Genomic DNA, 83,814 nt, shown 5'->3' on the forward strand with positions numbered 1-83,814 from the left:
GTCCGCCCACCCGGATGGGCAACCGATTCGAACCATTCGCGGCCGTTCTCGCCTTCGGGGCCGTAATAAAGGATCTTTCCAGTAAGGAAGCGGCGGGTCATCTGCCTTGTGTCTCCAATCGTGTCGGCGCTGGGGCTGCCTCGATGGCCATGGTTCGGGCCGCAGGCGGCTGGTGGCAAGGCGCGTGCCGGCGGGCGTCCGCCTCGCGGACAATGCCGGGGCGTTGCGAACGGATGCTTTCCGCCCTCGAACCGAGAGGTGCGCCCGCTCGCTCGACCTATGACCGCCTGTCGGCAAAGTGTGATCACGAAGTTGCATCGCACAAGCCGCCGGGGTGAGATGGCGCGATGACGAGCGCGCTGTCCTTAGCGGCCAGACGGGAATTCGCCGCGGGCTGGCCTGCCGTGATCGCGGCCGCGGTCGCCATCTGCGTCGGCATGACCGGCATCGGCTTTTATTCGCTGGGCCTCTTCGTGAAACCCCTGCAAGACGAGTTCGGCTGGAGCCGCGCGGCGGTATCGGGTGCGGCGACTTTCGAGCAGTTCGGCATTTTCCTGTCGGCGCCGATCGTCGGCAAGCTGGCGGATCGCTTCGGGGTGAAGCCCATCGCGATCGCCAGCTATGTCGCGACGCCGCTTGCCTTCGTGGCGCTTTCGCGCGCGGGCCCCTCGATCTGGAGCTGGTATGCTCTCTGGCTGCTGGTCTCGCTCGCCGGATGCGGAACGACGCCCGCGATCTGGGCGCGGGCGATCGCCACCCGCTTCGACGCCGGGCGCGGCCTTGCCCTGGGCCTGATGCTGCTCGGCACGGGGGTCGCGGCGATCCTCGCGCCGGCGATCCTGGGCCCGGTGATCGTCGCCTACGGCTGGCGCACGGCGGTGCTGGCCATGGGCGCCGCGGTGCTCGTGATCGGCTTGCCGGTCAGTCTGGCGATGGCGCGTGACGAGCCCCTCGCCGACGAGGGCCGGTCGGCACCGCGCGGGAATTTCGAAGTCAACCGGGCGACTCTCGTACTGGTGGCCGTCGCGATCGCCTTGGGGGCGATCGTTGCAGGACTGATCGTTCATCTCGTGCCACTCCTCGTCGATCGCGGTCTCGATCCGGCCGAGGCCGCGGGGATGGCCGCCGGTCTCGGTCTTGCTGTGGTCCTGAGCCGGGTTATCGTCGGCTTCCTGTTCGACCGCTTTCACGCCCCCTACGTCGCGGCGTTCTTCCTCGCCTCGCCCGCCATCGCCTGTGTCGTCCTGCTCAGCGGCGGGCCGGTCTTTCTCGCGGCTTTGCTGCTGGGCGTCGCGGCCGGCGCGGAAGTGGACATGCTCGCCTATCTCACGGGCCGCTATGCGGCGATGCGCAACTACGGCGCGACGTACGGCCTGATCCTCGGGCTCTTCTCGTTCGGAGCCGGGTGCGGACCGCCCGCCTTCGGCTGGTCGGTCGATCTGACCGGTAACTACCAGTTCGTGCTTGTCCTTTCCGGGCTCGCGCTCACCGTGGTCGTCGTCGCGATCGCGACGCTGGGGCCCTACCGCACGCAAGTCGCGCGCGACTGATACTTGTCCGCTCCATGGTCAGTCAACCGGTGGAGCGGCGTCACTTCGGCCTCCTGTCCCTATCCAGGTCGATGCAAGACGCGAGGTGAGCCCATGCAGATCCGCCCCCTGATGAACCGCGCGCGGGCGCAGGCCGTTTGCGAGCGCCTGGGTATCGACGCGCTGGTCCTGGCCGACCCGCTCAACATCTATCACGCCACGGGATTCTGGCCGCAGACCGCCGCGATGGGGCAACTCGGCACGTCGCTTGCCGTCGTTCCTGCCGACGCCTCGGCCCCGGTCATTCTCGTAACCTCGCAGTTTCTTTTCTATTTCTTCGACGTCACGCAGAACGGCGCGCCCGAGGGCGTGACCATTAGCCTGTTCACCGCGCCGGACGGAGCCGAGGACGTGGCGCCGCCGACCTACTTCGCGCGGGCCGAAGGGGGCGTTGCCGACCTCTATGAGCGGGCGACGCGCACCGCGACCGATGCGCACCTCGCACGGCGTCCCGCCTTCGCCGATGCGCGCCGCGCGCTGCGCGATGCGGTGGACTCGCTGGGCGATGCCAAAGTGCTCGCGGTCGACGGCGACGTTGCTTCTTTCCTGCTGGGCGATGGCGTCTCCACGGTCGCCGCCGAGCCCGCCCTGCGCGCCGTGCGCATGGTGAAGTCGTCCGCCGAGATCGAGCTGATGCGCCGGGCCGCGCGGCTCAACGCCGAGGCCGCGCGCGAGGCGCTTGCGTCGGTCGGACCCGGTGACAGCTACCAGGACCTGCAACGCGCGTTCTTCGCCAGGGTCGGCGAAAAGGGCGGCATCCCTTCGTTCATCCAGATCGACAGCCGCGCCTATGCAGGCCGCGAAGGGAAGATCACCGAGGGCCGCGCGTTCCTCATCGACGCGGTGAGCGCTTACGAGCGCTATCACGGCGACTACGGGCGCACGGTCATCGTCGGCGATCCGCATCCCGCGCTCATGCGCGCGCTCGACGCGGCCATGGCGGCCAACCGGGCGGTTTCGGAAAATCTCGGCCCTGACATGCGTTACAGTGACGTCATGACGATCGGCCGCGACGCCATCGCGGCGCTGGGGATCGAGGCTTACACGCCGTCCTCGCCGCATAGCGTCGGTCTCTTCCACACCGACGAAGCCTTCGAGGGTGACTCCCCGATTTTCGCCAAGGCCGATCACATGATCGAACCCGGCATGGTCCTGAGCGTCGATTGTCCGATTCTTCTGACCGATATCGGCGGGTCGGTCCATCTCGAGGACCTCTGGCTCATCACCGAAGGCGGTTGCGAGCCGCTCAATGACATCTCCGAACCCTATATCAAGCTGTAAGGACATCCATGTCTTCGCTCTATCTCGTGCTCGACCTCATCAATGACCTCGTCACCGGCGAAGGCGCGCTGGTGAAGGAAATCGAACGCCGCGCGGTTCTCGCCCGCTCCGCCGATGCGATCGCGAAGGCCCGTGCCGCCGGCGTTCCGGTCGGCTATGTCCGCGTCGGATTCTCGGGCACGCGCGAGGCGCCGCGCTGTTCGCCGCTGCTCAAGCCGCTCCACGATGCGGGCTATCTCCGGCTCGGCACCACGGGCACCGAAGTCCACCCCATGGTCGCGCCGCGGCCTGGCGACCTCGACATCGTCAAGCATCGCGTCGGGGCCTTCTGGGGCACCGCGCTCGACCTGATCCTTCGCGCCAAGGGTATCGACAAGCTGTACGTCTCGGGCGTTTCAACCACCTATGCGGTTTCCTCGACCGTGCGCGAGGCGCACGACCGCGACCTCGAGATCGTGCTGCTCGAGGATTGCTGCGCGGCGGGCAGCCAGGACGAGCACGACGGCGTGATAGAGGCACTTCGCGCGCTCAGCGGCACGATCACGACCAGCGACAGCGTGGAGTTCGCCTGAATCATGACACGTTCGATGACCGGAGGCGCGCTGCTTGCCGAGATGCTGGGCGAGGCCGGGGTCGGCACCGTCTTCGCGCTGGGCGGGGCGGGGCATACCCATTTCCTCCTGCCGCTGGAGGATCGCGGCGTCTCGATCATCGGCGTGCGCCATGAAAGCAGCGCGGTCGGCGCCGCCGACGGCTATGCGCGCGCGACGGGCAAGCTCGGTGTCGCGGCGATCATCGCCGAGCAGGGCCTCGCCAATGCCATGACCGCGATTCAGTGCGCCTACATGTACGGTTCTCCCGTGGTCGTCGTGGTGACGCGCTGGATCGACGGCTGGATAGAGGCGGCGGGCGAAGTCCCGGTCGATCTGCACGCGACCTTGCAGCCTATCACCAAGTGGGCGCGCACGGTGCCGTCGCGCAGGGACCTCGGCGAGTACATGCGCACCGCCATGCGGATCGCGCAGAGCGGGCGCCCGGGGCCGGTCGTGCTGACCGTGCCGCAAGACTACATGGCGATGGCCGAGGAGCAGCGCGGGCCGCTTCCGGTCCCTGCGCTGCCCATGGCTCCGGCGGCCTCGGACGAGGCGATCGAAGCGATCGCGGCAATGCTCGCCGAGGTGCAACGTCCGGCGCTGGTGGTCGATTCCGGATGCACCGGCGATCATGCCGCCGCCGCTCTTGAGCGTTTGTCGCGCGAGTTCGGTTTGCCGGTCTTCTCCTACGGCGGCGCGCGCGGCCTCGTCCCCGAAAACGATTCCGCGGGCGTCTATCCCTGGGCCTATGCACAAGTCGCGCTGCCGGCCAGCGACGGCCTGGTGATCGCGGGCGCGCGGCTCAACATGTGGTTCGGCTTCGGGCGCGAGCCGCGCTTTCCGGCGAGCCTCAGGATCGCGCAGATCGACGCGGATTCCGAAGCGATCGCCCGTAACCGCGAGGTCGCGCTTGGCGTTGTCGGCGATCCCGGCCTCGCGCTGGCGCAACTCGCCGAGGTGCTGGCCGCGAAAGGGCTGGGCTGGTCGCGCACCTGGCTCGACGATGCGCTCGCCGAACGCCGCGAGGCGGTCGCCGCGCTGACGTCGGGCGAGGCGATCCATGGGCTCGATCTCGCGCGCGCTGTCGAACGCCACCGCCCGCGCGAGGGCTGCATGGCCGGCGACGGCGCCGACGTGCTCAACTGGAGTTATGGGGCGATCCGTATAGCCCGGCCGCGCGGCTATATGGACCATCATCCGATGGGCTCGATGGGCACCGGCTTCATCCTCGGCATCGGCGCCGCCGCCGCCGAGCTGGAAGCGGCGCGCGCCGAGGGCAGGGCGGCGGTTCCCGTCACCTTGCTGACCGGCGACGGCGCCTTCGGCTTTTACCTTGCCGAGCTGGAGACGCTGGCGCGCCACGCCTTGCCGATGCGCATCGTCGTGGGCAACGACGCGCAGTGGGGCACCGAGTACCACGGGCAGAAGATCGTCACCGGACGCCACGCCAACACGCGGCTCTCGGCGGCGCGTTTCGCATTGGTGGCGCAGGGGCTGGGCGTGGCGTCGGCGGAAACCTCGGCCCCCGAGACGCTCGACACGGTCATGCAGGACTTTTTCAACGGCCCCGCCCCGGCCTTGCTCGACGTGACGATCGACCCCGAGGCGGGCTTTGCGCTCAAGGCCGACCCGCGCGTGTCCTTCCTCGTCTTCCGCGACCTTGCGGCACCGGAAGGCTGAGGCGGGCGGGCCGGCCCCAGCTCAGCCCAGGCCCGGCCGCGACAGCCCCAGGGTCTCGCGCAGCGTCTTGCCTTCATAGCCCTCGCGGTAGATCCCGCGCTTCTGCAGCAGCGGGACCACGCCTTCGGCGATGTCGGCATAGCCGTCCGGATTGGTGAGCGTCATCAGGTTGAAGCCGTCGATGACGCCGGCCTCGAACCACTCGGCCATGCGGTCGGCGATCTGTTCGGGAGTGCCGACCAGCTCGAACTGGCGCCAGTGGTTGCCGAACGACGTGCACAGCTGGCGGATCGAGAGGCGGCGTCCGTCCTCCTCGAGCACCACGCCCATCGACCCGGCCGCCTCGCGGACATCCGGGGTGTCGGGCGGCGGCGCGTCGAACTCCATCGGCATGAGGTCGATCGAGGGGAGGAACGGCTGGAGGAAGCGCTTGGCGGTGGTTTCGTCCACCGAATCGCGCGCGTCCGTGATCTTGCGCCGGGCCTCCTCCTCGGTGCCGCCGACCACGACGAAGACACCGGGCATGAACAGCAGCTCGTCGGGATCGCGTCCGGCCTTCGCGGCGCGGGCGCGCACGTCGGCGCGCAGCGCCCGGTTGCCCTCGACGGAGTGCTTGTTGTTGAAGATCAGGTCCGCGGTGCGCGCGGCGAGGTTCAGCCCGTCTTCCGACTGGCCCGCCTGGCACAGCACCGGATGCCCCTGGGGCGGTCGGGGGACGTTGAGCGGCCCTTCCACGCGGAACTGCGCGCCGGCGTGGTTGAGCGGATGCATCTTGCTCGCGTCGTAGAATGCGCCCGTCTGCTTGTCGCGGACGAAGGCGTCGTCGTCCCAACTGTCCCACAGGCCCTTGACGACATCGACGAACTCGTTGGCGCGCACGTAGCGGTCGGCGCTCTTGATCTCGTCGAGCAGGCCGAAGTTCGCGGCCTCGGATGGCGACTTCGAGGTGACCACGTTCCAGCCCGCGCGCCCGCCGCTCAGATGATCGAGCGAGGCGAACATGCGCGCGACGTGGAACGGGTGGTTGTAGGTGGTCGAGGCCGTGGCCATGAGCCCGATATGCTCGGTCACTGCGGCGAGCGCGGAAAGCAGGGTGAAGGGTTCGAAGCACACCGCATTGCCGATCCGGTCGGCGGCGGCCATGCCGGTCAGCCAGTGGTTGATGGCGACGTTGTCGGCAATGAACAGCGCGTCAAACAGGCCCTCTTCCGCGGTTCGAGCGACCCGCTTGTACCACTCGAAGTCGAGATAGCCCTCGGTCGTCGATCCGGCGATGCGCCAGGCGAGCGGGCCGCCGTGCGGAAAGACGCAGAAGTGCAGTTTCTTTTTGTCGGCTGGCATGGACGGGTCCCGGAATCTGACTGAAGGCTTGGCCATGCGAAGGTGCATTTTGGTGGCTTGCAGTAACAGTCCGCGTGCGCGCGTCCTCACCTGTCGGACATCCCGGCCGATCCGCTACGGTGGCGGGCCGCGCTCGGTATGCTCGCGCCAGACACCGGGCAAGGAGCGAATACCCGATGGAAGCCTACCCGATCCAGGAAGCGGTCTTCAGTACGTTCGACATCGCGAGACTGGCCGAGCCGCTCAGCGAGGTCTGTGGCTACGAATGGTGGCCGCTCGACGACGCGCCGCCCGAGCAATTCGCCGCGTGGCGAGTTTCCGAAGGATGTGAGCGGATCGAGCAGGCGCTTATGGTGCCCCCGGGCTCGGAAGGCGGGCGCGGCGCGATCCGGCTCGTGCGCTTCCATGGCTGCGACCAGCAGGTGATGCGTTCGAGCCAGCGCACCTGGGACACCGGCGGGATCTTCGATGTCGACATGTTCTCCGCCGATGTCGACCGGATCTATCGCGGCCTGCAGCGCTTCGGCTGGACCGCCTTCGGCGAACCGGTCGACTACAGCGAGGCGCATTTCTCGGTGCGGCAGGTCGTCGCCATCGGCCCGGAGGGTCTCGTTCTGGCGATCATCCAGCGCTATTCGCCCGAGGTTCCGGGGCTGAGCCCGGACGGCAAGCTCTCGCCGGTCTTCAATTCCACCCAGATGGTCGCCGACTTCGACGGCGCGATGGCCTTCTACCGCGAAATCCTCGGCTGGGACGAGCGGCTCGACTTTACGGTCGAGAACGTCGCCGAACCGGGCGCGGACGTGCTCGGCCTGCCGATGCCGCAGGCGATCGCCGCGCCGCGCCGCATTGCCATGGTCAACCCACCCGGATCGCCGGAAGGCGGTGTCGAACTGATCCACAATGCCGCGATGAGCGGGCGCCGCTGCGACGACGCCTGCGTCGCGCCCAACGCGGGCATCCTCTCGCTGCGCTTCGAAGTCGACGACGCAAGGCGCTACGCCGGCGAGATCGCGGCGCGCGGCGGCGGCCTCTACGCAGAGCCGATCGACCTCGAGATCGCTCCTTACGGGGCCGCCACCGTGTTCGCGGTACGCTCGCCGGAAGGCGCGATCATCGAGTTCTATTCGCGCCGATAGGTCAGGCGGCGGGCCAGCTCACCGCGTCGCTGATGGCCGTGGCGTTGTCCTGAAGCTCTTGCAGATAGCGCTCGATCGCGACGTCCTGCGACATGGCGCTGGCAAAGAAAATCAAGGTCAGGGCGGCCTCGAATGTCCCCCGCCGGAAGATCGGGACCGAGATCGCGGAGGTGCGCCCCGGGGTGAGATTGTAGCGCCCCCAGGCCTTCACCGCATAGCCGCGCTCGCGGATTCTCGCGAGCGCGGCATCGCTCGGCAGGTGCGCGAGCGCATCCTCGCTCCCTTCGTTCTCCTGCAGCCAATGGACGATCTCCTCGAAGACTTCGTCCGAGGAGAGGGCGAGGCACAAGTGCCCCGACGCGGATTCGACCAGCGGGAAGGTGAAGCCGGGCGGGTAGTGCTCGAAAGTCAGCGTGGTCTGCGCGTGGGTCGAATCGCGCAGCACCATGTTCATGCCCACCGGGCTGGCGATCGAGACTGGCCAGCCCATCGACTGGGTCATCTTCTCGAGATAGGGGCGCGCGATCGCCACGAGCTGGTTGTGCGGCCGGTAGCCGACCGACAGTTCCTGAACGAGCGCGGTCGGCCGGTAGTATTTGCGCGAGGGCTCACGCTCGATCAGGCCTTCGTAGATCAGCGTCTGCACGAGGCGGTAGGCCGTCGGGTAGGAAAGCCCGCTGGCGCGCGCGATCGACATCATGTTCATCGACCCGTGCCGGTTGATCGCGCGCAGGACGGTGACCGCGCGCGTCACGGTGCGGATCGGGATCTTATCGTCCATCGCTTTCCCGAGTCGGCAAGGCGTAAGGCGTTGCGAAGAGGGCAGACTGCCTCAAGGGCAAGCCGTCTGTCCAGCCGGGCACCGCAAGGGGATGGCGTGCCTTGCGGTCATTCGATGGCGTTTGCGGCGCGATAGCCCGCGATCATCGAGGTCTGCATCAGGTGTGCGCGCGAACGCTCTTCATCGGCCGCGATCTCCGCGAGTTCCTTTTCGCGCGCCAGCTTGAGATCCGGATCGCGCTCTTCGAGGTTGCGCTTGTTCTGGATCGTCATGCGCTGGAGAAAGGTCTGCGCGGCGTAGCGGCGCTGGCGGGAGAAGCGGTCGAGAATGCTCTCATCGGCCTCGCCCTTGACCACGGCGGCCAGCTTTTCGGCGAGATTGTGGGCATCGTGGATGCCGAAGTTCATGCCCATTCCGCCCAGCGGATTGTTCACGTGCGCGGCGTCCCCGATCAGCATGATCCGTCCCTTGCGAAAGGTCGAGGCGACTCGCTGGTGGACGTTGTAGACGTTGACATGCACCACGTCGAAGGCGTCCTGTTCGGGAACGAACCGGGCGACGCGCGCGTGGGCGGAGGCGAAGTCCCTGACGATGGTCTCCTCATCTTCGTCCTCGTCCATCGGGAAGACCGAGCGCCACAGGCCGGAGGGACGATCGCCCGGAACCTTGAACACGGCGCACCATTCGTCCGGATCGGCGATGTAGTTCGAGACCGCGAAGCCGCGTTTGGCGAAGTCATAGTTCGTCGTGATGACGAGGAAGCGCTCCTTGTAGGTGAAGCCCTCGAAGACGATGTCCTGGCTCTTGCGGACGAGGCTGCGGCCCCCGTCGGCAGCGATCAGCCAGTCGCACGCCACCGGTCCCGAGGTGGTGGCGAGCATGACCTTGTCGGCGTCCTGTTCGACCGACAGCAGATCGGTGCCGTAGCGGATTTCCACTCCCGGGCGATCGGCGAGATGCTTCGAGAGGATCTGGACGAACTTATGCTGCTCGCACTGCAAGCGGTAGGGATGCTCGGTCTCTCGCGAGAGGACCGAAAGGTCCAGCGCGGCGATCAGGCCCTTCTTGCGGTCGCGATGTTGCCACAAGGGCGACTTGATCCCGCGTTCGAGCAGTTCTGCGGTGACCCCGCTCGGGGCGAGCAGTTCGAGCGTCGGCGGATGGAACGTCGCCGCGCGCGGATCATCGGAGGGCCCGGTCCCGCGCTCGATCACGGTGACGGGAATGCCCATCTCGTCGAGAAACAGCGCGGCCGACAGGCCGCTCGGCCCGGCGCCGACGATGACGACTTTGTCAGCCACGATCAGAACTCTTCGAGAATGCGGCCGTAACCGGCGATCGGGTCTTCGATCCCGAGCGCGCGCAGGGCATGCCAGTAAGTGATGACATTCATCGAGAGTACCGGCTTGCCGACCGTCTTCTCGACCTCGGCCGCCACCGCCATGCCGGCCAGGTTGGTGCCGACCTGGAGCAACGCATCGACGTTGTCGCCGTCGAGTTCGGCGTAGGCGGCGCGCACGTCTTCGGCTTTCACTTGCGCGATCGCGCGCGGCGAAGCGCAGCGAAGGCTCTTGAGACGGACGATCTCGAACCCCGCTTCCTCGAGGAACAGGCGTACCATTTCATCGCCGCGCGGCTGATGCGGGGTGAGGACCGCGATCCGCCTGGCGCCGAATGCTTCCAGCGCGGCGCGCGTGGCGTTCGAGCCCATCGAGACGCCCACGCCCGAGCGTTCGCTCAGCTCCTTCTCGAGCTTGGCCGCGCCTTCGACGCCGCCCCAGAACGCCTCCAGCGCGATGCCCATGACGAGATGCTGGGGCTGACTGGTCATGACCCGGTCAATGGCATCGCCGATCCCGGCGCGCATCGCCGCGACATGCTCCATGTATTCCTTTTCGCCCGAGATCTTGCGCTCCCGGATATGAGCGCGCGACACGTGGTTCGTCACGCCCGCCGGTCGCAGCGCCTCGCATTCGGGCTGGACGATGGTGTTCGTCGACGGAACGACAATGCCGATCTGAGCCTTCCAACCGAGGCTGTCCAACTTGAGATCTCCTCACTCTCCAAGCGCGCTCGACGCTAGGGTTTCGGCGACCACGCGCGGACAGCGATCCGGCGCTTTATCCGTGCTGTGAATATCGAAGCTCAAGGGCGGCGCCCTGCGAACGTTTCGTAATAGCGTGAAGCGGTCATGGAACGGCAACGAGGTACCGATGCGATGGCAGACTACGCGGTGATCACGCGGGAGGTTTCCCCGGAACGCGAGCGCGGAGAGTTCGCGCGGGGCTGGCCGGTGCTGGTGGCGAGTTCGCTGGGCATCGGACTTGGGATGTCGCCGCTGTTCATGTTCACCTCGGGCGTTTTCGCCGTCGCGCTCGAACGCGAATTCGGCTGGTCGCGCGCGGAAATCCTGGGCGCGGCGGCATTCGACACCCTGGCGATCCTGATGGTCGGGCCGCTGGTCGGGCGGTTGAACGACCGCATCGGCGCAAGGCCGGTCGCGCTGTTCTCCTGCGCCGCGATCGGCCTGATGACGATCGCGCTGGCACTGACGAGCAGTCACATCTGGGTTTACTACCTGCTTTATGCGACGCGTTCGGCCCTGTCGGTCGGCACCTTGCCGCCGACCTTCGCGAAAGTCGTGGGCGCCTGGTTCGACAAGAAGCGCGGCATGGCGCTCGGCATTGCCCTTTGCACGACGGGCATATCGGGCGCGCTGCTTCCGCCTTATGTCCAGTCGCTCGTCGATGCCGTCGGATGGCGCATGGCCTATGTCGGGCTCGGGCTGCTGCCGCTGATCTTCGCTCTGCCGGCGATTGCCATGCTGCTGCCCCGGGGCGGCCCGCCGCGGCACGCGGCGATGGCGGGCCGCGGGCGCGAGGCCGCCGGGCGCGAGATCGGCGGGCTCGAAGTGCGCGAGGCGCTCTTCAGCTATCGCTTCTGGGCCATGGGGCTGCTCACGCTGGCGGCGGCGGTCGGACTGGGCGGCGTGCTCAGCAACCTGGTGCCGATGCTGGTGGACCGCGGATTCAGTCTGGGCGAGGCAGCGGCACAGATGAGTCTCTACGGGGTGGTCATCGTCTTCGGCCGGCTCGTTTCGGGATGGCTGCTCGACCGCTTCTGGGCACCGGGTGTCGGTTTCGTCTTCCTCGTCTCGCCCTGCGTCGGCGCGCTCTTGCTTGCCACGGTCGCCGACACCGGGATTCTCGTCGCCGTCGCCGTGGTGATGATCGCGCTGGCCTCTGGCGCGGAGTTCGATCTCGTCGCCTTCCTCACCAGCCGCTACTTCGGGCAACGCAATTTCTCGACGCTCTACGCGGCGCAATACGCATTCTTCGGCCTCGGGGCGGGCCTGTCCCCCGCCTTGTTCGGAGCGGTGCACGATCTCACCGACACTTACACCAACGTCCTGTACATGGCCGCCGGACTGTTCCTGTTCAGCGCGGTCGGCTTGCTGACGCTGGGCCGCTATCCAGACTTCGCCAAAGCGCGGGACTAGCGGGTGGGCGCGGCCCGGTGCGTCCGCTGATCAGTCTTCGTCGAGGGCTTCGAGGAAGGCGCGGACGGCCGCCGCGACGCCCTCGGGATCGGATGCGGCGGGAAAGTTGTCGCCGCCGGTCTGGGCGAGCCGGGCGCCCGGGAAAAGCGCCTTGGCGCGATCGAAGCTGGCGTGGAAGAAGTCCCCGGGCGTGGTCATCAGCAGGACGGGCGCGGCGACCTTCTTCGCGCGCGCCTCGGTGTCGTGGTGCGCGACAGCCATGTAGGCCTGCGGGCGCCCGCGCCATGCGCGCAGCAGGTCGACCACGGCATCCTGCAGGATCGCGATGTCGCAGTCGGGATTGTGGCTGGCCGCGTAGTCCCAGTTGCGCATCAGGTGCTCGCCGCCGCGCCGGGGGGTGATGGGGTCTTTGTAGCCGGCAATGAAGTCCTCGCGCTCGGCCTGGGTCATGAAGACCGGGCCCGCGAGGATCAGCGAGGCGACACGGTCGGGCGCGCGCGCGGCGATCTCGATGGCGAGACTGGCGCCGGTATGGTGACCGAACAGATGCACGGGGGAAGGGCAGAGCCGCGTGAACGCGGCGATCGCCTGGTCGGCGTAAGTCTCGAGGCTGGGCCATCCGGGCGGGTCGAACGATCCGCCGAAGCCGGGCGTGTCGAGAGCGATGCAGCGATTCTCCAGTGTGCCGCTCGCGAGCAGGGGATCGTAGGTCTTCGCCGAAAGCGCGGTCTGGTGCAGCAAGACCACGCAGGGCTCCTCGCTCCCCGCTTCGTGATAGTGAACCTGGCCCTCGGGGATATCGACGTAGCCCTTACGAATGGGTCGCACCGACACAGCCTCTTCCCCTCACGTCTTGCGGATGCCCGGAAGGTCGCCCCGGGAACCCGGTTCCCGGGGCGACCGGATCAGAACTTGAACTTCACCGTGCCGAGGATCGTTCGCGGCTCGATGATGAAGCGCGGGTTCACGACCGAGAACCCGAAACCGGTCTGATAGGCGGTGACCTGGGTCAGGTTCTTGCCGGTGACCTGGAAGGTGAGCGGTCCGACCTCGTAGTTCACGTAGCCGTTGAGGATCTCGCGGCTCGGGATCGACCCGATCAGCGCGTTGTCCGCGGTCGAGAAGTACGCATCGGTCATGCGGAAGTCCGAGCCGATGCCGAACGTGCCCGGCCCGACGGGGACTTCGTAGTCGAAGCCGACGGTGAACTGGTAGTCGGGCAGCGACGGCGGATCGTTGTTGATCAGCGTTGCGACGTCGGAGTCGACCCCGGTGTACTTGCCGTCGTTCAGCGCGCCGTTGCCGTAGAGCGTCAGCCCCTCGAGCAGCTTGAGCGAGACTTCCGCCTCGATGCCGCGAATGCGCACGTCGTAGTTCTCGATGATGAACGAGCCGTCGTTGTTGTTCGCCGTCTGCTGGCGATCCTTGATGTCGTTCTGGAAGGCGGCGATGTTGAGGCGCAGGCGATTGCCGAGAAGGGTGGATTTGAAACCCGCCTCGTAGGCTGTCGTGATCTGCGGGCGGAAAGGCGTCGAGAGCTGATTGAGATCACCGGCCAGACCGTTGTAGCCGCCCGCCTTGAAGCCCTTGCTGTACGATGCGTAGACGAGGATGTCGGGTGTGATCTTGAAGTCGATGCCCGCCTTCGGCGTGAACTTCTTGTAAGTATTGGTGACGTTGACGTAAGTGCCGTTGAAGCCGCCGTAGAGATCCTTGTCGTCGATCGTGTAGCGACCCGCGAGGATCAGCGAGAGCTTGTCGCTGAGGTGGAAGGTGCCCTGCGCGTAACCGGCGAAACTGTCGGTCACGGGCTGGTAGTTGAGCGTGGCGGGCACGAAGAAGGTGACGGTATAGGCGCTCTGGTCGGCCGTTTCGTGGAAATAGTAGAGGCCCGCGACGTAGTCGACGAAAGTGCCGATCGAGCCGGCGGCCTGCAGTTCCTGGCTGAACTGCTTCTGCGTGGCGCCGAGCGTACGGTCGAACAGCGCCAGCGGGGTGTCGCCGGCCTGGCCGAGGAACGATGGCGGAACGCCGCCCGAGAAGTCTTCGCGCCACTCCTCGTCGAGCTCGGAATAGCCGGTGATCGAGCGCAGCTCGCCGCCGGGATATTCGACCGACATGTGCAGGCGCACGCCATACTGTTCGTTGTCGGTGTACGATTCGACCGGCGAGAGGACGGTGCGATACGAACCCGAAATCGGAACACGGTCGGTGCCGTCCTCGTTGAGCACCGTGTTGACGGCATACTGGCCGTCGGAATTGGTGTTCATGTAGAAGCCGGTCAGGCGCATGTTGAAGGTGTCGGAGACGTAGGCGAGGTCGACCTGGCCGCCCTCGAAGTTGTTGGCGCCGACCTTCTTGTCGAGCGTGGCGTTATACTGCGCGCCGCCGTCGCGTGCGCGCACGAGGCCGCTGGCGGAGATGCGCAGCTTGCCGTCGGCGGTCAGCGGGGTGGAGATATAGCCCTTGGCGCGGCGCTCGTTCCAGGTGCCGTAGCCCACCTCGAGCATGCCGTTGAAGGTGTCCGAGGGACCGCGAGTGATGAAGTTCACCGCGCCCGCCGACGAGTTGCGGCCGTAGAGCACGCCCTGCGGGCCGCGCAGGACCTCGATCCGGTCGAGCACCGCCATGTCGACGGCGGCGCCGCTGAGGCGCGCCATGTAGACGTCGTCGATGTAGATCGCGACTTCGGATTCGGAGAGCACGAAGCCGCCGTCGGTAATGCCGCCGCCACGGATGTAGGGCTTGAGACCGGTGGTTCCGCCGGTCACGCCGTCGAACTGCACGTTCGGGGCGACACGGTTCAGGTCGAGCGCGCTGTTGATCTGCTTGCGGTCGATTTCCGCCGCTGTCACGGCGGTGACGCTGACCGGAACGTCCTGCAGGCGTTGATCGGTGCGCTGCGCGGTGACGATGATGTCTTCGAACGAGTCGTCCCGTGCCTCCTGCGCGTTTGCTGCACCGCACAAGGCGACAGTCAAAATGGAGGCGAGCGAGGCGTGTCTTACGTCCAGCATGTCAGTATCCCTCAGATTGATTCCCCGGTTCGCCTGCTTCCCCATGGTCTTTTTTGGAATTGGCGATGGAGTGCGAAGGTATCTTGCACTGCGGCAATGCCGATATCACCCATCACTTTTATTCGGCACGCGGACACAAAACCGCCTCGCAATCGGGCATCGGCGGCGAAGGCGGCGCTTCGTGGCGCGCACCATCGCTGCGTGCGTCAGGACGCGACCTCGGCCTTTTCCGCGGGATCGCCCGCCGTTTCGAACCAGTCGGCGATCTGGCTTCCGGTCATGAAGCTCGCGTCGTCGCGCTCGACAAGCAGGTCGAGCATCCTTTCGAACCAGAAGAAGCGGTGCGGCGCGCCGATGAGGTGCGGATGCATCCCGATCGTCAGGATGCGCGGCTGGCCCGCCGCGATCTCGGGGGCAAAAGTCGCGATCGTGGTCTCGAGCCGCTCGAAGATTTCGCGCGAGCTGTGCTTCTCGACCGCATAGATGACGCTGTCGTTGATCTCGAGCGAATAGGGGATGCCGATCATCGGCCCGCTCGCGGTGCGCATCCAGAACGGCAGATCGTCAAGCAGCCAGTCGCAGCAGTAGCGCACGCCCGCGGCGGCGAGAATATCGAGCGTTTCGCTGCTCTGCCGCAGCCCTGGGCCGAGCCAGCCCGCGACGGGCTTGCCGGTGAAGGCGGCGATTTTCGCGATCGCTTCTCCGATGAGCGCGGCCTCCCCGTCCTCGGCGGTGAGCGCCTTCTGGTGGAGGCCATGGCCCATGACTTCCCAGCCCGCGTCGAGCACGGCCTGCGCCAGCGTGGGATAGTTGTCGATCACGCCGGCGTTGAAGGCGCAGGTCACGGGCAGGGCACGCCGCGAGAGACTCTCGAACAGGCGCGGCATGCCGCAGCGCATACCGTATTCGGCCCAGGCGAAATTGGGCACGTCGGGCACGGCTTCGGCGCCGTGGGGAGCCGGCAGCAGCTTGCGCGGCATCGGGTGGTCGAAGCGCCAGCTCTCGATATTGACCACGATGTGAACAATCAGGCCGCCGCCGGGCGGGGGCGCGATCGGCGCGCGCTGCGAGGAGAGGCTGAAGGGGACGCGCGGGTTCGTGGTCATCGGCTCAGAGCCCCTTCGTGGCGCCGCCGTCGGCGGTCAGCGAGGTGCCGACGAGCATGTCGGTCGCGTCAGAAAGCATCATCGCGGCGAGGCGCCCGATGTCCTCGGGCTCGGCGATCCGGCCCAGCGGCTGGCTCTTGAGCAGGTCCGCCTCGATCTCGGCCGGCGAGCGCGGGTCGGCGCTCGCCATGCGCTCGAGCATCCCGCTCCAGCGATCGGTCCGCGTGGGGCCGGGATTGAGCGCGTTGATGCGGATGCCCTTGGGCGCGACCACGTCGGCAAGGCCCCGGATTACCGCGAGGCAGGCCGCGTTGGCGGCCGATCCGGGCAGCATCATGCCGTTGGGCTGGCGTCCGTTGTTGCCGACGATGACGAGGATCTTGCCGTGCCCGGCCTCGGCCATCGGCGGGATCAGCGCGCGCAGCGCCCGCACCATGCCCAGGAACTTGAGGTCGAGCGCGTCGGTCCAGACGGCATCGTCGAGTGTCTCGAATGCGCCGCCCTGCGCCGCGCCCGCGCTGATCACGGCGAGGTCGATCGAACCCAGCGCGGCCACGGCCTGTGCGACGCAGCGCTCGGCATCCCCCTCGCGGGTGAGATCGGCGGTCAGGCCGGTTGCGCCGGGCAGCCGCTCGCCGGTTGCCCGCAGCGACGCTTCGCTCCGCCCGGTGTACGCCATGCGCACGCCCTCGGCATGAAGCGCCGCCGCCGCGGCCGCGCCGATGCCCCGGCTGCCGCCGAAGACCAGCGCGCTCCTGCCCTCGAGCCCGAGGTTCACAGTCCCGTCTCCAGGCCGGCAGCCTTGAAGGCGCCCCAGTCGCACAGCGCGATCGCCCGGCCCGCGTCGCTCGCCTGCTCGATGGTGCGCAGGAAGGCAAAGACCTCGTCCTGGCGCTCGGCGCTGAGCAGGCCCGAGGCGTTGTCGGCGAACTTGCTTTCGAGCTGGCTGTCGGTGAGCGGGTTGTCCGGACCGCCGCGATAGGCCTCGTCCGCCCAGCGTTCGAGCACGCGGCCGTCCTTCAGGCGCACCGCGACGCGCGAGCGGATCTTGTCCCAGCCCATCGCGTCGATCGCCTCGTCGTGATGAGTCTCGATACGCGCCTGCATCGCCTGGCACGCGGGCGAGGCGACGAATTCGTCGGTGAACTCGTCCTTGCCGCAGCGGCCGCGCAGCGCGATCGCGGCGAGCAGGAAGGCGAAGGAGAACTTGCCCTCCAGCTCGGTTTTGGCGATGCGAAAGCGGATCGGGCCGAGCACGTTGAAGCCGGCATGGAGCACGATGCTGTCGATCGCATCCGCCGCGATGCCCTCGTCGCACATCAGGAACAGCAGCGCGTCCATGCTCGGGTGCGTGAGCACGCCGGAGGGATAGGGCTTGATGCTCACGCCCGGCGTGACCATCGAATAGGGCGCGCCGAAGCGATCGCGAACCAGTTCGGGTTCGCCGCCCGGCCCGGCGATCGTGAGATAGCCCCACTTGCCGTCGAGCGCCTCGGTGTTCGCCGAAAAGCCTTCGCGCGCGAGCAGCGCGGCGGTGACGCCGTTCTCGGCGGCGCGGCCGACGTGGAAGGGCTTGGTCATCGTTCCGAAGTTGGCGCGCACGCCCGCCGCGCACGACGCGGCGATACCGATCGCGCGGGCTGTGGCGGCCGCATCGAGGCCAAGCATGCGGCAAGCGGCGGCGGTCGCGGCGAAGGTCCCGATCGTACCGCTGGTGTGGAAGCCGCGCATGTAGTGCTCGGGGTTGATCGCCTCGGCAATCTTGCAGCCCACCTCGAAGCCGGTCGCGAAGGCGTCGACGAAGCGGCCGCCGTCCACCGGCGCGCCGGTCTCGGCGGCAACCTGGTCGAGCAGCGCGAGCGAGGCGGCGAGCGGCGGCACCGTGGGGTGCATCAGCAACCCGTAGGGACGGCCCGGGCCTTCGGCGAGCTGCGTGTCGTCCCAGTCCATCGCGTGGCCCGCGGTCCCGGTCCAAAGCGCGGCGAGATGCGGCGGCAGCTTCACGTCACCCGCGCCGAGCGGACGGCTGGTTCCGTTGCCGCCGGTCGCCGCGATGTAGCGTGCGAGCGGGGCCATGCCGGGCTGCTGGCTGCCGCCGACCATCACGGCGAGGCCGTCGAGAATGCAGCGGCGGGCAAGGCGCAGGTGCTCGCCGCTCGGCACGTCGGGCGCCGGACGGCAGATGAACGCGACGACGGCGTGGGTAAGCGTGCTTGAGGTCATTCAGGAGTTCCAGACGGCCAGGATTTCATCAACGGACGGCGTCGCGCCGAAGCGGTGGCGCACGTTCTCGAGCGCAGCTTCGTGAAGGCGCTCGTGCCACGACGCGCAGGCCTGGGGCGGAACGAGCACCGCGTAGCCAAGCTCGAAACCGGCGCGGAACGTGGTCTCGACGCAGACGTTGGTCGACACTCCGGTGACGACGATGGTGCGCACGTCGCGCGCGCGCAGCAGCAGGTCGAGGCTCGTGGCCGTAAACGCACTGTAGCGGTGCTTGCGGATTTCCAGCTCGCCTTTGACAGGTGCGAGCGCGTCGACGAACTCGGCGCCCTCGCTCCCGGCGATGCACAAGTCGGGTGCCGAGACGGTGGCGCCGCGGCGTTTCTGCAGCCAGGTGTCGGAATCACTGCCGTGGTCGGGCAAGGTCCAGAATCCGACGTGGGCGACGGTGACCCCGCTCGCGCGGGCGCCTTCGAGCAGTCTCGCGATCTGCGGCATCGCGCGGTTGGCGGGGCCGAGATCGCGCCCGGCACGTTCGGCGCCGAAGCCGGGTGTGCAGAAGTCCTTCTGCATGTCGACGATCAGCAGCGCCGTACGCGCGGGGCGGGCCAGTTCGGCCAGGCTGTCCATCATCTCGCGAATGGGCTGCTCCTCTTCGTTTTCCGGCAGGCTGTGCGACGAGTCATAGGATGTGGCAGGCCGGGCTCCGTGTGGGCTGTGCACCGGTATTCACTAGGTGGTCAGCGCCTCGCGGCGGGACTGATGCCCCGCCGGGCTTCAGCCTAGCGGCAAGGGATCGGACGCGCTGAGGAGAAGCAGAGGATGGCCACGCTTTCGGGAATCACCGTGGTTTCGCTGGAGCAGGCGGTGGCGGCGCCCTTGTGCACGGCAAGGCTCGCCGATTCCGGCGCGCGCGTGATCAAGATCGAGCGTCCCGAAGGCGACTTCGCGCGCGGTTACGATCATGTCGTGCAAGGTGAGAGCGCCTATTTCGTGTGGCTCAATCGCGGCAAGCAGTCGTGCGTCGCCAATCTCAAGGACGAGGCCGATCTCGCGCTGGTCAGGGCAATGATCGCGCGCGCAGACGTCTTCGTGCAGAACCTCGCGCCGGGCGCGATCGACCGGCTGGGCCTGTCGATCGGGAGCCTGCGCGCGCGGCACCGGCGGCTGATCTGCTGCTCGATTTCGGGCTTCGGCGAGGAGGGGCCCTATCGCGACGCCAAGGCCTACGACCTTCTGGTGCAGGCCGAGACGGGGCTGGCCTCGATCACCGGCACGCCCGAAGCGCCGGGCCGGGTCGGCGTCTCGATCGCGGACATCGCCTGCGGCACCAATGCCTACGCCGCGATCCTCGATGCTCTGCTCGCTCGCGAACGGACCGGCGAGGGCTCGACCCTTGCCGTCTCGCTGTTCGACAGCCTCGCCGAGTGGATGGCCGTGCCGCTGTTGCACCACGACTATGGCGGCAAGGCGCCCTCGCGCGTGGGCATGGCGCATCCCTCGATCGCGCCGTACGGGACCTATCGCTGTGGTGACGGCACCGCGATCGTCGTCGCCGTCCAGAACGAGCGCGAATGGGCGAGCTTTTGCGCGCGGGTCCTGTGTGATGAGACGCTGGCCACGCGTCCGGAGTTTTCGAGCAATTCGTCGCGCTGCGCGAACCGGGTAATGCTCGACAAGGCGATCGGCGCCGCGCTTGCCCCGATCGACGGCGCCGAGTTCGCGCGGCGGCTCGACGCGGCACGCATCGCCCACGGCCGATTGAACGGCGTTGACGGCTTGTCGAGCCATCCGCAGTTGCGCCGGGTCGAGGTCGATACGCCCGGCGGCGCGGCGGTCATTCCCGCGCCGCCGGCGGTGCGCAACGGTGACAGCCGGCCCACCTTGGGCCCCGTCCCGGCGATCGGCGCGGACACTGCCGCGCTGCGCGAGGAATTTGGAAGCTGAGAGGCGAACCGCTCAGAACGAGCGCGGCATGCCCAGAACGTGCTCGCCGATATAGGACAGCACGAGGTTCGCGCTGATCGGCGCGACCTGGTAGAGGCGGGTCTCGCGGAACTTGCGTTCGATGTCGTATTCGCAGGCGAAGCCGAAGCCGCCGTAGGTCTGCATGCAGGCGTTGGCCGCTTCCCACGAGGCCTTGGCCGCAAGGTGCTTGGCCATGTTCGCCTCGGCGCCGCAAGGCTTGTGCGCGTCGAACAGGTCGCAGGCGCGGAAACGCATGAGATCGGCCGCGCGCACTTCCATGTAGCTTTCCGCGATCGGAAACTGGACGCCCTGGTTCTGGCCGATCGGCCGCCCGAAGACGACGCGCTCGCCCGCATAGGCCGCGGCGCGATCGACGAACCAGTAGCCGTCGCCGATGCATTCCGCCGCGATCAGCGTGCGTTCGGCGTTGAGACCGTCGAGGATGTACTTGAAGCCCTTGCCTTCCTCGCCGATCAGATTCTCGGCGGGGATTTCGAGATCCTCGAAGAACAGCTCGTTGGTCTCATGGTTGACCATGTTGGCGATCGGCTGGACGGTCAGGGCGCCGCTCGCGATCGCCGCTTTCACGTCGACGATGAAGATCGACAGGCCTTCGCTGCGCTTCTTCACTTCGGCAAGCGGCGTGGTGCGCGCAAGCAGGATCATCAGATCGGTATGCTGCACCCGGCTGATCCAGACCTTCTGACCGTTGACGACATAGCGCTCGCCCTTGCGCACGGCGGTCGTCTTGAGCTTGGTGGTGTCGGTGCCGGTGGTCGGCTCGGTCACCGCCATCGATTGCAGGCGCAGCTCGCCCGAGGCGATCCTTGGCAGGTAGTCGCGCTTCTGCGCCTCCGAGCCGTGCCGCACGAGCGTGCCCATGTTGTACATCTGCCCGTGGCACGCGCCGGCATTGCCGCCGCCGCGGTTGATCTCTTCCATGATCACCGAAGCCTCGGCGAGGCCCAGGCCCGAGCCGCCGTACTGCTCGGGAATCAGCGCCGCGAGCCAGCCGTCGCGGACCAGCGCGTCGACGAATTCCTCGGGATAGCCGCGCGCCGCGTCCACCTTGCGGAAGTATTCGTCGGAGAACTGCCCGACCAGCGCCCGCACCGCTTCCCGAATCGGCAGGTGGGGATCGTCCTGTTCGAGCGGTACCATGATCTCAAGCCTCGCTTTTCGTCCGTTCGTCTCAGTGACGGCTCGATCGTGCACTTGCCAGCCCCTTGGCGCGTCAGACAGGTCGCGCGATCGCATGTCCACGAGGCGAACATTGCAACTTCCGGAATGCCGCGTTTCAAGCGAGTCTGGCCTAGCAACGGGGTGACAGCCAACTTCGGGAAAGAGACCGCCATGGAAAACGTGATCATTGCAGGCGGCGGCATCGCCGGCCTCAGCGCCGCGCTCGCGCTGCTGCAGAAGGGCGTGAAGGTACGCCTCTACGAGCAGGCGAAGGAGTTCGCCGAAGTCGGGGCCGGGATCACGCTGTCGCAGCCGGCCAGTCGCGGCCTGTTCTCGCTCGGGCTGCAGGACGTGATCGAAAAGGCGGCCGACATTCCCGCGCGCGCGGGTGCGGTCGATTTCGAGACCGGCGAGCCCGAGGAGGGTCCCGATCTCATGCAGACCGCGCGCGAGGCGGGAGAGATTCCCTATTACTACCAGATCCACCGCGCCGACCTTCACGAGATCCTGGCCGATGCGGTGCGGGCCGCGGACAGCGAGTGCATCACGCTCGGCAAGGCGGTGGTCGATCTCGCGCAGGATGCCGAGGGCGTCACCGTCACCTTCCAGGACGGCAGCGAGGCGCGCGGCGACGTGTTGCTCGGAGCCGACGGCATCAATTCGCGCGTGCGCGCACTGCTGTTCGGTGAGGAAAACCCGCGCTTCACCGGCCAGGTCGCCTATCGCTTCCTCGTGCCCGTGGCCGATGTCGCAGACTATCTCGGCCACGGCGCCTCGGTGAAGTACACGGGGCAGGGCAAGACGCTGCTGCGCTACATCATCCGCCACGGCACGCTGGTGAACGGCGTCGGGTTCGTGCCGACCGATTCGTGGACGGAAGAAGGCTGGTCGACTCCGGTCGAGCACGAGGAACTGCTCGAGAAGTTCGCCGGCGCCAACCCGGAACTAGAGGAACTGCTGAAGCGGGCGCCGATCGACGGCACGCGCAAGTGGGCGCTGTTCGATCGCGATCCGATCGAGCGGTGGGTCGTCGGGCGCGTCGCGCTGCTCGGCGACGGCGCGCATCCGATGCTGCCGTTCCTCGGGCTGGGCGCGGCGATGGGCATCGAGGACGCGGTCGTGCTCGGCCGTGCGCTCACCAGCGGCAAGCCCCTGGAAGAAGCGCTGGCGATCTACGAGGCGACGCGCAAGGACCGGGCGAACGGCGTGCTGCTGCAATCGCGCGCGCAGGGCCTTGCCGATCAGTCGGGTGGCGTCGCCACGGCGCGGCCGCTCGATCATCAGCAGCTCATGGCCTACGATCCCGCCTCGGTGCCGCTCGCGGCCTGAGCGCGCCTCGAGGGGCGGCGGTTTCGAGGTCGTCGGGACCGCGCCCCTCGGGCAACCGGTTGACGATCGCAAGGACGCCGGGAGCGGGAAACCGCGGGGGTCGATCATATCCCGCGCACGGAGCGTGGCCGATGCCGCACCGGCCCCCTGTCGGGCCTTCGCGGCGCTTATGCCAGCACGGTGCGGCCGAGGCGGCGCCCAAAGGTGATCGCCGATGAGACGATCGACCCGCTCAGAAAGCCCAGTCCCAGAAACCCGATGCCGATCGCCTCGCCCGCGGCATGAAGCCCCTCGATCCGCGATCCGTCCGCGCGCAGCGCGGCGAGGCTTTCGTCGACGCGGATGCCGGGGTAGGAACTGATGGCGTAGCCGTAGTGGCGCACCGCGTAGAAGGGCGGCTTTTCGATCGGCGCGGGCAGGTGTTCGCGTTCGAACATGTCGCTGCCGACCGCCTGGCCCTGGTTGTAGAAGCGGATCGAGCGCGCCAGCGGATCGGCAGGCACGCCCATCGCTGCCGCGAGTTCGGCGATCGAGTCGGCCCGCACGTAGTCGCTATCGGGGCCGGAGAACTTTTCTTCCACCGTCTCGGGCGGGAACTTCAGAAGCGGCGGCGAGGCCCAGCGCACGCCTTCGTCGTAGACGACCCAGAAGCCCCAGTCGGTCTGGCGCTGCACGGCGCGCTCGCGGGCGAAGATGTGCGTCTCGTCCTCGCGCATGAAGCGTTCGCCTTCGAGATTGACGTAGATTTCCCAGGGCTGGCGTATCGCGGGCAGGATCGTCGAGTGAATCCAGGCCGAAGGCGGTCCGCCGATGTCGCGCACCGCGCCGAAGTTGGGCAGCACATAGTCGTCGAACCAGGTCGTCCCGCCGATCGCGCGGACCGCGTCGATACCGTCGCCGACCACCGTGGGCAGTCCGTAGCGCAGCGGGCTGAAGCCGTAGAAGTCGCGCCATTTCGCATCGCTGCCGCTGAAGCCCCCGGCGGTGACGATCACCGCGTCGCCGCCAAGTTCGATTTCGGTGCCCGCGCGTTGCGCGCGAATGCCCGTCACCCGGCCGTCATGCGTGAGGAACCCGGTGCAGCGGGTGCCGGTCATGATCTCGATCCGCGCGCCGTTCGCGGCGGCCTGGTCGAGCGCGTCGCGATAGGCGGCGATCACGCCGAGGCCGAGGCCGGAGCTGCGGTAGGTGCGCGGCACCGCGTAAAGGTCGTGTTCGGGCGCGAAGACCGCGGTGTCAGGATCGCTGCGCCAGCCGATCGAAAGCAGCCATTCGATCGTCTCGGGCGCCTCGTCGACCCAGCGCCGCACGAGCGGCGCGAAGCCGGTGCCGTGGTTGATGCGCTGATAGTCGGCGAAGTGGCCGTCGGGCGAATCCGCGATCGCGTTGCGCTGCTGGATCGATGTGCCCGCGGCGCTGATCGAGGCGGTCGACAAGTGCAGCGTGCCGCCGATGTCGTCGGCCGCCTCGACCAGGGCGACGCGCAGCCCGCGCTTCGCCGCTTCAAGCGCGGCGGGAATGCCGGCGGTTCCGGCGCCGACGACGATGACGTCATGGTTCTGCATCAAGGGTCCGCTCGTCAACGATTGGCCGTTTGGCATCTGGCAGCGCTGCCGTCGGTCAGGCGGCGGCCTGGTCCAGGAAGCCGCTGCCCAGCCGGGCGATGTCGTCCGGTGTGGTGCCATCGGCATGGAGCACGACCCGCGTTTGCGGCATGAGCGCCCGAACCTCGTCGAGCGAATGCCGCAGCGGGTCCCACGATTGGCAGGTGACCAGCGCCGGGTGCGCGATGCGCGCGATCGCGGCCGGCACGTCGTAGGAAAACGCGGCGCGATAGGCGAGGTGATAGGTCCCGATCGCCTTCATCACGTCGACCAGCATCGGATGGATGAAGCCCGGCGGCGGCAGGCCGCGGTCGGTTCGATGCTCCGCATCGCGCTTGAAGTAGGGGTAGAACAGCATCATGTCGCGGCAGAACTGGTAGGCCCACTGCACATAGCCGCCGTGCTCGTCGAGTTCGATCTCGGGCGCGTAGTTCGCCAGCATTTCCTCGCGCCCGGCTTCGTCGAGCACCATCACGCCGTCGAGCACGAGCCTGCGCACCCGGTCGGGGTGATGGGCCGAAAGCTCCATCGCGATCAGCGCACCGGTATGCGTGCCGTAGAAGTCCACGCGTTCTATCCCGAGCGCGTCGAGTACGCGCACAACGCAGTCGGCGTAGTAGGCGATGCCCGTGCCGTCCTTGGCGGGCGGATCGGAATCGCCGTTGCCAAGCATGTCGGGCGCGATCACGCGGCGCGTCTCGCCGAAGGCGGCGATCAGCGGCTCGAGCCCGCGCGAGCTGCCGGGGCCGGCGTGCGCCATGTAGAGCGGCACGCCGCTGTCCTGCTGCCCCTCGCAATGGCGATAATGGACGAGGCCTTCGGCGATGCGGACGAAGGCGCGGTCGACGAGCGTGGTCATTCGGTGGGCTCCGTGATGGCGTCCAGCGCGGCGACGTGCTCATCCTCGAGGACGAGATCCGCGGCCGGAAGATTGTCGTCGAGCTGCTGCTCGCGGCTGATGCCGAACAGCACCGAGGCCACCGCCGGGCGCTGCATCGTCCACGCCAGCGCGATGTGCGAGGGCGCGACGCCGTATTGCCTGGCGAGATCGCGCAGCAGGTCGACCACGTCGTGGCCGTGCTCGATCTCGAACTTGGGCGAGATGTTGAAGGTCGCGCGGCGCGTTCCCGGCGGCGCTTCCTTGCCGCGCTCGTACTTGCCGCTGAGAAAGCCACCGGCGAGCGCGCTGTAGACGACGATGCCGAGACCCGTCTGTCTGGCGAGCGGGATCAGTTCGCGCTCCACCTGGCGGCCGAGCAGCGAGTAGTAGACCTGGTTGGCCGCGATCGGCGCATGGCCCATGCGTTCATTGATGCCTTGCATCCGCGCCGTCATCCATGCCGGCCAGTTCGAGACCGCGACGTAGCGGACCTTGCCGCTCGTAACGAGATGCTCGAAGGCGCGCGCGGTCTCTTCCAGCTGGGCTTCCGGATCGATCTGGTGGGCGTAGTAGACGTCGATCCAGTCGGTGCCGAGCCGTTTCAGGCTCTTCTCGCACTCGCGGATCACGTGCCGCGCCGACAGTCCCTTGTCGAGCGTCGAGGGGCCGACCGGCAATCCGCACTTGGTGGCGAGCACGATGTCGCCGCGCCGGTCGCCCAGCGCCTTGCCGAGCAGTTCTTCCGACTGGCCGTTCACGTACTTGTTCGAGGTATCGAACATGGTGATGCCGGCATCCATCGCCTTGCCGACGACGCGCGTCGCGGTTTCCAGGTCGATGTTCTTGACGAGGCCGGGCAGCGTTTCGCCCACGCCGAGCGAACCGGCGCCAAATCCCAGCCGCGATACGACGAGTCCCGTTCCGCCCAGTCTAGCGTAGCGCACCTTGCAGCTCCTTCATGATTTCCTGCCTCCCTCGGTGGAGGCGATCGGCCGGACCCTATCGTCCCGATCGCGGCGCGCGCGGGGCTCGTCCGCGGTCTGCTCACCACGCGATCAACCGTGGCGAACGGTGCGGGGTGTAACCCGCCTGTCCCTATCCTCGTCCGCGACGTCACCGGAGGCCAGATGACCAAGGACAAAGCTCATAGGATAGGCCCGATCGTGCTCGCGCCCGGAATCACGGCGCGCGAGGTCTTCGTCTTTCTGACCGTGACGGGCATCGCCTCGACGCTGACGGCGTTCCTCAACGTGATGCAGCCCTTCGTCTATTCCGAGGTCGTCGGCATCGGCGCGGAACAGCAGGGACGGCTCGCCGGGCAACTGATGACCGTGCAGCAGTTCAGCGTGATCCTGTTCGTCGGGCTGGCGGGCGCCTTGTCGGACCGGATCGGGCGCAAGATCCTGCTGCTCGCCGCCCTGCTGGGCTTCTGCATCAGCGCGCTCGTCTATCCGATCATCTCGGGCGTGCTCGCGCTGTTCGTGATCCGCATCTTCTTCGGCATTTCCTCGACGTTCCACACCGCGAGCGGCCCGGCCAAATTCTTCGACTATCCCGACAACGGATCGCGCGGGAAGTTCATGGCGCTGGTCATGATCTGGATGGCGATCCTCGCGGCAGCGCTGATCGGCGGCGTCGGCGCGCATCTTCCCGGCTGGCTGCAGGCGGCGGGTGCGAGCGCGCGCGAAGCGGGGACATGGGCCTTGTGGCTGGCGGCCGCTCTCGGACTGGGGGTCGCGGCGTTCGGCGCCCTGTTCATGATGAACGACCGTCCGGCCAAGCGCCCCGAGGCGAAGCCCGGGCTCGCGGGCTTCGTTTCGGGCTTTCGCGAAGTCATGGCGCAGACGCGGGGCAACCGCTCGTTCGCAACGCTGGTCGTCACTTCGTTCGTGGTGCGGACCGACGACGCCGTGATCGCTTCGTTTCTTGCTCTCTGGGTGACCATCCAGGGCGCGCGCGAGGGGCTCAGCACGGTGCACGCGCTCGAGATCGCCGGAGTGCTGACGGCGATCATCCGTTTCATGCACCTGCTGGTCCCGCCGATCCTCGGGCCGCTGCTCGACCGCTTCAGCCGCCTCGCGATGTATCTCGTGTCGATCGCCTCGGTCGGCGCGGTCTTCGTGTGCGCGCCGCTCGTGGGCAGCGTATCGGGATGGGGGATCTACGTCTTCGCCATTCTGGTCGGCACGGTGGAGGCGAGCCAGACGATCTGCCAGCAGGCCTTCTTCGGGCAGGAAGCGCCTTCGCATCTTCGGGCGACGGCCTACAGCCTGCTCGCGATCTTCGGCACGGTCAGCGTGATCGGCGCTTCGCTGGCGGCGGGCTACCTGTTCGACGCGATAGGGCCGACCGCGCCGTTCACCCTCATCGGCCTGCTTCATGTGGCCGCCGTCATCCTCAGCCTCGCGGTTCTCGGGCTGATGGGACGCGGGCGCCGGGCAGCCGGCTAGCGGCGCGGTCAGAGCAGGCTGGAGATCTCGGCCGCGCAGTCACGCAATCCGGGCATGAGGTCGCGGACGGCGGTGCGCAGGTCGATGGTCGAGGAAAACACCGCCACGGTCAGCGCGCCCTCGATCTTGTCGTCGTGCATGACCGGCACGGCGATCGCTGACGTCTTGCCGGGATTGCGGGTGTGCTGCACGAAACTGCGCGTGGCGTAACCGTCCTTCCGGATGGTCTCCAGCAGGCCGCCCTCACCGGCGAGCTGGACCATGTGGCGGGTCTCGTCGTCGCCGAACTGGTGCAACTGGCCGAGGATGGCGTCACGTACCGACTGCTCGCAATTGGCGAGGTAGATCATGCCCGCCGCGCATTCGAGGATCGGCATGGCATAGCCGCGCTCGTATTCGTTGAAGGTCAGCGAGGTCATGGCGTGGGTGGAGGCGGCGAGCACCATCGAGCGGCCGACACGCGTGGTCAGCGAGATCGGCCAGCCCACCTTGATCGTAAGCCGCTCCATCAGCGGCCGGGCCACTTCGACCAGGTTTGAGGCGTGGTCATAGCCGCTGGCGAGGGTGCGGACCTTCGCGGTCGGCCGATAGCGCTTGGTCTTGTCCTCGCGCTCGATCAGGCCTTCGTAAAGCAGCGTCTTCACGATGCGGCAGGCGGTGGGATAGGGCACGCCCGAATCCGTCGCGATCTGGGTCATCGTCAACGAGCTGTGGCTGTTGATCGCCTGCAGGACCGAGATTGCCCGACTGACCGAGCGGATCGGAATGCCGCGGTCGTTGTCGTTGCATTCGTTGTCCAGCTCCGCCTCGTTTCCACCGTAGGAACGGAGCGGGATGATCGCCCGTGTTGCCATGCAATATTTCCTCGTTGTGCAGTGCAACCATATGGCGACGGCGCAATTGTTTCAATATCAGTACATAAAAATAATAACATATTGATAAATAGTAATTAAATAAGATTTTAGGGCCGTGCAAGCGGTCATCCGGCAGCGGCGGCGACTCTCCAAAGGCGAAATCCGGGCTTGCTCGCCAGGCGATTCTTGGCCGCCCCGCTCTGGCCTGTCGGGCGACAAGCAACTAGACAAAAGCGGAAACGGAAGAGGGAATTCTGGGTGAACACGGAAAAGCGTGCGGCAACCGGTGCGAATGCCGAGCAAAGGCACCAGTTGGCGCGGGGCGCCGCGATCCCCCTTTATCATCAGATATACCTGACCTTGCGCGACGAGATCTCGCGCGGAGCCCGTCCTTTCGGTTCCGCGATGCCGACCGAGATGGAACTCGGCGAATCCTATCATGTCTCGCGCATCACGGCCCGCCGCGCGCTCGATGAACTGGCGGTGCGAGGCTATGTCGAGCGTCGCCGCAGGCTGGGCACCCGCGTCATCTATCGCGAGCCGCACAAGCCGATCGAGGCGCCGATCAACCAGGCCGTCGAGTCGCTGATCGAATTCGGTCAGAACACCGCGGTTAAGGTGATCGAGGTGACGACCGGTCCGGCCGACGAGACGATCGCCGAAAAGCTCGGCCTTTCGGAAGGCGAGCCCGCGATCCGGGCCGTGCGCGTGCGTTCGGCCAAGGGGCAGCCACTGGGCGTGATCATCAGCCATCTGCGCACGGGCCTTGGCGTTCGCTTCACGCCCGAGGATCTTACCGGCACGCCGCTGCTCTCGCTGCTGCGCGATGCGGGGATGCACATCGGCGGCGCGGTGCAGACGATCGAGGCGATGAACGCCGACCCCGAAATGGCGACGCTGCTCAAGATCGAACCGCGCGCGGCCGTGCTCCATGTCGAGCGCCTCGTGGAAAACGATCGGGGCGAAACCGTGCTGGTGACCAACGCCTACTACCGCGCAGACCGCTACCGCCTGACGCTGGACATGCACGAGACCGGGCAGTTCACCCCGCAGTTCGGCTGACTTGTCCGGACATCCGCGACCGCCTGCGACCCGAGGGCTCGTCCGCCGTCCGGGGCGGTCAGGGGCGGGGCGGCCGTTGATCGAGGAACTGCCGAATTTCCTCCGCCACCTCCTGCGCATCCACCAGCAGGAAACCGTGGGCCGCGCCGGGCTTCTCGATCATAGTGAGGTTGGCGATGCGATCGTGATGGCGCTGGGTCGGCTCCCACAGGTCGTCGCCCGGACACAACAGCAGCACCGGGTTGCGTAGCCGGTCGAGCGTGGCGAGGAAGTCGTACTCGTAGACCGCCTTGAAGCCCCATGGCAGTCTCGCGCCCGGGCGCAGGGCCTCGGCGAGCGAGGCGTGCTTCCAGTCCAGCCCGACGCGGCTGTCGTGCAGGGTTTCCATCACTCGCCACAGATCGCCGACATGGCTTGCATCGGCGCGCGGGGTGGGAAACCGGTCGAGTTGGGCAAGGTGTTCGCTGCGTTCGCGCGCGTCGAAGGCGGGCAGGCTGACCATCACCAGCTTGCGCACCAGCGTCGGCTGGCTCGTCGCCAGTTCGGCCGCGGTGATGCACCCGGTGTGATACCCCATCACGTCGACCGGCTCGGAACCAATGAAGCCGGCGTGCCGCATCGTACCGATGAACAGCGCGGCGAATCTCGCGAAGGCGGGGATGCCGATGGGGCGAGAGGGCGGATCGCTGCCGCCGTAGCCGGGCGTATCGGGTGCCAGCACCACGCGGTCCTGCGCCAGAAGGGGCATGATCGGTTCGTAATCCATGCCGGACTTCGGCGTCTGGTGCAGGCAGACCAGCGGCGGCTTGCGCGGGCGTTGCGGCGCGGCGATGCGGTAGTGCACCTGGCCGTGGGGGCCGTCGCAATAGGCGCGGCGGACCTTGGGCAGCGCGACGGCTTTCGGACGCTTCATCGTGACCGCCCGGCTGTGATCATCTTCGGATATGGCCCCCCGCCGTCTCGATCGAGCGCGGATGCTAGGCATGCGTGAGCCTGCGCGGCATCGCCGGGTTGGAGGATGTTCGACAGGTGAGCAGCGGGCACCCGGTCTTCGCGGAGCGCAAGTCCGGCGCGCCGCGCCGGCCCGTCGGGTCACCGCGCGATGCGCGAACGCGGCGGGAGCGGGCCGGCCGTGGCTCCGTTCGTGCGTGCGGGAGAGCGAACGTGTGTGGCGGGGGTCGGAACCGTGCCGGTCTTGTCCGCCACGCGAGGAGAGAGAGCTTGCCCTCGCGGATATTTGATATAGAAATAGAACAAAATGGTCCGTCCCGGATAGCGAAAGGCAAGGCGCAAGGCAGCTCGATGGAGATACTGGTAAGCGAAGTCGGACCCCGCGACGGGCTCCAGAACGTGAAGGCGACGATGCCGACCGAGGCGAAGAAGGCGTGGATCGACGCGCTCGTCGCCGCCGGCGTGAGCGAGATCGAGGTCGGCAGCTTCGTTCCCCCCAAGCTGATCCCGCAACTGGCCGATACCGCCGAGATCGTCGCGCATGCGCGCAGGCATCCCGGCGTCACCGTGGCGGCGCTGGTTCCCAATCGCCGCGGCGCTGAAGATGCGTTGGCCGCGGGCGCGCACAAGCTGACGCTGCCCTTGTCGGTCTCCGAGACGCACAGCCTCGCCAATCTGCGCAAGACGCACGACCAGGTGATCGAGGAGGTGAAGGCCGTCGCGGCGATGATTCGCGGACGGCCCGAAGACCGCAGGCCCCATTTCGAAGGCAGCCTTTCCACTGTGTTCGGTTGCACCCTGGAGGGCATGATTCCCGACGCGCAGATCCTCTCGCTCGCGTCGCGGCTGATGGAGGCGGGTTGCGACGAGGTCGGCCTGTCCGACACCACCGGCTACGCGACGCCGGGCGAGGTCAAGCGTCTCGTAAAGCTGGTCCGCGGCGAAGTGGGGGACGCGGCGGTGCAGGGCCTGCACCTGCACAACACGCGCGGGCTCGGCCTCGCCAACGTACTGGCCGGGATCGAGGTGGGCATTGCCACGTTCGACGCCTCGCAGGGCGGGCTCGGCGGATGCCCGTTCGCGCCCGGCGCCAGCGGCAACATCGTCACCGAGGACTTAGTGTTCATGTTGCAGTCGATGGGCTTTACCACCGGGATCTCGATCGAGGGGCTGCTCGAGGCGCGCAAGATCGTCGCGGCGGCGCTGCCGGACGAACCGCTCTACGGCTTCATTGCGGACGCGGGCCTGCCCAAGGGCTGGGCGGGCGAAGGCGTTCAGACCCGAAACCTGAAGGAAGACGCATGACACTCGGAACGAAAATGGTCAGCGACAATCGCACCGCCAGGCAGATCTTCGAAGACGTGATGGCCAATCCGGCCCGCGCGAAATTCGGGTTCGGCAAGACGCTCGCGATCGTCAACGTCGACTTCCAGAACGCCTATACCAATATCGAGGAGTTCAAGACCGCCTACGAAACCGATCCGCGTCAGATCGAATATGCCAACACCATCTCGGCGCTCGCGCGCAAGGCGGGGATGCCGGTGATCTGGACGCACGTCGCCTACATGGACAGCGCCGCCGACGCGGGCGTGTGGGGCACGCGCACCGACACGCCCGACAGCCTGCAGAACATCAAGGTCGGCAGCCGCCGCCATGAGTTCGACGCGCGCTGCGAGATCGATCGGGGCGCCGACGCGATCTACACCAAGCGCATGCCCAGCGCCTTTTTCGAAACACCGCTGCAAAGCCTGCTGGTCTGGCACCAGGTCGATACGGTCGTGGTCACCGGCGGTTCGACCTCGGGCTGCGTCCGGGCGACGGCGGTCGACTCCTTGAGCCGCGGCTACCGCACCATCGTCCCGATCGAGACCTGCGCCGACAAGCACGAGAGCTATCACTACGCCAACCTGACCGACCTGCAGCTCAAGTATGCCGACGTCGTGCCCGTGCAGGACGTCATCGACTGGTTCGGAGGCCGATAATGCGCGAAGGCGAACGCGATCCCGGTCTCTACGATTTCCGGCCCTGGCGTGACCGCCCGCCGCTGGAATGGCCCGGGGGCAAGAAGGTGGCGGTCTGGGTCTCTCCGAACATCGAGTTCTACGAGATCGACCCGCCCGCCAATCCGCATCGCAAGTCGTGGCCCAGGCCGCATCCGGACATCGTGCCCTACGGCCATCGCGACTACGGCAACCGCGTCGCCCACTGGCGTATGGCCGAGGTGATGTCGAAGCACGGCTTTCCCGGTTCGGTCAGCCTATCGGTGGCGATGTGCCAGCACATGCCGGAGATCGTCGCCGACGCGCAGGCGCGCGGCTGGGAGTTCTTCAGCCACGGCATCTACAACACCCGCTATTCCTACGGCATGGACGAGGCGCAGGAGCGCGCGATCATCGAGGATTCGATCAGAACCGTGCGCGAAGCCACCGGGCAGACGATCAAGGGCTGGCTGGCTCCCGCGCTGACGCACACGCCGCGCACGCTCGACCTGATCGCCGAATACGGCCTGACCTATACCTGCGACCTCTATCACGACGACCGGCCGAATCCGGTCCACGTCAAGTCGGGCAAGCTGATCTCGATGCCCTACAGCCTCGAGGTGAACGACCACTACGGCTTCTTCGTCTACAACATGAGCCCGCGCGAGTACGCCGAGACGCTAATCCGGCAATACGACCGGCTCGCGGACGAGGGCGGAACGGTGATGTGCATTCCCTTGCACGCCTATCTGATCGGACAGCCGCACCGCATCGGCCCCTTCGAGGAAGTGCTGCGCCATATCGCCGCCGACGGGCGCGCCTGGATCACGCGCAGCGGCGACATCGCCGACCATTTCCTCGCGAGCGGCGGCTACGAGACCGCCGAGGCCGACACCGCGCGCTATGCAGGAGCCAGGGCATGAGCCTCGATCCGCAATACCTGGAATATCCCATGCGCCGCAAAGGCATGGACCACGATCTCTACGAATGGTCGGCCATTCACGAGCGCGCTCCGCTGGCGCTGCCGGGCGGCGCGAAGATGGCCGTGGCGCTGCTGGTGTCGCTGGAATGGTTCCCGATCGTGCCGGGCGAGGCGCCGTTCAAGGCGCCCGGCCACATGCTGACGGCCTATCCCGATTTCCGCCACTACACCGCGCGCGAATACGGCACGCGTGTGGGCTTTTACCGCCTGCTCGACGCCTTCGGGAAGGCGGGCGCCAAGGCGACGATCGCGGTCAACGCGGCGATCGCGGAGCGCTATCCCACGATCATCGACGACATCGTCGCGGCCGGGCACGAGATCGTCGCGCATTCGACCGACATGGACGGCACGATCGACGGCTCTCTCGACGAGGCGGCCGAGCGCGCGCTGATCCGCAAGTCGCGCGACACGCTTGCCGCCGCGACGGGCTCGGCGCCCAAGGGCTGGATGTCGCTGGCCCGCTCGCAAAGCTGGAACACGCCGCGCCTGCTGGTCGAGGAGGGCTTCGCCTATGCGCTCGACTGGGTGAACGATGATCTGCCTTACCGGCAGACCACGCCCGCCGGAACGCTGGTCAACGTGCCCTACAACCACGAGCTGTCCGACCGGCAGATCATCGTCACGCAGCAGCATTCCGCCGATTCCTACGTCGAGCAGATGCAGGACGCCTACCGCTGGCTTGCCGGGGAGGCGGCCCCGCGCGTGCTGCCGCTGCACCTGACGCCCTATGTCATGGGCCTGCCGTTCCGCATGGGCGCGTTCGAGCGCCTGCTGGGCTGGCTTGCCGAGCAGCCGCAGAGTGCTTTCCTGACGGCGGGCGATCTTTGTGCCGCGCTGCCCGAGAAAGCCCCGGAATGAGAACGCGCCGCTTGTAGCGGCGGCGATTCGCGGTCCGGAATGGGCTGCATCGCCACGCAAGGGACGATGCAGCCCACGGGGAGGATCAGTCGATCGCGGCGGCCTGTTCGAGGCTCTCGAACATCGCCTGGCGCAGCAGATAGGCGCGGCGCTTCTCGTCGTCGTTGACCAGCGCCGCCATGGCGGCGCGGCGCTTCTTGTGCGCCTCGCCCTGGCCGGCGCGCATCGTTTCCATGTTCTCGATGGTCTGGCGTTGGGTGAAGTCGAAGGTGACCGTGCGACGCTGGCGATCGAACTTGTCTAGCAGGCCTGCGTCCGCTCCGTTCTTGATGATCTCGACCAGCTTGCCGCAGGCGTTGAAGGCATCATGGATGCCGCTGTTCATGCCGAATCCGCCCAGCGGATTGTTGAGGTGCGAGGCATCGCCCACCAGTAGCACGCGGCCCTGGTTGAACTTCTTCGCCACGCGCTGGTGGACGCGATAGATCGTGCGGTGCTGGGTCTCGACCTTGCTGCCGTCACCCATGATGCCGGTGAAGACCTGGTTCTTCTTCTCGTCCGAGAGCAGGAAGGCTTCGTCTTCCTCGTTGGCAGGCACCAGCACGCGCCACACCGAGGGCACGCGCAACAGGACCAGCCATTCCTCCGGGTCGGAAACATAGTTCACATAGGCGAGGCCGGGCATCCCCTCCTCGATCGGATACTTGGTCGAAAGCGTGAGGAAGCGCTCGGGATAAGTGAAGCCGTCGAATTCGATCTCGAGCCACTTGCGCACCACCGAATTGGCCCCGTCCGCCCCGATCAGATAGTTGGCGCGGACCTTTTCGATCCCGGTGGCGGTCTCGAGATAGACGTCGACGCCGTCGGCATCCTGCTCGAAATACACGATACGGTGGCCGAACAGCACTTCGGCCTTGCCCTCGTCCCTGACGCGGCTCGAAAGCATGCGGGCGAGGTGATACTGCTCGCACTGGATGCGGAAGGGGTAGCGCGTCACGTCCGAGATTTCGGAAAGATCGAAGCTCAGCACTTCGCTGCTCTTGCGGTCGCGCCAGTGATAGATCGGCGCCTTGAGACCCATTTCGATCAGCTTGTCCGTCACCCCCAGCTCATCGAGCATTTCGAGCGTCGGCGGATGGAAGGTCGACGCGCGCAGATCCTGCGCGCAGTCGAAGCCTGTCTCGCACAGGACGACGTCGACGCCGTGCTGCGCCAGATAGGCGGCGGCCACGCTGCCGACCGGACCTGCACCGGCCACGACGACCTGTGTCCTTCGGGTGGTTTTCATGAATTCCCCTAAGTTCAATGAAGACTGCGAAGACTGCGCGCCGGGCGTGTCAGAATTCGGCGAGAAGGCGGCCGAAGCCGGGCACCTTGTCGGTGACGCCGTTGGCGCGCAGCGCGTGCCAGTATGTGGCCGTGTTGATGGCGATCACGGGTTTTCCCAGCCAGAGTTCGGCGGCGGCGGCGAAGCGCGCGGTGCACAGGTTGGTGCCGACCTGGATCAGCGCTTCGACATCGTCGCCTTCGAGATAGTGGAAGGCCTCGCGAAGCGTGTCGTCGGGCACTTGCGCGATCTGGGTCCACGACCGGCAGCGCAGCGGCACGTCGCGCACGCTCTCGAAGCCATGGTCCGAAAGGTAGTTGCGCACCTGGTCGTTCGCGCTTGGCCAATAAGGGGAGACGAAGGCGACCTTGCTGATGTTGCCGTAGGCCCCCAGCGCGGCGGCGACCGCTTCGGCGCCGGTCGAGACGCCGACGCCCGCGATCGATTCGATGTTCTCGCGCCAGCGGCGACCGCCTTCCGCGCCGCCGTAGAAGGTGACCGCGCTCATCCCCATTACGAGGTAGTCCGGGCGGCAGGTCATGACACCGCGAACCGCGTCGGCGGTGCCGGCGTCGATTTCCTGAGTGCCGGCCATGAAAGTCTCGTCCGATACGGCCTGTGCGTCATCGACGATAATGCGGCTGTAGTGATTGGTGACACCATAGGGCCGCATGTCATCGAATTCGGGCTGGACGGTTGTGTTGGTCGAAGGGCCGAGTACGCCGAACAACTTGCGGAACCCCAGATTGTCTTTTCCTGGTGGCCCGCCGTTCGCAGGTTCCATTTTCGTGTCCCTCCACTTTAATTGCCCTTTGCCGTGGCCTACGCCTGCGCTCCGGGCTCGGCGAGCATGCTGGGACGCACTGTTCGACAGGCGAGAAGGCGGGTTCGATCGACCGGTGATCCGAGCTTCGGGAGGGTCCGTGATCGCGAGCGGCGATTGCCGATCGAGGCGTGTCCGCCCCCGACTTCGCGGACTACAGGATCCGACGAGACGAACTACCGGAGCGCTTTGTGCGGCCAGATGTCGCCGTGGACCGGACGATCAGCTTTCGGCTTGCAGCACCGACCACGCCCAGGCGCGCGCATGCCGATCCGCGCGCTCGTGCGCGACAATGCGATCGTTCAGTTCCAGCGTCATGCCGATCGGGTCGAGCCCATTGACGAGGATCGTCTTGTGCTCGCCGTCGATCTCGAAAGACCAGTTCCGGCCCTCCGCGCGGACCTTCTGCGCGGGCAGGTCAACGGTGATCTCAAGTCCCGGCCGCGCCAGTGGGGCGGGGTCCAGCACCACCGGCAAGAGGCCGTTGCGGATGCAGTTGCCGTGGAAGATCGGACTGAAGCTCTCGGCGATGACAACGCGAAAGCCGTATTCGGCGAGCGCCCAGACGGCATGCTCGCGGCTCGAGCCGCTGCCGAAATTGCGTCCGCCCAGCAGGATTTGCGCGCCTTGCGATTCGGGCTTGTTGAGCACGAATCCGGGATCGGGCGTGCGCGTCGCCGCATCGGTATAGCGCCAGTTCGCGAAGAGCCCGTCGCCCAGGCCCTTCTTGCCGACCGTGCGCATCTCGCGCGAAGGGATGATGATGTCGGTATCGATGTTGTCGCGGATCAGCGGCACCGCGGTCGATGTGACGATGGTGAGCGGCTCCATGGTCAGGCTTCCAGCTCGCGCGGATCGGTGATCCGGCCCGTCACCGCCGAAGCCGCCACTGTGGCGGGCGAGGCTATGTGGGTGCGGGTCTTCGGGCCCTGCCGGTTCTCGAAGTTGCGGTTGGTGGTGCTGATCACGCGCTCGCGCTCGCCGAAGCTCTCGCCGCCGGCGAAGAAGCACATCGAGCAGCCGGGCTCGCGCCATTCGAATCCGGCATCGAGGAACGTATGGTGCAGCCCTTCGGCCTCGGCCGCGGCCTTCACCTGTCCCGATCCCGGCACGCAGATCGCCTTGACGCCTTCGGCGACCTTGCGGCCCTTCAGCAAGGCGGCGGCGGCGCGCAAATCGGAAAGGCGGGCATTGGTGCACGAACCGATGAACGCGGCGTCGACCGGCAGTCCGGAGAGCGGATCGCCCGCGCGAAGGTCCATGTAATCGCGCGCGCGGCCATCGGCCTCGGGATTGGACGGGGCAAGGCTGCCCCGGTCCTCGTCGTCGGCGGGGACGTGGCCGTTTAGCGTCACCGATTGCTGCGGCGCGGTGCCCCAGCTCACCATGGGCGAGACATCGGCGGCGTCGAATTCATGCTCTAGGTCGAACGTGGCGTCCGGGTCGGTCGCGAGCGCCTCCCAGTCGGCGACGGCCTTGTCCCAGTCGGCGCCGGCGGGCGCATAGGGACGACCGTCCATCCAGGCGAGTGTCTTGGCGTCGGGCGCGATCACGGCGGTGAACGCGGCCAGTTCGGTGGCCATGTTGCACAAGGTCATGCGTTCTTCCATCGTCAGCGCGGCGATCGCCTCGCCCGCATATTCGATGACGTGCCCCTGCGCGCCGCCCGAACCGAGACGCGCGATGACGTGCAGCGCCAGATCCTTCGCGGTCACGCCTTCGGGCAGGCGGCCGTTGACCGTGATTCGCATCTGCTTCGGCCTGGCGACACGCAGCGTGTTGGTGGCCAGCGCATGCTCGGCCTCGCTCGAGCCGATACCCCAGGCGAGCGCTCCGAAGGCGCCTTGCGTGCACGTGTGGCTGTCGGGACAGACGAGCGTCACGCCCGGCAGCACGATGCCATTCTCGGGCGACATCACATGGACGATGCCCTGCCGCGCATTGCCGATGTCGAACAGCCGGGCCCCCGCGCGCCGGGCGGCGTCGCGGGTGGCGACGATGAAGTCGGTTCCGGTGGGCATGATCGTCTTGTCGGTGCGGCCCGGCAGCGTGTCGACGACATGATCCATGGTCACGAACACGCGGGAGGGATCTCGAACCTTGCGGCCCGCCTCCTCCAGCGCCATCAGCGCCACGCCGCCCGTGCGCTCGTGCAGCAGGATGCGGTCGATCTGGATGAGCGAGACGCTCCCCCCCAGATTGCAGATCTCGTGAATGTCCCAGAGCTTCGAAAAAAGCGTCGATGCCATGGTCTAGCGCACGTGTTCCGACAGCTCCGCGCGGATTTCGTCACCGTGTTCGTCGATTGCGGGAAGGTCGCGGTGAAGCCCGGGGCGACGGCCGTCGAATTCGATCGGCAGCGAGGGCAGCCGCACCTCGGTGCCGTCGGACAAGTGAAGCTCGACGATGCCGCCGGCCGCGTTCAGGTGCGGGTCGTCGACCAGTTCGTCGGGACGCGCGATCGGCGCGAAAGGCAGGCCGCAGGTCTCCAGCCGGGCGACCAGCTCGTCGCGCGAATGCTGCTTGAACAGCGCCTGGATGCGGGGAAGGATCTCGTCGCGGGCCTTCACGCGCTCGTTGTTCTCGGCCCATTTCTCGTTGGCCGCGAAGTCGGTGAGGCCGAAGGTCTCGCAGAAAGTCTGCCACTGGCCGTCGCTGACGACGCCGACGAAAAGCTGTTCGTCTGCCTTCGCCGTCTCGAACACGTCGTAGATCGCCCAGGCCGAAACACGCACCGGCATCGGGCGCGCGGCCTGGCCGGTCACAGCCTTCTGCGCGATGTGCTGGCCGACGAGGAAGGCGGTGGTCTCATAGAGGCTGCAGCGGACCTGGCTTCCCTTGCCGGTGCGGTGGCGCTGCTCGAGCGCGGCCAGGATGCCGATCACGCCGAACATGCCGCCGGTGATGTCGACCACCGAGGAGCCCGCGCGCAGCGGACGTCCGGGAGGGCCGGTCATGTAGGCGAGACCGCCCATCATCTGCGTCACTTCATCGAGCGCGGTGCGGTCTTCGTAGGGGCCGGTCAGGAAGCCCTTGGCCGAACAGTAGATCAGGCCGGGATTGCGCCGCGCCATGTCCTCGTAGCCCAGGCCCAGCCGCGCCAGCGTGCCCGGGCGGAAGTTCTCGATCACCACGTCGGCCCCCGAGCAGAGCTCCTGCGCCGAGGCGAGATCGCGCGCGTCCTTGAGATCGAGGCAGATGCTGCGCTTGTTGCGGTTGAACATCGGGAAATACCCCGATCCAGACCCGAGCAGGTCGCGGGTACGATCGCCCTGCGGCGGTTCGACCTTGATCACATCGGCCCCGAGGTCGCCGAGAATCACGCCGATCGAGGGGCCCATGACCATATGCGTGAATTCGATCACCCGGATTCCGGCAAGCGGCGCAGGGTCTTCTGCGTTGGGTGTGATGTCGTCGACCAAGGGGAATCCTTTTCACTGGCAAGTACGGGCGGCGGCACAATTGATATAAAAATAGTACAATTAAACCCCGTCCGCAAGTCATCCCGTTCGGGCGCGCGAAAGCTATCCCGGTGTGCTCGCATGATCGCTGGATGAGGATAAACCGCTGAACTTTGAGCCGGTTCGCGCATGCCATGGCCCATCGAGCCGGGGCGGCGGGGCGCAAGGATGTTCGCAGAGCGGAAAATGCGGGCCTGGCATTTTGCACTGCGGCAAAGGCTGCGATGATCAGGCAGGAAGCGGCGGATCGCTCATCTGACAGGAATCGTATGACAGCAAAGACAGCCCGGGTTCCGTTGGGAACGCTGACGGGATACGGGATCGGCCAGCTCGGCGCGCAGATCTTCCGCGATACGCCGGCGGTGCTCCTGCCGATCTTCATGACGACCATCCTCGGCGTGCCGGCATGGCTCGCGGGAATCGCGATCCTGATCCCGAAGCTCTGGGTGATCCTGTGCGATCCGCTGGTCGGCGTCTGGTCCGACCGGTTGAAGCCCACGCGCGGCCGTACGCCGTTCCTGTTCTGGGGCGCGCTTCTCACCGGCCTGGGCTTTGCCGCGCTGTTCGTGGTGACCGACTACGGCAGTCCGTGGCTGGCCGCGGGCGCGGTCTGCCTGCTGTTCCTGCTCGCCTCGACCGGCTTCAGCGTCTACTCGGTTCCCTATCTCGCGGTCGCCTCCGAGCTTTCGGCGGACAGTCACGAGCGCACCCGCATCCTCGCCTATCGCATGGTCGCGACGATCGGCGGCGTGATCCTCGGCGTCGGCGTCGCCCAGCCGCTGGTCTTCGCGCTTGGCGGCGGGCCGCACGGCTGGCACGTCATGGCGTTTTCCTTCGCGCTGGTGTGCCTGCTCTCGATGGCGTTGCCCGCCTTCGCGCTACGCCGGGTGCCCCTGCTCGAAGGTGACGCGGCGCCCGCCAAGCTGCTGCACCAGATGAAACCCGTGCTCGCCAACAAGCCTTACCTGGTGCTGCTCGCGACCAGTTTCGTGCAGGGCATCGGCCAGGCATCGGGCTATACGGTCATCGGCTTCTTCTATCTCTATGCGCTCGGCGAAGTGGATCTGATCCCCAAGTTCGTGCTGGTGATGGCGACCGGCAGCATGGTGAGCCAGCCGCTGTTTCTCTGGCTATCGCGCAATTTCGGCAAAGTGCCCGTCTACTGGGTCGCTTCGATCCTTTGGACGCTGATCACGATCTCGTGGTTCTACGTCTACGCCGGCTCGCCGGTGCTGTTCGAGCTGCCGCTGCTGGGCCGTCTGACCGAGCAGGGAGCGCTGGTGCTGGTCCGCGCCTTCCTGATCGGGATCACCAACACGGGCTTCCTGCTGCTGTCGCTCTCGATGCTGACCGATACCGTCGAATACCAGCGGCGGCGCTTCGGCGTCGCCAACGAGGGCGTCTTTTCGGGGATCTGGTCGGCGGCCGAGAAGCTCGCTTTCGCGATGGGGCCGCTCGTCGCCGGATTCGTGATGAGCTTCTACGGTTTCCAGTCCTCGAACACCGGCGCGGTCGCGCAGTCCGCCGGCGCGATCACCGGGATCAAGCTGCTTTATTCCTATATCCCGGCCGGGACGCAGGTGCTCAGCCTGATCGTGTTCTCACGCTACCGGCTCGATCCGAGCCTGATCGGCGAGGGGGCGCGAATGGAGCCGGCGCCAGCGGTCGAAGCCTCGGAGGCCGGCTTGCACTCCTGAGGCGGGCCGCTGAGGTGGGCCGCGCCCGCGGCGAGCAGGCTCAGATCCCCAGCGCGCCGGGGTTGAGCAGATTGTTCGGATCGAGTTCGGCCTTGATCGCCCGAAGCAGGCCGAGCGCGCCCGGATCGCGGCCCCGCGTATAGGGATAGAGCTTGCCGACCTGGAAGTGAGCGGCGCCGTGCGCGTGCATCAGGTCGATGATGTGGGTGCGCATTTCCTCGACCAGCGCGGCGCCTTGCGGGTTCGCGGGATAGCGCGGCAGACCGGCGAGATAGTCCTTGTCCATCATCCGCTCGTGATACTCATCGAGCGTGTCGGTCCAGTAGAGCGCGGGCTCGTAGAGGAAGATGCCCGCGCCGATCGAGGAGAACATCGCGCCGATGGTGACGCTCTTGCGCTCCATCTCCGCCCGCTTCGCCTCGACGTAGCCGATGAAGGCCGCATGGAAGGCCTCGACCCGCGAGTGCGGGATCAGGCCGTGGAGCGGAACCCAGCGCTCGCCCGCCGGTCCGAGCATGTTGTGCAGCGGCTGGAACGGGATCGCGGCGACGACGGTCGGCACCGAGTTGGCGATCTCGCGCCCGAGGTCGAGGGCTACCTTGCGGATCGCATCGATCTTCGCGCGTGCCTCGACCTGGGTGTGGCCGTCGGCGATGAAGTGCGCTGCATAGGGCGCGGAGGCCAGCACGCGCTTGCCCGCCGCCGCCATGCGCACGAGGCTGCGCAGCCCGGCCACGGCATTGGGCGAGGAGCGCCAGACGCCCTTGGCGACGGCCATCATCGTGCCCGTGTCCTGCTTGGCGATCTGGCCCTGCGAGAGCGCGAGGTCGAGGCCGAACGACTTCTCCTCGATCTTCATCGCGGCGACGCTTGACATGCAGCGGTGCAGCGCGGCGAAGCCGGGGAAGGCGAACGAGGCGGTCTCGCGCGCGGGCTTGCGCTCGAGCAGCTTGAGCGTGATCGCGGTCTTGATCCCGAGCGCGCCCGAATCGCCGAGGAACAGCCCGGCAAGGTCCGGGCCAAAGTTGCGGAAGCGGCCGCCCTCGCTCGCGTCCCCGGTGGTGCCGGTGCGCACGATCCTTCCGTCGGGCGTCAGGATGTCGAGCGCGACCACGCTTTCCGCCGAAATCCCGTTGGCGTTGCTGCCGTGACCGTTCGCATTCTGGCTCAACGTGCCGCCCACGCTGGCCGCAAGGCCGCTGAAAGTGCCGACGAAGGGGACTTTCAGGCCATGCGGTTCGAGCTCGCGGTGGAGCTGCTCCCAGGTCACGCCGGGTTCGACCGTGGCGGTCATGTCCTTGCGGTCGATCCTGAGGATGCGGTTCATGCCCGAACTGTCGATGACGATGCTCTGCGCGCTCTTGGGCACATGCGCGTCGGTGTAGGACACGCCGCCGCCGCGAACGTGGATGGCCAGCCCGGCGGATGCGGCGGCGGTGACGATCCTCGTCAGCTCATCGGTCGAGGTGGGACGAAAGACCGCGCCCGGCGTCGCGAAACTGCGGTAGACGTCGCTTGCGTAGAAGCGCGCGTCTTGTTCGGGCAGGCGCGAGGGCAGGTCGGCGAGCGCGGCGGGCAGGGGGGCTGCGGCGGCCAAGGTCAGGCTCCCTTGCGTGCGATCAGCACTTCCCAGCCGCCGCCGGGCGCATATTCGCCCGCCTTGAACTCGCGGTCGGCGACGGCGCTGGCCGCGTCCTTGTCATAGCCCTTGGCGGACTCGTCGGCATAGGCCTGGATCACCATCGGGGCAGTGTCGAAGCGCACCGTATCGGCCTCGAAGCCGGCCTTCTTCGCGAGCGAGACCTGATCGATCTCGCGCATCGCGCCCCAGAACGGCTCGTTGTTGTAGTAGGTTTCGTTGTCGAGGATGAACTGGGTCAGCGGGTCCATCAGGTCGAATGGCGGCAGGTCGCAGTGGACCATCCACCCGCCCGGACGCAGCAGCCGGAAGCACTCCTCGAAGATCTTCGGCATCGCCTTGCCCGAGGTCTCGTGAAGCATGATGTGGCTGACGACCAGATCGAACGAACCGTCCTCGAAATCGGTGTGCTCGGCATTCATCTGCGCGAAGTTGACCTTCGATCCCAGCTCCGCGGCGCGGGCGTGGGCATAACGGACCAGCGGCGCGCCGACATCGATGCCCCAGATCTCGGCATCGGGGTAGGCTTCCTCGTAAGGCAACGTCGAATGGCCGACGGAGCAACCCATGTCGAGGATTCGGGCGGGCTCGAAGCCGGGCAGGTGCTTCAGCAGATAATTGCAGACCGAGCGGCCCTTGCCGTCGTTGAACGGCCCGCCGTAACCCATCGCGTAAAGATAGACCCCGCGCTCGTATAGCGCTCCTGCCGCGAACTGCGCGGGGTCCGCCGCGGAGGCATAGCCTCCAGGCATGCAGTGGATGTCGAGCGCGGTGACATAGCGCGGGACATCGAAGTTTTCGGGGATGCGCAGTTCGCCGCCCTGCCCGGCGCGCGCCTCGACCTCGGCCGAGAGCCGGTTCCAGTCGTGTTCGATCGCATCGATCACCGAGAGCCAGAGCAGTTCCTGCGCGGTTCGATTGAGACCGGCGTAGGACTGGAAATAGGGCTCGCGGCGCATCGCCTTGCGAACGTCGTGCCGCGTCGCGAGTTCGTCGCCCTTGGCCCGGGCCTTGGCGGAGACGCCCGAGAACAGCGGTGTCAGGCCGGGGAGGACTTCGCGCTGGATATATCCGCGCAGGCCCTTGGCGAAGTTCTGGCGCGCCCGCTCGTCGTGGGTGGCGCGCGGGAGCAGCGCATGTTCGCCCTGCTGGAAGGTGTTAAGCATCGCCGGCGGCCATCCTGGCCTCGTGCGTCGTCGTATTGAGGAAACCCGCGACCACGTCGGCCCAGGCCTCGGGTTGCTGATCGACGATGTCGACGCCGCCGCCCTCCAGCGAAACGAAAGCGAAATCGGGGCGAATCTCGCGCGCGCGCCGGGCGTGCGAGGTGATCATGTCGCCCGAGTTGGTGAGGATCATGGTCGGCTGTGTGATCAGCGGCAGGCGCACGTCCTGATCGTACATATAGGCCGCGTGGTGGCCCCACCAGAACCGACCGCGCCCGCAAAGCGCCTGCACCACGTAGTCGCTCAGCCGGGCCGGCGGGATGCTGCCGCTCGCCAGTCCGTCGCGGATCTTGAACAGCTCGACCATGTGCCCGGCTTCGGGTTTGGCCTCGAAGTTCATTTCCCAGTTGTGGAGACCTTCGAGGAATTTCCGGCGATCCTCGGCGGTCACCAGCAGCGGGCCGTTGAGGATCAGGGCGTCGATGCGCTCGGGAAAGGCGATCGCCGCCTCGTTCGCGGCCAGCGCGCCCGTGTGGTGGCCGAGCAGCGCGGCGCGTTCGATCTCCAGCGCATCGAGCACGGCGGGCACGACCTGGGCGTAGTCGCCCACCGTCGGGGTGTCCGGCGTCGGGTCGGAGCCGCCGAAGCCGGGCATGTCGATGCCGATCGCCATGAACCCGCGCTGCGCCAGCGGCGCATAGACATTGTCGAACTGGCCCGAGGTCATCGGCGCCTGATGCATCAGCGCGAGCGGGCGGCCGCTGCCCATGACCTGGAAATGGACCTGGCCGAAGGGACCTTCGGCATAGCCGCGGCGCGGCCAGCGCCGCTGTTCGTCTTGGGTCATCAGATGTCTCCGGTGGCGACCTTGTCGAGCGTTTCGACAAAGGCTTCGTCGCTATACTTGTTCTCGAGTTCCGAGCGGCGCTGGCGCTGCAGGTAGAAGAGCCGGTCGTAGAACGACTGCAGCGCCTGCTCGCGCGCCCGCAGCACGTCATCGTCGGCCTCGAAGCTCTCGATCTCGGTGGCGAGATCGATCCCGCGCGCCGCCATGACGCGCTCCGCCGTGTCGAAGCGCTCGCGCAGCACCGCCATTTCCTGCGCGAGGACGACGACCATCGACATGACCTCGTCGACCCCCTCGGTCGGATGGAAGGCGGGGCGCTTGCCTCGCACGGTTCGGGGAAGATGGGGCGTATCCGTCATCGGGCCGGCTCCGTTTCCAGCGCTTCGAGCGCGTCGAGCACCGCGTCGAGCGGCGCCACGTCGGCGTACTTGTAGGCCATGTCGAACAGGTTCACGGCATGGGCGACCGGGCTGCGGTCGTACACGCATTCCTCGGGGATCGTGACCCGGAAGTTGTAGGCGAAACCATCGACCACGCTGCCGCGCACGCAGCCGCTGGTGGTGCAGCCGGTGACGACGAGGCTGTCGCAGCCCAGGTCGATGAGATAGCTGGCGAGCGGCGTGCCGAAGAATGCGCTCGGGTGCTTCTTGGGCAGCAGGATGTCGCCCTCGCGCGGGGCCACGTCCTCGACGAAGCGATAGCCTTCGGCCGAGATGGTCATCAGTTCCGGGACTTTGGCGGCGAGCCGTCCCTGGTCGAACGCCTCCTTGGGCGCGACGTGCGGGTAGAGCACCGGCAGAGCCTTCGCGCGAAACAGTGCGAGCAGTGGCGCGATGTGGCGGACGGCATTCCAGCCCGCGTCGCCGCAGCTCGTCTTGAACTCCTCGATCGCTTCCCAGAACGGCGCTTCGCGCGTGCCGATGGTGCGGTACTGGACGTCGATGATCAGCAGCGCGGGGCGCTTGCCGAGCCCGCCGGGACGACCGAAGCCGGCGGCTTGGTAGCGGCGCTCTTCCTCCTCGCTGACGATGCCGGTCCAGGGGCGTGTCATACCGTGCCGCCGTCTTCGTAGACCTTGCGCAGCGCATCCCATTCGTGCGTGCGGACCACGCGTTGGCGCTCGGCGAAGCCGGCGAGGCGATCGCCCACCTTTTCGAGCGAACCATCGGCATGCAGCGCGCCGAGTACGTGCTGCATGCCCGCGACCGCCGCCTGCAGCGCGGCATTGGCATAGAGCACGAGGCTGTAGCCCATCGCCTCGAACTCGCTTGCGGGGAAGGGCGGCGTCTTGCCGCCGTGCACCACGTTGACGAGATGCGGCAGCGGATTGCGGGTCGGCGCGTCGCGCAGCTCCTGCTCGCTGGTGAGCGCCTCGACGAAGAGGATGTCGGCACCCGCCTCGGCATAGCGCGCGGCGCGCTCGATCGCGGCTTCGTAGCCTTCGGTCGCCTTGGCGTCGGTTCGCGCCACGATCAGCGTGTTCTCGTCGCGCCGCGCGTCGGTGGCGGCCTTGATCTTGCCAGTCATTTCTTCGGCGGGGGCGACTTCCTTGCCTTCGAAATGGCCGCAGCGCTTGGGAAACACCTGGTCCTCGATCTGGATCGCCGCCGCGCCCGCCGCCTCGAGCCGGCGTACCGCGTGGTAGCAGCTCACCGAGTTGCCGTAGCCGGTGTCGGCATCGACCACGAGCGGCAGATCGGTGGTCCCCGCGATCCGCTCGACCGCCTGCGCCATGTCGGACAAGTTGAGAATACCGATGTCGGGGAGTCCAAGCTCGAAATTGGCGACTCCCGCGCCGGTGACGTAGAGCGCCTCGAAGCCGAGATCGGCAGCCACGCGCGCGCTCAGCGGGTTGGCCACTCCCGGCAGGAGCACGGTTTTGCCCGATGCGAGCCTGTCCTTGAAACGCCGCCTGTTCATGCCCCTCATGACTAGCTCTCGGCGCCGCCGATACGAGGCGCGAGCGCCTGGCTATCCGGCTGGCGACCACTGGCACCCGCCGGGGCTGCACGGCCGCGGGCGCGCTATCATAAGCGCGCGATGGCCCAGACGGGAAAAACCAGGGTCGAGGTGCTCACCGGCTTCCTCGGGAGCGGAAAGACCACGCTGCTCAGCGGTTTGCTGAGCCAGGGCGGTTTCGCCGACACGGCGGTCGTCGTGAACGAGATCGGCGAGATCGGCCTCGATCACCTGCTCGTTGAACGCCGCACCGAACAGGTCGCGCTGCTCGAAGGCGGGTGCCTGTGCTGCGAGGTCGTCGATTCGCTGCCCGAGACGCTGCTCGAACTGTGCCGGGGCCGCGCCGGAGGCGATCTGCCGCCTTTCTCGCGGATCGTCATCGAGACGACCGGGCTTGCCGATCCCGGCCCCATCCTCTCGGTGCTGCGCGGCAGTTCCCTGCTGGCGCATTTTCTCGAACCCGGCCTCGTCGTTGCCGCGCTCGACATGACCGACGCGGAAGCGGTGACCGCGCGCCATCCCGAGGCGCTGCACCAGCTTCTGCTCGCCGACCGCGTGGTTCTTACCAAGCTCGACTTGCGTGGACCGCTCACCACCGGGGAGGAAGGCTGGCTCGAGGGACTCAATCCGATTGCCGAGGTGGTGAGCGCACAGGACGTTGCCGCCGATCCCGCCATTCTGCTGGCGGCGCCGCCTGCACGACATGGCGCGGCAGCGAAGCCGGGGCGCGAGCATGCGGCGCGCGGCCACCACACCCACGGCGTTCAGGCACATGACCTCGAAGTTCGCGGCGACGTCACCCGCGCGGGTCTCGCCGCCTTCGCGGCCGCGATCGGCCATGTGCTCGGTGACCGGCTGCTGCGCTGCAAGGGGGTGGTCGAATGCGGCGGCGATCCCGTGCTGGTGCAGGGCGTGCGCAAACGCTTCGATTTCGCCGCCGCGGATGCCCGGCAGGCGAGCGTCGCGGGCCATCTGACTTGCATCGTCCAGGACTGCGAGCGCGAGGAAATCGAGCCTCTGCTGGACTGGCTTTCCGTTCCCGAAGGCACAATGCCGCCTGGCGCAGAGGACGTATCATGAGCGAATTCGATCTCGTCATCGCCAATGCCACGATCGTCGATCCGCGCGAGGGGATCGCGAAGGGCGACATCGCGCTGAAGGACGGGCGGATCGCCGCGCGTCTTGCGCCGGGCATGAACGTCGCCGCACGCGAAACGATCGACGCGAGCGGGCTGCATCTCTTCCCCGGTCTGATCGACACGCACGTGCATTTCGGCTTCGGAGAGCCGGTCAGCGAATACAGCACCGAAACGGTCTACGCCGCGCAGGGCGGTTTCACCTCGATCATCGGCTATTTTCTCTCCAGCCGATCGTACAAGGACATCTTCGACGCCGAATACGCGCACGCCGCGGCGCGCTCGCATGTCGATTTCGGCTTCCACTTCTCGGTCGCGAACGAGGCCCACATCGACGAGATGGAAAGCTACATCCGCGATTACGGTGTAACCTCGTTCAAGTATTTCATGAACTTCAAGGGCGAGGAGGGGCGTTACCTCGGTCTCGACGGCACCGACGACGGTTATTTTCACGCCCTGCTCGAACGCGCCGCCGCGCTCGGCGAAGTGACGATCGTGGTGCACACCGAGAACATCGAACTGGTGCACCGATTCCGGCGCCAGGCGGTTGCTTCGGGCGGCGCGACGCTCAAGGACTGGAACCTCTCGAAGCCCGCGATCACCGAGGCGGAAAGCACCATCCGCGCGCTCTATTTCGCCGAGAAGCTGGGCGCGCGCATCTACATCCCGCACATCTCGACGCGCATGGCGCTCGATGAGGTGCGCTTCTGGCGCGCGCGCTACGACAAGGTGACGGTCGAGACCTGCCCGCACTACCTCACGCACGACTGGGACGTCGACCTCGGCGGCATCGGCAAGGCCAATCCGCCGTTCCGCAGCCCCGACGACGTCGCGGCGATGTGGGAAGGGCTGGCCGACGGCGCGATCGACGTCGTCGCCTCCGACCACGTGCCGCGCAAGCGCGCGACCAAGGAAAAGCCGGTGTGGTCGGCTTCGCAGGGCTTTCCGGGAACCGCGACGATCCTGCCGGTGCTGCTCGACCGGGGCTATCACAGGGGGCGGCTCTCGCTCGAACGGATCGCGCGGTTGCTGACGAGCCGGCCCGCCGAGATCTTCGGTCTGCACGGCAAGGGCGGCCTCGTGCCCGGCAACGACGCCGACATCACGCTGGTCGACCTGGAACACGCGCGCGAGGTCAATCCCGCGCAGCTCGGCTCCTACTCCGACTACAGCCTCTACGAGGGCTGGACCCTGAAGGGCTGGCCGGTCCGCACGATCCTGCGCGGAGAGACGATCATGCTCGAGGGAACCGTCACCGGCGCGGGCGGATACGGACGCTACCTGCCGCGCGCGTCGACGGCTCCGAAGGCGCCCGTCCTCGCTTGAGACAAGGCCGCGTCACATCCGCTTCGTCGCGTAGCGAGCATTCTGTCCGCCCGCTGAACAATCGCCGCGCCGCCTTTGCTAACGCCCGTGTGAAGAGCTTGTTTGTGCGCGGTCAAAATCTGGAGACGACTTGATGTCATATCGGCTGGGCGTGGACGTCGGCGGGACGTTCACCGACCTTCTACTCTTCGATCAGGAAAGCGGATCGTTCTGGCGAACCAAGACGCCCTCGACGCCGCATGACAGTTCCGAAGGGATCATGAACGGGCTTGCCGGCATCTGCAGCGACGCGGGTATCGAGCCGTCGGACATCGACTATTTCCTCCATGGAACCACGGTGGCCACCAACGCCATGCTCGAGGGCAAGGGCGCGCGCGTCGGGCTGGTGGTCAGCGAGGGCTACCGCCAGGTCATGCAGATCGCGCGCTCGTTCGTGCCGGGTGGGCTGGCGGGCTGGATCGTGTGGCCCAAGCCCGAACCGCTCGCCGCGCTGGAGGATACCTTCGAGATCGCCGGCCGCATGGATGCGCAGGGCAACGAGGTTCGCCCGGTCGAGGATGACGACATCCGCGCCGCGCTCGAAAAGCTCAAGGCGCGCGGCGTCGAGGCGCTGACCGTCAGCCTGATGAACGGCTACCTGAACGGCGCGCACGAAAAGCGCGTGGGCGAGCTAGCTGCCGAGATCCTGCCGGGCGTGCCGGTTTCACTCAGCCACGAGGTCCTGCCCGAGATGCAGGAATACGAGCGTACCTTGACCACCGTCGCCAATGCCGCGGTGCGCCCCGTCGTGGGCAGCTACGTGCGCAACCTGAGGAGCAAGCTGCGCGATTCCGGCATGGCCGGCTCGCTCTCGCTGCTGCGCTCGGACGGGGGGCTCATGTCCTCGGAGAAGTCCGAGGAGCATCCGGTCGCGCTGCTCATGTCGGGGCCGGCGGGCGGCGTTACCGGCGCGCTGTGGGTGGCGAAGAACGCGGGGCTCGAGAACATCCTCACGCTCGACGTCGGCGGCACTTCGACCGACGTCGCGCTGATCGAGGCGCTCGAGGCGCGCCGCGTGCGCACGACCGACGTGGGCCACTTGTCTGTGCGCGCCTCCGCGCTCGACGTGAAGACGGTCGGCGCGGGTGGCGGCTCGATCGCCTATGTGCCCGAACTGACCGGTGCGCTGCGCGTCGGTCCGCAGTCTGCGGGGGCGGTGCCGGGCCCGGTGGCCTACGGCAAGGGCGGCACCGAACCGACCGTGACCGACGCCAACGTCGTGCTCGGCTACCTGCCGGAATCGCTGCTTGGCGGCACCTTCACGCTCGACCGCGAGGGCTCGAAGAAGGCGGTGCAGACGATCGCCGACAAGCTCGGCATCGGCCTGATGGAAGCCGCGCGCGGCATCATCGACATCGTCAACGAGAACATGTTCGGCGCGCTGCGCATGATCTCGGTGCAGCAGGGCTACGATCCGCGCCACTTCGCGCTGATGGGCTTCGGTGGCGCCGGACCGCTCCATGTCAACGCGGTCGCGCGGCTGATGGGCTCGTGGCCCGCGGTCTCGCCGGTCTCGCCGGGCGTGCTGTGCGCGCTGGGCGATGCGACGACACGCATGCGCACCGAACTCGCGCGCTCGTTCTCGCGCCGGTTCGACGAGACCGACGAGGATGACGTGCTGGCCCAGCTCGAGGAAATGGCCGCGCAGACCAGCGCCGAACTGGCCGCGGAAGGCATCGCCGAAGAGGACGTCACCGTCACTTTCGAACTCGACGTGCGCTATGAAGGGCAGGCGTTCGAAGTGCCGCTCGCGATCGATCCCGAAACGCTGCGCAAGGACGGCCTCGCGGGCGTCACCAAGCGATTCGACGTCGAGCACGAGCGGCTGTTCACCTTCAACATGGAAAGCCCGCACGAACTGGTGAACCTGCGCGCGGTGGCGCTTGGCCCGGTGCTCGATCTGGAGGCGCCGGCGCTGCCCGAGGGCAACGGCGACCCGAGCGACGCCAAGCTGCGCGACCACGAACTGTGGGCAGACGGCAAGATGCAGCCCGCGGTCATCTACGACCGCGCCAAGCTGAAGGCGGGCGACGTGATCCCCGGACCGGCAATCGTCATCGAGATGGATTCGACCACGCTGATCGAGGCGGACTGCACCGGCACCGTCGACCGCGTCGGCAACATCCTCATCAACCTGGCCTGAAAGGACGCAGACCCATGCCCGCCCGGATTATCCAGGACAACGACAAGCCCTTCGCCACGGTCGACATCGACCCCGTCACCCTCGAGGTGATCGAGAACGCGCTGCGCAACGCCCGCATCGAGATGGACGCGACGCTGGTGCGCACCGCCATGTCGCCCGGCATTCGCGAACAGGGCGACGCCTTCCCGCTGATCGCCGACCACAAGGGCCGGATGATCGTCGGTCAGTTCGGTTCCTATATCGGTCCCTTCCTCGAAGGGTTCGAGGGCACCGTCGAGGACGGCGACCTGATCTTCCTGTCCGACCCGTACTCGGTCGGCGGCGCGATCAGCCACTGCAACGACTGGCTGGTGCTGATGCCGGTCTACAAGGACGGCCGCCTGCTGGCCTATACCTCGATGTTCGGCCACCAGTCCGACATCGGGGGCAAGGTGCCCGGCTCGATGCCGATCGACGCGACCACGATCTTCCAGGAAGGCGTTCGCATCCCGCCAGTCAAGCTGTGGAAGCAGGGGCAGTTCAACGAAGACCTGATGAAGCTGGTCATGCACCAGGTTCGCACGCCGGACTGGTGCAAGGCCGATCTCAACGCACTGATCGCGTCGTGCCGGGTCGCCGCGCGGCGCGTCGTCGAACTGGCCGAGCGCTTCGGCGACGACGTCTACACTTCGGCCACCGACTTGCTGCTCGACCGCAACTACAAGGCGATGCAGACGCTGATCGAGACTTCGGTTTCCGAAGAGAAGGTCAGCTTCGAGGACTTCATCTGCGACGATGGCATGGGTTACGGCCCGTACAAGATCAAGTGCACGATGTGGCGCGAGAACGGAAAGGTCGTGCTCGACTTCGACGGGACCGACCCGCAGAGTCAGGCCTCGATCAACTTCTTTCTCAACGAAAACATGATGAAGATGTTCTTCGGCATCTACATGATCATGGTCTTCGATCCGCAGATCCTGTTCAACGACGGCTATTATCCGCTGATCGAGGTCCGGATTCCCAAGGGCTCGCTGCTCAAGCCGAATTTCCCCGCCGCGCTCTCGGGTCGCACCCACGCGCTGGGCCGCCTGTTCGACATTCTGGGAGGATTGCTGGGGCAGAAGACCCCGGAATTCCTGAATGCGGCAGGCTTTTCGTCCTCGCCGCACCTGTTCTACGCGGGCACCGACAAGAACGGAAAGTGGTTCCAGCTCTTCCAGATCGGCTTCGGCGGTATCCCAGGCCGTCCGCTAGGCGACGGGCCCGACGGTCACTCGCTGTGGCCGGGCTTCACCAACGTGCCGAACGAGTTTCTCGAGCGCTACTTCCCGCTGCGGATCGAGCGCTATGAGACGGTGCCCGACTCCGGCGGCGCGGGCCTGCACCGCGGCGGCAACGGCATCGACATGGTCTACCGCTTCCTTGAGCCCGGGGTCATCGCCATCCACGACGACCGCTGGTTCGTCCCGCCCTGGGGCGTCAACGGCGGCGAGCCGGGCAAGCGGGCGCGCAAGGTGCTGGTCAAGTCCGACGGCACCGAGATCGTGCTTGGCAACAAGCTCGAGGACTACGCGGTCGAGGCCGGCGACCAGCTCCACTTCATCACCTGGGGCGGCGGCGGCTGGGGCGACCCGCTCGACCGCGACCCCGCGCTGGTGGTCAAGGAGATCGGCCAGGGCCTCGTCACCGTCGAGGGCGCGAAGTCCTATGGCGTCGTCGTCGCGAAAGACGGCTCGCTCGACGAGGCCGCCACCACGGCGCTGCGCGACAAGATCCGCGCCGAACGGCCCGCCAGCGACAGCCCGTTCAACTTCGGTCCCGACATCGAGACCCTGCGCGCCAACTGCCTCGCCGAAACCGGCCTGCCCGCGCCCAAGCAGCCGCAGTGGCACGTGCCGATGGTCGAGGCCGCCGAGTGAGCGGCGAGCCGGACCTCGGCGACGATTATGTCCGGGGCGGCTTCGGCGGCGCGCTGCAGCCGGGCAAGAGACCCGCGCTGCTGCACGTCGACGTGGTCATGGCCTACCTTACGCCGGACTGCCCGCTCTACTCGCCGCGGTTCGAGGTCGCGCTTGCATCGTGCGAGCGGCTGACCGCGGCGGCGCGCAAGGTGGACATGCCGGTGATCTTCACCAATGTCGTCTACCGCGCGGGCGGGGTGGACGGCGGGCTGTTCTACAAGAAGGTGCCCGCGCTCGAATCCTTTCTCGAAGGATCGCCGCTCGGGGCCTTCCCGCCCTCGCTCCAGCCCGAGCCGGGCGACGTGATCGTGACCAAGCAGTATGCATCGGCGTTCTTCGGAACCTCGCTCGCCTCGACGCTCGTGGCGATGGGGATCGATACGCTGCTGATCACCGGCTTCTCGACCTCGGGCTGCGTGCGCGCTTCCACGCTCGATGCCTTGCAGCACGGCTTCGTGCCGCTGGTCGTGCGCGACGCTTGCGGCGACCGCGACGCACGCCCGCACGAATCCAACCTGTTCGACCTGTCGAAGAAGTATGCCGAGGTTCTCAGCGAGGAGCAGGCGATCGGCCTCATCGGCTGATCCCGCCCCGCCCCGGGCCGACCAAAGGGGGCATCGGCCCGGGTTCTCGCGGGATGGTGCTTGCGTCAGAACACGATGATCTGGCGGATCGCCTCGCCGTTCGACATGGCATCGAGCATGTCGTTGAGGTCTTCCAGAACATGGGTCGAACTGATGAGCTGCTCCACCGGCAGATGCCCCGCGCGCCACATGCCGATGTAGCGCGGAATGTCGCGCGCGGGGATCGACGAACCCATGTACGAGCCGATCAGGGTCTTGCCCTCGGCCACCAGCGAGAGCGCCGGGATGTCGAGGTTCTGGTCCGGCGGGGGCAGGCCGACGGTGACGATGCGGCTGCCGCGACGGCCCGCCCGGTAGGCCTGGCCCAGCACCTTGGCGTTGCCGACGGTCTCGATCACGACGTCCGCGCCGCCGGCAGGCAAGTGCTCGGCGATGGCGTCGGCGAGGCCCTCGGGCGAAACCGCGATGGCCCCGAGTTCGCGCGCCTTGTCCAGTTTGCCGGCGGCAAGATCGACGCCGATGACGGTGGCCGCGCCGCTGCCGATCGCGCCCATCAGCGCCGAAAGGCCGACACCGCCGAGGCCGAAAACGATCACGCTTTCGCCCGGCGCGACCTTGGCTGAATTGGTCACCGCGCCGACGCCCGTCAGCACCGCGCAGCCGAACACGGCGGCGATCTGCGGGGGAATGTCGCGGTCGACCTTGACCGTCGAGCGCTGGTCCACGACCACCCGGTTCGAGAACGCCGAGACGCCGAGATGGTGGTGCACGTCGTGTCCGCACTCGTGGAGGCGAAAGCCGCCGCCGAGCAGTTCGCCCTTGCCGTTGGCCGCCGCGCCGACGTCGCACAGGTAGCCTTCGCCCGACAGACAGGCCTTGCACTGTCCGCAACTCGGCAGGAAGACCAGCACCACGCGGTCACCCGGGGCGAGGCCGGTCACACCATCGCCGAGCGCCTCGACGATGCCGGTGCCCTCGTGCCCCAGCGCCATCGGCATCGGCCGCACGCGGTCGCCGTTGACCACCGAGAGATCGGAGTGGCACAGCCCGGCCGCCTCGATGCGGACGAGCACTTCGCCCGCGCCGGGCGGGTCGAGATCAAGCTCGGTGAACCGCATCGGCGTGCTGCGGGCATAGGGTGCGGTGTGACCGCCCGATTGTTCGAGCACCGCCGCGCGGGTCTTGCCGCTCATCACCGGGCCCACTTCTTGTCGAAGGCCCAGACGTCCTCGAAGCCGATCAGCGAGCAGAACTCCTTGAAGTCGAACAGCGGCGGCTCGTTCGGCTCGCCGTTGCCGTCGTCACGCAGTTGCGCGAAGGCCTGCTCGATCGCCTTGGCCGCGACGAGGCTCGAGAGCGAGGGGTAGATCGAGAAGGCGAAACCGATGTCCGCGAGGTCCTTGGCCGGAAGCGGGGGCGTGACGCCGCCGTTGGCGATGTTGACCATCACCGGCTTGCCGAAAGTCTCGCAGACCTTGCGCATCTCTTCCTCGGTGGTGATGGCCTCGGCGAAGAGGATGTCGGCGCCCGCCTTGTCGTAGGCTTCCAGGCGGCGCAGCGTTTCGTCGAGGCCATAGGTCTGGTAGGCGTCGGTGCGCGCGATGATCAGCATGGTCTCGCGCGCCTCGACCGCGACCTTGATCTTCTCGACCATGTCTTCGGTCGGCACCACGCGCTTGCCCGGCGTGTGGCCGCACTTCTTGGGAAATTCCTGGTCCTCGAGCTGGATCGCGCTGATGCCCGCGCCCTCGTAGCCCTTGACGGTGTGATGCACGTTGAGCAGCCCGCCGAATCCGGTGTCGGCGTCGGCGATCAGCGCGCTCGAGACGGTGCGCTTCACCGTCGCCATGCGGTCGAGCATCTGCGTGTAGGTGACGATGCCGGCGTCGGGCAGGCCGTAGGCCGAGGCGGTCGTCCAGTAGCCGCTGCCGTAGACGATGTCGAAGCCCGCGCGCTCGGCCATGAGCGCCGCGATCATGTCGTGCACGCCGGGCACGACGAAGAACTCCCCGCTGGCGAGTTTGTCCTTGAGGCGGGTATCGGTCATGGCGTGGTCTCGTCCTTGTTCCAGAGCCAGGGACGCTCGGCCCGCTGGCGATTTTCGAAATGCGCGATGGCCTCGCCGTGGAGGGCGAGCAGCCGGGTCGTCGTGTTCCAGCCTTCGAGCAGCATTTCCCGGTCGCCGGCCGGGATGGCGAAGGGCACCGCGAGCGTATCGGCGCGGACTTCCTGCGCTTCGAGATCGACGGCGATCTCGCCTCCGGCCGCCGCCGCCGCGTGCAGTCCGCCGATGTGCCGCGCATCGACCGCGGCGGCGATCACGGCGTTGTTGGCGCAGTTGCCCCGGAAAATCTCGCCGAACGACGGCGCGATCACCGCTCGCAGCCCCAGCCCGGCCAGGGCCCAGACGGCGTGTTCGCGGCTGGACCCGCAGCCGAAATTGGCGCCCGCGACGAGGATCTGCGGATGGCCCGCCGCCTCGAACGCGGCGACGATCTCGGGCCGGTCGTGGAAAGCGAAGCGGCCCAGACCCTTCTTCTCGGTATGCAGCAGGTAGCGCGCCGGAAAGATGACATCGGTGTCGATGTCGTCGAGCGGCAGCGACACGGCCTTGCCGGAGACGGTGCGGACGGCGGTCACGACACGTGCTCCTTTCGCACGTCGACGATGCGGCCGGCGAGGGCGGCGGCGCAGACCATCGCCGGGCTCGCCAGGTGGGTGCGCGCGCCGGCGCCCTGTCGGCCCTCGAAGTTGCGGTTCGAGGTGGAAATGCTGCGCTTGCCTTCGGGCACGCGGTCGCCGTTCATCGCGACGCACAGCGAGCAGCCCGCCTCGTGCCATTCGAAGCCTGCCGCCGTGAACAGCTTGTCGAGGCCTTCCGCCTCGGCTTGCCGCTTCACCATCGTCGATCCCGGCACCACCATCGCGGTCACGCCCGGCGCCACCGTCCGGCCCCGGATCAGCGCGGCGGCGGCGCGCAGGTCCTCGATCCGGCTGTTGGTGCAACTGCCGATGAAGGCGTAATCGACCGGCAGCCCGGCGAGCGGCTGTCCGACGTTCAACCCCATGTAGTCCATCGTGTGCCGCGAGGCCTCGGGCACCGTCTCGTCCACGCCAATCACCTGGTCGGGCGAGGTGCCGTACGTGACTTGCGGCGCCAGCGCGGCGGCATCGATCTCCACTTCGCGCTCGAACGCCTCGTCGTCGGAGCGTAGCGTGCGCCAGTGCGCGACGGCCTGGTCCCACGACCTGCCTTGCGGCGCGCGCGGACGGCCGTCGAGATAGGCGATGGTGGTGTCGTCGGGCGCGACCAATCCGACGCGCGAACCGGCCTCGATCGCCATGTTGCACAAGGTCATGCGCGCTTCCATGCTCGCGGCGCGCACCGCCTCGCCCGCGAACTCCAGCGCATAACCGCTGCCGCCCGACGCCCCGATCCGGCCGATCAGCGCGAGGATCATGTCCTTGGTCGTGACATGGGCGGGCAGGGCGCCCGTGAAGGTGACGCGCATTGTCTTCGCGCGAGTCTGCCACAGGCATTGCGTGGCCATCTGCGTGCCGCACTCGCTCGCGCCGATGCCGAAGGCGAGCGCGCCGAACGCACCGTGAGTGGCGGTGTGGCTGTCGCCGCAAACGATGGTGATGCCGGGGATCGTGAACCCCTGCTCGGGCGCAATGACGTGGACGATGCCCTGCCGTTCGTCGGTGAGCGGGATGTACTCGATGCCGAAGGCCCGGCAGTTCGCTTCGAGCAGCGCCACTTGCCGCCGGGCCAGTTCCTCGCGGATGCCCGCGCCGCGGTCTCGCGTGGGCACGGCGTGGTCGGGCACCGCGAGCTGGGTCTCGGGACGCCGCACCTCGAGATGATTCTCGCGCAGAAGCTCGAACGATTGCGGCGTGCTCACTTCGTGCAGGATGTGCCGGTCGATGTAGAGCAAGTCGCGGCCCTGCTGGCCGCGTGCGACGACGTGATCGCTCCAGAGGCGATCGTAGAGGGTCTGCGCGTTCTTAGTGTCGGTCATGGTTTCGCCCCGGCTCCTTGCAGCCGGCGTGGCCGAGCGTCGACACCGCAGGGCGCGGTGCTCGCTACATGGATAGTGCGCCGCGCCGGGCTTCGGCGGCGGAGACGCTGCGCGCGAAGCGCGGAACCAGCAGCAGGCTCACCACGAAGAAGGCGAAGGGCACGATCGAGTAGTTCGCGAGAATGCCGAACAGCGCCTGCGGGTCCTGCGTGACCGGCCCTTCCTTCGAGGCGCGGTAGCCGCTCAGGCTGAGGATCGTGCCCGCTACCACGGGACCGAGCGCGAAGGCGAGCTTCTCGATCGCCGACCAGAGCCCGGCGAAGCTGCCTTCCATCGTCGTCCCGTGTCCGTCCTCGCCGAGGTAGACGGTATCGGTGAACAGCGAGGTGACGATGAGGATGAAGCCCACGTTGGCCATCCCGATCAGTCCGCCGCGCACCACGATGAGGATGTCCTTGAGCGTCGTGACGCCGAGCATGGGCAGCGCGACCTGGGTATTCGCGCCCCAGTCGATCGCCAGCCACGACACGGTGACCGCGCACCAGGCGGCGCATTGCCAGACGAACAGCGAGATCTTGCCGATCCGGCGCGAGAGGCGGAACCACACCGGTTGCATGACGATGCCGCACGTCGCCATCGCGAAGATGTACAAGGGCATCAGTTCGATGCCGTCGACCAGATAGATGAAGACCATGCCGATCACGGTGTACTGGCAGGCGGTCGCGAGCGTCTGGATGAAGTGGATCACGGTGAGTTGGCGGAACGGGCGGTTGCGCCAGGCGGCGAGGAACTGCCGCTTGAGCGACTGGGGCGCACTGGCGGGGGTCGGCCTCTGCCTGAGTACCGGACGCAGCCCGATCGCGCTGCCGAGCATGCTGACGAGGCACACCCCCGCGAAGATCGCCGCCATGGCGCTCCAGCCGCGCTGGCCGCCCCCCAGCCAGTAGACCGTCGGCTGCGCCAGACCGACGCCCAGAATGACGCCGACCGAAGTGAAGACGAGGCGGTAGACAAGCAGCTTGGTGCGCTCGTGCGGATTGCGCGTCAGCGTCGCGGCGATCGCGAGATAGGGCACCGAGAAGCCGCTGAAGCCCGTCATCGACAGCAGGAACAGCAGGCTCACCGCGGCGGCGGCGGCGAGCGGCGGCTCGATGTTTGTGAGCGTGAACAGCGCGAGGAAGCCGACGCAAGTCGAGATCGCGCCCGCGACCAGGAACGGCGTGCGCCCGGTGGTCGGCGCGCGCCGGTCGGACCACGCGCCCATCAGCGGGTCGCAGAAGATCACCCAGGCCTTGGGCAGCAGGATCACCAGGCCCGCGACCCAGGCCTCAATGCCGAGCACCGTCGTCATGAACACCGGCAGCAGCGCGGCGGGAATGTCGCGGAACATCTGCGCGCCCGTCATCCCGACGCCGTACCGCAGCATCACGCTGGTCGAGAGGCGGTCGCCGGGAGCGGGTCCGGCGGGCTCGCTTGCTTGATTCAAGTTTGGGTCTCCTCGTCGGTCCGAGGGGACCGGCTCATGTGGGCCCGGGGCGTGACGGCATCGTGTCAAACCCGTTCGCTTGACTGACAAGACACGGCTCTTCGCGACGGACAACGCGAAAACGAACAGACTATCCGCCTGGCGGATAGTCCCAAGTCGCCTGTCGGATAAACACGGACGCCAATGGCAGTTTCGCGAATGGAGGAGCGGAACCAACAACCAGAACGGGGTCTGTGGCTAAGATGGAACGAGGCGTACCTATACGAGCCGTGTGTCGCGCAATCTCTATCCTTCAGGAGATCAACCAGATGGGATCGCTGACCATGATGCAGATATCCAAACGGGGCGGCATCCCGTATCCCACCGCCTGCCGTATCGTTCAGACGTTGATTCACGAGGGCCTGATCGAGCAGGAACCGGCGCGCAAGCACTATCGGCCGACCGCGATGGTGCAGTCGCTGTCGCAAGGTTTCCAGGCTGACAGCCTGCTGGTCGAACGCGGCAAGCGGCACATCCGCCGGCTGACGCAGAAGGTCGGCTGGCCGGTCTCGCTGACCGTTCGGATCGGCACGCACATGGTGGTGCGCGATTCGACCCATGCGGAAACCTCGCTGACGTTCGAGCGGTATTACCCGGGCTTCCGGCTGCCGCTGATGGATTGCGCGTCCGGTCGGGTCTGCCTCGCGCAACTGTCGCCGATGGAACTCGACCAGATGATGAACTGGGTCTCGCTCGTCGGCGCGCCGGAAGAGCAGGACATGACGGCCTACGTTTCGGTCAACACGCTCAACAAGATCCGCGAGGAAGGCTATGCCGCGATCGGGTGGGGCCAGCACAACCTCACGCCCGGCAAGACATCCTCGATCGCGGTCCCGATCTTCCGCAACGGCAAGTTCGAGGCGGCGCTGACGCTGATCTACTTTGCTGCGGCGATGAAGCAGGGCGAGGCGGTGACCCGCTATCTCGACGACATGAAGGAAACGGCCGAAGCGATCACGGAGGACCTCAGCTCGTTCGATACCGTCTTCGAGAGGGGCGAGATGGCCGGCATGGCAAGCATGTCCATCAACTGAGGAACGAACGCCCCGTCGGTGGCGGCCGAGCCGCCGACGGGGCGCCCGGCGCATCGCGACTCTCGGGAGCCCGGCCCGCCAAAAGGGAAGGCCCGCCGCACCAACCGTGCGACGGGCCCTTCTTTTTGTCGAGCGGCAGCCGCGCTCAGAACTTGTACTTGGCCTCCAGACCGAAGGTCCTGAGGTCCGGCAGACCCAGCAGCAGCCGCGAGCTGTAGGTGCTGTAGGCGAAGTTGGGCACCAGCACCGAGCCGTAGTCGATCGAGACCGCGGTCTTGTTGTTGAACAGGTTGTCCACGAAGGCGCTCACGCTGAAATGATCGCTCTCGATGCCCGCGCGCACCTTGAACAAGTGCAGGTCGGGCGTGCGCACGATGTTGGCGGGACTTGCGTAGACGCCCGACTTGAAGGTCCAGTCGCCGCGCACGTACCAGTCGCTCGTGTCGGTGAGCGCCGCGGTGTACTGCACGCCCGCGCTGGCCGAGTACTTCGAGGTGTTCTGGTTCATGTTGCCGGAGAAATCGGTGATCCCGGTCAACTGCGTCACCGTCGCATTGGTGAAGTTGTTGATGTCGCTGTCGTTGATCGAGCCGGCGAAGTTGATGTCGATCGCGCCCAGGTCCACCGTGCCTTCGAGTTCGACGCCCATCATGTCGACCGAGCCGGTGTTGCCCGAGCCGCGCAGGATTTCGAGGGTGCCGTTGCCCACGTAGTTGAAGGTGAGCGGATTGATCTGGTTGCGCCACGGCGCGTAGTAAGCCGCGAGCGCGAACGAGAGCCTGCGGTTGAAGAGCTGCCCCTTCAGGCCGATTTCGTAGTTCGTCACCTTTTCCGGATCGACGGCGATCTTGATGCCGTTGGCGATGGCCGCCTCGCGCTGCTCGTCCGTATAGCTGAGGAAGGCCGTGTTGAAGGTGCCCGGGTTCACGCCCTTGGAATACGAGGCATAGACCATCATGTCGGGGGTGAGATCGTACTGGACGATCGCACGCGGCAGGAAGTTCTTGTACGTCTCGCTGACCAGAAGCGATCCGCCCGGGTAGAAGCCTTCGGGAAGCAGCGCGCCGGGACCGAAGCTGATGCCGCCGGGGGCCGCATAGGCGTAGAGCTTGTCGATCTGGTACCGGCCCTCGACGCTGATCGAAAGCGCCTCGGTCACATCGTAGGTCAGGCCGAAGAAGGCGCCGTAGGTGCGCGAGCGGGTCTTTCCGCTGGGCCGCGAGAACGTCACCGTTCCGAGGCCCGTGTTGCCGCCGCCGAGGCCGCCCTGGTTGCTGGCCGTGAGGTAGCTGCCGCCGATCGTACCGCGGAACGGGCCGCCCTTGTCGTAGCTGGCGCGGACTTCCTGCGAGAAGTCCTTGTAGCGGCGCTCGACGTAGAAGGGATAGTCGAAGTACGTGCGCGCGCCCGGGGGAACCGAGCCGAACGCATTGTTGGGCAGCGCCGTCGAACCGTAGTTGTCGATGTCGGCAAGCTGGCTGTAGAACTCGTTGTTGTAGCCGGTCAGCGACGAAAGGGTCACGCCGGTGTCGCCGACCTCCCAGTCCGCCACGAAGTGCAGGTGGTAGAAGCGGCGCTTGAGGCCGTAGCCCTGCACGCCGTCCTCGGGCGAGACGAGGCGGCCGTTCGGGGCCGCGAGGAAGTTCTTGATGAAGGCATCCTCGGTCGTGTTCGACGAGGGCTGATAGTCGTAGTTCGGCCGCGGCGCGATGCCGCAGAAGTACGGGTTCATGACCGTCGCGCCGCTGGCGCTCAGGCCCGAAAGCGTGCAGTTGCTCTGGCCCGGGATGACGATGTTGCCGTTGGGATCGGTCACTTCGTAGGCCGAGATCAGCGCCTGGTCCGACGCGCCGTCCTTGTCTTTGGACAGCATGCCGAAGGCCTTGAAGCTCAGGCCGGGCACGGGATCGGCGGCGAGCGCCAGGGTGGCGGCGCGGGTTTGCTGGTCACCCAGCGTTTCCGAAGGCGCGAAGCGGTTCTTCCACGAACCGTCCTTCGAATAGTGATCGCCGGTGACGCGGAAGCGCAGCCAGTCGCCGACCAGCGGGCCTTCGAGGTCGGCGTGGAGGCGGACATAGTCGCGCGTGCCGATGGTGCCGCCGATCGAGCCGCCGAATTCGCGGCCCGGGTCCTTGTTCACGACGTTGATCGCGCCCGCGAAGGTGTTGCGCCCGAAGTAGGCGCTTTGCGGACCCTTGAGCACTTCGATGCGCTCGGGCGAGCTGATGATCGAGATGGCGCTCGAGGAACTCACCGGCACGCCGTCGATGAATAGCGAGGCGGTCGGGTTGGTGAAGGCCGAGGGGGTGAAGCCGCGGATGATCAACTGCTGCGCCGAACGGTCGTTGCGGCTGGCGGAGTTGTTGTTGATGTTGATGCTGGGCGTGAAGCTGGCGACGTCGTTGATCGAGGTGATGCCGCGCTTTTCGATCTCTTCGGCGGTGACGGCGGATACCGCCAGCGGCACGTCGAGGATCGATTCATTGGTCTTGCGCGCGGTGACGACGATGGCGCCGGGCGAGGAGAAATCAGGATCGGCGGGGCTCTCCTGCGCCGAAACCGCCTGGGGCAGCGCCATCGTGCAGATGGCGACGCCACCGAACAGCGCGGACTTGTAAGACCTGGTTGCAATCATATCCGTTGTCCCCCCTGGGAAAGAGTGTTCTTCTTGGCAAGCGCTCCGTGCGGAACGGTCGGGCCGTCACCCGGGCGAGCAATTCGCGGCGGGTACGGTTCGGACTTCATTTGACTTCAACGTAGGACAAAACGGCGGCCTGTCTGTTCGCCAGTCGCGGTTTGATCGACAGTCGAACAGATTCGCGAACGGGAAGGTGACTAAAAACCCGTGGGCGGGGCGTTAGGCGGCGTCACTTCCGGCAAGCGGCCAAATTACTTATGATATAGTCGCAGGAGCGGAGAGCGGGGCGCGGCGAGTGGCGCGCGGTTCTCGGCGTCCCGGCCCGGAGCGTAGCGGGCGAGGAAGGCGAGCGTGACCTGCGAGACGAGCGCGAGCTGCGCGTGCTGGTCGGGGCCGGTCTTCGCCGGATCGCACACGAGACCGCCGAAATAGTGATCGACCCCTTCGAGCAGCAGCGCATGGCGGTCGCCGCTCGGCAGCGCCTCGGCAAACGCGGTGAGATGTTCGCGCCAGCTTTCCGGATCGTCGCGGCCCGGCAAGACGTCGCGCGTGCCGGTCTGCACGAGCGCCGGACGCGCGAGGTGAGAGAAGGCTTCCTTGCTGACGAGGCCCTTGAGAGGGCCGGGCGGTGACAGCGCGATGACCGCGCGCGCTCGCGGATCGGCGAGCGGCCCGGTGATGCCTTCGGGTGTCTCGGCGGTCACGCCGCCGGCGACCAGCGCCATCAGCCCGCCGAAGCTGTGCCCGGCGCAGACATAGTCGGCGCCGATCGCCCGCGAGACCGCGCGCATGTCCTCGACGCGGGTTTTCCAGACGGGAAGCCCCTCCGGCTTGTCCATGAGCGGGTGTTGGAGCGAATCGGTGTGCAGCGGGGCATGAACCTCGAAGCCGGCCCCGGCCCAGGCGGCGATCCAGTCCGGATAGAATTCGGGCGCCGAGCGGAAGCCGTGCGAAAAGAGGATGTACCCTTGGCGCTCCCCAGAAGCGTTCCACACGGTCACGGTGATCCGCCTGCCGCCGGGAGCCGTGATGACCCGCTTGCGCGAGGCCGCCAGGGCCGGGCGCGAGAGGGAGAGAAGCGGCAGTCCGGCCAGGAGGCCGAGAAGTTCCCGCCGGCTGGTCATGCGGCGCCGTCGGCCGGATCGGGCTGTGCTGCCGAGTCTGCCTGCGCCGCGGACGTGCCCTCGAGATCGACCGACTTGAGGAAGCCGCGGATGTCGTCGGCAAAGCGATCGGGGATCTCCCACATCGGCCAGTGCCCGACGTGCGGGTATTCGATCACTTTCACGTCGGTGTTGGTGAAGCGGCGGACGGAGGCTTCGGGGCCTTGCGAGATGATCGTGTCTTCCCAGCACCACTGCAGCAGGACCGGTGCGGTGACCTTCCCGGCGACCGCGCCGACGTCGGTCGTCTTGAACAGGCGGGCATTGTCGGCGATGTACGACTTCTGGTTCTCGATGGCCTTGGGCAGATTGCTCATGTCGTACATCATCCGGACCAGGTAGTCGGGCGGCGTCCAGCCTTTGTGGCCGGTATCCTCGAAGACCCAGCGATAGAAGATGCGCGGATGATATTCGGGCATGACCGCTTCGTGGAAGCTCGCGGCCGCGCGGATTTTCCAGTCGACCTTGCGGGTCTGGCTGGGGCGTTCGAGCGGGATGATCGAGAAGGCCATCGCCGCGACGCGTCCGGGTTCCATCGCATTGAGCGTCAGCGCGACGTTGGAGCCGTTCGAGGTCGCCACCGTCGCGAAGCGCTTGTAGCCGAGCTCGTCGAGCAGGCGTCCGGCGAGGCGCGCGGCTTCGGGCGTGGTGTAGCCCCTGGGGTTGGGGCCGCTGAGGCCGTAGGGCGGCCAGTCAAGGCGGACGACGGTGAAATCGTCCTTGAGCCGTTCGGCGAGCGGGTCCCACTCGTGCAGATTGACGCCGGTTCCGTGGAACATGACGACCGGAAAGCCCTTGCCCTCCACCCGCACGTGGATCGGCACGCCGTCGACGGTAACCAGGCGCGAGGGCGGCTGGGCATAGCGCTCGACCATGGCCTCGCGGTCGCTGGCGAACCAGCCGGCCTTGGCGGGAATGAACCAGCCGAGGAATATCAGTCCGCAGATGAGCAGGACGATGCCCACGACGCGCACGATTCGTTTGGTCATGACTTTGCCTTTCGAGATGACGGCTTCGGCAAGGACGTTACGCACCGGCACGGGCGCGAGCGGCGATCAGCGGTCGCGGCGGATATAGGCGTCGATCAGGTCGGCGACGGCCTCGGGCGATTCCATCGGGGGATAATGGCCGACGGTCTCCAGCGCGACGAACGACCGGCTCTTCGCGTTGCTGAGATAGCTCTCGAGCGCGCGGCCTTCCTCGTCGGGGCGCAGCACGTAGTCGCGCATGCCCCATATGAGCAGGACCGGCGCCGTGACGGCCTTGAGATGCGCCATGGTGACGTCCTAGTTGGCCGTCAGCGCGTGGAGCCCGCGGGGATTGGGCTCATTCACCCGCAGGTTGGTCTCGTAATAATATTCGACCAGATCGGGATCGAGGCGGTCCTTCTCGCCGTAGAGCCCGCCGAGATAGTTCGACCAGAAATCCATGCCCTCAATCCCGGTCTGCTTGAAGCGCGCGATGGCGGCGGCGAGCGCGGGCGGCGTTTCGACCTTGAGCGTCGGCACCGGATTCGACGGGGTGTTCGCGAGGATCAGGTTCTCGACGCGATCGGGATAGCCCGCGGCGAAATAGTAGGAGAGCGTGCCGCCGCTCGACATGCCCGCGACGTTCGCCTTGTCGATCCCGAGCGCGTCGAGAAAGCCGGCGACGAGGTTCTCGGGCGATCCGACCGCCGCGACCGCCTCGTCGCTGAGCGGGCCGGAAAGACCCGTCGGCGGCATGTCGAAACGGACCACGCGGTAGCGATCCTTGAGGCGCGCGGCGACTCCGTCCCAGGCCCTGATCGTGCTGCGCGATCCGTGCAGCAGCAGCAGAACCGGCCCTTCGCCCTCGTCGCGGTAGCGCAGTTCGACACCCTTGACGGTAACGTACTTGTCCTCCGGCGAGCCGAAGCGCTCGCGCAGTTCGGCGAGCGAGAGGCGCCTGGGAACGGGCGCGGCGTCGGGAGGCCGCGCGGCGACCGGCGCGGGCCCGGCGGCGATGAGGGGAGAGCCGAGCGAAAGGCTCAACACGGCTGCCGCGAGCCCGGCGGCGATCCGCATCAGGCGATGCCCGAAGCGACGAACCAGGACCGGTAGACGCCTTCGCTTTCGGGCCCGAACCGGAACGGACCCTGACGCGCGGCGGGGCTCGTCGCCTGATAGCCGATCATGACGTCCTCGAACCCGGCGGCGGCGAGCAGGCCGGAATAGTCCGCCGTGAGTGCGCCGCGCCAGTTCGGCTCGTTGTTGTACTGCGCTTCCAGTTCGCCCGAGAGTTCGACCCAGGGATCGGAATTGTCGTGCAGCAGCGGCACTTCGAGATGGACGACCTTGCCGCCCGGCCTGAGCAGCCGCTTGCACTCGGCGAGGATGTTCATCACCGCCGCCTGCGAAGCCTCGTGGAACAGCACGCAGCTATAAACGAGGTCGAACGACTGGTCGGGAAAGTCGGTGTGTTCCGCGCTCTGCTGCGAGAAGTGGACCGCCGCGCCCAGATGCTCGGCGCGAGCGTGGGCATAGCGCAGGATCGAGGCGCCGACATCGACGCCGTGGACTTCCGCCTCGGGAAAGCACGTGGCGGCGGGCACGGTGCTCGTGCCGATTCCGCAGCCCAGGTCGAGGATCTTCGCGGGCGCCATATCCGGCCAGCGCGTCAGCGCGTGGGCCATCGCGGTCTGCCCGCGCAGGTCGTTGAGCATGCCGCCGTTGCGGCCGAGCATGAACACCGCGCCGCCCCGATCCATCACCGCGCCCTGCATGATCGAACCGTCGTCGTGCGCATTGCCGCCGGGCATCAGATGGATGTCGCCGTCCTTGATGTACTGCGGCACGGCGAAGTCGGGATCTGTCCGGACCGAGCCGCGCGGATTGTCGATCCGCGCGAGCTTTTCGAGTTCGTCGGCCTGCCGTTCGACGCTCGTGCCGATCGTCGACCAGAGCTGGCGCTGGCTTTCGCGCTTCATCGCGAGCCAGGTGCGGAAGCTTTCGTGACCTTCCATCCGTTCGCGCAGCGCGCCGACCTTGCTGTTCGCGGCTTCGGGAGGCAGCGACTGCTCCTCCTGCTTGGCGATGTCGGCTTGTATCGGCTCGAGCTCGCCGTGGACGAAGACCTTGAAGTCACGCACGAAGAGCTGCTCCACGAGTTCGTCGTGGTTGGGTACGGCGATCATCGGGTGATCGAGCGCGGCGCGCTGTTCGGTGATTCCGGTCATTGGCTTTGCTCCTGTTCGGTGGTCGCGTGCAATTCGGCCTCGGCCGCCTCGCGCAGCGGCCGGAAGACCTTCTCCATGGTCGAGCGCCGCAGCGTCTCGCGCTCCGCCTGGGCCGGCGCGTCGGGCTCGTAGCCGTCGACCGCGCCGGGGAGCAGCGAACCGCCGGCGACAAGCAACCGCTCGCAGGCGTCGAGCCGGGCGCGCAGCACGGTCACTTCCGACGCGAGCCCGACGATCATGCCGAGCACCTGCTCATCGAACGGGCGATTGCCGGCGATGGCATCAAGCCGGTTGGGGGCCTTGGGAAGCGGTGTGCGGGTCATGGGCTGGGCTGGCTCCTGCGTGAATCTGTGGTGTCGCGGGCGCAGACGAGGAGATCCGGCGCGACCGAATTGTTGCCGAGCATAAGTCCGACCGCGACAACGATGCCATCGCCCGGCTCGCCGGGAAGACCGTCCGGCCGGATTGATCGAACTGCGATCACTCGTCATTCGCCGTGCCTGGAGCTGCCGCGCCGACCCGTTTGTCATATGTATATATCAAAAATGCCGGAAATTGTCCAGCGGCCATGCGGACACCACGGCTCAGGCTGCGGGGTCGCTGAGTGTCCTGCAGGGGAGGACGAATCTCCGCCAGACGATCATGGTCGGTTTGTTCGGCGGCCCGGACGAGATTCCCGCTTCAATTAATTGGTATAAGTGCATATCAAAATGAAATGCGAAGCGATCACCTCCTAGTCCGGCGTGCGGCGCCCCTGCCATGGCCAGGCGGCGCGGCCCCGGCGGACGAGCGGGCGAGGGCGAACGATGCGGCTCGCGTGCGGCGCGATCAAGGCTCCGCCGCTGAGGCTCTCGCGGCGGCGGCCCATGGGGCTCGGCGGGCGGTTCGGTCGCGTTTCGATATCGTCGCGCTCGGCGAAATGGCCGCCAAGCGACTTCCGGCGAGGATTGGCCTTGCTGAATGGGTCGCGCGGACCGAAGCGGGAGGCCACCAGATCGTCGCGGCCGGTCCATGCGCTTTCGCGCTCAAGCCGGGCCGGTCGGACGGCGTCGCGATCGGGCGGGGGCAGGTGTTCCGGCGCCGACCCGGCCCCGCAACGGAGAGCGCATGACTTCGTCGATCACGAAACGCTATGTTCCGGGCCGCTACGGGCAGTTGCACTTGCGCGAGAGCGGAGCGCAGAGCGCGCACCGGCCGGTCCTGCTGCTTCACCAGAATCCCTCCTCGTCGTTCGAGTACGAACCGCTGATCGCGGCGCTGGCGAGCGACCGCAGGGTGATCGCCTTCGACACGCCGGGCTATGGCATGTCCGACGCGCCGCCCGAGCCGCTGTCGATGGCCGGCTATGCGCAGGCCATGGCCGAAAGCCTCGATGCCGCCGGGCTCGGAGCCGAGCAGGGCTTCGACGTCTACGGTTTTCATACGGGATCGCTGCTTGCCGTGGAAATGGCTCTGGCGCGACCCGACGCAGTGCGCCAGGTCGCGGTTACCGGCCTGCCGATGCGCTCGCCCGAGGAACGTGCCGAGCGCCTGGCCAAGGCCAGGCAGGTCCCGGTGATCGACGAGGATGGCGCTTTCGCGATCGGCATGGCGCGCCAGCTCTGGGATTATGTCGTGGCCAATCGGACCCCCGGCATCCCGATCGCGCACCAGGCGGCGCTGTGGATCGACAAGCTGCGCGCCTTCGATCGCGCGTCCTGGGCCTATGTCGGGGTCTGGAGTTACGACTACGAGCGGCTTCGCCGGGTCACGCAGCCGGTGCTGCTGATCCAGCCCGACGAGCCGCTGATCGAGGCCTCGATCGCGGCGGTCCGCCTCGTTCCCGACCATACCATTGCCCAATTTCCCCAGTTTCATCGCGACGTTCTCGATCTGCCGGAGGCGGTCGCCGCATTCGCGACGGCGATGCGCGACTTCTTCGGGACGCCATTCGACAAGGAGACAAGCCAATGACTCTCGCCACCGTCAGCAACACGACCGAGGGGACCGACGATCTCGTTGTCGCGCGGATCACGCATTCGGTCGTCGATCCCGAATTCATCAACGAGGAAGTCACCCGCCGCTACGATCTCAAGGGGCCCTTCGAGACCTTCCTGCTTTATCGCGGCATGAACGACGTCTACCTCGTTCAGGGCGCGGAGGACCGCTATGCCCTGCGGGTCTGGCGCAAGACCTACCGCGACGTCGACGAGGTGCGCGAGGAACTCGATTTCCTCGAATTCCTCAAGCAGCACGATTTCCCGGCCTCGACCGCGTTCCGCACGCGCGACGGCGAACTCTACTTCAAGATCATGACCCCCGAAGGCGTGCGCGCCGTCGCGCTCTATAGCTGGGCGCCGGGCCGCAAGTTCGGTGATTGCCTCAGTGAGGAAACCGCCGAACGGATCGGCGCCGCCTTCGCGCGGATGCATCTGCTCGGCCAGGAGTTTCACGGCGACAAGCCCTACGGCGTGGAGAACGCCCTGCGTTTTCAGGTGACGGTGCCCGCCCTGCTCGACTTCGTGTACGACCGTCCCGACGACCTGCGCGACTACGCGGTCATCGCCGAAAAGCTGGGCGAGCGGCTGACGCAGCTCCAGTCGGAAGACGTGCCGATGGGCATCTGCCACTGCGACTTCCACCCCAGCAATGTCCATGTGGCCGAGGACGGCACGATCACGCTGCTCGACTTCGACGGCACCGGCGAGGACTTCCTGATGCAGGACGTCAAGAACTTCGTGTGGGGTAACTTGTTCTATGGCTTCCCCGACAGTATCGGCGATGCCTTCGAGCGCGGCTACGAGAGCGTGCGGCCCTTCACCGAGGCGGAGAAGGCGAACGGCGAGCTGTTCCTGATGGCCAAGGCGTTCCGCCTCGTGTCGGGCATGGCCAAGGCCTCCAGCGCGGTCGGCCGCGGCACGCTGCGGTTCCGCAACCTCGACTGGCTCGGCGACTACATCAAAACGCGCGCCCGCGACCTGGGCATGATCTGAGCGATGGCGCTCGCGGCACAAGCCGACCGGGTCGGTGCCTGGCCGCCGCGCTGGCAGGCGTGGTCGATGGTCGGCCTGCTGTTTCTCGCCTCGATCGTGTCGGTCATCGACCGCATGATCCTGAGCATCGTCACCGACCCGGTGAAGGCCGATCTTGGCATCAGCGATGTCCAGATCGGACTGCTGCAGGGCATCGCCTTCGGCCTGTTCTACGCGACGATGGGGGTCTGGCTTGGCCTCGTCGCGGACCGCACCAACCGTCGCAATCTCGTCGTCGCGGGCATCCTCGTGTGGAGCGTGGCGACGATCGGCGGCGGTCTGTCGCAGGGCTTCGGGCTGTTTTTCGCCTCGCGGATGCTCGTCGGTCTCGGCGAAGCGGCGCTGGCGCCGGCCGCGATTTCGCTCATCGCCGATCTGTTCGAGCCCGGCAGGCGCGGGAGGCCCATCGGCATCTATCTGATGGGCCAGGCGGTCGCGAATGGCGTGTCCCTCGCGATCGCGGGCGGACTGCTGACCGCCGCCGGAAACGGCGCCTTCGTCGGGGTGCCGCTGCTCGCGGACCTCGAGCCCTGGCGTATCCTGTTCGTCGTGTGCGGCCTTGGCGGATCGCTGACCGGCTTCGCCTTCCTGCTGCTGCGCGAGCCGCGGCGGCGCGATGTCGTCGAGCAGCCGGGCTTCGTCGACCAGGCTCGCCACTCGCTCGGCTATCTCGGCGCCAACTGGCGGCGCTATGCCGGCCTCTACCTAGCTTTCTCGGTGTTCTTCCTGGGCGCCTACGGAGCCGGGATCTGGCAAGTCGTCATGGTCTCGCGCCAGTTCGACATGGCACCGGCCGACGTCTCGCTGATCTTCGGGCCGATCGCGATCGCCTTCGGCCTTGCCGGGCCGCTCGTTGGCGGCGCGCTGGTCGACAAGGTGGTCAAGCGGTCGGGCCTGCAAGGCCTGTTGCGCCTGCTGTCGTTCGCGCCGCTGCTCGCGCTGCCATCGGCCACCGCGGTGCTTTCGCCCAATGCCTATGTCGCGATCTTCCTCGCGGCGACCCAGGCGGGATGCGCCGCGATCGTCGGCAGCGCCACGCTCGCCTACCTGCAATCGGCGGTTCCGCCCGAGATGCGGGGGTTCTCGGTTTCGCTGACGGGGCTCGTCAACACGCTGATCGGTCACGCGCTCGGCCCCATGCTGGTGGCGGTCATCACCGAGAAGGTGCTTCGTAACCATGCGATGGTCGGCTGGGGCATCTTCTGGACCGCAATCCCGGCCTTCTGCCTTTCCGCTGCGCTCTATGCCTGGACCGCGCGCGCCAATCTCGCCGCCGGATCGAAACCGGCAAAGGAATTCGCCCATGGCTGACACGACTTTCCCGCCCCACGGCGACGACGCGCTGCTCGCGCGCCTGGCCACGAACGGACCGATGAACCTCGACCGCGCGCGCGAAGTCATGGAGCGCTTCGGGCTCGACGGCATCGTGGTCGGCGATCCGCTCAACGTCTTTCACATGACCGGCTACTGGCCGCAGATCGGCTCGACCCGCGTCGGCCATCCGCCGACGACCTTCGCGATCCTGAGCCGCCATGCCGGGATGAAGCCCGCGGTCGTCACCTCGCACTTCATCTACTACTACAGCTTCGCCGACGGCGGGTCGCGCGGCGACATTCGCTCGTACCTGTTCGAAGGCGCGGGCGATCCCGGCGACGAAGCGCGCACCAGCGCCAATCCCGCCTTCTTCGCGGATCGCGGCATCGTGCCGATGACCAGCGTCGAGGTTCGCCGCCGCGCGGAGACCGATCGTTCGCTCGCCGCCGACAACCTGTTCGAGCAGTCGGGCGGGGCGCTCGCGGGCGCTCTGCGCGACCTCGGCCTGTGGCAGGGCGCGCTGGCCTACGATCACGAGGTGATCCGTTCGGTGTGCGAGACGCGCGAGCGGCCCGGAACGCTGGTGCCCGCGGACAACATCCTGCGCTGGATACGGCTGGTGAAATCGCCGCTCGAAGTCGAACTGATGAAGCGCGGCGCGAGTGCCAACGCCGCCGCGGTCGACGCGGTCGTCGCCGCGGTGCGCGAGGGCGCCAACTACCGCGAGCTGCGCCGCACGTTCGAAGTCGAGGCCGCGAAGCGCGGCAACCGGGCGGTGTTCATGACGATCGACAGGGTCTCCTCGCCGCTGCCCGAGAGCGACGTCGTGACTAGGGGGCAGTCGCTGTTCCTCGACGGCGTCAGCCACTTCAACAACTATCATGGCGACTACGCGCGCACGATCTTCGTCGGTGAACCGACGGCGGAGGTGCGGCGCGAGGCCGATGCCGCCACGCGCGGCTGGGAGGCCATCCGCGAGCAGCTTCGGCCCGGGCTCGCCTTTTCGGAAATCTCGCGGATCGGCCGCGACGCGCTCGGCAAGGCCGGGGCCGGATCGGCGGTGACCTTCGGGCCGCACAGCGTCGGCCTGATGCACACCGACGAACCGGCGGCGGAGATGGGCGGCTTCTACGGCAAGCAGGATCTCCGGCTCGAGGAGAACATGGTCCTGAGCGTCGATTGCCCCTCGCTGGCGACGGGGATCGGCGGTTCGGTCCACATCGAGGACCTCGTCCTCATCACGCGCGACGGGGCGGTGCCGATCCATCCCATCGGCGATCATGTCATCACGATCTGAACGGACTTTGCACGCATGTTTCTTTCACTCAGTTTCGACATTGCCGCGATCGGCCCGGGAACCGAACCGATCGCGGATTTTCGCGAGCGCGTGGCGCGCATCGGCGCGGCGCGGCCCGACTTCGTGATCCTTGCGGGCGAGGGGGAGGGCGGCGCGTTCGTTCCGCCTTCGCTCGAAGCGCTGGTCGATTGCGCCTGGATCACTGGCAAGCTGACGGATTCGTGCGTGGTCGCGGGCCTGCCCGCGCTCCACTCCGTGCCGTTTCACGTCGCGCGCGCGCTTTCGGCGATCGATTTCCTCAGCGGGGGGCGATCGGGGTGGATGGCGATCGCGGGCGGCGCGGAGCGCTTCGATGCCGCTTACGGCCAGGACCTCGCCACGGCGGCCCCGGACGAGCAGGCGGCGCGCCACGACGACTTCATTCGCGCGACACAGGCCCTGTGGGATAGCTGGGACGACGACGCGCTGATCATCGACAAGGCCGCCGGGCGCTATCTCGACAGCGGCAAGGTGCGGCGCGTCGACTATCGCGGCCCGCATTATCGCACCATGGGGCCGCTCAACGCCGCGCGGCCACCGCAGGGCTACCCCGTGCTGGTCCGCGACGGCGACGGCATGCCGACAAGCGGCATCGTCGCCGACGTGGTCATCGGCGAACTCGGATCGCTCGACGCGGCGGCCGAGCCGATCAAGCTTGCGAAGGTCGACTCCTCCGACTCCGAGCGGATCGACGCAGCCAAGGCCGCTGTCTCGCAGGGCCGCATCGCGGGACTTCACCTTGAAGGCCCCAACGCACTCGCCGCGCTGGAAAGCCTGCGCGACGGCCAATCCTCGATCGTGGAGGGCAAGCGCGCGCGGCCCGCGCTCGGCCTCGCCCATCCGGCGAACTCTTACCGGGAAGGAGCGCTCTCGTGACCAATTCGGCGAACGGCAAGATCCACCTCTGGGCCTTCCTTCAGGGCATCGGCTTCTTTCCGGGCGGCTGGCGCGACGAGAAGGCCCAGCCCTCGCGCGTGTTCGAGCGGTCCTACTACGAGGACATCGCGCGCATGGTCGAGGCGGCGTGCTTCGATGCGATCGTCTTCGGCGACCAGTTGCAGGGCCGCGACGCGGCGGGACGGACGCCCGAGCGGCTGGCGATCCCGACGCTCGATCCCTTCACCCTGCTCTCGGTGATGGGCGGGGTGACCGAGCGGGTCGGTCTCGTCGCCACGGTCAGCACGACTTACGCCGAGCCCGGCGAGGTCGCCGCCAAGTTCGCCGCGCTCAATTATCTGAGCGACGGCCGGGCGGGCTGGAACATCGTCACCACAGCGCACCCCAACTCGGCGTGGAACTTCGGCGAGCCCGAATTGCTGGAGAAGGCGCTTCGCTACAAGCGCGCCGCGGGCTTCGTCGACGCGACGGAGCACGTCTGGAAGCAGGCGGTGGGCGAGGCCGGGGGCGCCTTCGCGAACGAATGGTTCGCGTTCGACGCGGCGCGCGGCACGCCGACGGCGCCGCAGGGGCGCCCGGCGATCGTCCAGGCCGGACAGTCCGAGGACGGGCGCGACTTCGCCGCGAGCTGCGCCGAGGCGGTATTCTGTCCGGCGCCGACGATCGAGGCGGGGCAGGAATTCCGCAACGATATCCGCGCGCGCGCCGCGGCCAAGGGGCGCGATCCCGATGGGCTGATCATCATGCCAGGGCTCGCCTTCGTGCTCGGCGACACCGAGGACGAGGCGCGCGCCAAGCACGCCCGGATGCTCGACTTCGCCGACGACGGGCTCTGCATCGAATACCTGAGCGAATCGATCGGCTACGACCTCACGCGCCATGCGCCCGACGGTCCGATCCCGATCGAGGACATCTGCGCGAGCTGCGAATTTCCCGCCGGGATGATCCGCGCCATGCTGCAACCCAGCGTCGATGCGGGCAAAACGCTCGTCGAGCACTGCCGCGATTATGCGACCAAGCCGCGCGGCCACAACATCTTCGTCGGCACGCCCGAACAGATGGCCGAAATGATGGCGACATGGGTCGATGCGGGCGCATGCGACGGCTTCACGCTACAGCCCGGCTTCATGCCTGCCGAGCTTGAGATCTTCTGCGAGAAGGTCGTGCCGATCCTGCAGGAGAAGGGCGTTCTGCGCCGCGCCTATCAGGGGCCGACGCTGCGCGAACATCTGGGACTTTCGGGCGCACCGTGGTGATCACGGACCCGGATATCGTCGAGCGCGCCTTCTGCCGGATCAGCGAGGGACAGGTGCATTACCGCGTCGTGCACGGCGATCCCTCGCTGGCGCCGATCGTCCTGCTTCACGCCTCGCCCTCGTCATCGCGGTCCACCGCGCCGCTCGCCGCCGCGCTGGCGCCGACCGGACGCACGATCATCGCCCCCGACACGCTGGGCAACGGCGACTCTCCGCCGCCCGCGCCCGATGATCCGGATATCGCCTACTTCGCCGACAGCGTGGCGCGGCTGATGGATGCGCTCGGCTTCGACAGCTTCGTGCCCTACGGCGCGCACACCGGCGCGCGGATCGCGTGCGAACTCGCCGCCAGCCGCCCGGATCGGGTCCAGAGCACCGTGCTCGACGGGATCAAGGAATACGACGACGCGACGCGCGACAAGATCCTCGCCAACTACGCGCCGACGGTGAAGCCCGACGATCACGGCGCCCACATGGTCTGGGCGTTCCACTTCGTGCGCGACCAGGCGCTCTACTTCCCGCATTTCGAGCGCAACCCCGAGCACCGGCTGCCGGGCTTCATGCCGCCTGCGGAAATGCTGCATGCCGGCGCGCTCGACGTGCTCAAGGCGCTCGACACTTATGCCAAGCCCTATCTCGCCGCCTTCCGCTACCGCGCGCTCGAGCGTCTGCCGCTGATCAAGGGGCGGGTGCTGTTCCTCAAGGCCGAACGCGAACTCGCGGTGCTCAACGCCGCGATCGAAGAAATGGCGACGCGCGTCGCCAATGGAACCACGGCAGCCGTCGCCTCGACTCCTGAAGCCAAGGCGAGTGCGATCGGAGCCTTCATCGGGGAGTAGCACGGGTGACGAAGACCGCGATCAATCCGGACGGGACGACCGATCCGCGCCTGCCTCTGTCCGTCTGTCTCGGCTTCAGCGTGGGGACGGTCGGCGTCTCGATCATGCTGAACGGCGTGACCGCCTACTTCCCGGCCTTCATGACGACGGTGCTGGGCAAGGACGCGGAGATCGCGGGCTACCTGCTGATGCTCTCCAAGCTCTACGACGCGGTGGCGGATTTCGTCATCGGCGCGGTGAGCGACCGGACCCGTTCGCGCTGGGGACGGCGGCGTCCCTACCTTCTGGCGGGCGCGCTCGTATCGGCGATCTCGTTCCTCATGATCTTCGCTCCGCCCGCGATCGCGGACGAATATATCGCGATCTACATGTTCGCGGCGCTGGTGATCTATTCGACGGGCTATTCGCTGTTCAACGTGCCCTACATGGCGATGCCGTCCGAGATGACCGGCTCGATGTACCAGCGTTCGCGGCTGCTATCGTACCGCACCGTGTTCGTGTCGATCGGCCAGACGCTCGCCATGGCGGGCACCGCCGCGCTGATCTCGTGGGGCGGGGGCGATGCCAACGGCTACCTGATCATGGGCTGGACGATGGCGCTGGTGATCGGCACCGCCATGACGCTCTCGTTCTTCGGGACCGCCAAGGCGCCGCACCTCGACGTCGACGACAAGAAGGAAGTGCTCAACTGGCAGACGTTCAAGCTGCTGGGCGCGAACAAGCCGTTCATGCTGATCATCGCCGCGAAGATTTTCCAGTTCCTGTCGTTCGCGAGCATGGCCACCACCAGCCTGCTGTTCAAGCTCAACGTCCTGATGGTGGGCTATGCCGGGCAGATGCAGCTTGCGCTGGCGCAGAACATCGCCTCGGCCGCCTCGATGCCGTTCTGGCTGTGGATGGAGCGCAAGCTGGGCAAGCGCAATGCCTATATCGTCGGGCTCGCCATCATGAGCGTGATCTCGCTGAGCTGGCTGTGGACCGGCCGCGACATCACCACCTGGGGCCTCGTCTGGCGCGGCCTCGTGAGCGGCGTCGGCTCGGGCGGCATGATCCTCCTTTCGATCTCGATGTTCTCCGACACGCTGGCGCACGACCGCAAGGTGACCGGGCTGCGGCGCGAGGGGCTGCTGGCGAGCGTCGTCGCCATCACCGAAAAGACGACTTTCGCGTTCGGCGTCGCCGCCGTCGGGTTCTACCTCTCGCTTGCGAACTACGTGCCGACGCGCGACGGACGCATCATCGAGCAGCCGGAATCGGCGATCAACGCGCTCTATTTCTGCTTCGCGATCCTTCCGGTGCTGTTCGGCCTGTGCAACGTCGTCTGCATCAGCTTCTACAAGATCGGGGGCAAGTATCCCACGACGCCTCACGCGCCCGCGGCGGAGCCTGAGCTGGAGCCGACGCCCTAGCGCCGCGTCTCCCGCTCGCGGCGGTGGTGCGAGCGTGGGGGGATGACCGCGCTGCGAACATCCCGCCGCTGGCAGGCTCCCGCGTAGGGCCGGGTGTGCGAAACGAGACGGTGACCCATCGCAACGGAGTTCCAGATGCATCTCGAGCCCATTCCCTCCGCTTCCAAGGTCGCGGCCCTGCTGGCGGCCCCGATGGAAGGGCGCATGCTCATCGGCGGAGAATGGTGCGCCGCGCAGGCCGGCGGCACGATCGACAGCGTCGACCCCGCCAGCGGCAAGGTCATCGGCACGGTGCCCGACGCGGGCGCGGCCGATGTTGACCGGGCGGTCGCCGCGGCGGCCGCGGCGCAGGCGGGCTGGGCCGCGACGCCGCCCGCCGAGCGAGCCCGCATCCTGTGGCGCATCGCCGACGTCATCGAGGCCAACATCGACGAGCTGTCCGAACTCGAAGCGCTCGACCAGGGCAAGCCGCTCTACGTCGCGCGCTGGGCAGAGGTTCCTGGCGCGGTCGGTCAGTTCCGCTTCTTCGCGGGGCAGGCCATGGCGATCGAGGGAGCCACGATCACTCCGTCGATCACCTATCAGCCGCCGGGCAAGGAGATGCGCGCCTGGACCCTGCGCGAGCCGGTCGGCGTCGTCGCCGCGATCGTGCCGTGGAACTCGCCGATCGTGCTGACCGCGATGAAGCTGGCGCCCGCGCTGGCCGCCGGCTGCGCCGTTGTGCTCAAGCCCGCCGAGGACACCTCGCTCAGCGCGATGCGGCTGGGTGAGCTGATCGCGGAGGCGGGCCTGCCCGCAGGCGTGCTCAACATCGTAACCGGGCGCGGCGCGCAGGCGGGCGCGCTGCTCGCCGCGCATCCCGGCGTCGACAAGGTGGCCTTCACCGGCAGCACCGCCACGGGCCGCGCGGTGCTCGACGCTTCGAAAGGCAACCTGAAGCGCGTCTCGCTCGAACTGGGCGGCAAGTCGCCGGTGATCGTCATGGACGACGCCGATCTCGACCTCGCCATCGGCGGCGCGGCCAACGCGATCTTCTTCAATGCCGGGCAAGTGTGCGTCGCGGGCTCGCGTGCCTATGTCCATGCCTCGATCTACGACAAGGTGGTCGAGGGGCTCGCCGCCTACGCGCAGGGCATCGCGCTCGGCCACGGACTCAATCCCGAAACGCAGATGGGCCCGCTGGTCTCGGCGCGTCAGGCCGAGCGGGTCGAGGGCTTCATCGCCGCCGCCAGGTCCGAAGGCGCCTCGATCCTCACCGGCGGCGAGCGTCTGGGGCCGGCCGGGACGTTCGTCAGCCCGACGGTCGTCGCGGGCGTGAAGCCGGAGATGGAGATCGTGCGCGAGGAAGTTTTCGGGCCGGTTCTTGCGGTGCAGAAGTTCGAGGATGTCGACGAGGTCGTCGCCGCGGCGAACGATAGCGTCTACGGCCTCGCGGCGAGCGTATGGACCGAATCGCTGTCATCCGGCCACCGCCTCTCGTCTCGGATCAGGGCCGGGACGGTGTGGATTAACTGTCACTCGATGTATGATGCCAGCCTGCCTATCGGCGGGATGAAGCAATCCGGCTACGGCCGCGACAGCGGTCGCGAGGCGCTCGACAACTACCTCGAGACCAAGACCGTCTGCGCGGTGGTCTGAGGCGGGGACGTTTCGACACCATGGTTCCCGTCACCATCGTTACCGGCGCGGGCTCGGGAATCGGGCGGGCCGTGTCCGAGCGGCTCGAGGCCGACGGCATTCGCGTGGCTCGCGCCGACGTGGGGTTTGCGGCTTCCGAGGGGTTGAATTTTCGTCTCGACGTGTCGGACGAGACCGCCGCCGGAGCCGTATTCGAGCGGATCGAGGCGGAGTTCGGACCCGTCGCCGGGCTGGTGAATTGCGCGGGCATCTCGTGCGCGGGCTCGCTCGCCGACGTACCGCTGGCCGCCTGGGACCGGGCGATGGACGTGAACCTGCGCGGTACGGCGGTGATGTGCCAGGCCGCGCTGCATCGCATGATGCCCCGCAAGAGCGGCGCGATCGTCAACATCGGTTCGACCTTCGGGCTGATGGCGCGCAACGCCTGCGTGGCCTACGCGGTGAGCAAGGCTGCGGTAATCCACCTCACCAAGTGCCTCGCCGTCGATCTTGCGGAAAACGGCGTGCGCGTGAACTGCGTGTGTCCGGGCATGATCGAGACCGCGATGACGCAGCGGCTCTTCGAACCGGCCGCGAAGGCCCTATATGAAGGCAATGCCAAGGCCCATGCCCTGCGGCGCACCGGCTCGCCCGAGGAAGTCGCCGACGTCGTCGCGTTCCTCCTGAGCGACGGGGCCCGCTTCATGACCGGCGCGGTGGTGCCGGTCGACGGCGGCTACACGTCGGGCAAGTGGGTCTGACGCGCTCTTATCCGAAGCGCGGAGTGCCGCGCCCGCTTGCGGCGGCTTGATCCGCGGCAAGCGCTATCAGGACGACGAGGAAAGGAACTCGAGATGCTCAACACCTTCCAACAGCAATTCCACGCCATGCTGCCCTCGCTGTCGCCCGAGGAAGCTTCGCGGCAGGAGTTCGCCAAGAGCCTCAAGCACTTTGTCCAGCAAGGCCTGCTTCCGGGCCTGACGCCGGTCTACGAGGGCCGGGCCGCGCCCGAGTTCGCGAAGAAGAACGCGCGCGCGCCACAGAGCCGCCACGATATCCGCAGGGCCATGGTGACCGACCCCTACTTCCGGCACTACGCGGCCACCAACCGCATCAGCCAGGAAATGCTCTGGGACAGCGTGATCGACAGCGTCGAGCGCGAGCACGACCTGCTCCAGTCGCACGCGGAAGAGATGTCCGCTCGCAACACGGGCAAGCTGGTGATCCCCGATGAATTCGAGGTGCCCAGGTATGTCAGCGCGCTCGACATCCACTGCATGCCCGGCGGCTATGCGGGGGACGAGAGCGACCGCGACGACGTGTCGCTCGGCGTGCTCTACGACCGGGGCGTCTACCTCTACTCGATGGGCTACACCGGCCCGCACAACGACGACATGGGCCGCTCGGTGTGCAACTATCTCAAGCGCAACATGCCCGAGTTCAAGCCGAAACGGATTCTCGACATGGGATGCACCGTCGGCCACTCGACGCTGCCGTACAAGGAACTGTTTCCCGAGGCGGAGGTCTGGGGCATCGACGTCGGCGGGCCGATGGTCCGCTACGCCCATGCCCGCGCGGGCGCGCTCGGCTTCAACGTCAACTTCGCGCAGATGAACGCCGAGCACACCGATTTCGAGGACGGTTCGTTCGATCTGGTCGTCAGCCACATCCTGCTCCACGAGACCTCGGGCAAGGCCATGCCCAAGATCTTCGAGGAATGCTTCCGATTGCTGCGTCCCGGCGGCCTGATGATCCACGCCGACCTGCCGCCGTTCGACCTGATGGACCCGTTCACCCAGTTCATTCTCGACAACGAGACCTACTACAACAACGAGCCGTTCTGGGGCGCGATGCGTGATCTCGACCAGATCGCGCTGGCCAGGAAGGCGGGCTTCGATCCCGACACGATCCGCTTCGACACCGCGCCGATGGCGGTGATGGAATATGCCGAGGCGGGCTACTCGGCCGAATCGGCGACCAGCGTGGCCGAGCGCGAGTTCACCGCGGGCGAATTCGCCCCCGGCGGCGGCTGGGAAGTGCTGATCGCGCAGAAGGGAGAGGCCGCCTGATGCGCCGCGAAGCCCGGGGCAAGCGTCCCTCGTTCTACGAGGATTCCTCGCTCGACCAGATGATGTCGATGATCATGGTGCTGGCGGGCGAGGTCTCGGTCCTCGCCGACCAGCTCGATTCGACCCAGCGCGTGCTTGCCAACCACGGCATCGACGCGGCGGGCGAGATCGCCGCGCTCAAGCTCGACGACGCGGCGCTCGAACAGCGCGAGGCGCGCCGCCAGGCGATGCTCGAACGGATGTTCTACCTCGTCCGCAAGGAAGCGGCCGAATGCGCGGCGAAGGAAACCAGCGAAAGCTATATCGCCGCGCTGGACGAGATCGCCGAAGGATGAGCCCGCACCCCGACTGGCGCGAGAAACTGGCGCAGATCGTGGACGGGCAGGGGCTCGTCCGCGACAGCGCCCGGATCGCGCAGCTTGCGACCGACGTCTATCGCGCCCGCAGCCTGCCCGAACTCGTCGTGCGCCCGGCGAGTGTCGAGGACCTGCAAGCCGTCGTGCGCACCCTTGGCGAGGCCGGCGTCGGCTTCACCGTGCGCGGGGGCGGGGCTTCCTATACCGACGGCTACAACGTCACCGATCCCGCCCACCTGCTGATCGACATGGGCCGGCTCGACCGCATCGTCGAGATCGACGAATACGGCGGTTTCGTCACCGTCGAGGCGGGCGTGACCTGGGCGCAATTGTCCGACGCGCTCGCCGCCAAGGGCTTGCGCACGCCGTTTCGCGGCCCGTTCTCGGGTCTCGCCGCGAGCGTCGCCGGCTCGATGTCGCAGAATGCGATCAGCCACGGCTCGGGCGCCTACGGCATCTCGGCCGAATCGGCGCTGTCGTTCGACGTCGTGCTGGCCGACGGCAGCCTGCTGCGCACCGGATCGGGCGCGGCGGGGCTCAAGCCCTTCGCGCGCCACTTCGGGCCGGACCTCACCGGGCTGTTCACCGGCGATTGCGGCGCGCTCGGCATCAAGGCGCGCGTGACGCTGCCGCTCCTCAGGGGGCGGCCCGCGCACCGGGTGATCTCCTTCGCGTTCGGCGAATTCGGCCAGATGCACGAATCGATGCGGCGCATCGCGCTCGAGCGCATCGAGGACTCGCACTTCGCGCTCGACGCGGCGCTGTCGCAAGGGCAGATCGCGCGGCAGGACCGGGCGGGCAACCGGCTCGGCATGGCGCTTTCGATCCTGCGCAGCTCGCCCTCGCTGACGCAGGGCTTGCGGCAGGTCGCGGCGGCGGGGCTCAAGGCGCGCCGCCAGATCGGCAAGTCGGCCTTCATGACGCACTACATCGTCGAGGGCTTCGACGATGCCGAGGCCAGGGCCAAGGTTCACCGCCTGCGTGAGCTCAACTCCGATCTCGGCAGTGAGATCGCGGGGACCGTGCCCTCTGTCGTGCGCGCGATGCCCTTCGCGCCGCTGTTCAACACGCTCGGCCCAAACGGCGAGCGCTGGGTGCCGCTGCACGGCATCTTCGCCCATGCCGACGTGGCGCGCTTCCACGAGGCGCTGACCCGCTTCTACGCCGAGCGTGCCCACGAGATGAAGCGCCACGGGGTCTGGGGCGGGGGCATGTACTCGACCGTGGGGACCGGCGGCTTTCTCTACGAGATCGCGATCTACTGGCCCGACGAGCAGACCCCCTATCACGAGGCCGCGGTGCCCGCCGACTACCTGTCCGGCCTCACGAAGTTCCCGGCGAATGCCGAAGCGCGCGAATACGTCCACCGGTTCAAGGGCGAACTCACCGAGCTTTACGACGCACACGGCGCCATCCATTTCCAGCTCGGCCGGGCTTATCCCTATGCCAGCCGCCTGTCCCCGGAAGCGCTGCGCACGGTGGAGGCGATCAAGAACGCGCTCGATCCGGACCATGTGATCGGCCCCGGGGTGCTCGGGCTCAGCTGAGAGGTCTTTGGTTCGACGTTTGAAGTGGAATTTGGCGGAAACCTGTGACGTTAGGTATCGCACAGCAGAGCAGCTAGTCGTCCGTGAACAATGCGATTTTGGCTCTGGGACGGCGCAGGGCCATTCGCGGCGGGCTGTGGCGAGCTGTTGTGG

General features: G+C 67.2%; 74 protein-coding genes (1 of these 74 only partly in view). 34 read left to right on the forward strand and 40 right to left on the reverse strand.

The window, feature by feature from the left end; genetic code table 11:
- On the reverse strand, positions 1-101 hold the beginning of the coding sequence (locus B2G71_RS17390; protein ID WP_098107978.1) for a hypothetical protein. It extends 574 nt beyond the left edge of the window; 101 of the gene's 675 nt are visible here — the first part of the coding sequence; it begins with the start codon at positions 99-101; the stop codon falls past the left edge of the window.
- A gap of 246 nt (positions 102-347) precedes the next feature.
- Between B2G71_RS17390 and B2G71_RS17395 the strand changes: the two genes are divergently transcribed.
- From B2G71_RS17395 to B2G71_RS17410, 4 genes are all read left to right on the forward strand, one after another.
- Positions 348-1,550, forward strand: coding sequence for an MFS transporter (locus B2G71_RS17395; RefSeq protein ID WP_098107979.1), 1,203 nt, complete (start codon positions 348-350; stop codon positions 1,548-1,550).
- Between the two features lie 93 nt (positions 1,551-1,643).
- Positions 1,644-2,870, forward strand: coding sequence for a M24 family metallopeptidase (locus B2G71_RS17400; RefSeq protein WP_098107981.1), 1,227 nt, complete (start codon positions 1,644-1,646; stop codon positions 2,868-2,870).
- Positions 2,871-2,878: 8 nt separating this feature from the next.
- Positions 2,879-3,442 carry a cysteine hydrolase gene (locus tag B2G71_RS17405; protein ID WP_098107982.1) on the forward strand — a complete coding sequence of 188 codons (564 nt, stop codon included), beginning with the start codon at positions 2,879-2,881 and terminating at the stop codon, positions 3,440-3,442.
- 3 nt (positions 3,443-3,445) lie between these two features.
- Positions 3,446-5,143: a thiamine pyrophosphate-binding protein gene (locus B2G71_RS17410; RefSeq protein WP_098107984.1), complete on the forward strand. Its 1,698-nt coding sequence runs from the start codon at positions 3,446-3,448 to the stop codon at positions 5,141-5,143.
- Between the two features lie 21 nt (positions 5,144-5,164).
- On the opposite strand, the gene B2G71_RS17415 is transcribed toward B2G71_RS17410, so the two are convergent.
- On the reverse strand, positions 5,165-6,484 hold the full coding sequence (locus tag B2G71_RS17415) for an LLM class flavin-dependent oxidoreductase (RefSeq protein WP_098107985.1): 1,320 nt from the start codon (positions 6,482-6,484) through the stop codon (positions 5,165-5,167).
- A 176-nt stretch (positions 6,485-6,660) separates the two neighbouring features.
- Here B2G71_RS17415 and B2G71_RS17420 point away from each other — a divergent pair, with 176 nt between their 5' ends.
- Positions 6,661-7,623 (forward strand): VOC family protein, encoded by a 963-nt coding sequence (locus B2G71_RS17420; RefSeq protein ID WP_098107987.1) that lies wholly within the window; start codon positions 6,661-6,663, stop codon positions 7,621-7,623.
- A gap of 1 nt (position 7,624) precedes the next feature.
- Here B2G71_RS17420 and B2G71_RS17425 read toward each other — a convergent pair whose 3' ends face one another.
- From B2G71_RS17425 to B2G71_RS17435, 3 genes are all read right to left on the reverse strand, one after another.
- A complete protein-coding gene (locus B2G71_RS17425) occupies positions 7,625-8,404 on the reverse strand; it encodes a helix-turn-helix domain-containing protein (RefSeq protein WP_098107988.1) in 780 nt (259 codons plus the stop codon).
- Positions 8,405-8,511: 107 nt separating this feature from the next.
- On the reverse strand, positions 8,512-9,705 hold the full coding sequence (locus tag B2G71_RS17430; RefSeq protein ID WP_168176397.1) for an FAD-dependent monooxygenase: 1,194 nt from the start codon (positions 9,703-9,705) through the stop codon (positions 8,512-8,514).
- A gap of 2 nt (positions 9,706-9,707) precedes the next feature.
- On the reverse strand, positions 9,708-10,448 hold the full coding sequence (locus B2G71_RS17435; protein WP_098107991.1) for an Asp/Glu racemase: 741 nt from the start codon (positions 10,446-10,448) through the stop codon (positions 9,708-9,710).
- A 147-nt stretch (positions 10,449-10,595) separates the two neighbouring features.
- On the opposite strand from B2G71_RS17435, the gene B2G71_RS17440 reads away from it, so the two are divergent.
- Positions 10,596-11,903 carry an MFS transporter gene (locus B2G71_RS17440; RefSeq protein ID WP_098107992.1) on the forward strand — a complete coding sequence of 436 codons (1,308 nt, stop codon included), beginning with the start codon at positions 10,596-10,598 and terminating at the stop codon, positions 11,901-11,903.
- 30 nt (positions 11,904-11,933) lie between these two features.
- On the opposite strand, the gene B2G71_RS17445 is transcribed toward B2G71_RS17440, so the two are convergent.
- From B2G71_RS17445 to B2G71_RS17470, 6 genes are all read right to left on the reverse strand, one after another.
- On the reverse strand, positions 11,934-12,731 hold the full coding sequence (locus tag B2G71_RS17445) for an alpha/beta hydrolase (protein WP_168176398.1): 798 nt from the start codon (positions 12,729-12,731) through the stop codon (positions 11,934-11,936).
- 77 nt (positions 12,732-12,808) lie between these two features.
- Entirely contained in the window at positions 12,809-14,920 is a 2,112-nt protein-coding gene (locus B2G71_RS17450) for a TonB-dependent receptor (protein ID WP_240530203.1), read from the reverse strand.
- A gap of 206 nt (positions 14,921-15,126) precedes the next feature.
- Positions 15,127-16,026, reverse strand: a complete 900-nt coding sequence (locus B2G71_RS17455; RefSeq protein WP_098107995.1) for a polysaccharide deacetylase family protein — start codon at positions 16,024-16,026, stop codon at positions 15,127-15,129.
- 4 nt (positions 16,027-16,030) lie between these two features.
- On the reverse strand, positions 16,031-16,804 hold the full coding sequence (locus tag B2G71_RS17460; RefSeq protein WP_168176399.1) for an SDR family oxidoreductase: 774 nt from the start codon (positions 16,802-16,804) through the stop codon (positions 16,031-16,033).
- Positions 16,801-18,249 carry an MmgE/PrpD family protein gene (locus tag B2G71_RS17465; RefSeq protein WP_098107997.1) on the reverse strand — a complete coding sequence of 483 codons (1,449 nt, stop codon included), beginning with the start codon at positions 18,247-18,249 and terminating at the stop codon, positions 16,801-16,803. Before B2G71_RS17465 ends, B2G71_RS17460 begins: the two co-directional genes overlap by 4 nt.
- Entirely contained in the window at positions 18,250-18,969 is a 720-nt protein-coding gene (locus tag B2G71_RS17470) for an isochorismatase family cysteine hydrolase (RefSeq protein WP_141521600.1), read from the reverse strand.
- A 99-nt stretch (positions 18,970-19,068) separates the two neighbouring features.
- Between B2G71_RS17470 and B2G71_RS17475 the strand changes: the two genes are divergently transcribed.
- Positions 19,069-20,193 (forward strand): CoA transferase, encoded by a 1,125-nt coding sequence (locus B2G71_RS17475; protein ID WP_098107999.1) that lies wholly within the window; start codon positions 19,069-19,071, stop codon positions 20,191-20,193.
- Between the two features lie 12 nt (positions 20,194-20,205).
- On the opposite strand, the gene B2G71_RS17480 is transcribed toward B2G71_RS17475, so the two are convergent.
- Entirely contained in the window at positions 20,206-21,375 is a 1,170-nt protein-coding gene (locus tag B2G71_RS17480) for an acyl-CoA dehydrogenase family protein (RefSeq protein ID WP_098108000.1), read from the reverse strand.
- A gap of 192 nt (positions 21,376-21,567) precedes the next feature.
- Between B2G71_RS17480 and B2G71_RS17485 the strand changes: the two genes are divergently transcribed.
- Positions 21,568-22,725, forward strand: a complete 1,158-nt coding sequence (locus B2G71_RS17485; RefSeq protein ID WP_168176400.1) for an FAD-dependent monooxygenase — start codon at positions 21,568-21,570, stop codon at positions 22,723-22,725.
- A 167-nt stretch (positions 22,726-22,892) separates the two neighbouring features.
- Here the strand turns inward: B2G71_RS17485 and B2G71_RS17490 are convergent, their stop codons facing one another.
- From B2G71_RS17490 to B2G71_RS17500, 3 genes are read right to left on the reverse strand one after another with little or no spacing between them, the layout of a single operon-like run.
- Positions 22,893-24,290, reverse strand: coding sequence for an FAD-dependent oxidoreductase (locus tag B2G71_RS17490; RefSeq protein WP_240530210.1), 1,398 nt, complete (start codon positions 24,288-24,290; stop codon positions 22,893-22,895).
- 55 nt (positions 24,291-24,345) lie between these two features.
- The gene (locus B2G71_RS17495) at positions 24,346-25,188 is read right to left on the reverse strand and encodes an alpha/beta hydrolase (protein ID WP_098108003.1); all 843 of its coding nucleotides are present in this window, start codon (positions 25,186-25,188) and stop codon (positions 24,346-24,348) included.
- Positions 25,185-26,153, reverse strand: coding sequence for an aldo/keto reductase (locus tag B2G71_RS17500; RefSeq protein WP_098108004.1), 969 nt, complete (start codon positions 26,151-26,153; stop codon positions 25,185-25,187). Before B2G71_RS17500 ends, B2G71_RS17495 begins: the two co-directional genes overlap by 4 nt.
- Positions 26,154-26,336: 183 nt before the next feature.
- Between B2G71_RS17500 and B2G71_RS17505 the strand changes: the two genes are divergently transcribed.
- Entirely contained in the window at positions 26,337-27,659 is a 1,323-nt protein-coding gene (locus tag B2G71_RS17505) for an MFS transporter (protein WP_098108005.1), read from the forward strand.
- An 8-nt stretch (positions 27,660-27,667) separates the two neighbouring features.
- Here the strand turns inward: B2G71_RS17505 and B2G71_RS17510 are convergent, their stop codons facing one another.
- On the reverse strand, positions 27,668-28,513 hold the full coding sequence (locus tag B2G71_RS17510) for a helix-turn-helix domain-containing protein (RefSeq protein ID WP_098108006.1): 846 nt from the start codon (positions 28,511-28,513) through the stop codon (positions 27,668-27,670).
- Between the two features lie 258 nt (positions 28,514-28,771).
- Between B2G71_RS17510 and B2G71_RS17515 the strand changes: the two genes are divergently transcribed.
- Positions 28,772-29,575, forward strand: a complete 804-nt coding sequence (locus B2G71_RS17515) for a GntR family transcriptional regulator (protein WP_168176402.1) — start codon at positions 28,772-28,774, stop codon at positions 29,573-29,575.
- Between the two features lie 58 nt (positions 29,576-29,633).
- On the opposite strand, the gene B2G71_RS17520 is transcribed toward B2G71_RS17515, so the two are convergent.
- Entirely contained in the window at positions 29,634-30,488 is an 855-nt protein-coding gene (locus B2G71_RS17520) for an alpha/beta hydrolase (protein ID WP_168176403.1), read from the reverse strand.
- A gap of 389 nt (positions 30,489-30,877) precedes the next feature.
- Here B2G71_RS17520 and B2G71_RS17525 point away from each other — a divergent pair, with 389 nt between their 5' ends.
- The 4 genes from B2G71_RS17525 to B2G71_RS17540 are packed head-to-tail and all read left to right on the forward strand — an operon-like array spanning position 30,878 to position 34,345.
- Positions 30,878-31,831, forward strand: a complete 954-nt coding sequence (locus B2G71_RS17525) for a hydroxymethylglutaryl-CoA lyase (RefSeq protein WP_098108009.1) — start codon at positions 30,878-30,880, stop codon at positions 31,829-31,831.
- On the forward strand, positions 31,828-32,508 hold the full coding sequence (locus B2G71_RS17530; protein WP_206049441.1) for an isochorismatase family protein: 681 nt from the start codon (positions 31,828-31,830) through the stop codon (positions 32,506-32,508). The genes B2G71_RS17525 and B2G71_RS17530 overlap by 4 nt, the downstream gene beginning before the upstream one ends.
- Positions 32,508-33,428, forward strand: coding sequence for a polysaccharide deacetylase family protein (locus B2G71_RS17535; RefSeq protein WP_098108011.1), 921 nt, complete (start codon positions 32,508-32,510; stop codon positions 33,426-33,428). Before B2G71_RS17530 ends, B2G71_RS17535 begins: the two co-directional genes overlap by 1 nt.
- Positions 33,425-34,345, forward strand: a complete 921-nt coding sequence (locus B2G71_RS17540; RefSeq protein ID WP_098108012.1) for a polysaccharide deacetylase family protein — start codon at positions 33,425-33,427, stop codon at positions 34,343-34,345. Before B2G71_RS17535 ends, B2G71_RS17540 begins: the two co-directional genes overlap by 4 nt.
- A gap of 85 nt (positions 34,346-34,430) precedes the next feature.
- Here B2G71_RS17540 and B2G71_RS17545 read toward each other — a convergent pair whose 3' ends face one another.
- The 5 genes from B2G71_RS17545 to B2G71_RS17565 form a co-directional block, all read right to left on the reverse strand.
- On the reverse strand, positions 34,431-35,633 hold the full coding sequence (locus B2G71_RS17545) for an NAD(P)/FAD-dependent oxidoreductase (protein ID WP_098108013.1): 1,203 nt from the start codon (positions 35,631-35,633) through the stop codon (positions 34,431-34,433).
- 49 nt (positions 35,634-35,682) lie between these two features.
- Entirely contained in the window at positions 35,683-36,456 is a 774-nt protein-coding gene (locus tag B2G71_RS17550; protein WP_098108014.1) for an arylmalonate decarboxylase, read from the reverse strand.
- 261 nt (positions 36,457-36,717) lie between these two features.
- Complete coding sequence (gene leuD / locus B2G71_RS17555) at positions 36,718-37,326, reverse strand: 3-isopropylmalate dehydratase small subunit (protein WP_098108015.1); 609 nt, start codon at positions 37,324-37,326, stop codon at positions 36,718-36,720.
- A gap of 2 nt (positions 37,327-37,328) precedes the next feature.
- Positions 37,329-38,744 (reverse strand): 3-isopropylmalate dehydratase large subunit, encoded by a 1,416-nt coding sequence (locus B2G71_RS17560; RefSeq protein WP_098108016.1) that lies wholly within the window; start codon positions 38,742-38,744, stop codon positions 37,329-37,331.
- Between the two features lie 3 nt (positions 38,745-38,747).
- Complete coding sequence (locus tag B2G71_RS17565; protein ID WP_276306929.1) at positions 38,748-39,917, reverse strand: CaiB/BaiF CoA-transferase family protein; 1,170 nt, start codon at positions 39,915-39,917, stop codon at positions 38,748-38,750.
- A gap of 308 nt (positions 39,918-40,225) precedes the next feature.
- Between B2G71_RS17565 and B2G71_RS17570 the strand changes: the two genes are divergently transcribed.
- Positions 40,226-41,653 (forward strand): MFS transporter, encoded by a 1,428-nt coding sequence (locus B2G71_RS17570; protein ID WP_168176404.1) that lies wholly within the window; start codon positions 40,226-40,228, stop codon positions 41,651-41,653.
- A gap of 40 nt (positions 41,654-41,693) precedes the next feature.
- Here the strand turns inward: B2G71_RS17570 and B2G71_RS17575 are convergent, their stop codons facing one another.
- Genes B2G71_RS17575 through B2G71_RS17600 form a run of 6 tightly spaced genes read right to left on the reverse strand, consistent with a single transcriptional unit; the run spans position 41,694 to position 47,225 of the window.
- The gene (locus tag B2G71_RS17575; protein ID WP_141521601.1) at positions 41,694-43,250 is read right to left on the reverse strand and encodes an FAD-binding oxidoreductase; all 1,557 of its coding nucleotides are present in this window, start codon (positions 43,248-43,250) and stop codon (positions 41,694-41,696) included.
- A gap of 2 nt (positions 43,251-43,252) precedes the next feature.
- The gene (locus B2G71_RS17580) at positions 43,253-44,458 is read right to left on the reverse strand and encodes a class I SAM-dependent methyltransferase (RefSeq protein WP_098108019.1); all 1,206 of its coding nucleotides are present in this window, start codon (positions 44,456-44,458) and stop codon (positions 43,253-43,255) included.
- Complete coding sequence (locus B2G71_RS17585) at positions 44,451-45,305, reverse strand: alpha/beta hydrolase (RefSeq protein ID WP_098108020.1); 855 nt, start codon at positions 45,303-45,305, stop codon at positions 44,451-44,453. Before B2G71_RS17585 ends, B2G71_RS17580 begins: the two co-directional genes overlap by 8 nt.
- Complete coding sequence (locus B2G71_RS17590; RefSeq protein WP_098108021.1) at positions 45,305-45,664, reverse strand: hypothetical protein; 360 nt, start codon at positions 45,662-45,664, stop codon at positions 45,305-45,307. Before B2G71_RS17590 ends, B2G71_RS17585 begins: the two co-directional genes overlap by 1 nt.
- Positions 45,661-46,356, reverse strand: coding sequence for an isochorismatase family protein (locus tag B2G71_RS17595; RefSeq protein ID WP_098108022.1), 696 nt, complete (start codon positions 46,354-46,356; stop codon positions 45,661-45,663). Before B2G71_RS17595 ends, B2G71_RS17590 begins: the two co-directional genes overlap by 4 nt.
- Positions 46,353-47,225 carry an isocitrate lyase/phosphoenolpyruvate mutase family protein gene (locus tag B2G71_RS17600; RefSeq protein WP_098108023.1) on the reverse strand — a complete coding sequence of 291 codons (873 nt, stop codon included), beginning with the start codon at positions 47,223-47,225 and terminating at the stop codon, positions 46,353-46,355. Before B2G71_RS17600 ends, B2G71_RS17595 begins: the two co-directional genes overlap by 4 nt.
- Before the next feature lie 120 nt (positions 47,226-47,345).
- On the opposite strand from B2G71_RS17600, the gene B2G71_RS17605 reads away from it, so the two are divergent.
- The 5 genes from B2G71_RS17605 (at position 47,346) to B2G71_RS17625 (ending at position 54,432) form a co-directional block, all read left to right on the forward strand.
- Positions 47,346-48,344 carry a GTP-binding protein gene (locus B2G71_RS17605; protein ID WP_098108024.1) on the forward strand — a complete coding sequence of 333 codons (999 nt, stop codon included), beginning with the start codon at positions 47,346-47,348 and terminating at the stop codon, positions 48,342-48,344.
- Complete coding sequence (locus B2G71_RS17610; protein ID WP_098108055.1) at positions 48,341-49,726, forward strand: dihydroorotase family protein; 1,386 nt, start codon at positions 48,341-48,343, stop codon at positions 49,724-49,726. The genes B2G71_RS17605 and B2G71_RS17610 overlap by 4 nt, the downstream gene beginning before the upstream one ends.
- 133 nt (positions 49,727-49,859) lie before the next feature.
- Positions 49,860-51,908, forward strand: a complete 2,049-nt coding sequence (locus B2G71_RS17615) for a hydantoinase/oxoprolinase family protein (RefSeq protein WP_098108025.1) — start codon at positions 49,860-49,862, stop codon at positions 51,906-51,908.
- Positions 51,909-51,922: 14 nt separating this feature from the next.
- On the forward strand, positions 51,923-53,806 hold the full coding sequence (locus B2G71_RS17620) for a hydantoinase B/oxoprolinase family protein (protein ID WP_098108026.1): 1,884 nt from the start codon (positions 51,923-51,925) through the stop codon (positions 53,804-53,806).
- Positions 53,803-54,432, forward strand: coding sequence for an isochorismatase family protein (locus B2G71_RS17625; protein ID WP_098108027.1), 630 nt, complete (start codon positions 53,803-53,805; stop codon positions 54,430-54,432). The genes B2G71_RS17620 and B2G71_RS17625 overlap by 4 nt, the downstream gene beginning before the upstream one ends.
- Positions 54,433-54,497: 65 nt before the next feature.
- Here B2G71_RS17625 and B2G71_RS17630 read toward each other — a convergent pair whose 3' ends face one another.
- The 5 genes from B2G71_RS17630 to B2G71_RS17650 all read right to left on the reverse strand — a co-directional run bounded on the left by B2G71_RS17630 (position 54,498) and on the right by B2G71_RS17650 (position 59,940).
- Entirely contained in the window at positions 54,498-55,625 is a 1,128-nt protein-coding gene (locus B2G71_RS17630) for an alcohol dehydrogenase catalytic domain-containing protein (protein ID WP_098108056.1), read from the reverse strand.
- Positions 55,625-56,479: an isocitrate lyase/PEP mutase family protein gene (locus B2G71_RS17635; RefSeq protein ID WP_098108028.1), complete on the reverse strand. Its 855-nt coding sequence runs from the start codon at positions 56,477-56,479 to the stop codon at positions 55,625-55,627. Before B2G71_RS17635 ends, B2G71_RS17630 begins: the two co-directional genes overlap by 1 nt.
- Positions 56,476-57,072 carry a 3-isopropylmalate dehydratase small subunit gene (locus tag B2G71_RS17640; protein ID WP_098108029.1) on the reverse strand — a complete coding sequence of 199 codons (597 nt, stop codon included), beginning with the start codon at positions 57,070-57,072 and terminating at the stop codon, positions 56,476-56,478. Before B2G71_RS17640 ends, B2G71_RS17635 begins: the two co-directional genes overlap by 4 nt.
- On the reverse strand, positions 57,069-58,454 hold the full coding sequence (leuC, locus tag B2G71_RS17645) for a 3-isopropylmalate dehydratase large subunit (protein WP_098108030.1): 1,386 nt from the start codon (positions 58,452-58,454) through the stop codon (positions 57,069-57,071). Before leuC ends, B2G71_RS17640 begins: the two co-directional genes overlap by 4 nt.
- A gap of 64 nt (positions 58,455-58,518) precedes the next feature.
- Complete coding sequence (locus B2G71_RS17650; RefSeq protein WP_240530204.1) at positions 58,519-59,940, reverse strand: MFS transporter; 1,422 nt, start codon at positions 59,938-59,940, stop codon at positions 58,519-58,521.
- Between the two features lie 242 nt (positions 59,941-60,182).
- Here B2G71_RS17650 and B2G71_RS17655 point away from each other — a divergent pair, with 242 nt between their 5' ends.
- Positions 60,183-61,013 carry an IclR family transcriptional regulator C-terminal domain-containing protein gene (locus tag B2G71_RS17655; RefSeq protein ID WP_098108031.1) on the forward strand — a complete coding sequence of 277 codons (831 nt, stop codon included), beginning with the start codon at positions 60,183-60,185 and terminating at the stop codon, positions 61,011-61,013.
- Positions 61,014-61,158: 145 nt separating this feature from the next.
- On the opposite strand, the gene B2G71_RS17660 is transcribed toward B2G71_RS17655, so the two are convergent.
- The 7 genes from B2G71_RS17660 to B2G71_RS17690 form a co-directional block, all read right to left on the reverse strand.
- Positions 61,159-63,648: a TonB-dependent receptor gene (locus B2G71_RS17660; protein WP_098108032.1), complete on the reverse strand. Its 2,490-nt coding sequence runs from the start codon at positions 63,646-63,648 to the stop codon at positions 61,159-61,161.
- A 254-nt stretch (positions 63,649-63,902) separates the two neighbouring features.
- Positions 63,903-64,775 carry an alpha/beta hydrolase gene (locus B2G71_RS17665; RefSeq protein ID WP_098108033.1) on the reverse strand — a complete coding sequence of 291 codons (873 nt, stop codon included), beginning with the start codon at positions 64,773-64,775 and terminating at the stop codon, positions 63,903-63,905.
- Positions 64,772-65,803 carry an alpha/beta hydrolase gene (locus tag B2G71_RS17670; protein ID WP_098108058.1) on the reverse strand — a complete coding sequence of 344 codons (1,032 nt, stop codon included), beginning with the start codon at positions 65,801-65,803 and terminating at the stop codon, positions 64,772-64,774. Before B2G71_RS17670 ends, B2G71_RS17665 begins: the two co-directional genes overlap by 4 nt.
- Positions 65,804-65,869: 66 nt before the next feature.
- A complete protein-coding gene (locus B2G71_RS17675; RefSeq protein WP_098108034.1) occupies positions 65,870-66,091 on the reverse strand; it encodes a hypothetical protein in 222 nt (73 codons plus the stop codon).
- Between the two features lie 9 nt (positions 66,092-66,100).
- Positions 66,101-66,859, reverse strand: a complete 759-nt coding sequence (locus tag B2G71_RS17680) for an alpha/beta hydrolase (protein ID WP_098108035.1) — start codon at positions 66,857-66,859, stop codon at positions 66,101-66,103.
- Positions 66,859-68,010, reverse strand: coding sequence for a class I SAM-dependent methyltransferase (locus tag B2G71_RS17685; protein ID WP_098108036.1), 1,152 nt, complete (start codon positions 68,008-68,010; stop codon positions 66,859-66,861). Before B2G71_RS17685 ends, B2G71_RS17680 begins: the two co-directional genes overlap by 1 nt.
- Positions 68,007-68,333, reverse strand: coding sequence for a hypothetical protein (locus tag B2G71_RS17690; protein WP_098108037.1), 327 nt, complete (start codon positions 68,331-68,333; stop codon positions 68,007-68,009). The genes B2G71_RS17685 and B2G71_RS17690 overlap by 4 nt, the downstream gene beginning before the upstream one ends.
- Before the next feature lie 784 nt (positions 68,334-69,117).
- Between B2G71_RS17690 and B2G71_RS17695 the strand changes: the two genes are divergently transcribed.
- From B2G71_RS17695 to B2G71_RS17755, 13 genes are all read left to right on the forward strand, one after another.
- Positions 69,118-69,963, forward strand: coding sequence for an alpha/beta hydrolase (locus B2G71_RS17695; RefSeq protein ID WP_168176405.1), 846 nt, complete (start codon positions 69,118-69,120; stop codon positions 69,961-69,963).
- Positions 69,960-70,982, forward strand: a complete 1,023-nt coding sequence (locus B2G71_RS17700; RefSeq protein ID WP_098108039.1) for a phosphotransferase — start codon at positions 69,960-69,962, stop codon at positions 70,980-70,982. Before B2G71_RS17695 ends, B2G71_RS17700 begins: the two co-directional genes overlap by 4 nt.
- Positions 70,983-70,985: 3 nt before the next feature.
- On the forward strand, positions 70,986-72,332 hold the full coding sequence (locus tag B2G71_RS17705) for an MFS transporter (RefSeq protein ID WP_098108040.1): 1,347 nt from the start codon (positions 70,986-70,988) through the stop codon (positions 72,330-72,332).
- Positions 72,325-73,632: a M24 family metallopeptidase gene (locus B2G71_RS17710; RefSeq protein WP_098108041.1), complete on the forward strand. Its 1,308-nt coding sequence runs from the start codon at positions 72,325-72,327 to the stop codon at positions 73,630-73,632. Before B2G71_RS17705 ends, B2G71_RS17710 begins: the two co-directional genes overlap by 8 nt.
- Before the next feature lie 15 nt (positions 73,633-73,647).
- Positions 73,648-74,547 (forward strand): LLM class flavin-dependent oxidoreductase, encoded by a 900-nt coding sequence (locus B2G71_RS17715; protein ID WP_098108042.1) that lies wholly within the window; start codon positions 73,648-73,650, stop codon positions 74,545-74,547.
- Entirely contained in the window at positions 74,544-75,824 is a 1,281-nt protein-coding gene (locus B2G71_RS17720) for an LLM class flavin-dependent oxidoreductase (RefSeq protein WP_098108043.1), read from the forward strand. Before B2G71_RS17715 ends, B2G71_RS17720 begins: the two co-directional genes overlap by 4 nt.
- Complete coding sequence (locus tag B2G71_RS17725; protein WP_240530206.1) at positions 75,821-76,663, forward strand: alpha/beta fold hydrolase; 843 nt, start codon at positions 75,821-75,823, stop codon at positions 76,661-76,663. Before B2G71_RS17720 ends, B2G71_RS17725 begins: the two co-directional genes overlap by 4 nt.
- Positions 76,664-76,668: 5 nt before the next feature.
- Positions 76,669-78,072 (forward strand): MFS transporter, encoded by a 1,404-nt coding sequence (locus B2G71_RS17730; protein WP_098108045.1) that lies wholly within the window; start codon positions 76,669-76,671, stop codon positions 78,070-78,072.
- Between the two features lie 135 nt (positions 78,073-78,207).
- The gene (locus tag B2G71_RS17735) at positions 78,208-79,710 is read left to right on the forward strand and encodes an aldehyde dehydrogenase family protein (protein ID WP_346426946.1); all 1,503 of its coding nucleotides are present in this window, start codon (positions 78,208-78,210) and stop codon (positions 79,708-79,710) included.
- 20 nt (positions 79,711-79,730) lie between these two features.
- Complete coding sequence (locus tag B2G71_RS17740) at positions 79,731-80,450, forward strand: SDR family oxidoreductase (RefSeq protein ID WP_098108046.1); 720 nt, start codon at positions 79,731-79,733, stop codon at positions 80,448-80,450.
- A gap of 93 nt (positions 80,451-80,543) precedes the next feature.
- Complete coding sequence (locus tag B2G71_RS17745) at positions 80,544-81,758, forward strand: class I SAM-dependent methyltransferase (RefSeq protein ID WP_098108047.1); 1,215 nt, start codon at positions 80,544-80,546, stop codon at positions 81,756-81,758.
- Entirely contained in the window at positions 81,758-82,093 is a 336-nt protein-coding gene (locus tag B2G71_RS17750; RefSeq protein ID WP_098108048.1) for a hypothetical protein, read from the forward strand. The genes B2G71_RS17745 and B2G71_RS17750 overlap by 1 nt, the downstream gene beginning before the upstream one ends.
- Positions 82,090-83,661 (forward strand): FAD-binding oxidoreductase, encoded by a 1,572-nt coding sequence (locus B2G71_RS17755; RefSeq protein WP_098108049.1) that lies wholly within the window; start codon positions 82,090-82,092, stop codon positions 83,659-83,661. The genes B2G71_RS17750 and B2G71_RS17755 overlap by 4 nt, the downstream gene beginning before the upstream one ends.
- The last annotated feature ends 153 nt before the right edge of the window (positions 83,662-83,814 follow it).

Origin of the sequence: Novosphingobium sp. PC22D, assembly GCF_002556635.1 — a bacterium.
Classification (GTDB): Bacteria; Pseudomonadota; Alphaproteobacteria; order Sphingomonadales; family Sphingomonadaceae; genus Novosphingobium.

What these genes read in the sequence shown, in the direction of transcription:
- B2G71_RS17395 (WP_098107979.1), top strand. Translation starts at nt 348, where the DNA reads ATGACGAGCGCGCTGTCCTTAGCGGCCAGACGGGAATTCGCCGCGGGC.
- B2G71_RS17400 (WP_098107981.1), top strand. Translation starts at nt 1,644, where the DNA reads ATGCAGATCCGCCCCCTGATGAACCGCGCGCGGGCGCAGGCCGTTTGC.
- B2G71_RS17405 (WP_098107982.1), top strand. Translation starts at nt 2,879, where the DNA reads ATGTCTTCGCTCTATCTCGTGCTCGACCTCATCAATGACCTCGTCACC.
- B2G71_RS17410 (WP_098107984.1), top strand. Translation starts at nt 3,446, where the DNA reads ATGACACGTTCGATGACCGGAGGCGCGCTGCTTGCCGAGATGCTGGGC.
- B2G71_RS17415 (WP_098107985.1), bottom strand. Translation starts at nt 6,484, where the DNA reads ATGCCAGCCGACAAAAAGAAACTGCACTTCTGCGTCTTTCCGCACGGC.
- B2G71_RS17420 (WP_098107987.1), top strand. Translation starts at nt 6,661, where the DNA reads ATGGAAGCCTACCCGATCCAGGAAGCGGTCTTCAGTACGTTCGACATC.
- B2G71_RS17425 (WP_098107988.1), bottom strand. Translation starts at nt 8,404, where the DNA reads ATGGACGATAAGATCCCGATCCGCACCGTGACGCGCGCGGTCACCGTC.
- B2G71_RS17440 (WP_098107992.1), top strand. Translation starts at nt 10,596, where the DNA reads ATGGAACGGCAACGAGGTACCGATGCGATGGCAGACTACGCGGTGATC.
- B2G71_RS17450 (WP_240530203.1), bottom strand. Translation starts at nt 14,920, where the DNA reads ATGCTGGACGTAAGACACGCCTCGCTCGCCTCCATTTTGACTGTCGCC.
- B2G71_RS17455 (WP_098107995.1), bottom strand. Translation starts at nt 16,026, where the DNA reads ATGACCACGAACCCGCGCGTCCCCTTCAGCCTCTCCTCGCAGCGCGCG.
- B2G71_RS17465 (WP_098107997.1), bottom strand. Translation starts at nt 18,249, where the DNA reads ATGACCTCAAGCACGCTTACCCACGCCGTCGTCGCGTTCATCTGCCGT.
- B2G71_RS17475 (WP_098107999.1), top strand. Translation starts at nt 19,069, where the DNA reads ATGGCCACGCTTTCGGGAATCACCGTGGTTTCGCTGGAGCAGGCGGTG.
- B2G71_RS17480 (WP_098108000.1), bottom strand. Translation starts at nt 21,375, where the DNA reads ATGGTACCGCTCGAACAGGACGATCCCCACCTGCCGATTCGGGAAGCG.
- B2G71_RS17485 (WP_168176400.1), top strand. Translation starts at nt 21,568, where the DNA reads ATGGAAAACGTGATCATTGCAGGCGGCGGCATCGCCGGCCTCAGCGCC.
- B2G71_RS17490 (WP_240530210.1), bottom strand. Translation starts at nt 24,290, where the DNA reads ATGCAGAACCATGACGTCATCGTCGTCGGCGCCGGAACCGCCGGCATT.
- B2G71_RS17495 (WP_098108003.1), bottom strand. Translation starts at nt 25,188, where the DNA reads ATGACCACGCTCGTCGACCGCGCCTTCGTCCGCATCGCCGAAGGCCTC.
- B2G71_RS17505 (WP_098108005.1), top strand. Translation starts at nt 26,337, where the DNA reads ATGACCAAGGACAAAGCTCATAGGATAGGCCCGATCGTGCTCGCGCCC.
- B2G71_RS17510 (WP_098108006.1), bottom strand. Translation starts at nt 28,513, where the DNA reads ATGGCAACACGGGCGATCATCCCGCTCCGTTCCTACGGTGGAAACGAG.
- B2G71_RS17520 (WP_168176403.1), bottom strand. Translation starts at nt 30,488, where the DNA reads ATGAAGCGTCCGAAAGCCGTCGCGCTGCCCAAGGTCCGCCGCGCCTAT.
- B2G71_RS17525 (WP_098108009.1), top strand. Translation starts at nt 30,878, where the DNA reads ATGGAGATACTGGTAAGCGAAGTCGGACCCCGCGACGGGCTCCAGAAC.
- B2G71_RS17530 (WP_206049441.1), top strand. Translation starts at nt 31,828, where the DNA reads ATGACACTCGGAACGAAAATGGTCAGCGACAATCGCACCGCCAGGCAG.
- B2G71_RS17535 (WP_098108011.1), top strand. Translation starts at nt 32,508, where the DNA reads ATGCGCGAAGGCGAACGCGATCCCGGTCTCTACGATTTCCGGCCCTGG.
- B2G71_RS17540 (WP_098108012.1), top strand. Translation starts at nt 33,425, where the DNA reads ATGAGCCTCGATCCGCAATACCTGGAATATCCCATGCGCCGCAAAGGC.
- B2G71_RS17545 (WP_098108013.1), bottom strand. Translation starts at nt 35,633, where the DNA reads ATGAAAACCACCCGAAGGACACAGGTCGTCGTGGCCGGTGCAGGTCCG.
- B2G71_RS17550 (WP_098108014.1), bottom strand. Translation starts at nt 36,456, where the DNA reads ATGGAACCTGCGAACGGCGGGCCACCAGGAAAAGACAATCTGGGGTTC.
- leuD (WP_098108015.1), bottom strand. Translation starts at nt 37,326, where the DNA reads ATGGAGCCGCTCACCATCGTCACATCGACCGCGGTGCCGCTGATCCGC.
- B2G71_RS17560 (WP_098108016.1), bottom strand. Translation starts at nt 38,744, where the DNA reads ATGGCATCGACGCTTTTTTCGAAGCTCTGGGACATTCACGAGATCTGC.
- B2G71_RS17570 (WP_168176404.1), top strand. Translation starts at nt 40,226, where the DNA reads ATGACAGCAAAGACAGCCCGGGTTCCGTTGGGAACGCTGACGGGATAC.
- B2G71_RS17580 (WP_098108019.1), bottom strand. Translation starts at nt 44,458, where the DNA reads ATGCTTAACACCTTCCAGCAGGGCGAACATGCGCTGCTCCCGCGCGCC.
- B2G71_RS17585 (WP_098108020.1), bottom strand. Translation starts at nt 45,305, where the DNA reads ATGACCCAAGACGAACAGCGGCGCTGGCCGCGCCGCGGCTATGCCGAA.
- B2G71_RS17590 (WP_098108021.1), bottom strand. Translation starts at nt 45,664, where the DNA reads ATGACGGATACGCCCCATCTTCCCCGAACCGTGCGAGGCAAGCGCCCC.
- B2G71_RS17595 (WP_098108022.1), bottom strand. Translation starts at nt 46,356, where the DNA reads ATGACACGCCCCTGGACCGGCATCGTCAGCGAGGAGGAAGAGCGCCGC.
- B2G71_RS17600 (WP_098108023.1), bottom strand. Translation starts at nt 47,225, where the DNA reads ATGAACAGGCGGCGTTTCAAGGACAGGCTCGCATCGGGCAAAACCGTG.
- B2G71_RS17605 (WP_098108024.1), top strand. Translation starts at nt 47,346, where the DNA reads ATGGCCCAGACGGGAAAAACCAGGGTCGAGGTGCTCACCGGCTTCCTC.
- B2G71_RS17610 (WP_098108055.1), top strand. Translation starts at nt 48,341, where the DNA reads ATGAGCGAATTCGATCTCGTCATCGCCAATGCCACGATCGTCGATCCG.
- B2G71_RS17615 (WP_098108025.1), top strand. Translation starts at nt 49,860, where the DNA reads ATGTCATATCGGCTGGGCGTGGACGTCGGCGGGACGTTCACCGACCTT.
- B2G71_RS17620 (WP_098108026.1), top strand. Translation starts at nt 51,923, where the DNA reads ATGCCCGCCCGGATTATCCAGGACAACGACAAGCCCTTCGCCACGGTC.
- B2G71_RS17630 (WP_098108056.1), bottom strand. Translation starts at nt 55,625, where the DNA reads ATGAGCGGCAAGACCCGCGCGGCGGTGCTCGAACAATCGGGCGGTCAC.
- B2G71_RS17635 (WP_098108028.1), bottom strand. Translation starts at nt 56,479, where the DNA reads ATGACCGATACCCGCCTCAAGGACAAACTCGCCAGCGGGGAGTTCTTC.
- leuC (WP_098108030.1), bottom strand. Translation starts at nt 58,454, where the DNA reads ATGACCGACACTAAGAACGCGCAGACCCTCTACGATCGCCTCTGGAGC.
- B2G71_RS17655 (WP_098108031.1), top strand. Translation starts at nt 60,183, where the DNA reads ATGGAACGAGGCGTACCTATACGAGCCGTGTGTCGCGCAATCTCTATC.
- B2G71_RS17660 (WP_098108032.1), bottom strand. Translation starts at nt 63,648, where the DNA reads ATGATTGCAACCAGGTCTTACAAGTCCGCGCTGTTCGGTGGCGTCGCC.
- B2G71_RS17665 (WP_098108033.1), bottom strand. Translation starts at nt 64,775, where the DNA reads ATGACCAGCCGGCGGGAACTTCTCGGCCTCCTGGCCGGACTGCCGCTT.
- B2G71_RS17670 (WP_098108058.1), bottom strand. Translation starts at nt 65,803, where the DNA reads ATGACCAAACGAATCGTGCGCGTCGTGGGCATCGTCCTGCTCATCTGC.
- B2G71_RS17675 (WP_098108034.1), bottom strand. Translation starts at nt 66,091, where the DNA reads ATGGCGCATCTCAAGGCCGTCACGGCGCCGGTCCTGCTCATATGGGGC.
- B2G71_RS17680 (WP_098108035.1), bottom strand. Translation starts at nt 66,859, where the DNA reads ATGCGGATCGCCGCCGGGCTCGCGGCAGCCGTGTTGAGCCTTTCGCTC.
- B2G71_RS17685 (WP_098108036.1), bottom strand. Translation starts at nt 68,010, where the DNA reads ATGACCGGAATCACCGAACAGCGCGCCGCGCTCGATCACCCGATGATC.
- B2G71_RS17690 (WP_098108037.1), bottom strand. Translation starts at nt 68,333, where the DNA reads ATGACCCGCACACCGCTTCCCAAGGCCCCCAACCGGCTTGATGCCATC.
- B2G71_RS17695 (WP_168176405.1), top strand. Translation starts at nt 69,118, where the DNA reads ATGACTTCGTCGATCACGAAACGCTATGTTCCGGGCCGCTACGGGCAG.
- B2G71_RS17700 (WP_098108039.1), top strand. Translation starts at nt 69,960, where the DNA reads ATGACTCTCGCCACCGTCAGCAACACGACCGAGGGGACCGACGATCTC.
- B2G71_RS17705 (WP_098108040.1), top strand. Translation starts at nt 70,986, where the DNA reads ATGGCGCTCGCGGCACAAGCCGACCGGGTCGGTGCCTGGCCGCCGCGC.
- B2G71_RS17710 (WP_098108041.1), top strand. Translation starts at nt 72,325, where the DNA reads ATGGCTGACACGACTTTCCCGCCCCACGGCGACGACGCGCTGCTCGCG.
- B2G71_RS17715 (WP_098108042.1), top strand. Translation starts at nt 73,648, where the DNA reads ATGTTTCTTTCACTCAGTTTCGACATTGCCGCGATCGGCCCGGGAACC.
- B2G71_RS17735 (WP_346426946.1), top strand. Translation starts at nt 78,208, where the DNA reads ATGCATCTCGAGCCCATTCCCTCCGCTTCCAAGGTCGCGGCCCTGCTG.
- B2G71_RS17740 (WP_098108046.1), top strand. Translation starts at nt 79,731, where the DNA reads ATGGTTCCCGTCACCATCGTTACCGGCGCGGGCTCGGGAATCGGGCGG.
- B2G71_RS17745 (WP_098108047.1), top strand. Translation starts at nt 80,544, where the DNA reads ATGCTCAACACCTTCCAACAGCAATTCCACGCCATGCTGCCCTCGCTG.
- B2G71_RS17750 (WP_098108048.1), top strand. Translation starts at nt 81,758, where the DNA reads ATGCGCCGCGAAGCCCGGGGCAAGCGTCCCTCGTTCTACGAGGATTCC.
- B2G71_RS17755 (WP_098108049.1), top strand. Translation starts at nt 82,090, where the DNA reads ATGAGCCCGCACCCCGACTGGCGCGAGAAACTGGCGCAGATCGTGGAC.